Genomic DNA, 115343 nt, shown 5'->3' on the forward strand with positions numbered 1-115343 from the left:
GCGGGTTTCGCCTGTGAAGGTTACAAGCCAGTGGTAGCGATTTACTCAACGTTCTTGCAGCGCGGCTATGATCAATTGATCCACGACGTAGCACTGCAAAAACTTCCTGTACTATTTGCCATTGATCGCGGCGGTATTGTTGGCGCTGACGGCCCAACTCACCAAGGCGCTTTCGACTTAAGCTTTATGCGCACCGTGCCTAACATGGTGATCATGGCGCCATCTGATGAAAATGAATGTCGCCAAATGTTGTACACCGGCTATTGCTATAACGACGGCCCAACCGCTGTACGTTACCCTCGTGGCAGTGCAACCGGTGCAGAGCAAGTCGAAACCATGACTGCAATACCAATCGGTAAAGGCTTAATTAAACGTCAAGGCAAGAAAGTTGCCATTCTGAACTTCGGTACAACCTTAGCCAGCAGTTTAGTTGCAGCTGAAGCACTTGATGCAACTGTTGCCGATATGCGCTTTGTCAAACCACTTGATGTTGAATTAATTAAGCAGCTAGCAAGCGAGCACGATGTGCTAGTTACTGTTGAAGAAAACGCCATTATGGGTGGTGCAGGTTCTGGTGTGCTTGAGTTACTGCAAACACTTAAGATGCCAAAGCCAGTTCTGCTAATTGGTTTACCTGATGAGTTTATTAAACACGGCGCGCCAGATGAAATCATTAGCGAGCTAGGTTTAGATGCTGCGGGCATTCAAAAACAGATTGAAGATTATCTCGCTTAATACGAGAGCTAAAAAAAGGACTGCCTAGGCAGTCCTTTTTTATGTTTGATGCTTTCATTTAAATCAAAAGCATCAACATATTTAATCGCTAAGATTAGCCTTGTGAAACCATTACCATTGCAGGGCGCAGTAGACGCTCATTCAATGTGTAACCTTTCTGCATAACCATCATTACTGTGTTTGCAGGGAAGTCAGCGCTTGGCTGCATGCCAATAGCTTGGTGAAGTTCTGGGTTAAATGCATCACCTTGTGGATCAACTTGAACTAAACCAAACTTCTCTACAGTGCTAACAAAACTCTTAGCCGTTAATTCAACACCTTCATAGATAGCTTTAGTCGCTTCAGCTTCTGCGTCTGTACCTTGCAGAGCACGCTCCATGTTATCTAATACAGGTAGTAATTCGTTGATGAACTTTTCTAAAGCAAACTTGTGCGCTTTTTCTACATCCATTGCTGAACGACGACGAATGTTGTCTACTTCAGCCGCTGCGCGGATCACTGAATCTTTTTGCGCATCAACTTTAGCTTCAGCTTCTTGCAAAGCCTTTTCTAGCTCTTCAACACGGAAATTAGCTTGGGTAAGCTCATCCATCAAAGAGGCTTCATCAGTCGCTTCTGCGCCATTTTCGTTAAGCAATTCGCCTTCGACGATCTCTTCAACTTGGTTATCTTGTGCTTTGTTTGTTTCGTTGCTCATTTTTGCTCCAGCTAAAAATGCTTTGTTTCTGCATGCTCTGGGCATATTATGGGGATCAAATTTAAGGTTTCAAGGCCTAAAGCTGGATCTAACATAAATTATGAGCAATACGTTTCACACAATTGGTCTAATCGGTAAACCTAACCACAAAGGGACGACTCAGACCCTGAAAAGGTTACACCATTGGCTGAGCATGCAAGGTTACAAAATACTCGTTGAAGAAAGGGTCGCCGGAGAGCTAGGCCCACTCGCACAGTCAGTCGACTTATTAGAGATCGGCAAACAATGCGATTTAGCCATTGTGGTAGGTGGTGACGGTAATATGCTTGGCGCTGCTCGTGTACTCGCTAGGTTTAATATCGGCGTTATTGGTGTTAACCGTGGCAACTTAGGCTTTTTAACAGACTTACCACCAGACTCATTTGAAGAAGCGCTATCAAAAGTACTCGAGGGTGAATTTGAAATCGAACAGCGTTTTTTGCTTGAAGCAGAAGTGCATCGCCACGGCGAACTAAAATCTAGCAATACAGCAGTAAACGAAGCTGTGCTTCACCCGGGTAAAATCGCTCATATGATTGAGTTTGAAGTCTATATCGATGACAAATTCATGTACAGCCAACGTGCCGACGGTATGATTATTTCAACGCCAACCGGTTCAACAGCGTATTCTTTATCTGCTGGCGGCGCGATCTTAACACCAAACCTAGCCGCGATGATTTTAGTACCCATGTTCCCGCATACGCTTTCATGCAGACCGATAGTTGTTGATGCAGCCAGTATTATTAAACTTAAGGTGTCGCCTCATAACGGTGATAACCTTGAGGTAAGCTGTGATGGTCACGTGCATCTGTCTGTATTGCCTGGCGATGAGATCATCATTAAGCGCAGTGAAGAAACCTTAAGATTAGTGCACCCTAAAGGCCATAACTACTTCCACGTATTGCGTACTAAACTTGGCTGGGGTAGTAAATTATTTTAGTGTTGCTTACTTAGGGAAAAGATAAAAAAGCGACCTAAAGCATTTGCGATATCTAAATATTGCCAAAGCACTCAACACAAACGGTGATCAGCACTAATATTTGCATTAAGGCATTAGCCTCAAGCAAAACAAACCGACAATGACCATTTATTGTCGGTTTATTCCCCTCTCCTGCTTTTATTCTGTAAATTTCAGCCACAGGCTGTTATCAATAAACCAACCGCCTTAAAAGCAAAATATAAAGCCATTACAGTCCAATCTAACTTAGCTTACAAATATAAAGAAACAACTAATATAAAACAGTGACTTAAAAACAATATGCAAAATTTGATATATTTACGCCAAACAGCAGTGTGACACAGGTCACAGCAAGATTAGCCGCATGCGTATTTACTTTCTGTCGTTAATGAAACATTTAGATCAAACCAACACGATTTAGCGCCAAAACCGCTACAAATTATTAGCTTTTCACCCAATTTCTAGCCTACCTAAGCAAAACCACCACCCAAGCAACATTTAGCACTTAATAAATAGCGATCAAGATCACATAAGCATCATACGGGTAATTGTGATGGATCTCACAAATGGCATTATCTATGTCAATCGGGTATCAATATGATCCAGATCATCTTTGTTAAATCCCATATGCCGTTTAGTACACACGCTGCCGATCATAACTAGAACTTCAAAGCGGTTTAGGTAGCTACCTAAAAAGTACGCCACTCAAAACAAACGAGGCAAGCATGACCTTTATTCAACTACTCGCCAGCTTAACGCCAATCATCAGTGTAATGCTGTTTCTCGTCCTCCTGCGAATGCCAGCATCGAGGGCGATGCCAATATCTATGGTATTTACCGGCCTTGCAGCGGTATTTATCTGGCAAATGGACACCACCTTTTTAGCCGCCTCAGTTGTTGAGGGCTTATTGTCAGCGATAACTCCACTGACGATTATTTTCGGTGCAGTGTTCTTACTTAATACCCTTAAATACTCAGGAGCAATGGACACCATTCGCGCAGGCTTTACCAACATTAGCGGAGACGCTCGCGTGCAGGTGATTATTATCTGTTGGCTATTCGGCTCATTTATTGAAGGCTCGGCAGGCTTTGGTACCCCAGCCGCAATTGGTGCTCCACTACTAGTACTGCTCGGCGTACCACCGATTGCCGCAGCGGTTGTAGCGCTTATTGCCGACTCTACCGCAGTATCATTTGGTGCAATTGGTCTACCGGTATTATTTGGTATTGAGCAAGGGTTAACCCAAGGCGGTAGTAATATGGCCGCCGAACAAATAGCGCAACATGGCGGCAGTTTTGCTGATTTCGCGCAGTTTATTGCCATGCACATGATCACCATTGATTTATTTACAGGAACACTTATTCCGCTGGTGATGGTGGCAATACTAACTGGTTTCTTTGGCCGTAACAAATCGTTTAAAGAAGGTTTAGCTATTTGGAAGTTTGCCCTATTTGCAGGCCTTGCCTTTACCGTTCCAGCTTGGTTGATTAACTACTTTGCTGGCCCAGAGTTCCCGTCAGTGATTGGCGCGCTTGTGGGTATGGCGCTAGTTATTCCAGTCGCTAAGAAAGGTTACTTATTACCAAAACAGCAATGGAACGATTTTGCTGAAAATGATGGCCAGAAACGTGAAGAGCTCGACACTGAAGTAAAATTCTCGCAGCTTGCTGCGTGGTCACCTTACTTGATTATGGCGGCGCTATTAGTACTGTCTCGCACCGTTGCACCACTGAAAGCTTGGTTATCTAGCTTTAATATCAGCTGGACAGGATTATTGGGCACTGAGCTAAAAGCTGGCTTTGCTACCTTGTATGCTCCTGGTGCGTTCTTCGTACTGGTGTGCTTTTTAGGTTTCTTCCTATTTAGAATGAAGTCACCTGCGATAAAAGAGTCTATCTCGGTATCATGTAAGTCTATGGTGCCAACAATTATCTCCCTTGGCGCATCTGTGCCTATGGTCAAAATCTTCCTAAATTCAGGTGAAAACACCTCTGGATTAGCCTCTATGCCTGTGGCACTTGCTGATACCTTGGCAAACAGCATGGGGGCGGTGTGGGCTTGGGTTTCACCGATTGTTGGCATATTTGGCGCCTTTCTGTCTGGTTCCGCCACCTTCTCAAACATGATGTTCTCAGGGCTGCAATATAGCGTTGCTGACAATATTGGTGCTAACCATGCACTTATTCTGGCTATGCAAGGCATTGGCGCTAACGCAGGTAACATGATGTGCGTAATGAATGTTGTGGCAGCGGCAACGGTTGTGGGAATGGCTGGACGTGAATCAGAGATTATCCGTAAAACCATGCCAGTCGCCTTAGGCTATGCTTTAGTCGCGGGTACGATTGCGGCGCTTTGGGGAGGCTTTTAGCTCTCCTCCCCTATACCAAGCAATTTAAATTAAAAACAAAATAATAATATCGAAAAGCCGCATAAGCAGCGGCTTTGTTCACCCAAATTAAGTGTGTGAGAAAAGTTAATGTCGATTAATTATGAAGCAGTATTAAGAGATTTACGTAAGCAAGTCGGTGAAAACGCAGCAACCAATGATCCTGTGCGCCGTTTTGCTTGGTCAACCGATGCCAGTTACTTTCGAATCGTGCCTGAAATCGTGGTGCACGCCGATACCTTAGAGCAAGCTAAACGTACCTTAGCCATCGCCCGTACTTATGGCGCACCGGTGACGTTTCGCGCTGCGGGTACCAGCCTTTCAGGCCAAGCAATTGGTGAAGGTATTTTGCTCATTCTTGGCCACGATGGTTTTAGAACATTAACCGTTAGCGAAGATGCGTCACAAATCACCTTAGGTACTGCCGTTATTGGCGCCGATGCCAACGCGGTTTTAAAGCCATTAAATAAGAAGATTGGCCCCGACCCTGCCACCCTTGCCTCTGCAAAAATTGGCGGTATCGTCTCGAACAATGCCTCGGGCATGTGCTGTGGTACCGCGCAAAACAGTTACCAAACTATCGCTTCAGCCAAATTGCTGTTTGCCGACGGCACAGAACTTGATACTGGCTGTGAAACATCAAAAGCGGCGTTTAGCCAGTCGCACCCACAGCTTATACAAGAGCTAATTGAACTGGCGCAGTTAACGGTTAATAACACCACGCTTGCTGCACGAATTCGCAAAAAATTCTCCATTAAAAACACCACAGGCTATAGCCTTAATGCCTTAGTGGATTTTAGCGACCCTTTTGAGCTCATCAATCATTTAATTGTGGGCGCAGAAGGTACGCTAGCATTTGTTGAAGAAGTGACTTACAACACCGTTGATGAAGCGCGTTTCAAAGCATCTGCCATGGCGGTATTTTTCAATATGGAAGATGCCGCGCGTGCTATTCCACCTCTCGTTGGCGATAGCGTGGCCGCGGCAGAGTTGCTGGACTGGGCATCTATTAAAGCGGTAACCGGTAAAGCGGGCATGCCTGAATGGTTAACCCAGTTACCTGAAGGCGCATCTATTTTATTAATTGAATCTCGCGCAAATGATAAAGCCACGTTAGACCGCTACACCCAAGACGTTATCGCCAAGCTTGCGCATATTGAAACTGAGCGCCCTATAACCTTCAGTGATGACCCTGCTGTATTTGGTCAATACTGGGCAATGCGCTCAGGTTTGTTCCCAATTATTGGCGGTGAGCGCCCTAAAGGCACCTCGGTGATTATTGAAGATGTGGCTTTTGAACTGGAACACTTAGCCGCAGCAGCTAATGATTTGACCGAGTTATTCCATAAGCATAATTATCCTGAAGGGGTTATTTACGGTCACGCGCTTGCGGGGAACTTCCACTTTATTATCACCCCAACGTTTAACTCGCAGACTGACATTGAGCGCTTCCACGCCTTTATGCAAGACGTTGCCGAAATGGTGATTAATAAGTATGACGGCTCAATGAAAGCCGAGCATGGCACAGGCCGCGCTGTCGCGCCTTTTGTTGAAATGGAATGGGGTAGCGATGCTTATACCTTAATGAAGCGTATTAAGCAGCTCTTTGACCCTGAAGGATTACTAAACCCAGGGGTTATTCTTAATGATGATAGCCAAATTCACGTTAAGAATATCAAGCCTTGCCCTGTCGTCGATGACTTAATCGATAAGTGTATTGAATGCGGTTTCTGCGAAAAAAGTTGCCCTACATCGGCACTTAATATGTCGCCGCGTCAGCGTATTGCAACCTTGCGTGAGATTGAACGTTTAGAGCAATCGGGCGATAAACAAGCTGCAAGTGAAATGCGCGCTGCAGCCAAATATGATGTGGTTGATACCTGCGCCGCCTGTCAGCTTTGTACTATCGCCTGCCCGGTTGATAACAGCATGGGCAACCTGGTGCGCAAACTCAGAACGCCTTACATCAGCACCACTGAACAAAAGGTGTTGGATTTTCAAGCCAAACATTTTGGCGCTGTAAACCAAGTCATTAGCACAGGATTCAATGCCCTTGGCACAGTCCATAAAATTACTGGCAGCGCTATTACTGGCGCAATAATGAAAGCAGGCCGGGTAGTCAGTAAAGAAGTCCCGTACTGGAACCCAGATTTTCCAAAAGGCGGCAAACTGCCGACACTTAGAGCGCCAATTCCCGGCCAAGAAACCGTGGTTTACTTCCCGGCCTGTGGTGGCCGTACTTTTGGCCCTACGCCAAAAGATCCAGATAATCGCAGCTTGCCTGAAGTGGTGGTAACTTTACTTGAGCGCTCTGGTTATAACGTGATCACCCCAGAGAAAACTCGCGACTTATGTTGTGGTCAAATGTGGGAATCAAAAGGTGACTTCAAAAATGCGGACGCTAAACGCATAGAGCTAATTGAAGCGGTAGCCGCCATGACTCAGGGCGGCAAACTGCCGGTAATTATTGACGCTCTATCATGTACCTACCGTACGCTAGCGGGTGACAAATCGCTGACAGAAAAAGTAGAGATTGTCGATATGGTTGATTTCATCCACGACAAGCTACTTGATAAGCTCACCATCAATCGTAAAAAGCCAGCCGTTGCGCTGCACTTAGGTTGCAGCGCTCGCAAGATGCAGCTTGAACCGAAAATGGAAGCAATTATTGCGGCTTGTAGCGAGCAAACAGTTCGCCCTGCAGGTATTGATTGCTGTGGTTACGCCGGTGAAAAAGGTCTTTATAAACCAGAGATCAATGCCAGTGCCCTGCGTAACATTAAAAAACTCATTCCCGTGGATGTTAGTGAAGGCTACTACGCTAACCGCATGTGTGAAGTGGGCTTAACTCAGCACAGTGGCATTTCTTATCGTCACCTTGCGTATCTGTTAGAAGAGTGTACTCGTTGATAACCAACGTAAAATAAGCGTATCAACCTCCTATTAGGGGCAAATCTTGCCCCTAATCTTCTTCGCTGGTATAAGCCTTCAGCTCACACCTTATTTTACTACCCACTTTTAGATATCTATTTGTAATAAAACCCTCAAACTAATTAAATTAGCCATTTAATACAAATAGATATGTTATTTTCATTTTTGCAAAAATCATAGATCTTATTTACTAAATTAGCACTACTTTTTACAAGGTTATCGGCCTATATTTGAACAATAAATAAAAGCGAATAACCAGTGTCTGCTCATCGAGCCGGACTTTTTGTGGTTACTTTTTACACTCAACAACTAGGGTAAGAGATCGCTAATAATGTCAGCCCGAATAGATGAGAAAAACACAATGAAGATAGCACTTTTCATTCCATGTCTAGTCAATCAAATGGTGCCAGAGGTTGGGATCGCAACCTTAGAGCTACTCGAAAAACTCGGACACCAAGTCATACTGCCAAAAGGGCAAACATGTTGTGGCCAACCAATGACTAACTCCGGCTGTTACAACGAAGCCAAAAAAACCACCTTAAAGCTGCTTAATGCATTTAAAGGTGTCGAATGCGACGCTATCGTCTGTCCTGCCGCCTCTTGTCTTGTTGCCGCGAAAGAGAATTTTCATGAGTTTGACTCAAGCCCAGAAGCACAAGCTGTGATTGATAAGTTGTACGAACTCACTGAGTTTCTGCATGATGTGTCTCCAATCCCTGCATTTAGCAAACCTTTTCCGCACAAAATCAGTCTACAAATGAGCTGCCATGGTATTCGCATGCTTGACTTAGCGACCCCTAGCGAGCAGATGGGACCACGAACAAATAAATTTGAGGCCGTGCTTGCTGCGATACCAGAAATCGAAATTGTTTATCCTGAACGCCGCGATGAGTGCTGTGGTTTTGGTGGAACTTTTGCCCTAGATGAAGGTGCCGTATCAGCCAAAATGGGCAAAGATAAAGCTCAAGCGCATGCTGAAACCGGAGCAGCTTATGCCGTTGGATTCGACCCTTCTTGCTTACTGCATATTGATGGCATGGTGAGAAGGCAGAAACTGCCGATTGAAACTCGTCATATCGCTCAAATCATCAACGCTGCGCTTTAGGAGTTAATATGTCTACTTCAACACCTGCGATACATGCTCAAAAAGCTGAGATATTTTGCCAAGATGAAGCCCGAGTTGATTGGCACTCTAAAGCACTTTGGGTGCTCAGAGAAAAGCGTGACCGCGCTGCGGGTAGCTTACCTGAATGGGAACAACTGCGCCAAATAGGTTCAGAGATGAAGCTACATACACTAACCCATTTAGCGCAATACCTTGAAGAATTTGAGCAAAACTGCATACAGAACAATATTCAAGTTCACTGGGCCAAAGACGGCGCCGAGCACAACCGTATTGTGCACGACATTCTTGCTAAACATGATGTCAAAAAGCTAGTGAAATCTAAATCCATGCTCACCGAAGAGTGCCATATGAATCCCTATTTGGAACAACGTGGCATTGAAGTAATCGATACCGATTTAGGTGAACGCATTATTCAGCTATCTGGCCAGCCACCATCACATATTGTGGTACCGGCAATTCATTTAAAAAAAGAGGAAGTCGGCGAATTATTTCACGACAAATTAGGCACTGATGCTGGCGCTTCAGACCCTCTTTATCTTACCCGCGCAGCGCGAGCGCATCTGCGTGAGCAATTCTTGTCGGCCGATGCAGCCATGACGGGTGTAAACATGGCGATTGCCGATAAAGGCGCGGTGGTCGTGTGCACCAATGAAGGTAACGCTGACATGGGTGCTAACCTACCTAAGCTGCAACTGCATTCGATGGGCATAGACAAGATAGTGCCAAATATTGATAGCGCTGCAGTACTGCTGCGCACACTTGCTAGAAATGCCACTGGCCAGCCTGTCACCACTTACAGTTCTTTTTATCGCGGCCCACAAGATGGCGGCGAGATGCATGTGATTATTGTCGATAACGGCCGTACCGATATGCTCAAAGACAAAATATTAGCAGAATCGCTAAAGTGCATTCGCTGCGGCGGCTGCCTAAATACTTGTCCGGTTTACCGCCGCTCTGGTGGTTACAGTTATAACTACACCATTCCCGGCCCGATTGGCATTGCGGTTGGTGCGAAGAGTGACGACACTAACTCAATTCCGTGGGCCTGTACTTTATGTGGTAGCTGCTCTTATGTATGCCCAACTAAAGTGCCGCTAGATAAAATCATACATCATCACCGCCGACTAAAAGCCGAAGCGGGTAAATTACCATACGGTAAAGCTAGCTATATGCCGTTAGTTGGCAAATTTATGGCCAGCGAAACAGCACTAAATTGCTCGATGAGCATGGCTCGAACAGCGCTAAAAATATTGCCAGGCAGTTTATTGAAGCCTTTTTCTGGCGCATGGGGCAAGTACCGCGAATTACCAATAGCACCAAACTCAAGCTTTGAAGCTTGGTTTAAGAAAAACAGAGGTTAATACTATGTCTAGTAAACACGATATTCTTAACGCGCTAAAAAGCGCGGCTATTGCCCCGCAAGCTATGCCAGTTATTAACATCAGTCCACGTATTGATGATTTAGTTGGTCAGTTTGAAACAAGCTTAAATACAGTTGCAGGCACTTTGCACCGTGATGGCGGCTTAGCTAAACTGCAAGCACAAGTTGATGAGCATATTGCTAACGGCATGCAAATTATCTCTATGGTTGACGGTATTAGTGCTAATCGCCAAGTTACCGATACCGGCCACCAGCTAAAAGATATTGATTATGCGGTGATCCCTGGGGATCTAGCGGTTGCCGAGAACGGCGCAATTTGGGTCAACAATAAAAACCTTGGCCACCGTGTGACGCCATTTATCTGTGAGAATCTATTTTTGGTTGTTGCAGCGAACAATATTGTGGCCAATATGCATCAAGCAGCGAGCCGTATAACGTTGGATTCAGGTGAGTTCGGTACTTTTATCGCAGGACCATCTAAAACGGCTGATATTGAGCAAGCACTCGTTGTAGGTGCCCATGGTGCCTGTAGCCTTAACGTGTATTTGATTTAGTTAAAAGCCATAATTAAAAAACAAAAAAGCCCTAATTTTAATTAGGGCTTTTCAATCTATCTACACAAAACAATACACTCTGACTAGCTCAGCTTTATCTTTTCTCGACATAGTAATCTAACTGAACTGTCACGTCTTTGGCTTCAACCGCTTTGCCATCAACAAACTTAGGTGCATAACGCCACTGCTTTAATGCCAATAGTGATTCTTTCTTAAACTTAGTGCCACCTTGTGTGTCGGTAACCACAGGGTCTTTAACAAAGCCCATTTTGTCTATGGTAAAACTCATTGTTGTACTCCCAGATTTACCCGCTTTAAGGTAAGATATTGGGTAGTCTGGATTTTTACGGAACAGTGGGGTTGGCTCAATATCCTCTTTCCAAGGCTTCATACTACCAATCGCGATACAATGCTGAGTAGACTTTTCACTTTCACCATCAAGCTCATAAATCTGTACTAACTTGGCATGAGCTGCCAGCTCGTAGGGGTGGTTATAATCAAGCTTTTGAAATTGCGTAATGACACCTAAAAATAGCGCTTCGGATTCATCATAATCTTTTTCGGCAAAACGTACATTCGCTACTCTAAAACTATTGAGTACTCGCTTCATCGCATCTTCTGGCAGTAATTCACTGTAAATTTCATGGGCATCAAATGCATAATTGCGAACTTTACGAGTGTAAAAACTCGAGTTAACTAAACGCTCAAAATAAGCCATCTTAGTATCAGCTATTACCATTGCATTTTCAGAATCTTCGGCGATATCAAGTGCATCATCTAGATATTCACGAGCATATTTTTTACTGCTTGCGTCACTTAATCCCAAAAGTGGATCAATAAGCTCAATGCCATCGTCACCATAACGCTCACGGTAAATTTTTAATGTCTCTTGGTAAAGCTCAAATGCCTGCGGTTGTAGAAGTTTTACTTTCTGTTTTACCTCTTTATCAAAGGTATTTTTAGGCATATTCGCAATTAATGCATTCGCAGCATTTAACGCTAAATTACCGGTATTAATGCTATCAGCGCCAAACTTAGCCTTACCTAGCTCATAAGATTGCAAAGCATAACGCTCTATATCGGCTTTATTCTTGTCTGTTACTGCAGCTTGATAGGCTGAATAAGCGTCGTTAAACTCAGTCGCATAAGTGGCTGTTGTTACTGTAAGCGCGCTCGTTAATATAGCTGCTTTTAATAGATTAGATTTTATTGAAGTCTTAAACATGAAAAGTCCTTATTTCATCAAGCACTACTGCTATTGGATATGCTTGCTCCACTATCAATAGTTTAAATTTTACTCATGCAACTTTCGCATGAGGGACAATGAAAATCAACAGCGGTTATTACAGTCACTAAGCGCCTATGTTTAATTAATGGCGTGTGTCGTTTTCTACCTAAGCCATCAGCTTGCTATTAGTCCGTTTCATAACCCATGCCATCCACACCACTAAAATGGTGCTACAGGTAGCGAGTGAAATCCATACTCCTGTTACACCAAAAGCCCAAGCAAACACATACAAAATGGCACTGAATAAAATAAGTTTTGCACCAGTTAAAATAGATGCTTCTTTTGAGTAATTAATTGCTTGGAAGAAAGATGCGCCAATTAGCAGCATGCCCTCCATAGGTAATCCCCAAAAATACCAACGCATACCTTCAGTGGCAATTGGAGTCAGTAGAGTATTATCTCCAGCAAAAATATACACAAATAGCTGCGGTACTGAATAGATAAATACCAGCCCCAATGTTGCGCAAATTAAGGTCACTGAAAAGGCCAGTTTAAGCGTTTGCTTCACCCTATCGAAACGTTTAGCCCCCGCATTAAAACTTAAAATTGGCTGCACACCAAATGCAATGCCTTCAAACAATAAATAGAAAAAAGCTTCGGTATAGCTCACCACACTATAGGCGGCCACATGTAAGGGGGTACCTACTTTTAAAAATGCCACGTTGTGCAGTGTCAGCACTACCGTTAGGTACATATTCATTAAAAAGCTTGGTATACCGACACGAATAATATTAATGCAGTGGTCCAACTTAAGCTTCATCTGCTCAAGGTTAATACCTAGTTCGGTTCGGCTTGAGAAAAAGTGCTGTAAACAAAGCGCCCCTGTTACCGCTTGAGAAATCATAGTAGCGATTGCAGCGCCCATTAAGCCGTAAGGAAAAACCACAATAAGTAGCCAGTCGAGAATAGTATTAAGCACGCCGCCTAAGATCAGTACAAAGGTGACAAAACCTGGGCGGCCGTCGTTACGTAAAAGCGCCGTAAACGCCATAGATACAATTGGAAATGTACCTAAGGCAAAATACCAAAATAGATAATCATCAGCACTGTTGAGTATTTCTCCCTCAGCACCAAGCAACAACAAAATATCACGAGAAAAGTAGCAGCCAATCACCGTAGTGATAACACCAAAAACCAGGCATAAACTAAAGGTATTACCTAATATTTTGCGTGCAATATGCGGCTCACCTTGGCCTTGATGTATTGATACTAAAGCAGCTCCCCCCATGCCTAGCGTTGCACCAATGGCATAAAGAATAGCGGCAATGGGATAGGCTAAAATCATCCCCGCTAAGCCGACTTCACCTAGGTAGTGACCAATGAACATGCCGTCAATGGTGACGTATATGCCAGTAACCAACATAGACAAAATAGTTGGAATACTATAACGCCAAAATAGTTTGTTAATTGGCTCGGTCACCATAGGTGACTCACTGGCTTTTCGGCCGGCTTCAGCTTGTGTTAACACTATTTCGCTCATGGATATCTCAACTTCTACTCTTAATCGGTTTACTTGTAATACATACTCATCACTGAGCTAGCAATTCAAACGAGAACTCAGCTCTAATAATGCAGCTTCAACCTGTTTGGCATCTATTTCATTAGTAGAGATCAACTCAATACGTGAGTCCATGGCATCATCGAGCTCAACAACTGATAACTCTGACTCCACACAATTAAAACCTGCGATCCCCTCTTCGGTGATCATTACCGCTTTCAAACGCATTAGCTGCTGATTTTTTACAAACATTAGCAGCTTATCGAAATCAAATTCATAACTTGGGTCAAACACCCAGCCGCAACTATAAAAGCCATCAGCTTGCTTTTGCCGACTCATAATTCCCCGCTCATCAAAAGGCACTGCTTGCAGCACTTCTTGTTGATCTGGCGATGAGTGGCCTGAGTCTAAAAATAGTGGAATGTTGTTAGGCTCAATAAGCCTAGGCTTTACCAGTTGCACAGACTCTTGTTTTTGAGTCATTGCGGGTTTGATAGCACTTATTCTTGCGCCATTATTAACGCCTGCATGAGGCATTTCCAAAAGACTCACCAAAGAGGCATGTAACTCGCTGGCTGTATTTATACTCCAAGGCTGCACAGGCACTTTTTGTGACTTACCTTGCCTGTCACTTGCTATCTCGGGATTAGCTATCTCGGGATTAGCATTCTCAGAACTAGCTTTCTCAGAATGAGCGCTCTCGGCATTATCTTTGAAGTGATTAACGTATTCAGTTAATTGCGCTAATAAGTCAGACTCATAGCAATCAGCTTTACTCGCTAGCACGGCATCAGCAACTTGCAATTGTTGATTAAAAATTTCGTGCTGGGTATATCGATTATCACTTAGCTTTCTTGCATCAACCAGTGTGATACAAGCTTTCATTGCTAACACCTGCTGATAATGGGGCTGGGTAAGCACTCTTAGCACCTCTTGTGGATGTCCGAGTCCCGTTGGCTCGATTAACAAGCGGTCGGGTTTTGCCTTAGCAATAAGCTGATTAATGGCAACTTGCATTGGTAACCCCGCGGCACAGCACATGCAGCCACCTGCGACTTGCTTTATCTGAACTTGATCTTGATCACACCCAATCAATTCACTATCGAGACCAATTTCACCAAACTCGTTGACCAGTACCGCCCAGACTTCCCCTGCAGGTTTATTTTGTAATAAACTTTTGATCAAAGAGGTCTTTCCTACGCCTAAAAAGCCCGTAATGATATTCGTGGTAATAGGTTTTTGAATCATTTGGTCAACTCGTTTTTGGATTGCCCCAAGATTCTAATCGCTAATAGTCATAGAAGTCACGACCCCCTCCCTACCAATACCAATTTAAACAAACATTTTTAACCAATTGATATTCAGTCGCGATCTGAAGCCTTTGCTATGCTTATCGAAGGTAATCAAAGATTTGCCACCGAAGAGACACTCAACCTATGTTTACAAGATTTATGATTGGCACGATAGGGTATATCGCCATGCTGATAGCGCCCGCTTGCTATGCGCAAAGCTGGTCGGCATTTGATGCGCCTATTCTTTCAGAGCAAAGTCAGCAAATTAAAACCAGCGTCAGTACTTTGCCAGAGCATCACCTTGCAACAGCAAGAGATAAAAGCAATGCAGCAAACTTAATGCTCAATGTTTTTACCGAGCAGCAAGCGCACACCTTACGCCTAAAGAATCAATTAAAAACATTTAAAACAGAGCCATCAGACTCTATTTGGTCGCAAGTAAAAACCACTAAGCAATCACTCGACAGTCTAAGCCAGAATAAAGCCGAGCTACTGCTTTATGTTGAGCCACAAGTAAATGAAAAGTTCACCGGTTTCGGGCCTGATGGCGTAAGGCAGTTATTGCTAGAAGCGCAAATTGCCAAAACGATTATTAACTTCCAGTTAATTTCTCAATACCGTAATTTGAGTGAGTTTTTTGCCGACTTAAAAGTCTCACCTTTTCCACTATTAGTGCTGATTTTTAAAGTCACCATTATCTATCTGCTATTGAAATGGTGGCTTAATGTTGGCCCCAAATTCATTGTTTCTCGCCTAGCTAAAATAAAAATGGCGCGACTTAAAAGTGAGCCTCTAGTAGGTGTTTTTTGGCGCTATCTTAATAAAGTACATATCTCTATTGCTTGGTTTCTTGCCATTTCAGTACTACTAAACCTGCTATCTGGTTTACCCGGGCTTGGCAATATTATCTATTTAACCGTTGTGGTTAACTGGGTCTTTTCAGCCACAATTACTATTAGCTTAGTTAATGAGTTTACCGCTCATCACAGCCGTCATAACGATGTATCTGAAATAGTGAGTCTAAGGGTAAAAACTGTTAAGCAGTGGGTTTGGCTGATTATGACCTCAGGGATCATTTTAAAAGTCACCCAAATGAGTGTTTATCAAGGCACTATCTATGCGTGGATCAGAACATTCATGCTGATAGCTTTTGCGCTCCTTATCATTAAGAGCCTAAATGACTGGCGCAAAATTGTCTTTACCTTACTCAGCCAAACTGATGAGCATCCAAGCTACATAAAATGGGCCATCAAGAATCAAGATAATCGCTTACTGGCACCTTTTGCCACCGCGTTAGGTGTGTTTAGCTTATTGAATCAACGTGCCTTTCAGAAAATATTTAATAACCTGCTACGTTATCAAATGTTCAAACATGCGATTGCTTACTTCTTCAGAATTGAAGTGGCTAAACAAAGCGTGGCTGACAAAGAAAACACCAATATGGTGCGCGTAAAAGGTGATGAAGCATTTTTATACGTAAAACCTGGCCAAGAAGACAGCCCACTGGTAGAAGATTACGCCGAAGAAGAGCTAAACGAACTCGCTCGTTATGTGCTTGCACCAGTGCCCGCATTAACCTTGGTTTACAGCGAGCGCGGCCTAGGCTTAACAACCTTATTTAAGCGTCTTATTCATCGCTCAAAGTCAGAGTATGCCATTTATATTAACTGCCCTTACGGCGGATATAGCCAGCTTATTGAGCAGCTAAACCTCGCTTTAGGTTTGAGTGAACAAGCCAGCGAAGCTGAACTTATTCAATTTTTAAGGCAATCAGAGCAGCGATATATTCTGTGTATCGATAACTGTCAGCGTCTTGTTAGCCCGAAAGTAAACGGCTTAACCGACCTAATGAAAATTACCAAGCTGCTACGCAGAGGACGTAACTCACACGGTGTAGTGCTCGGTATGGAGCAATCTGCATGGCGCTTTATCGATAGAGCCCGCGGCGAGCGTTTACTGTTTGATAAAGTTATCGCTATGCCGCGCTGGAATGAAAAACAAGTTGCCGTGTTACTCAATAGTCGTATCGATAGCAAAGGCGATCATGCCCTAAGCTTTGCCGGCCTTAAGCTGCCAAGGCAGTGGGACGAGCAAGACTTGAGCGAGCAGCAAAGAGCTGAGCAAGGTTTCTATCGTATCCTGTGGGACTATTCAGACGGTAACCCTACGGTTGCGCTACGCTTTTTTAGAATGTCACTGCACCAAGATAAAACCAACGGCAAAGTATTTGTACGGATCTTTAGCGCACCTGATGCGAAAGAGCTCGAAACCATGCCAAAACCTATGCTTGCAGTGCTGAGAGCCATTGTCCAACTTGAAGTGGCATCTGCAGAAGAGTTATCAGCCTGCACTCAATTAGGTTTTTCAGAAGTGATTAACACTTTACGTTATTTTCAAAACCGTGGCTTTGTTGAAATGCTGGATGATAAAGCGCGGATCTCAGATCACTGGTTTAGATACATTACCAATACCCTGCACAACCAACATTTATTGGTGAAATAAATGAATAAAAATATATTACGTCACTTATTTATAGCGCTAGGCCTACTCACTAGCTTACCTGTCGTTGCTGCTGAGCCGAATTTAGAAAGCTTAACCGAAATAGCGAATCTTATTCGCTGGAGCGGTGTGTTCATGTCGGTTATTGTGGTGTTTATCGCTTGGCTAATGCTCAAGTTCACCCAAAACATTGTCGACTCTATTGGCAGCCAGTTTGCTCAGCGCAGAATGTTGGCGCAAAAACTCCAATCATTTTTCCAATTCTTTGTTTATATGACGGCGGGGATCTCAGTGTTTATGCTGAGCTTTAGAGTCGATGACAGAGTATTAACCCTAATTGGTGGTACCTTGGCGGTGTCGGTAGGCTTTGCGCTGAAAGATCTGGCAGCCTCGTTTATCGCAGGTTTAACCGTAATGATAGACAGGCCATTTCAAGTGGGCGACAGGGTGACATTTGAAGGCCATTACGGCGATATTATTACCATTGGTTTGCGCTCCGTCCGTATGCAAACCTTAACCGATGACATTATCACGATTCCAAACAACAAGTTTTTAAGTGATGTGGTTATTAGTGGTAACTATGGCGCATTGGATATGCAGGTGGTGATCCCGTTTTATGTGGCGCTTGATCAAGACTTGACCTTGGCAAGCGACATTATTCGCGAAGCCGCTGCCTCAAGCCGTTATATCCACTTGCCTAAGCCAATTGTGGTTCTGGTAAAGCAAGATATTAGCGACAGCTATTTTGCAATTAAACTGACTCTTAAAGCTTATGTTTTGGATATCAAATTTGAAAAATTATTTGAAACTGATATCACCCTTAGGGTGATGCAAGAGTTTAAAAAGCAAAGTATTTGTCCGCCAAGTATTATGCAAAGCACTAAGCTTTCACGATAATTCGGCCAGCATCGCCATCATCTAAGTGGCGACTGAGTTGGATTTAAACTCGATTGTATTTAAATCCAACCTAAGTCCTAATTAGGTATTAGCTAGGGCTATTACTAAGTTTTTAGTGCTTAGTGCTAAAAATTTAAAAAGCTTGCTGGCGCAGGCCATCAAGCTTTTCTTTTACGTCAAACTAAGATGACTAAAATAACTAAGATAGTTTAGACACTCATTAAAGTGAGGACATGAACCCCGCTTTATTTAGTGGGATTGATATAATGACTATCGATGTAATCACACCATAGTGCTGAATCTTTGGCAGGTAATCCAGCTTGACCTCGAATACCTAATTTAAACTCAACCACTGAGCGCCATTCCATAGAGCCTAAATCAGGACCATGCCCTTGACCATCACCGCTAACGACTTGCTGCTCGACTTGCTCAAACCAAGCTTGATGACAAAGGCTCTCGGTATATTTTGTCACTTTAGACTGCTTTATATCCTCACCACAACCCACTAGGCTAATTAACATGATAGCCGCAGTAAATATCAGTAATTTATTCACTCTCTATACCCCAAGATAATCCCACAAAGATTTGGCCCACCAAGTCTCCCTGACCTGCGTTCATAAAACCCTAACGTTAGGTTTATACCAATAAGTATAAGTTTACGACTTGTAACTCAACCCTATAAATTGATGATGAACAATACAACATTCATCATAAAAAAAGCGAGCCCATCACATGGATGGGCTCGCTTTTTAATATTATTTACAAGTTCAAATAACGCTATTTTTTGGCTTTATCTTTTGAACGACCGTAACTGCTTTTGCCTGATGTTGGACCACGAAAGTTACTTTTACCCACAGCATTTTTAGCGCCGCGGTTTTTATCTTGGTACTTACGCTTATTGTGGCTTTTCTCTTTTACAGGCTTGGCCACCACGTCACGGTAACGCGCAGGTAACGGCGCGCCCTCTTCATAACCTGCCATAGTAATCCGTGGCAACGTTTGCTCAATTAACACTTCGATTTCTTGCATCATCTCGCGATCTTGCGGTGATACAAACGAAATAGCATGACCTTCTAATCCTGCACGGCCTGTGCGACCTACACGGTGTACATAATCTTCAGCAGCAAATGGTAGCTCAAGGTTAATGACCAACGGCAATGCTTCAATATCAAGACCGCGAGCAGCAACGTCTGTTGCAACCATCACTCGCAGCTTGCCTGACTTAAATTCTTCCAATGCACGATTACGTGCGCCTTGCGTTTTCTCACCGTGGAATACCGCATTTTTAACGCCGTCTAATTTTAGCTCAGCGTGCAAATGCTCGGCACTTTCGCGCGTGCTTACAAATACCAATACTTGTTGCCAGTTATTACGGCCAATAAGCTCAGACAATAACTCAGCCTTACGACGAGTATCGACTAGATAAACCTCTTGGGTAATTAAGCTTGCAGTGGCTGCTGTTGCGACATTTATCCATTCAGGTGCAACCAGCATTTTCTCCGCTAGCGTTTTAACTGCATCACTATAAGTTGCTGAGAAAAATAGTGTTTGATGGCTTGCAGCCACCAGCTTCTTCACTTTTTCAATATCGCGAACAAAGCCTAAATCCAACATGCGATCAGCTTCATCAACCACTAGGTGAGTCACATTAGATAGATCTAGACCGAACTGGCCAATTAAGTCGAACAGGCGCCCCGGTGTAGCAACTAAGATATCAACCCCAGCTTGCACAGCTTTGCGCTGCGGGTTCATGTTTGAACCACCGTATACCGCAACAGTTTTTAGCGGCAAGAACTGCGCATATGCAGTGATATTATCTGCAACCTGAATCGCTAACTCACGAGTTGGGGTGAGCACTAACACCTTGACACTTGATTGGTGAGTCAGCTCAGATTCACTTTCGCCAAAAAAACCATACTCTTGAATTAAACGATTAAGCAGTGGTAATGCAAACGCAGCCGTTTTACCAGTACCCGTTTGTGCACAAGCCATAATGTCTTTGCCTGCCATTGCAACCGGCAGTACTTGCGACTGCACTTGCGTCAGTTGCTGGTAACCGCGCGCAGAAACTGCATCTAAAATTTTGGAATGTAAATCAAATGCATCAAAGTTCATGGTCGGCTCAATATGGGTTAACTACTCGCTAATTGGAGTACTGGCAATAAAAGTGAGCGCGGAGTCTAGCAAAATACCGCGATAGATAATAGCCGAGATCAAGCATCTGTTTTTTCTGCTTCGGTATTCGCTAGCCTAACCTCAATAAAGCGCTTCTCAAACTCCTCACTAGGTAAGGGCCGCGAAAACAGATAACCCTGACCATAATCACAGCCAGCATCGGCTAATACCTTACGTTGGTATTCCGTTTCAACCCCTTCTGCTATTACTTTCATACCGAGTTTATGAGCCATCACAATAATCGCTTCGCATAAGGTAAAATCATTACTTTTGCTGTCTAGATTGCGAGTAAAGGACTGATCGATTTTTAAAAAATCAATTTCAAATCGCTTTAGGTACGCCAGCGATGAATAACCCGTACCAAAGTCATCTAATGATACCTGTATGCCTGATTCACGGTAACGCTCTAGGGTTGCTGAAATAGCCTCATTACCATCGAGCAGTAAACCTTCGGTGATCTCTATACAGATATTATTATTGGTTAAATTCAGGTTTTTCAGTAACGCCACCCAAGCATCAAAACAGTCTCCCTCATCGCGAAACTGCACTGGTGATTTATTAATACTTATCTGTACTTCCACACCAAAGCGATCTCGCCACAGTGCACTTTGCCTAGCGGCCTGCTGAAACACCCAATTACCAATCTCGATAATCAAACCGGTTTCTTCAGCAACAGAGATGAACTCAATGGGCGAGACTAACCCACGTTTAGGATGGCGCCAACGGATCAGAGCTTCTGCTTTCAAACAGTTATTTTGTTGCAAACCAACAATGGGTTGGTAATACAGCTCAAACTCTTGCTCAGCAATTGCATGACGTAAATCCTGAATAAGCCGCATACGATGTTTCGCATCGCGCTGCATTGATGGAGTAAAATAATGGAATCTATTGCGACCTTCACCTTTGGCGGCGTACATAGCTTGATCGGCATGTTTAAGCATACCCTCAATGGCTACTGCATCATCGGGATACAAGGTAATACCGATGCTGGCGCTAATATATGCGGTTTCTTCTCCAAGATTAAATGGCTCTGCAATACGGGCTAAAATATGTTTAGCGACTTTATCGACACCTTTAATATCTGTGATCCCCGATAGCACCACAGTAAATTCATCACCGCCTAACCGAGCAACGACATCGGTTTCACGAATACACGCCTTTAGCCGTTTAGCAGCTTCAGATAATAGTCGATCCCCCATATCATGGCCTAATGTGTCATTCACCTCTTTAAAATAATCTAGGTCGAGAAACATCAACGCAAAGTGCTGTTCTCGGTTGTCAGCCTTGATGATCTCTGTCGCCAGATAATCAAGCAGCATACGCCGATTGGGCAACCCAGTTAATGGATCGTAATTGGCTTGCTTCCAAATTACCTGTTCAGCCTGCTTTTTATCGGTAATATCACTAAACAGTGCCACTCGGCGCTTTGAGTTGCCATTATCATCAACCAAAGCATTAAGCGTTAGCCAAACCACAAACTCTTCACCATTTTTGCGCCTTAGCCACACCTCTCCTTGCCACCGCCCTAACTCGTCTACCGCATTATTCATCTGCCGATATGCATTGCGACTATTGCGATTACATTGCAGCATTTTTATGTTTTTCTGTTTTACTTCAGCTTCGCTATAACCCGTAATATTAGTAAACGCGGCATTAATATTTATGATAAAACCTTGCTCGTCTTGAACACTCATGGCTTCACTACTGTTGTTGTAAACAGATGCAGCTAAGGTTAATGATTCTTCAACTCGCTTTTGCTCTGTAATATCGGTATAAACCCCACACATACGCAGCGGGTTACCATTGTCATCACGGCTCATCACCTTACCAGAGTCCAAAAGCCATAGAAGCTCTCCCTGCTGGTTATAAATACGGTACTCCACCTTATGCTGTTCTGTTTCACCATTAAGATGTGCATCTATCGATTTAAGTACCGCCACTCTATCATCTGCATGGATGGCATTTATCCATAACTTAGGCGAGCGGTTTAAGCTCTCTAGATCACAACCTAATATTGCGGCGCTATGCTCGTTTCGCTCAATAGAGTCCTTGGTAATATCCCAATCCCAAAAACCCAGTTCATTGCTTGCTAGAACCAGCCCTAATTGCTCTTGGCTCGCATTTTTTTCAAGCTCTGCCTGTTTTTGATAAGTTCGATTGAGTAAACCAGTGATCACCAGTTCAACCTTACTTTGTGCTCGCTGGCAAGCAACTGTCATGTGGGTATAAACAATGGTCTCATCTTTGGATTTTAAGCGAACATCCAGTTCAAACTCATTTATTTCACCTTCTAACATTTGGCTAAAGTGGTGTTTATAAATAAAGTAATCTTGAGTATGCATTAGCTTTGGCCAAGACAAATTAGTTAATTCAGACTCGCTATAGTTGAGCATCTCACACAAGTTGGGATTCACTTTAATCCACTGATGGTCTTTATTGGTAATGGCAATCCCCATGTTGCCAGACTGAAAATGCGACTTAAATAACAGGTGATCTTGCAGCTTGATTTTCTGATCTCGCTTTATCTCAATACGTCGAGAGAGTAACATGCCAAGTAAAGCTGTAGTGATAGGGAAAATCACCAAAAAAGGAATAGTGACTTGCTTTAACAGTTTAATCGCCAACTCAGCAGGCAGGCTTACTCCCCAAAGCAAAATGATACTGTTACAGATTAAACCAAAAGAAAATAACTCACTAAAACCCACATTACTAAGTGAGCCTTTACGATACTTGCCCCATAAATACCCCAGTAGCCCAGATGTCACGATAGCGCCAATGCCGGGGACGACTGTCGCTCCTCCTTCAGCCAAACGATATACCGCGCTCACAACCACAGCGACTAAAGTTGCAATACCGCCAAAAAACATACCACATATACTGAGGATCACAGTTCTGGAGTCAAAAAAGACCCCTTCACTGTATTCCCACGGCATAAGCATCACAGCGATAGTGATTGCCGATACCAGTAATCCAATACCAACTCGGGATATCGCTTCTTTTTTGCGTTTATAGCTACGAGGAAATGCGTCATATACCAGCACGATTGCCAGTAATAACGCTGAATTTTGAATAAAAGAAAGTAATAAACCTTGTTCCATAAGACGCTAATCATCCTTGAAAAATTACTTTAAAAATAACAACTCACTAAAATATGACAGGCAACATCCGCTGCAGCCCATGGATAAAAGGCGAAGACACTTGCCTTTATACTAAAACCTTAATCTCTCGAAACTAAATCCTTGGTCGCTCGAAGTCTTCAGTTAACCACATCTAATAACGCAAAACGATTGCGACTAACACATATACTTAAGTCATCTCTAAAGATAGGGAATAAACAATAAAAACTCAAAGCGTTAGCGCTTAAAAATTGCAACAAAATTTGCCCGCCACAAACAACAAACTAATCAGGTCAATTAGTTCGCTTTAAACTCGCTGGGCAGATCTCTTTCTGAGCCTGATTAGGTTAAACTGGCTTCAAATTACTCTGGCCGATATAGAACAAATAAAATTACCATGTCACAAACCATGCCTATCAACAGTAAAGTAAACGATGCCAAACCGCTCCAGTACAGTAAAAATTACCATTTCCCTGTACAAATTTATTATGAAGATACTGATTTTTCAGGTGTGGTTTATCACCCTAACTTCTTAAAGTATTTCGAACGAGCTCGCGAACATGTTATTGGCGCTAACAGCCTGGCAAGCTTATGGGATGAGCACGATTTAGGTTTTGCAGTTTACCGCACCGATATGTTGTGCCACGACGGTGTGGAGTTTGCGGACATTATTGATGTACGAACACGCTTTTATTTTGAAAGTAAATATCGCACCGTTTGGCTACAAGAGATTTGGCGACCAAATGGCAAAAAGCCTGCAGTAACTGCGCAAATAGAGATGGTGTGCATGAATAAAAAACGCCAATTAAGCCCTATGCCGCAGCAACTAATTGCCCGTTTAGGTGAAGCGTTTTCTGAGCCTGTGATTTTTTAGAGCAGTTAACAGCTTTTTTTATTATAGTTACAGCCATCATTTAAAATCGGTGGCTGTAGTATTGCTCCCCCTAACAGGCTTATTTAAGCACGGTGTTGAACGATAAAGGACGCCTGACAGCAAGTGATAAGCCGTGCATACGAGCATGTAGCATGAGCGATAAGAAAGAATTGAGTTACCTTAAATTAACAACTATTCAAATAGTTAACTTGAACTTAGTTTAGCCCAGCGAGTCTCTAACTCTTTTGCTTTTATCGGTTTAGAGAAGATATCACCTTGGATTTTGTCGACTCCCATTCCCCTAAGCAGCTGTAATACGTCATCGGTCTCAACCCCTTCAACAGTCACGTTAAAGCCAAGCCCCTTGGCTAATCGAATACTGGTTTCCATAATATGGCGCGCTCTGGTGTCAGTTGCGAGACCGTCTAAAAACGCTTTATCAATTTTAACTTCGTCAACAGGCAGATATTTTAAATAGGCTAACGAAGAGTGCCCAGTACCAAAATCATCAATAGCAACATCAACGCCTAAACTACGTAAATCTTTAATGGTCGCGACCGCACCGTCTAAATCTTGCATCAATTTACTTTCGGTGATCTCAATTGACAGCACTTCGGCATCAAGCTGATATTTATCTAAACGGGCTTTTATACCCGTAATCAGCGAAGTGTTACGCAGATCTTGAGTCGAGAGATTGACTGCCACTTGCAATTTTATGCCCATTTCTTGCCAAAGCGCCTGCTGAACAAACACTTCATCAAGCACCCACTGGCTAACAATATCGATCATGCCAGAGTATTCGGCCAGAGGAATAAACTCCGCAGGTGAAATCGAGCCTAATTGTGGATGCTGCCAACGCATTAATGCTTCAACCTGTTGACAATTACCTTTCGGCAAGCTCTGCTTAGGCTGATACACCATATACAACTCACCATCACGCAGCGCTTTGGCTAAGCTATTGATGATTGAGACTTCTCTAAGCTGCACCACATCATCGCCGAGTAAATATTCTGATAGTGCAACATCATGGGTTTTAGCTTTCTTAAGCGCCAAATCAAGCCGACGTAACATGGTGCTAATATCGCTATGAAAAGGCTCTAAGGCTAAATGCCCAACCTGAACCCGAGTGGTAATTATGCTGCCGAAAATATCATAAGGAAGTTGTAATTTATCGATTAACTGCTGGAGCTGCGGCTCTGACATGGGACTTTCGAAATAGATAAGAAACTCATCTTCATTCATTCTGGCAATTAACGAGCCATCTGGAGACAAGCCTTTAACTCTAAGCGCCATCTGCTTTAGTAACTCATCGCCAAAGTTAAAGCCAAATAGATCATTAACATAGCGAAATCGATAGATATCAAGCAACACTAAGCTGCCTTTATCTAGCGGCATTAACGCCGCCATTTTACGCTTCATGCTTAAGCGGTTATCAAGCTCTGTGAGCTTATCTTGCTCAACTTGACGACCTTTTGTAGCGAGTTCACCGACCTGCTTAGTTACAAAACTAAACTTTGCCGATAAATTGGCATTGTTAAGGCTAGGATTAGCTTTATCTTTTGTCAGCTGGCGACAGAGTTTATTGAGTTCATCAGACAGCTTTTTCTGGCGCAGTAAAACGATTACTAACAATATGATAAGTAATAAACAAATTACCGATATGATCCAGAAACTATCCAATGAATGTCTTATCCTTAATAAACTCGCCAATGGCGCTAATGTAAACTATAGAGACCCAATCCAGCTCTGCCAGTACAGACTGTAATATAACCTACATCAGCACTTTGTCGAGCAAATAGTCTATTGATAGCTTTCTTTAATCGATTGATAAGCTTCAATAAACTCCTCACTGGCTAATTGCTCATTGGTGACAGGTAATCCACGAAGAATAAACCCTTGCATGCGCTGGTCGAAATCACCGCCAGCGCGTAACTTGCCAGTGTAAAATGCGGCTGCACGAATAAAGTCCAAATAACTCACCTCTTCCGATGTATAGGTAAGATCGGCCCAACGCTCAACCACCTCCATCACATCAGGCGAAAACTGCCAGCTTTTTAATACCGCTCGACCCAAGGGCCCTTGTAGCTTTTTAACTAAGGCGCGTAAAAAATCAATATCAGCAAATAAATCAGGCTGTGCTTCAGCTTCGGTAAGCACAGGCAGCGCACCAATGTTATGTACAAGTCCTGCTAGCGTCATGGTGTCAAAATCCAACCTAGAGCTTGGATGCTGTTTCTTATATAACTGTAAGATGGCACAAGCTGCAGCAGTCACATCAATTGATGCACTCCACACCTCATCCATCACTTCCCAAACCATTTGATTAGTTGAGATAAAAAGCTGCTCCATAGCAATGGAGGTAACAATTGATTTTATTTGTACTAAGCCAATACGGTTGATAGCAGCATTTACGTTATCAGCTGGGATCCCGCGGCTATATAAAGCACTATTGGCAATTCGAATAACTCGGGCTGAAATGGCCGCATCTTGACCGATAATATTGGCGACATCCTTTAGGCTTGCATCTTTATCACTCACAACTTCCTGAACGCGCATTGCGACTTCCGGTAGTGTCGGTAAAACCAAGGCATCTGATTTTAACTTCTTCAACAATCCAACCAATACTTGATGCTCTGTGGACATCTTTACTCCCTTTTATTACCTATTAAATTGCTGCAAATCATCTAGAGCAGTTGCTCAATTTGCAATGTGTGCAAAATAACATTAATGGGTCAATACTTAAACAAGTGCTAACAAAGGCTAAAAAACACTTAAAAAATGATAAGGCGATCACAATATTTTATAATAAACGACTCCGGTCGACCCAAAGCCACTTATCATATGCGGCTGACTTTCTTGCATGAGCAAGCGCATTTTACAGTGTGTCACTAATTGTCGAATCCTTATCCGTTAACAGAGAAGCTATTATGTTTAAACCTGAGCTATTGTCCCCTGCTGGTACATTAAAAAATATGCGTTACGCCTTTGCCTATGGCGCTGATGCTGTTTATGCCGGCCAGCCAAGATATAGTCTTCGCGTACGTAATAACGACTTCAAAATGGAAAACTTAGCCGCTGGTATTAAAGAGGCTCACAGCCTTAATAAGAAGCTGTATGTGGTAAGCAACATTGCACCGCACAACGCTAAGTTAAAAACCTACATCAAAGATATGGAGCCTGTGGTTGCTATGCAGCCTGACGCACTCATCATGTCAGACCCAGGTCTTATCATGATGGTACGTGAAGCGTTTCCAGATCAAGTGGTTCACCTATCAGTACAAGCCAATGCTATTAACTGGGCATCGGTCAAGTTTTGGGAATCTCAAGGTATTAAGCGTGTGATTTTGTCTCGTGAGCTATCACTTGATGAAATCGAAGAAATTCGTCAACGCTGCCCAGATATTGAATTAGAAGTATTTGTACATGGCGCGCTATGTATGGCTTACTCTGGCCGTTGTCTGCTATCAGGCTATATCAACAAACGCGATCCTAACCAAGGTACTTGTACCAATGCCTGTCGTTGGAAATACGATGTACATGAAGCCCAGCAAACAGAATCTGGTGACGTAGTGCCAGTAAACCCTGCAGTGCAGATTGAAACACCAACATTAGGTGCAGGTCAGCCATCTGACCAAATCGTATTGCTACAAGAAGCGGGACGCCCAGGCGAATACATGCCTGCATTTGAAGACGAGCATGGTACGTATATCATGAACTCAAAAGACTTACGTGCAATCCAGCACGTTGAGCGCTTAACTAAAATGGGTGTCGATTCATTAAAAATCGAAGGCCGCACTAAGTCGTTCTACTATGTAGCGCGTACTGCTCAGCTTTATCGTCAAGCAATTGAAGATGCCGCTGCTGGTAAAGACTTTGACCGCACATTGATGCATAACCTAGAAGGTCTTGCACACCGCGGTTACACCGAAGGTTTCTTACGTCGCCACGTACATGATGAATACCAAAACTACGATTACGGCTACTCAATCAGCGATACCCAGCAGTTTGTTGGTGAATTCACAGGCAAGCGTAACGAAGCAGGCCTTGCTGAAGTAGACGTAAAAAACAAGTTCCTATTGGGTGACAGCGTTGAAGTGATGACACCACAAGGTAACTTAACCATTAAAGTTGATACGCTAATTAACCGTAAAGGCGAAAGCGTTGAGGCTGGTCTAGGTTCAGGTCACTTTGTATTTTTAGACGTACCAGCAGGTGTTGAGCTTGAAAAAGCGGTATTACTGCGCAACTTGCCACAAGGCCAAGATACCCGTAATCCGCACCAAGCAACAGATACTCCAGCATAGTATCGACTTGTTATACTAAACTTATATAGGCTCGTATATCGAGCCTATATTCGACAGGCGTTTATTCCCGAGATTAAAGACAAAGACGATGGCATTATTAATCGACGACAGCTGTATCAACTGCGACATGTGTGAACCTGAGTGTCCAAATCAGGCCATTACTATGGGTGAAGAGATCTATGAGATCGATCCTATTTTGTGCACTGAGTGTGTTGGCCATTATGCCAAACCGACCTGTATATCAGTCTGCCCTATCGACTGTATTGCTGTTGATCCTGAACACCAAGAATCTAACGATGAGCTAATGATTAAGTATCGTATTCTCACGGGTAAACCTGTTGAGTAAGCTGGTCTAAACCTGAATTATTAACCATAAAATGGAGCCTAAATAGCTCCATTTTTTATTGCACTAAACATCAACACCACTTCAGCAATCTCATCTTTTATTGCCAGTAAGCTTGTTTATCGATAACAGCATTAATATTATCCCTAACAGCAAGTGTACAACTGGAATTAACCTTGCGTATAAATTGCGACTATTATCGGGCGTAAACTCTACACCGCAAAGGTGAACACCTTTTATCGATGTAGCCAGAAACAAAGGCCCCCAAAAGTAGCTAATTACAATAACTAATACCAGTGTCTTAACTGCGATAATCCAGCTAATCAATACGCGAGTGTGACTCAGGTAGATGCTGAGAAACGCCATAAAGAAAACTGGTAAGCCATACACCAATGACAGGAAAAAACGACTGTCATCGCCTTGAGTACACGTACCAGCCACCGCACCTAAACTGACAATGACAGCATATAAAAACAACAATAATAAACTCAGCATAAGCCTAAATTTGTTCTCAAGTTAACCACTCAATCTAAATTAGGCTGATAGCGATAATGACCGGTTATTGGATATTCAAACAAGATGTCTTCAAGCTGCGGCCCTGCACCTATGTTATGCACAACTAGCGGCCGCTTTTGATCAGAAGATGTTTGCTCTACCAGTATTCCTATATGAGGTAAGTTACCCGGTAACATCCAGGTCACGATGTCACCCGCTTGATAATCTGCGCCATCATTACTCACCGCTAGTTTCTGCCCATGACGAGTAAAGAATGTTTGCAGGTTGGGTACTCTGCGATGATCAATATTCTTGTCAGGGCGACTTAAACCCCAAATTCTTTTAGAGGGATATTGAGCAAAAGCACTATCCATATCCTCATGCACTAACACTTGCAGATCTATTCCTAGCTGGCGATAGCTTCGAATAACCACATCCGTACAAACCCCAATATTGGCCGGCACATCCCCGTTAGGATAATCGAGCTTAAAATAGCGACCATCATATCTAACTTGGTGTTCAGTTCTGTCCATTGCCGCTTGTACCAAGTCAGTATTAAATGTTGCAACATCAGCCTGAGCAGAGTTAAGTAGCAATCCTTGAAATAACAAGATTAAACCTATTCGTTCCATGATAAGTCCTTAAAATAAACTACCTATTCTGGACACAAAATAGGTGGGTAAATCATATAATCTTCAGCTGCAGTTTAGCGATTTATCGCTTTAATTAACAAGCACACACTTATTCGAAATCCATCTTAGTTAAGTCAGTTAAGCTGGCTCTGTCTTGGTTAAGTCAGCGTTAACTCTCCCCCATTGATAAAGACGTTAATACACGAACACCTCCAGGTTTATGCGGATTACCGATCTGGTAAAATCACAGCTAGGCAGATGACTTCCCCCGCTTGAGAGAGTAAAATCTCGGCCCACTGCAAGCTGCTAGTTAAACTTATTTTGACTTAGCAATTATCTACCCAGCCCAATAAAGATGTCAGGTGCCCATGTACTCAGCTCAACACTGTTTTACCGCTTTTAAATCAGCTATTGATAGTTATCAGTTACCTGAGCGTTTCACCTTTCCTTTTTACTATGAGCCGCACCCGCTGTGTTTATTGGCCGCATCAGAGCTGCAAGAGTACTTAGCGACTCAAACTGACTGGCAACATAACTTTGGTTTAGGTAACGGGGAAGATACAACAGCTACAATTGGCAAGATGTTTGGTGTACTACTGGTACGTAATCAACATGGCGAGTTAGGCTATTTGTCTGCATTTTCTGGCAAACTTGCAGAGCAAAATCTACTTAATGGCTTTGTGCCGCCAGTATTCGATATGCTTGCTCAAGAAAGCTTTTTTCATGCGGGTATGCAAGTCCTTAATCAATTAACCGCCAAGCTGCAAATTGCAGAGTCTAACCCTAACATTGATAGCTTAACAGCTGAGCACGCAGCGCTGCGCGAAAAAGAAAATGCAGCACTTGAAGCGATGCGCGCAGAGATCATTGAAAATCGCAAAACACGTAAGCAACGTCGAGCACACGCTCAGCAAGAACTCAGTGCTACCGAGGTTGCAGAACTCACTGTTACGCTTGGCAAGGAAAGTGTTGCTGAAAAATTTCGTCTAAATAGCATTAAGCTTGAATGGCAGCAACAATGTGACGCTGTAGCAAATGAGCTTGATACATTGCGTGCTGAAATTGCAGCGATTAAAGCCGAGCGAGCACAACATTCAAATAGTTTGCAAAAACAGATTTTTGCTCAGTATCAATTTTTAAACCAAGCTGGCGAGCTTAAAGATCTTAATGAGATCTTTAAAGATAGCCCAACCCAACAACCACCAGCTGGAGCTGGCGAATGTGCGGCGCCTAAATTACTGCAATTTGCGTTTAGCCAAGGGTTTACCCCGCTCGCTATGGCTGAATTTTGGTGGGGCGCGTCACCAAAGTCTGAGATCAAGCAGCATAAAAACTTTTACGGCTCCTGCCAAGGAAAGTGCCAACCAATTTTAAGCCATATGCTTAAAGGCATAGAGATGGATGAAAATCCATTGCTAAATAATCCAGCTGAAGGTAAGTCTCTTGAAATCGTTTATCAAGATGACGTAATGGCAATCGTAAATAAACCAGCGGAGTTTCTGTCAGTTCCAGGTAAAAATGTCACTGATTCTGTTTATGCCCGCATGAAGGCTCAATTTCCACAGGCAACCGGCCCACTTATCGTTCACAGACTGGATATGTCGACTTCAGGCTTAATGGTTATCGCACTGACTCGCGATGCTAATAAATCATTGGCCAAGCAGTTTATTGCCCGCACCGTTGAAAAACGTTATGTCGCGCAGGTTGCTGGCGTAGTTGAAGGTGAAAGCGGTGAGATCCGATTACCGCTTCGCGGCGATATTGATGATAGACCAAGACAACTTGTCTGTTATGAACATGGAAAACATGCGCATACTCTGTGGCAAGTGAAACAACGTACAGATAATACAACTGTGTTATATCTTTATCCGCATACAGGTAGAACTCATCAACTTAGGGTGCATTGTGCCCATCAAGATGGATTGCATTTACCTATTATTGGTGATGATCTTTATGGCAAGAAATCTAACCGCTTGCATTTGCATGCTCAGCGTTTAGCACTAAATCACCCGGTAACTAATGAGCGTCTCACTTTTGAGCTTGATGTGGATTTTAGCCAACAGGCTTAACTCAGCTCTAGAGTCGGCGCAAAAATCAGAAGAGTTAAAATAAGATGCACCACAATTAATGTCGTGCATCTTTATATCAGCTTTTAAGCAAATCTTGGCTCAGCTTTAGCTTGCAAGGTTTGCAGTGCTGAGGCTAGTTTTTCCACCGTCATTTTCAGCGCGGCTGGCATAGCATCAAACTCAACACCTAAAAGTAAGTTTTTCACTTCAAGCCCCAGTTCAGTATCTCCCTCAATGCAAAGCTTACGTTGGAAAAATAAACTATCAGGATCTTCTTTCGCTGCAGCAATTAATAGCAAGTCTTTAGACTGAGCAGTAAAGGTTACTTGCGCTTGTTCTATCGGTCTTACTTGCCATCTCGTATCGAAGGTGACTTCAAATGTTAGGCCTAAGTCTTCAATATTAATTGCCACCCAGCGGCCTTCTAAAAATTCCAGTTCATCATCTGCCGCCTGCTCTGACAGCAGCAATGAAAGAATACGTTTTAGCAAATCAGCCTTTAACGCAAATGGAACAATAGCGAGAGGGCGAGCAATGGCTTTTGGCCCAATTTCGAGTATTTGTTGAGCTAACTTGTTAGGAAAAAAACCTTGCATGTAAAAATGTATCCAAAATGTGGCAAAGAAAGGAATTTTACCTAGCTTTTATGATCACAAACCTGTTTTACATCAAAAATATGATCTTCATTCCCTTTTAAACTCCTGTTTCAATATTTTTGGAGCATCCATATGGAATTACTGTGCCCCGCGGGAAATCTCGCATCTTTAAAAACCGCCCTCAATGCAGGTGCAGATGCGGTCTACCTCGGTCTGAAGGACGATACCAACGCACGGTCGTTTGCAGGATTAAATTTTACTCCTAAGAAACTTCAGCAAGCCGCCGAATTTACAAAGAAGTGTGGCAAGAAAATATTTCTGACCATCAATACCTTTCCAAAGCCAGGTGAAGAGAAGCGTTGGCATCAAGCAATTGACCTTGCTGCTGATACAGGTGTCGATGCACTCATCGTTGCCGACTTATCGTTACTCGATTATGCCCATAGTCGCTACCCGCACCTGCCATTACACTTATCAGTACAGGCCAGTGCCACTAACTTGGGCGCACTCACACTGTACAAGCAAGAGTTTAATATTGAGCGTGCAGTATTGCCGCGAGTGTTATCGATGAAACAAGTGCGTGACTTGGCTAAGATAACCCCTGTCGACTTAGAAGTTTTTGCCTTTGGTAGCCTATGCATTATGGCCGAAGGCCGCTGCCATTTATCTTCTTATGTTACTGGTCAGTCACCCAATACCGGCGGTTCATGTTCACCAGCTAAACACGTACGCTGGCAAGAAACCGGCAGCGACCGCTTAACCTTACTCAATGATGTATTAATTGATAAATCAGGACTCGATGAGCAAATGGGTTACCCGGTTGTTTGTAAAGGTCGCTACACCACGACTGACAACAATGCGCCAAAACATATTCTTGAGTCGCCAACTAGCTTAAATACCTTAAGTTTGCTGCCTGAACTTGCTAAGGCCAATGTGGTATCCCTCAAAATTGAAGGCCGTCAACGCAGCCCTGCTTATGTAGAGCAAGTCACCCGCGTATGGCGCAGTGCCATTGACAGCTATATGGCTGCACCAGAGAAGTACCAAAGCCAGCCAGCTTGGGATCAAGCTCTAGCAAAAGTCGCAGAGGGTCAAACAACCACTCTTGGCGCTTACGAACGTAACTGGCAATAAGGACAAGCAATGAAAACATCACTAGGCCCTTTACAATATTGCTGGGAAAAAGAGAAAGTTAACGAGTTTTATCAGCAAGTTGCTCACAGCAATATTCCGCTTGTTTATTTAGGCGAAACCGTATGTAGCCGTCGTCGACAGCTCAAGTTTGCTGATTATTTTGCCCTTGCCCAAATGCTAAAAGGTGCAGGTAAGCAAGTCGTGCTGTCAACATTAGCACTGTTAGAAGCGCCATCAGAATACACTGAGCTAAAAAAGCACGTCGACAATGGCGAGTTCATTATCGAAGCTAACGATATGGGCGCAGTACAGGCTGCCAGAGAGTTAAAGCTGCCATTTGTTTGCGGCCCAACAATGAACAACTATAACTTTGCCACCCTGAAAAAATTACACCAATGGGGAATGCAAAGATTTGTGATGCCGATAGAGCTGTCTAAAGAGTGGCTGGCGCATGTGATTGCAACTGAAACGCCAACACCTTTTGAAGTTGAAGTATTTGGCCATGGCTATTTACCTCTTGCACACTCAGCCCGTTGCTTTACCGCACGTCAACAAGGCCTACAAAAAGATGACTGCCAAATAGTGTGTCTTGCTCATCCTAAAGGACTGCTTGCACAAACTATGGATGATCAACCTTTGCTAAGGCTGAACGGGATCCAAACCCAATCGGCAAGTTTAATCGACCTCTCAACTGAAGTTGAACAGATGAAACAGCTCGGCGTAGATTACTTCAGAGTTTCACCACATAGCCTGAAGAGCATTGAAATAGCAGAGACAATTTTGAGCCAACCAACGGCTGATAAAACTTTAGCTTGTAATGGGTATTGGCATCAAGCTGCAGGTTTTAGTCAAATTGAACCTCAGCTATAAGTGAGACTTCAGCATCTAAACTAAAACTTAGAGCTATAACTTAGAGCTAAAACTCTGTGCGAGTAACGAGTCAATTAGTAACAAGCCTTAGTGAGATCCAGCTTTAATACTGTTTATCACTAGTGTGCTCCACAGCAAGAAGGTGGCCAAGCCAGCCCATTGTGTAATGGCGGGCCACCATATCTCAGGCCTTAGGGGATCAACTAACATCTCATTGTAAAACGCGCTATCACCTTCAGTTAACCCTAACTCAAACCAAGGCAGTACCAGAAAAGCGCCCATCGCTAAAAATGCTAATACAGCACTGATTTTATTATATAGCGGCACAGGCTTATTTCTTGTCGCTAACAAATAAACCCCATAAAACAGCAAGCTCACGCAGCCAAATACAAAGAAATACTTAATCGCGACAATATGTAAGTGATAAACATTGATTGGAAATAAGCCCATTGCAGCTAACGCGAGAAAGCTTAGGCCAAGACTGATAAAAAAAGGTAAACGCCAAGGGGAATCACCTAGTTGCATACTGAGTAAACAACTTAACACCACACATAAGCTGCCAAAAAACAAACCACCATTCAAAACCACCGCATATTTAAAGCGGCCATAACTGCCTAGCTCACTTAAGGTGTGATTTAAAAAGTTAAACCCTGAACCATCAAACTGCTCAAACATAAAAACAGACAGCGTTAGGCCAAGCAACTGGCCGAATATGCCTAACATGCCGAATCTGAAAGCTAATTTTGAAACTTTGTTGTATTTATTAACCAGCATTGCTTCCCGTTTCATCTCGCTTATAACACAAAGATAGTTGATCTTAGTTCTAGCTGAGTTGCTCTCAGCCTTAGATGTCATGCTGGCTTATTACAGCCTTAATGCCTCTATTAATGCCCCTACTCGCGTCACCAAGTCATTTTCTAGCGCATGCGAGAGCACTATTGATTACTTATTGGTTGTATTTAACAGCTTAGTATCAACCTCTAGCTTTACAGTAAAATGATTGAATTCAACCATTAACTAAGAAAGTTCACTGGCCTCTAATAAATGTATATGTAATGGTCAAAAACTAACGAGGCATAGCTCAGAGTTTTATTCATCACCCACAATTAAATGTAACGCATTTGTTATTTTTATAACCTAGAGTTCTATCTTTCAAGACCTTTATTATAGAACATTCCAAATAGAGCGAGAAAACAGAGGCTAACTAGCGCAACGCGCTATAAATCCGCCATAAACATACCCCAAATATTGTTAGCAAACTTTTACAGAAAAAATCACCAACAAAATTTCAAACGTTTGTATTAATAGGATATTCTATGGCCGCGTGTTAACGCATTGCTAAGGTATTGCAATGCATTTGCTGTCACAGGGACTAATAATAATGACAAAAAAGCAGCCAAATTTAATTAATCAGGAAGTCACGTTAAATAATAACGACCAACTTATCTCTACTACCGACAAACGCGGGGTGATCCAATACATCAACCAACGCTTTGTTGAAATTTCAGGGTTTAGCGAACAAGAACTCATTGGAAAAAACCACAATATGGTGCGCCATCCAGATATGCCCAAAGCAGCATTTAAAGAGATGTGGTCAAAGCTAGAATCAGGGCAATCATGGCGCGGTGTGGTAAAAAACCGCTGTAAAGATGGTCGTTATTATTGGGTCGATGCCTTTGTTTCTCCATTATTTGATAAAGGCCAACTTATTGGCTATCAGTCGGTAAGAATCAAAGCCAGCTCAGCACTCATTACTAAAGCAAGCCATATTTATCAGCGCCTTAATCAGGGCAAACGCGTAGATGACCCCATTAGCTTGGCCAATAAACGCTTACTTTCGGCCGTATGTGCGACAGCAGGATTAGTCATAGCTGGAGCAATTTGGGGTTGGAGCGTGATCATTGCCGGAATCGTATTAATGGCAATCAACCTCGCCATTTTTTATGACGAAGCCTTTAGAGTCCCTGCTCGTCTAATGAAAATGAAACAAGACTACGACTCAATCAGTCGTTTTATTTATTGCGGCCGAGACACTTCATCCTTGTTAGATTTTCAGTTGATGATGAAAGATGCCAAATTACAAGGCGTGCTTGGACGCTCTCAAGATAATGCTGAGCATATCGAAGATATTGCCAGCCAACTTATCGCTGCTGCAGAGCAAACCCATGCAGGGCTCAATATTGAAAATCAGCAAATAGAACAAATAGCCAGTGCTACCGAAGAGATGGGCGCAACCATTAGTGAAGTGGCTAAAAATACCCAGTCAACTTCGGAAAGCATTAAAGATACCTACCAAGTCTGCCAAGATAGCCGCGATAAAATGCAGCAAAACGCCATGAGTATTAATCAACTTTCAGACTCAGTCGCTGACGCTGCCGCTAATGCTCATTTACTCAATAAAGAAGCTGAAGAAGTGGCCAGTGCCATGACTGAAATTGATGCCATTGCTGAGCAAACTAACTTGCTTGCTCTCAATGCAGCAATTGAAGCAGCTAGAGCCGGTGAACAAGGTCGTGGATTTGCGGTCGTTGCCGACGAGGTCAGAGCGCTGTCAAGTCGCACTCAACAATCAACCACCAGCATATCTCAAAGCGTGGATAAAATGTTTGCCATGCTTACTCAGTGGTCGCAACAAATGGATAATAGCAAGTCACAAGCATTATTATGCAGCGAAGACGCCAAACTTTCCGCACAAAAAATCGACACCATCTATCAATCCATGAAAGAAATTCAGCAATTAGCGTTACAAAATGCCGTTGCCGCTGAGCAACAAACACTCGTTGTGGGCGAAATTAATCAAAATATCAATCAAATTAGCCAAGCCTCAAGTGAAAACCTATGCGCTGTAACCTTAGTTGAAGCGTCTGTGAAAGAGTTAAAGTTTAATGCAGAAAAAGCAAAATCTTTGAGAAAAACATTTAGTTAATTCCTCTGTAAAAGCTTAATCGGCCGTTAGTTTCTATTTCTAACGGCCGAACAAAACCACAAACAAACAACCTCACCGCAACATTTGCAAACATATGTTTTAAAAAGAATTAACCACAAAAAAGTTTTGTGCTTTTTTACAAACTTCCGATACAATATAAATAATCATAAAGAGCTAATAACTATTCGCCAGTAGTGAATTACACTACATAATAATAGTCATCATCGACTTAATGTATTTGATGATGCAGGCTCAACAACTAACTATTGAATGCTTATTCAATTATTTATCTGTTTATGCATAAACATTGGTTTATAGTCATTAAGCAAATTTTTGTTATTTAGGGTGTAAATAAAGTGCAAGAAAAACAAACCCACAGTATCAAGACAATACTGACCTTTATCGTACCGTCTCTGATTGGTCTTATGCTGTTTATGATGCCAATTAGCTATAATGATGCGCTTACGATTCCTATCGCAATTATCTCTAAGGGCTTACAGAGCCTATTAAGTGATGTACTTGTAGGCGTAGTGACTGCAATTGTTGTGTTCACTGCAGCAGCAACACTCATAACTAAAGCGCTCAAGCCTAAATTTATTGTTGAACAGCACTTTTTAAACTCGTTATTTAACGTAAGCCCTATTTGGGCAATTGTTCGCATACTTGGCGCGATCTTTATTGTGCTAACTTATTTTGGCTTTGGCCCTGAAGCTATCCGCTCAGGCGGTACCGGTGCCCTAGTTTTAAACGATTTGCTGCCAGTACTATTTTCAGTTTTCTTGTTTGCTGGCATGCTATTACCACTGCTACTTAACTTTGGTCTGCTAGAGCTGCTTGGTACTATGCTAACCAAAGTAATGCGTCCTGTATTTAATTTGCCAGGTCGTAGTGCCATTGACTGTATGGCATCTTGGTTAGGTGATGGCAGTGTAGGTATTTTAATGACCAGCAAGCAATACGAAGCGCGCTTTTATACTCAAAGAGAAGCAGCTGTGATTGGTACTACCTTCTCTGCGGTATCGATTACCTTCTCATTAGTGGTTATTTCACAGGTTCAACTTGAGCATCTGTTTGTGCCATTTTATTTAACTGTGTGTCTTGCAGGTTTTGTTGCAGCAATTGTTGTACCTAAACTACCACCACTGTCGTGGAAGAAAGATGTTTATGTTGATGAAACACCACGTCATGCAGACGATGAAGTTGTACCTGCTGGGTTTAACGTATTCTCTTGGGGTATGCACCAAGCATTAAATAAAGCCTCAAATGCTGGCGGCATCAAGCACACTCTTGTTGATGGCGTGAAAAACGTTATCGATATGATTTTTGGTGTGATCCCAGTCGTTATGGGTATCGGTACTATCGCGCTGATGATTGCTGAATTTACCCCAATTTTTGAATACTTGGGCATGCCGTTTATTCCGTTACTTGAACTACTACAAGTACCTGAAGCCGCAGCTGCATCTAAAACCATTATGGTTGGTTTTGCTGATATGTTCATTCCAGCAATTTTAGCTAGCTCGATTGAATCTGATATGACTCGCTTTATTATTGCGACCTTATCAGTGACTCAGCTTATCTACATGAGCGAAGTCGGCGCACTACTTATTGGCAGTAAAATTCCAGTTAACTTCTTAGAACTGTTTGTCGTATTTATCCTAAGAACCTTAGTGACTCTGCCAGTTATTGCTGGTGTTGCGCACCTTATTTTCTAATCAGCGCAGAGCGCCATTTTAGGCGTGAACTACAACACAAAAGGAGCGCTTCAGCGCTCCTTTTTCATTTTCAGCCCTAAACCACCTACTTCAGTAGGTGGTTATCATCAATTAGGCTTTGCCTGAAGTACGTTCAATGGAATTTCGGAGTTAAGGCGATGTTTAACGACTTATAAGCACGCCGACATTTTTGAAAGAAAGAGGGTCCATGGAGGCTCGCTTATCGCATCCATGCGATACACGGCTTATAAGTTCATTTAAACATAGCTTACAAGCTCAATTGATACGTGAGCTTTGCTAATAGTGCGGTACAAGCTTCTAAATCAGGGCCACAAATGTTCCTTACATTTGTTGGCATTTCCACCAATCCATGGCGGTCAGTGATTTAGTAGAGCCTATAGGGATATATTTACGGCGTCTTGTTAACGCACGGTAGGAAAGCTCCCTTTTAGGGAGTCCGCTTCATAAGGGCTAGCAAAGCCACCTTCTTCAGAAGGTGGATCTTTTACATCTGTAATCCAACCCGAATAACTCAGCTAAAGATCAAACTTCCTCTACAGCTATGTTACCGAGCTCTAGCTGTCATTAATACGCCATAAATTGTTCATCAATGAGTCAATAACTGCTTTTACTCTGGCTGCAAATCATCGTTGAAATGGCCAGCCCATGAGCACTAAGCCAACCGAAAATAAACCTTTAACCTCGCCTCAAGCTGTACCAGCGATTATCCCCTCTAAAAAGCGGCAAAGTTTTAATGCGCTTTGGCTGTCTGATGTCCACCTAGGTAGCAAAGACTGCAAGGCCGAGTACTTGCTGCAGCTGTTAAAACAAGTGGATACAGAGTCCTTATACCTAGTGGGTGATATTTTTGATGTATGGGCGCTGAAGCGACGAGTTTACTGGCCTGAATCCCATAATAGAGTGCTGCAGCAACTATTAAAAATGGCGCGAGATGGTGTCAACATTGTTTATATCCCCGGTAACCACGATGAAATCCTTAAACCTTATAGCGGCTTTCATTTATGGGATCTGTCTATTGCTAACGAGTACATCCATATTGGGGTCAGCGGCCGTAAGATGCTAATGCTGCACGGTGACCAATTTGATAGTGAAGTCTGCGTTGGCCGAGCTTACGCCAAGCTCGGTGATCACTTATACGATTTACTGCTGTTTTTAAATCGCGGATTACACCAAGTACGTAATTGGCTTGGCTACCCCTACTGGTCACTTGCCAGCTATATCAAGCTCAAAATCAATAAAGCTCAACAAGCCATTAATGATTATCAGGCTGCGGTGGTGCGTTACGCCAACACTAAAGCTGTCGATGGGGTGGTTTGTGGCCACATTCACCAACCAGCACTTGAACTCAACAATAAGGTTCTTTACGCCAATGACGGCGACTGGGTGGAAAACTGCACCTTAATTGCAGAATCCACACAAGGCGAAATCCAGCTTTTAAAGTGGGACGAAATCAGTGCCGAAGCCAAGTTGGTAAAGTCTTACTCCTTTGATGATAGCGAGCAATCACCACAGCAGCGACACGTTGCATAACAGGCTTTTAACGCGCGATATTGGCCACAATTAAATTAGGCAAAACTATGATATTTACCGTCGACAATGTAGTAGCAAAAAACTTACCCAAAATTAATCAAACACCTTGGCTATCTACGCCAACAAAAGCCATGTTGCGCTACTTGTTAAACGAAAAAGAGTGCAATGATATCGCTAACCAATTTAGTTACTTAAAAGGCATAGATTTTGTTGAGCAAGTGCTAGCAAGTTTCAACTTCAACTACTCTGTACCTAATAGCGAAATCGAGAACATCCCTTGTGAAGGTCGAGTGGTGATCTATGCTAATCACCCCATTGGATCGTTAGATGCGTTAGCGATGATAAAACTGATTAGTAAAGTCAGACCCGATATTAAAGTTGTCGCCAACGAGCTGCTAATGGCATTAGAGCCAATGCACTCAATTTTGCTACCGGTAAGGAATATGACTGGCGGCACCCCAAAGCAACATCTGGACAATATTCATAAACACCTTAAAAATGAAGGCGCTGTACTTATCTTTCCCTCAGGAGAAGTCTCCAGACTGCGCCCGCAAGGTGTTGTCGATCTGCACTGGCACTCAGGCTTTGTAAAAATAGCCAAAGCATGCCAAGCCCCACTACTCCCCATGTACGCCGATGCTAAAAACTCTGCGACGTTTTATGGCGCGTCAATGATCTACAAGCCATTAGCCAGCCTATTGCTTGTCAAAGAGATGTTCAAACAAGCGCAAAAAACTATGCCTATTCGTATTGGCGAATTAATTCCCAAAGAGGCACTAACCAGCAGTGATTTTGCACTAAAAACCAAAGTAAAGCTGCTAAAAAACCATTTGTACCGCATCGGTAAAAATCGCAGCCCACTATTTAAAACTCAAAGCGCAATCGCGCATCCAGAGTCCCGTGGTGAACTGCAGGCCGCACTGCAACAGTGTGAGTTACTGGGTGAAACTCAAGACAGTAAAAAAATCTATCTTTACCGTCACAATGAAAGCAATCCGATTATGCGAGAGATTGGCCGTTTACGAGAAATCGCCTTTCGCGCAGTGGGCGAAGGTAGCGGCAAGCGCCGCGATACTGACAAATATGACGCCTATTATCTGCATTTAGTTCTGTGGGACCCTGAAGCGCTCGATATTGTCGGCTCTTACCGTTTTGCAGGTGCCAAACAAGTCCACCAGCAATATGGTAAAGATGCGCTATATAGCCAAAGCTTGTTCGAGTATAAACCCGAGTTTGCGAGGTATTTCGAGCAGGGGCTAGAGCTTGGCCGCAGCTTTGTACAACCCAAATATTGGGGTAAACGTAGCTTAGATTACTTATGGTTTGGTATCGGCGCCTTTTTAGTGCGTAATCCTGAGTACCGTTACCTGTTTGGCCCGGTATCTTTGAGCGACCAAATACCTGAACGAGCGAAAGAGAAACTCATCCACTTTTATAAGACTCAGTTTGCCTGTCCAGAACGATTAGCAAGCTCTTTTAACCCTTACAGCTTTACCCAAAACCGAGAAGCAGAGCTGACAGAACAAAGTGATGGATTGGACTATAACGATGGCTTTAAGCAGTTAAAACAAACGATGGCGAGCATGAATAGCGCTGTACCGGCTCTATTCAAACAATATGGCGAGCTATGCACTGACGGCGGTGTGCAGTTCCTTGATTTTGGTATTGACCCTGAATTTGGCGATTGTATCGATGGTTTAGTGTTAGTTGATACTCACAAACTCAAACCGAAAAAGCGCAGCCGTTATCTAGACTGCCATTTACCTGAACTGCAACTTACAGAAGACTAATACCAATCAGTATAAGAATTTGATCAACTCAGAACGATTTTTGGCAAACTAATTCAAGGCGAATAGCTGCAATAATGGTTATTCCCTTATAAAGCTATTCAACGCAGAAGTAGGCAGCCAAAAACGTTCCAGAATGGCGAGTTTTAGCGATTCTGATGCTGTGGCTCTTAATCAACAAGAGGGAGCTCGAACCTAGTTCAACTATGCTCTTCACTCGTTGCGAGCTGCATGGTCTTTAATGTTCCGGACATACATAAAACATTCCCTCCCTCCATGGAGGTCAGATGCAGCGAATATCATTAAAGCATGACTATATGGATGTAGGAGGTAGAGTAACGCAGGAGCAGTTACCGAGGAGCACTTAATGACCTTGCCTCAAAACCGCTAAACTCTCGCTGAGTGGCTAAATGTTTATACTGATTGGTATAAAATTCAATCCATGAAAAACTTAGCTAATTAGTCACTGTAATCATGCGAGTGACAATGGCTTAAAGCTAAAAACAAAAATGCCAGTCATTGATGACTGGCATTTTTAGCTTGTATGGTTAACCTCTAGCAACTAGCAACTAGCAACTAGCAACGCTTACAGCTTAAATCGCCCAGCCACCCATATAAAATACTACTAAGCCGACAGTAATAGCTAACACGCCCGGCTTGATTAAACGCCATTCACCGCTACAAATACGGCCAATCACTAAGGTCACAAAGCCAAGCATAATACCAGTTACGATATTACAGCTTAGGATAATAAATACCGCACAGGTCAAGCCGGCCATAGCATCCACTTTGTCATTAAAATCAAGCTTAGTGACATTGCTTAGCATCAATAAACCCACATACATTAATGCCGGTGCTGTTGCATAAGCTGGAACAAGATAGCTTAGTGGAGCAAGGAACATCATCAGTAGGAAAAGTAAGCCTACGATTGTCGCTGTAAGACCGGTTTTACCACCTGCCGCCGTACCCGCTGCAGATTCAATATACACTGCAGCAGGTGCGCCGCCGACAGCGCCAGCAAAAATGCTACTGACTGAATCAGAAGTTAATGCTTTACCGCCGCCTACAATGTTGTCTTTTTCATCTAACAACTCTGCTTGGCCTGCAACCGCACGAATTGTGCCGGTAGCATCAAAGATTGCAGTCATTACAAGGGCTAATACAATAGGTAAAACCACGGGGTTTAACGCGCCCATAATATCTAGCTGGCCGATAAGTGATTTGTCAGACATTAGATCTGGTAGCGCAAAGAACCCCTGATAGGTCACACTTGGATCAAATACTAATCCAAACACAGATAAAGCGATAATCACCAATAAAATACCGCCCGGCATGCCACGACGCTCAAGGCCAATTGTTGCAGCTAAGCCAATAATGGTGGCAATCACAGGCAAGCTATGAATATCACCCAGTGCCACTGGCAAGCCGGTATCATTGGCTACAATCAACTTAACGCTGTTGGTAGCAATCAATAATAAAAATAAGCCGATACCAATACCTGTGCCGTGGGCAATACCTTTAGGCAAATTAGTGAGTACCCACTGACGAACACCGGTCACACTGACTAATGTAAACACGATACCCATCAAGAAGATTGCACCTAAAGTCACTGGAATTGAGATCCCTTGACCAAGTACCATACTAAATGCGGTAAATGCCGTGAGTGAAATTGCGCAGCCAATCGCCATCGGCATGTTGGCCCATAAACCCATTAACAGCGAGCCAAAGGCCGCAATTAAACAGGTAGCAACGAATACAGCACCAGTGTCGAATCCCGCCGCGCCTAACATGTTTGGCACAACGATAACCGAGTAAACCATAGCGAGGAAGGTGGTAAGGCCTGCAATGACTTCACATCTTAATGTGCTGCCACGAGCTGTAATATTGAAGTAACGATCCAGAAATGAATCGGTGGGAGTTGTAGCGCTTGTTAGAGTCTGCTCAGACTTCATAATTGTTATACCTTTTGATCTCTTAAATTGGGTAAAACCAACTGAGGTAAGTCGGTTACTCGGCTATGGCAGGTAGAGCCCCAATTCAATAGATTGGGTGAGAGATCCACTTACGCTTATAAAAGCGGCAGTGACCTGCGAGCAATATGCCTGGTAAAATTTACTCTTACCAACACAGCCTTTGTTGGCGCGGAGTGTACAGCAATCAGCTGTAGGGAAATAGTCAACTAAAAGCTTTTTTGATTCGTATCAATAAAAAAATGCCCACACGAGTAAACGCTGGGCATCAATATCAACCACTATGCAGGCAAAATAACCACTACACGGGCAAAATGGCTTTAATGCCGATATGTTATTAACGGCGCTTCTTACCACCTAAAGCGCGTTTTTTAGCTCTTTGCCTTTGTGCTGCTTTACTATTTTTACGGCTTGGTTCTTCCATCTTAGTGAGATCCGGCTCAAATCCTGGTAACCATTGCTGCGGTAATCGCTTATCGAGTACTGTTTCAACTTCTTCAAGCAACAAGGCATCATCTTCACTATAAAGAGTGATAGCCTTACCTGTGTTGCCCGCGCGGCCTGTGCGACCGATGCGGTGCACGTAATCTTCAGCCACAAATGGGATTTCATAGTTAACCACGACTTTTAGCTCAACAATATTAAGGCCGCGAGCAGCAACATCGGTTGCCACTAATGCTTTGATCTTACCTTGCTTAAAATCATTGAGCACTTGCTCACGTGCGCCTTGGCCTAAATCCCCATGAAACGCTTTTGTTTCTATGCCGGCTGCTGTCATTTTTTGACAGATTTGATCGGCCGTTTGCTTTTTACGGCTAAAAATCAATACTTGATGCCAATCATTCTTGCTAATCAAATAACTAATTAATGCTGTTTTACGGTCGCTATCAACCGCATAAACAATTTGCTCAACGTTGTGGGCTGCGCTATTAGCTTTATCGACCTCAATTCTTATGGGCTTTTGTAGTAGTTTTTTACTTAAATCATAAATCGCTGAGCTAAAGGTCGCAGAAAATAGCAAGGTCTGACGCTTTGCTGGCAACTGCTTTAAAATCGCGCTGATCTCATCCATAAAACCCATATCTAGCATACGGTCGGCTTCATCAAACACTAAGTGTTCAATGCTAGAAAGATTTAGTGAACCACGGCGTACATGATCGAGTAACCGCCCCGGTGTTGCGACAATAACATCAACACCCGCGGCCAATTTAGTGGCTTGAGCATCAATACTGACGCCACCATAAATCACTAAGCTACTAATGCCGGTATTAATCGCGTATTGGCTAACATTGCTATTAACTTGCACTGCAAGTTCACGAGTTGGGGTGAGTACCAACACGGAGGCTCGTTTCGATGTTGCGTCGTTAACTGGTTTATCAAGTAACAGTTGCAGCAAAGGCAAGGTAAATGCCGCTGTTTTGCCGGTTCCTGTCTGCGCACTTGCCATAAGATCTTGACCTGACAATATCGCAGGGATCGCCTCAGCTTGAATTGCCGTAGGCTGTTGATAACCTTTTTCGGTTAGTACACTTAGAAGTTTGTCACTTAAAGCAAGTGATGAAAATGACACGCTGACAGTCCTTGATAAAAACAGTTTAATTAGCCGAGAGTTTACCAGAAAAAACCACAAAGCCTGCAGCATTCAATCTAGCAGCTACTCAGTAAAAGCAAACAATACTCAAATTAAGCTCAGCGTTACAGGTAGCGTATTAATATCGCTCCTAATATAGACACTCGATTTAAGACCGTCCTAATAAGGACATTCCTGCTTAGTGAGCCGAGTTTGGCTTAGCTTTTATAACCCGTTCGGTCTTTGCACATCGGCGCTACACTCATGTGAAACTGTCGCAGCATCAATGGAGCTCTGATAAATTTTCACACCTGCTTTGTGATGAAGCTCACAACCATAAAAATCAACGCTCAATAAATCAGCAGCAACACGCGAGCGATCACAGTATCGAGGGCTAAAAAGTAGACAATGGCGCTCCGTTTTTATTGGCTATTAGGTTTTGCGGTTTAGTGTTCGAGTTATCACATCAAAGTTTATTATGGGTACAAGCGTTAGGCTTTGTGTCGATGGCGGTAGGTTGGTGGGCCAACGCACAAAAAAATGATCAACACCTTCTTAGTGGCAATCTCGTCGCCTCCGGTTTAACCGCAATGCATCTTGGTTTACTCGGCAGTAACTTAGGCCTGTTTAACCAATTACTCAATATGGTGCGCTTTGCAATTTGTCGTAGCCGCACCACTCGCGCTAAGCGCAGTTCAATTTACCTGCCATTAGTGTTTGCTAGCCTTGCCTTTTTACAAGGACTGCTTTGGGCTAATCACTGGGCAGAGTGGTGCGCCGTTGCAAGTGCAGTGCTAATGAGCTTTGCACTATTTTATGCCAAAGGCGCGCAATTACGCATCGCGATGTTAATCAGTAATCTACTTAATTTAGCGCTATCAATCTATTTGATGTCTTGGTCGGGGATTGCCTATCAAGTGGTTACGATTTTGATTTTAAGCTATGCGCTTTTGCCATTAAAAAGCTCAGGCTATGCGGAAAAACCTGCAGCTTAAGCTGTACTCAAAATCAACTTAGTTTTTTTGCCTACACTACAAATTTGTACAAACACAAGCAGTTAGCTTATGATTACGCTCAATTGGCAATATAAAGATTATAAATAGGAACACGCGACAGTAGAAAAAACTGCCCGCACAAGGATTGATATGGATGAGAGACGACAGTTTTCAAGGTTAAATCTAACCTCTGATGCAAAACTGATTAGTGGCGAAAATCAATGGCAAACTCAGCTGTTAGATATCAGCCTCAACGGCGCGCTTATCAAGCAGCCTCAGGAATTAACACTTGCTTGCCAGTCGCTCACTCTGGAGTTTATGATCCACGATTCTGACATTTGTGTGCAAATGCAGGTCCGTATTGTGCACCAAAAGAACCAGCAACTCGGTTTAGCCTGTTTACATATTGATGTCGAAAGTATTAGTCATCTGCGCCGATTACTCGAGCTAAACTTGGGTGATGCGTCGCTATTAGATAGAGAATTAGAAAGGCTTTTTGGTTTGAATTAACAGATCCAAAATCAAGAACAAAAGCTAGCAACTATCTATACAAAAACACCGCAATTAATTGCGGTGTTTGTCGTTTAAATCATAATTAATTAATCAATTCAAGCAACTCGTGAATCGTCTTCACCGGGATAATTTTTGCTCCAGCGCCTTCCATTGACTTATGGTAGTTACGAAAAGGAATGAAGATCTCGGTAAAGCCATGCTGGATCGCCTCTCGAACTCGAGGTACACCGCTGTCAATAGGACGCACATCGCCATTAAGGCTCAACTCCCCCATAATACAAGTGGTTCTTGGCACAACAAAATCATTCAAACTACTCAATAATGCCGTTACCAAGGCTAAATCGATACAGGTTTCAGACTCATCAATTTTAAGGCCGCCAACCAAATTAAAGTAGGTATCATGGAAAATCTTGGTTTTTGTATGCTTACGCAAAATTCCGGTTAGCATTTTTATCCGGTTCATGTTCAATCCCACGCACACTCGCTGAGGAAATTCAGCTTCAGTTTCAGTGGTTAAACATTGGATCTCCAGCAGCAGATTACGATTACCTTTACGGATACAAGTAATAGCAGCGCCAGGTGACTCAGTGGTTGAGCCAGACAAGAAGATTTCGCTCGGGTTATCAACACTTATCATTCCCCGCTCTGTCATCTTAAAAATACCCACGGTATCGACATCACCAAAACGGTTCTTATTAGCTCTTAATGTGCGCACTTGACCGTCATTACACTCGATATGAGTTAGGCAATCCACAATATGGATTAACGTCTGCGGGCCCGCGGTTTCATTATTCTTGTTCACATGAGCCACTAAAAACATGGTCACATTGTTTTGTTTACAATACTGGGTTAATGCTTGTGCACTGCCCTTAACTTGCGATGGTGATCCCGGGCTACCATTGGCTAAGTCGGTAACAACAGCTTGAATTGAGTCGATAACGGCAAACTTAATCTGCTTATCTTCAAGCTCTGCAATAATCGCTTCAACACTGGTTTCAGCCATAAGGTATAAATTGTCTTCATTGCAATCTAACTTAAGACGATTAACCCTATTTTTAAACTGTGATAATGATTCTTCGGCAGTACAGTATAACGATGGCATCAGCTGCGACATACGCGATACTAAATCCGACAGAATAGTGGTTTTACCCGCACCAGGATCGCCAGAAATAATATTCACCGAGCCTGTTGTAAGCCCGCCGCAAAGTACGCGGTCAAGCTCGCCAATGCCGGTTAGCATTTTCTCGGCTTCAAACTCTTCAATTTCATTTAGCTTTTTTGAACCACCGCCCACAGCACCGGCATAACCTGCTACAGTAGCTCTGGTTGGCTTAGCTAATGAGATTTTTAACTCACTAATGGTGTTCCACTCTTGGCACGCACTGCACTGCCCCTGCCAACGAGGAAAATCTTGACCACATTCATTACATACAAACGCTGTTTTATTCTTTGCCATAACCGCTTCTAAATTGCATAAATCGGTAAAGTAACGACTAGATAGGCCGATACTTATATAATATCCGAGGGATAAGCGAGTATCCCCCTTAGTTATTGCCACTGAGCCTATCAGCCATTGGCCTTATTATCATCCAAAAAGAAGTATTTAATGACGTTAGATCTGCACAAAGCTTTAGTTGAACAGTTAAAACCTTTACTGATGGAGCCTAACTTTCAAGAGTTATTCGATCAACTAACCGCTGATGAAACAAACTCAACCCGCTTTTTGCTTAAAATGGAGCTCACTCGTATTGCTTCAATTTGTACTCGCAACATAGATCTACGCCATAAAACCGAACTTAATTGTGAAGAGTTTCAGTTTGCTGGCCAGCGTCACTATTTAGACCAACCAGCCAAAGACTGCTTTTTAGAAGCCCTTGCTCTGTATCGAGACGAATATACCTTAGGTGTTTATGAGCAAGTTATTAATTGTCATAAACAACGAATTCTAAAGCAACGTAAAGCAAGCCAACAAAATATCATCAGCGAAACCTCCCCTTTTGTGGCTAAAGGCGTAGTTTTAGGTAGCTACTTTGCGCGCTCAGAAGAGCGTATGAATTACAGTATGCGCATCAGCGTTATTCAAGGACAACAATCATTAACCGGCATAACTGTTGATTTGTCTGTTGGCGGCGCAAGAATACGCCTACCAGCCAAACATCATTTACGCACAAGTCAGCCTATTCGAGTCAAACTCGAAGAACTAAGTGATGAGTATTATCACAAAGATCTGCAACAAGGGGTTGATTACCAGATTATTGATGTTGAACAGAATCAAGAGTTCAGCTGGCTGAGACTTAAGCGTATATCAGGCTCTGAAGCACTGTCTGATATTTTGCGAAACCTAATTAGAGGCTATAAATACCGCTATAAAGTCAATGTTAACGATGTACTCGTTAGCACTAAAGGCCTTGGCTTTGAGCGCCAATATTTGCCGCGCTTGCCACATATGCCATTATTTGTTGAGCAAATCATTGATAGCGATAACCAGCAGCACTACAAACTCAGCCATAAGCTGCTTAGCCGCGACAATCAAGGGATCTGTCAATACTTCAAAGATGAAGATGATATTAGTCAACTCAGTGGTTTTTTAACCCCTGAACGGATAAAGTTAATTATTGAATCTGATGAAAATAGTGAACATTGTCAAGTATTTAGCTTTATATTTCACGCTCAAGGCTGTAAATACTTTTACTCTGCAAGTTTAGCGGAACTCAAAAGTAAGAATTTATTGGCATTATTTTTAAGTTTTAGCGCCGCAAAACCAAGCTTCAAAATATTCAGAGTAACCAAACACACCATAGATCATAAGCAGTCATACAAAGCCTGCATACTACCGGGGGATGAAGGACGTTACTCGCCGCAAGCAGAAGCTCAACTTGGCGCCTTTAGCCATGTTTTACAAATAATTGATGCAACAAGCTCAGATCCTGCAAAACAGTATCAAGCTTGGGAGCAAATCCATCAAGCAAGTGAGCAACTACCAAGTGTTAATTCGTTAAAAGTGTTTGGCCAAAACAAAGTTAGCCAACACACCATTACACTTATCTCTTTGCAATTTAGTGAGCGACGCAATGAGTCGCGCTTTGCATTTAAAACCGCCGTGCAGCTCACTCAAGGTAAAGTCAGTGCGATAGCGTCGACAGATGACATATCTACCCGAGGTATGAAGCTCACTTTAACAGAGCCTGTTGAGTTTAACCAAGCTGAGCCAATTGCTGTTAGTTTTCCTAAACTGCAGACTCTTGCAGGCAAAACATCGCTACAGATGCTGCCTTACCAACTATTACGTACCCGTAAAAACGGCGTGACTTTGCACCTTTCGGCCCAAGTCGGCCATACGCCACATGCTGGAGTAGAGTTTTTAAATCGCTTAATTAGGCATAATCGCGAAAAGCTACAAAAACTGACTGAAGGTCAACATGATGTGCAAGAGCTGGCCGATGGCATGAAGAACCTTGTGATGCGCAAACTTGCATCAGTTCCCTATTTTGTCGAGCGCACGGTCAAATCTGCCCGCATATCAACACTGGGGATAAGTACCGAACAAAACCATATTGCCAATATTTTTGCATCTAAGAGCGATGATACCCTTGCCTACGATTTGGCGCCGTTGCTGATGGATGACAAATTAAAACGTCACTTCATTGCGCCTATCCGCAACATGAAACCACAGGATCCTTTATCCTACTTTGAAGTTTATGTGCAGCTATCACGTATGTCACAGGGCAAAATGAAAGTACGCTGTATAAGCGATACTGAACTGCCTGAACTGGATCAACAATTAGGCTTTATTAAGCGCAGCCAAGAGCTTGGCGAATTCATCGCTTTACGCGTATATCGCGGCGCAGCGGGTAAACCTGACTTAAGCTATATCCGCCGCGAACGTGAATACTTAACTAAGCATGCTTCTCACAAAACCAAAAAGCTTGAAGAGCAACTGTGGAACATTATAGGTGTCGGTGAGTTTTTAGATATCACCCCAGAAGTGATGTTGAGGTTCCCAGAGTTAGGCTTCAAAGCTTAAGTCTTGCCAATTTATTTAAAACGCAAAACTTAAGCTCACAGTCCCTTGTCACCAATAGCTATTAGCAGCATTATCAAACTTTATGCTTAATCACTCGATACATAAAGCCAACCACTAACAGGTTAATGCATAATATTGCTGCAGTTAATAAACTCGGCTTGGTCAACAGGCCATAGATCTCAAATGGTAAGTAAATCGCCCCACTTAATAGTGCAAACCACTCGGTCCAAACTAGGCTATGCCAGAGTCCGTATGCTTCTATAAAACGAATCAGCGCATAAAGGCTGGCACCAGCCATCACCAAATAAATATTAGCCGCACTCACTTTGCCCGCTTCAAGCACAACATCTTGCACCAAATGGTTGGCCGGATTTAAATGCAAGTGAGCAATTAACGCTTCTATGACTTGCTGTACATTACCACCAGCAAGCTTATGTAATTCAAAAATCACTAATACGGATAACAAGCCTTTAGTTGCTTCCAGCATAGATACCGCTTTTAGGCCTTTATTCACTGACGACATAATTCTCTTACGCTTAGTTATAGAGTAACTTTATCAAATACTCGTTAAATCCAATTCAAGTTGAGCCTAGTTATTTTAAACCAGTTTAAACAAATTCATCGGCTTATTAATTAGCTTTAATGCAGACCTGTTTTTGCTTATAAAACCAGCATGACAGACGCCTAAATGGTCACCAACAATTCAAAATTTGAGCAAGCAACAATCATTGATTAACGACTGATGAACTGAAGATGTATTTTTATTAATGAAAGGGAATAGTTAATTAGCCTCATCAAATCCTGATGTATAGTGCTGACACAAGCAATTTGCGCATAAATCTGAGAAACTAACTCCCATTTTGGTCGCTAAAATGCTAAAACAGGCTCGACAGTTAAGTACTCATCTCAAACCTCTAAAGCATTAGGCACACGGCTTGAGATTTAGGCCCATTTAGGAACACCGACAATGCTAGATTCATTTGTCTCAGTTATTACCGCACTTTGGCACCAAGATTTTGCTTTGTTACAAAGCCCTGGCAGTGCCGCCATGATTTATCTTTGTATTTTTACCTTAATTTGGCTAGAAAGCGCGCTTCTTCCCGCAGCGCCAATGCCTTGTGATAGCGTGGTCATTCTCTCCGGCAGCTTAGCCGCCGCAGGGATTATTAGCTTACCTTTAGCCTTTATTGCATTATTAGTTGCTGGTGCGACGGGTAGCTGGGTGGCATTTATTCAAGGCCGCTGGTTACACCGCTTACCTAAAATTCAGCGCTGGATTGATGCTGTTCCCGAAAAGCGCATGAAAACCGTAGATAAGTTATTAAATAAACATGGATTATTAGCATTATTTATTGCTCGCTTTATTCCGGTTGTTCGTCCTTTATTACCTTTGATGATGGGATTACACGTTAAAAATGTGGCTCATTTCCATTACTTTGCTTGGTTAAGTGCAGCGAGTTGGAGCGGCTTATTATTAGGCTTTGGTTACGCCTTATCCTATCTACCAGAAAATATTGCAAAGTTTGTGACTATGGCACTGATCATTGCACCATTTGTTACCTTAGCCATTGCGATTATTAGTATATTAAGCAGCTTTATCATCAAGAAAAGACGCGCTAAAAAGTCTATCGTTGCTGAGATCATTCAAGAAAGTGTATTAGTTAAACCGCAAAATATTATTAAAAAACCTGTTGAATAAATAGCGTAAGCTACAGTGATGTACTAACCCTTTCTATAAAGCCCTGTTTGATAACAGGGCTTTTTTGTAGTGCTTGTTTGTATCGCCTGTCTGTATCGCTCACCCTGAGATCTTGAACTTTCTAATAATTGTACTGTTAGGGTTTCACAATATTCATTCCAACTTATCAGCTAAAGCTATAAGTTACTGCTTACCGAGCGAATACTTGGAGTGTGGTCAAGTATAGGCATACATCGAGAGCTTTATCAGCAAGGCCAAGCCCTGAATGCTTATTCTATCCCCCTAAGGCCGGAGCTAAATAATTAGCAGCAGTCTTGTTGCAGAAAGAAACTGTGTTTAATGCCATTTTAAATGGCTCTTATATTTGCTAGCAAAACTCAACTTTTAGCGCTATTTGAACAACGACCTTTTAGCCAACTTTTCACTCAATATAAGCTCGCTAATTTTGCTTAGCGACCTTCTGATAAGTTAAGAGCTAGTGCCTTAGTTAAGAGTTAGATAAAATCCGGCGTTCAATGAGCGTAACGACGAATCTGAAATATTATAAGCATAAAAAAGCCCAAGTATTACTTGGGCTGTTAGCTAAATGAATTAACATTACTAATGGCTAACTAATGTAACTTTGACCTGCGTACACCACAAAGTGCCTCAGTGCTAATACACCAATGATAGTGCTGCACGATACTGTAATTAAGAAGCCTTTAGTATGGCGCCACGCCTTAGGTGCTAGCGTGCTTGCAAGTACTGGCACAACCAAACCTAAGCCAACTACACCAATCCAAAATACACTTGCCCAAGTGCCTGTCGTAATCGCTGCTGTTGCCGCCTGAGCAGCTGGGCCTGAAAAGTTAAGACCAACAAACAACAGGACTAAACAAAGCGCTTCGTTAAAGGCTACTGGATACTCGATGCGGTGCACTTGTTCGATACAATCAGACTCTTTTTTACTAAAGAATAAGGTTGCTACCAAGATGTTACCCGCAGAGCCAACTGACAGTGCAGACGCCAAGAACAAGGCTGGTAATACCGCAGTGTTCAAGATTGGGTAACTAATCAAAGCCGATAGTAAGAAGCCAGTGTAAACCCCTACGCCTAAGCCAAGGGCGAAAATCAGTTTATTAAGACTATTTTCAACTTGGCGACACACTTTAAGAATGCCAGCTAACCAAGGTGCATACTGTAGTACCTGCTTTTCAAACACTAAGGCAGCGAATACAAATACCAGCGGAATATAAACCAGCAGCGCAATTACACCCCATGCCATAACAGAGGTCAGGTTGTAGTTAAGCAAAATATGGTAAAACTCAAATGGCTTGGTTAAATCCAATACCAACAGCGCCATACCTAAGCTGATTGCGACAGGTCCAATAATCGCTGCAGCCTTAATAACTGGTAAACCTTCTGTAGGTTGACCACGGCTTTGTTTGTACCATTTAAGACCAATAGCCACCAGCATTGAACCCGCTGATAAACCCGCCATAAACAAGTAGACTGCGATGATCCAGTTCCATACTACTGGATCGTATTGCTCCATTGAGCCCCAGATATTGTTCATGCTTTGATCCCTCCTTTACGGCTAGGAATGCGGTAGACTCTTGGCTCAGTGCCAAGGTTTACCTTTTGTTGGTAATGATTTTTGGTATCTAATACTTTGCGCACTTCAGAGTTCAGGTCATTGGCGTCACCAAAGGTCAGTGCTTGAGTTGGACAAACGCTAACACAAGCAGGCTCTTCACCACGGGCTAAGCGAGTATCTTTACAGAAGTCACACTTGTCTGGCACACGAGTCTCTGGGTTAATAAAGCGCACCTTGTAAGGACAAGCTGCAACGCAGTACAAGCAACCTACGCACTTTTTCTCGTTGATAGACACAATGCCATCTGCGTTAACATAAGCTGCACCTGTTGGGCACACCTTAACGCAAGGTGCGTTTTCACATTGCTCGCAGGAAACGCGATTATATTTAAAATGTAAATGTGGGAAGTTGCCGTATGGCCCCTCGATTCTCACTTGAATGCGAGTTACCGACTCAGGCACATTGTTTTCACTGCGGCAAGCCACGTTACACGCTTGGCAGCCAATGCACTTGTTTTCATCGTGCACTAGAACATAACGCTTAGTCATAATTAACTCCGATTAAATCTTGGCAACTTTAACGCCGGTTGTATGCAGGTTCATACCTGTTACCGGAGAAGTCACGTGAGGAAGTAAGTTACCGCAATGCACGCCTTTACCAGTTGCACGAGCAAGTTCTTTATTCTTTGAGCCACAGCCCATATAAGCAAATACTGTGTCAGGGCGAATACCTGGGGTCACTAATGCGTGACCTTCTTCGCTGCCAGTATCGTTATAGATGCGGATCTTGTCGCCACTAGAGATATTTAATAGGCCTGCTGTGATCGGGTGGATCCACAAGGCATTGTCAGACATCAAGTTAGCTAGCATTGGTACGTTTTGAGTTGCAGCATTAGTGTGTACCGCGACCTTGCCTTGAATGAAAAACAGCTCATCTGCTTTTTTCATGGTCACTTCGCGGTAACGGATCACCCCGCGGCCTGGTGCCATTTTCTCGACCTTGTCTGAGCTAAGCTCAATCTTGCCGCTTGGTGTCTTGAAGCTTAAGTGGCTAGCGTATGTGCCATTTTCATCAAGTGGTTTAGCACTAGGGTAAGCAGCAGCAAAATCTCTCACCATGCTAGGCTCACGCAGCATCAAAGGCTTACCAAAGCTAACAAAGCCTTCGTCTTTGATTTTTCTTAGTAGGTTTACATCACGTTGCACTTGGAATAGCTGCAATGTTTCCATGTTTTCCCATGGGAAGAACTGGCCTTGACCTAACTCAACTGCAAGTTCTTTCCAGATCTGCCAACTTGGCTTGGTATCACCAATGGTTTCAACTACGCGTTGACGTACATAGTAAGCAGGATTCTTACTCGACTTGTCAGCGATCTCTTCATCACGCTCAAGGTAAGTCGACTCAGGTAGGAAAATATCGGCATAAGCAGCTGATTCGCTGATATAAATATCGCAGGCCACGATAAAGTCGAGCTTTTGCATTGTTTCAACAATACGTGCTCTATCAGTCATGGTTTGCATTGGGTTAGTACGACTCATGACCCAAGCACGTAGCTGATAAGGTACCGCATCAAGAGTCGCGTCGAGAATAGTCTGGTAAATACCGCCTGACGACCAAGTCATGGCGTATTGTTCATCAACCATATCGATGCGCTTGGCATCAATTTTTGGCATGCCATCTACGCCCGGCTTAGCAAGTGTTGGCGCAACTTTTTCGCCAGCAAACTTGTTATAGCTAGAGGCTTTTTTGCCGAAGTACAAACCACCTTTACGCTCAATGTTGCCAACTAACACGTTGGCAGCATAAAGTGCGCGGCGCATTTCAAACTCTTCAGTGGTAAACGATGAACGGTGACCAAAATCCACTAATGCATGTGGCGCAGCAGCGGCGTATTCATGAGTAATACGGCGAATATCTTCTGCTGGTACGTCACTGACTGACTCTGCCCATTCAGGCGTGTAAGCGTTAACTTCTTTAGCAAAGTCTTCAAAACCTGTGACGTATTGTGCTACAAAGTCTTTGTCGTATAAATCGTCTTTAATCAAAACATGGCAAATGGCCAAAGCTACTGCTACATCAGTACCAGGCTTAATCGCGTACCACTCATCAGCTTTATCTGCGACGATAGAGAAACGTGGTTCAAATACCACTAGCTTAGCGCCCTTCTCCATTTGCGCATTCATCATGCCTCGAGTCTCAGACATGTTAATGCCTTCGTACAAGTTATGACCGAAGTTGATGATGTATTTAGAGTTACTTAAGTCGCGCTTAATTTTACCGCCAAACATAGCTTTCGCAGCAATTACATAACTACCTGGGCAAGTTGATGCGTGAGTAAAGGTATTTGGGCTACCAAAGGCTTTGGCTAAATGGAATAGATGGCCTGACAAAGAGCCTGACTTAGATGAAAAGGCTACAGTTTCTGCGCCGTGCTGAGTTTTAATTCTGTTTAGGTTTTCAGCAATCGTGCGGTAAGCTTCATCCCACTCAATTTCTTGCCAGTTACCTTCACCACGTTCACCAACACGCTTTAATGGCTTAACAATACGTTGTTTATCGTAAAGTTGGCTGTGACCTGCACCGCCACGAGCACATACAGCACCGCCAAAAGATTTAGCGTTAGCGTTACCTAAAATCGATACGTTTTTGCCATTCACCACTCGAGCTGAGATCGGACAGCGGGTTGAGCACATTTCACAAATACTTGCGACTGACTCTGCACTGCCTTGCAGCTCAGAATGTCCAAGGGCAGCCAAAGAGCCTGGAAGCGTTGCTAATGCGCAAGTCGCTGTACCCGCTCCGGCCCCTTTAATGAAGGTTCGCCGATCTAGTTTCATGTTAAATCTCCCAATGACAATGATCCTTAGCAAAGCGATATGTTAAGCACTGGATTAACTGCGATTTGCAATCAACCTATTTGCTAAGGTTTTCATCATTGTTATTGAGGAGGCTAAGTTTGAATATTGTGGTAAACCACATACCTGCTATGCCGTGAGCTTGTTTGTGAAGCAATTCACAGTTCATTTTTACACCACCACAGCAAGTAAATACTGTAAATTGTGGTAAACCACATAACGTAAAAAAGATGATTTTTTTGTAGGTTATGCCCCAATAAAAGCCAAAATGTGCGGCAGACTAATAACAGTCAATACCGCACATATAGTGGTGGCGACTTATGGTTAACTTAAGCCCTATTGCACAATACGTTATAAGTTAAACAACGGCTTGCTCACTACCACGCTTTTTAAGACTCAGAGTTGCCACGCAGCCTGTAGTATCGCCACTACGATTAGCCAGCGTGAATCGACCTTCATGCTCTTTAATTACTTCGTTGCAAATCGCCAGTCCTAAACCTAAACCATCAACTTTAGTGGTGTAAAAAGTTGCCATTAACGTATCTGACTCCATAGCAAGCCCGGGGCCATTGTCGACGATAAAAATGTTGACTTGCTGCTCTTTAAAGTCGAGTTCGATATTAATTTTTCCGCTGCGGACATTGTCTGAGTCGGCAATGGCATCAACACTATTTTTAATTAGGTTAATCAGCACTTGCAACAAACCCACTCTATCAGCAGTAATAAAGAAGGGTTCACCTTTAATTTGGGTGTTGATTTGAATGTCTCGTCTTGCCAGCTCAAGCCGCAGTAAAGAGATACTCTCTTCTACTAAGGTGAGAATATTCACATCGACCATCACCGCTTCACGGCGTTTTAATAATCCTCGAATTCGATGTACGACTTCCCCTGCGCGAGTGGACTGCTTGTGGATTTTCTCTAGCAGCTCAATACAGGCTTGTACGTCGGCTTTTTCTTGCCCTTGCAAGCGCATTATGCCGCCTTCGCTATAACTGGTAATCGCGGCAATAGGCTGGTTAATTTCATGGGCAAGCCCTGCACCAATCTCACCAACAATAGAGGCGCTTTGTAGCCTCTCTAAAGCAATTGCTTGCTGCTTTAACTGGCGCTCAGACTCAATAAGTGAGTTACTTTTTTGATGAAATCGATATTCAATCCATAAATGGTAAAGGGTGGCGATAATAAAAATGAGTACCGATAAAATTCCCCAGTGACGATTATCTTCAAGCCACTGTTTGACCGAATCCCAACGGCTATGCTCAGGCGATGCCACATGTAACTCTTTAAACAGTTTAATCACAGCTAACTGGCTAATTGGCGAAGTCCAGCCCTTGAGCTGTGCAGTGATTGCTGCGGGGTTGTCTGCAGTTAACTCCAATAACGCTTGGGTAATTGCCTTGGTTAAGTTGGTATCAACACTTTCTGTGGCCGCAAATGACCAGTTTGGGTACAGATTTGTGCTGCACTGGCATTCTATTCCCTCTGGTCGACTCGGGTTTAGCACCCGATAATCTGCACGGCGAATAAGCCCTCGGGCAACCATGTCCTCTAGCGTACACAAAGGCGTTATTGCGGCATCAACATTACCATCGCGCACTTGGTACAGCAGCGGATCGAGTGGAAAGCCTAAGAATTTGGTTTGGCCAAAAAACGTTGTAGGGTCCATTCCCAAACTATGCATGAGGCCAACAGTTGCTTGATATCCACCAAGCGCATGTGGATCGCTCGCAGCAACAATCTTGCCTTTTAAGTCATATAAAGTGCGGTAATCACTATTAGCACTAACGATAATCGCTGAGCCAATAGCTGATGTCGTGCCGTTATGGCGTTTTGAGCGCATTGTTGCGAGCCAAGAAAGTGGATATTGGTTCGACAAATACAAGTATTGGCCTGGGTTGGTAATAATAAACTGAATTTGCCCGAGCTCCATCGCCAAATTTAGCGCTTCAAAATTGCCAGGATAGACATGAAACTCAGCACCTGGAACTTGCTCATTAAGGTATTGCATCATCGGAGTCCAGCGCTCGACCGCTTGTTGATGCCCCCAGTTTGCCAGCACGCCCACATAAAACTGCTTTGGCTTAGACCATGCAGTGGTAGAAAACAATAAAACTAAGATACAAAACAAAATTTTAGGCAATTTCATTCCCTTAACATTCAATTAATAGCCTGCTAAATCACGATAGAACATAGGTCTTATCAGCCCTAATCAAATATAAAAACCGCTAAAGCGCTGTGATAAATTTAAAGCGGATTGATTAGCAATAGCTTACGCTAGGCAGCTAAGTTAGCTGCGTGACCCAATTCATGCTTTATGAAAAATAGTTCGCTAATTGCTGCAAACTGGGATATCAATCATTTAAGCATTGCTAAAATAAAGGTGTGTTGTGGAACAGCTAATTAAAGGTCCGGTGTATTTAGTCGATGATGATGAAGCAATTATCGATTCGATAAGCTTCTTAATGGACGGTTATGGTTACCAACTTAATTGTTTCAACAGTGGCGACAGCTTTCTTGCATCCGTTGATTTAAGCCAAGCTGGTTGCGTTATTTTAGATGCGCGTATGCCGGGGCTAACAGGCCCTCAAGTGCAGCAACTACTCACTCAAGCTAAAAGCCCATTATCAGTTATTTTCTTAACAGGCCATGGTGACGTGCCTATGGCTGTAGACGCTTTTAAAAATGGGGCGTTTGATTTCTTTCAAAAGCCTGTACAAGGCAAACTTTTATCGCAATCAATTGCTAAAGGGCTAGAGTACAGCTGCCGCCAACATTGGAAGCTGACTAACCAAGCTTTGATTAATAATTTGTCTGAGCGAGAAACGCAGATCTTTGAGCTAGTGATTGCGGGAAACACCAATAAACAGATGGCGAATGAGCTCTGCGTTGCGATCCGCACCATCGAAGTTCATCGCTCAAAACTAATGACCAAACTTGGCGTCAGTAACCTTGCAGAACTGGTAAAACTCGCGCCGTTATTGGCTCACCACAATGAGTAGTACTAGCAGCAAGTATTTGTAACTGTTAAATAAAGCAAGCTTATAAGTCTAACTGCCAAACTAGGCTTCTATATGTTTCTGCTTATTACCAGCCTAGGTACAACCTTACATGTTGGCATCTAAGTTATTAACGCCATAACCAATAAACTAAACCTAGCCGTTGAAGCTCCGATACCAGTCTCTAACTTTTGGAAAATGATCTTTAACGGCATCTTTATGGGTTAACATGCCACCATGATCGTAGTCATGTCTAAAGCCCTGCTTTTTAGATAATAAGGTGTAATCAACCTGCTGAATCTGGCACTCTTTTATCATGCGCTCAACATCAGCAGGATTACCAAGCACCTTGTCGCCCTTACCGGCTATAAACCAAGACTTAGGCCAATTAGCTTGTTTGGCGGCGCTGGCATAATCAAAACCATCATCGCTATCTACCCATTGGCCGCGCACCCACTCAATAGTTTGCCTAAGCGATGAACGAGACTCATTATCCATGCCCATTTTCAGTTTGTCTGCGGGCAGGTAACCACTTTTCCAAGCGATAAAAGGCGCAATGTTGTTCCACACGAGATCCACTGTAAGCCATTTTTGCAGTGATTTGACTTGAATACGGCGTTTACTGCCAAAGGTGACTAATGAAGCAACGCTTTGCTGTAAATCCTCATAGCGGGCTAACGCGCTTGCCATCAATACGCCCCCCCAAGAATGTGCGCACCAATGTACTGTTTTTACTTTTGGATGCAACGACAGTATGTATTGCTGAATAAGTGGCAATTGTTCGCGGATCACCTCACCTTGGCCAGACTCAAAACCGCGAGCTAACTTAGGCTCACTAAGGCCACGACCTAGAGTATCAAGCACGTAAACAACATACCCCGCATCAGCTAAATAGCAACCCAAGCCTTTACCTGAGTCACTATAAAACACCCGCCCATTAGACATAGCGCCATGTAACATTAAAATTGGCGGCTTACTCATATCTGCTTGCACAGGCACTATCTGCCTTAAGTGCAAATGGCCGTGTTTATAAGGTACATGGTAAGATTTTTGCTGGATATTCAAAGCTAAACTCTCTTGTTTTTTAAGTTACGCTACTGAACTCTAAATGCAAAGACAAGAGCAAACACTCTAATAATATGCCGGGCAAGTACGATTAAAACGCGGAGTAATTTGGATAGCTAAATTAATCAAAATGATAGTTAACTTTTAGAACAAATACTCATTTCAACCATTATCTATAACATTAAAATATAACAACTTTTATCTTGAATAATCATCTGCTAGAGATAAAGGTTGAGGTGAGGTGTAGAGAGATATTGAAATGTGCATTTAAATTTCAATCGCCAAAAATTAGTGCCCCATTACAGCAAAAAAGCCCAACACGGTAGGTGCTGAGCTTCTATTTGAAGACGCTTGGTTTAATCGGCCTTAACCAGCAACTAGTTACCCCAAGCTAATGGCAATTTGCATTACTTAAGCTGAAACAAATAAGGCAACACCTTTAAATTTAGCTTATCAATCTGAATATCTGCGGCCTTAGCAAGCTTAGGCTTTGCATGATATGCAATACCAAAATCAGCAGTTTCAATCATTGGAATATCATTAGCACCATCACCAATTGCCACTCTTTGCCCTGCTGCTATTTGCCACTGCTCTGCACAGCTAACTACGGTGTCAGCTTTGAATTGCGCATCCACCACTTGGCCCGAAACACTGCCAAGTAACTTACCATCAGCAATATCCAGCTCATTTGCAAATGCAGCATCAAGAGATAATAGCTGTTTAAGATGATCCACAAATGGCGTAAAGCCACCAGAGGCGACGACGGTTCGCCAGCCATGACTTTTAAGCTCAGCAATCATCTCTTTAAGGCCCGGCATTAATGGTAGCTTAGCACATAGCGTTTCGATGATTTGCGCATCTGCACCTTCAAGCTTAGCAACTCGCGCACGTAAACTTTGCTCAAAATCGAGCTCGCCTTGCATCGCAAGCTCGGTCACTTCGGCAACTGCGGCACCAACTCCCGCCATAACAGCCAGCTCATCAATACACTCGATTTCAATAGCTGTTGAGTCCATATCCATGACTAATAACCCTGGAGTATTGATTAGCGGTGCATTAGGAGCGACTTCAAATAACTCAACAGTTGTTAGGTTATCTAATTGAGACAATTGCGCTTGAGATAATGCGCTCTCGCTGCAGAGCTCAATGCAGCTCAAACCGCAATGACGCTCAATAGCTGCCAAACTCAAGTCAGTACTTAATGCCGTTAACCAGTTACAAACCACTTGAATATCGATGGTTTGTTGATTTTCATCACAATCTTGTTTCGCTAAAAATACGACTCGATAACGTGAGAAACCGACTGGGTACTCGGTTTCGTTATGACGAGAAAATCTTTGTTTCCCTGCTATAAAAGACATGCTACTTTCGGTGGTTAACCAAGTAAAAACAGCAGATTGACTCGAACTTTCCATTAGTTATGACTCTCCAGCTACCGAGTACAGACAGAATCAATTATTATTAAGTCAGTACACAACATATTAAGGGTTTCAGTGTTCTATTTAAAAGGCCTAAGAAAGAGCCATCGAATAAGCCGATTATTACAGATCATGATTGCTATCGCATTATTCATCGGTCTTGACCAGTTGTGGGAAACTAGCCTACTACAAGGGCAGCAGCTTCTAAAGTCCCAAACCGAAAAGATGGCAAGATTACTGGTCCAGCAAACTGCTTATGGTGCTGCACCAGCATTACAACTTGAAAATGACGAGCAATTGCAATGGCTTGCCCAAGCGCTTGTGCTCGACCCTAAGGTCATGTCAGCCAGCATCTTTAGCGAAGATGGCGTAAGGCTCTCTTTTGCCCAAAGTGTAACGGAAGAAGATTTGGAGCCCGGCTCTGAAGAGTTAAACACGATTTTAGATCAATATCCTCCTTATGTTGAAGCAGTCTCGCAAGACGGTAAAAACTTAGGTTACGTAGAAGTACGTCTAGAACCTAAGTACTTCTTCAATGAAATTAAAGAAGCGCATCAAATCAATATGGAGCAGCAACAAATGATGCTGCTAATAGCAGGATTAATTGGCATGCTGCTATCGCGCGCACTTTCATTTAAGCGTGCGGACTTTGATAGACGTAAAGCGAGAGTAAAACTGAGAAGATTATTAGCGAAGAAAAAAGCCAAAGCTGAAGCTAAAGAAGCCAAAAAACTGGCTACCCAAGGCAAAACTCAAACATCGGCAACGCTAATAGATGAAGCAAAGCCTAATGAGACAATAAGTGCAGATAATAAAGTAAACGACGCTGTTAACTCTGGTGACTCGGTAAAAGCTAATGACAACTTAAATAGTACTGTCAACGATGTTAAAGCTAGCCCTGAAAAGATGAAAACAGCTTCTAAGGCAGAAGCCGCTTCAACAGTAACATCTGTAAACGCAACAGTTAATGCAGAGCCAAAAGCGGCGAATAAAGCTCAGCAAGGTGCTATTTCTCAGCTTGAATCAGAGGTTCAACCAAAGATTGAAGCAGAGGTAAAGCAAACACCTAAACAAGAGCCAAAGCCGGCCTTTGAAGCTAACGCTGCTGACACAAAATCGCAGCCTGAACCATTAGCGCCTAAACCTAAAGCCAAGCGTGCCCCAAAAGCAAAAGCGGCAGCGAAAACAACAGCAACTAAATCAACTGCAGGCAAAACGGCTGCGCCTAAATCGACTGCAGCTAAAGTAGAGACACCAGCTGTAGCGACAAAGGCTAAAAGGGCTACAAAGGTTGCCGACATCCCAGAAAGTGCTAGTGCAGAAGCCGACTCTGAGTCGTCAGCCAGTGAAAAAGTGAAGCCCGCTTCAGCAAAAAAAGCTAGCGTTAGAAAAACTGCAGTGAAAAAAGCGCCCGTTAAGAAACCAGCCACTAAAGCTAAGGCCAAAGTGAAACCAATAGATAATGACTCAGAAGCTGAAGACTAAAATTGTTTGGTATAAACAGTGGTAAAAAATAGATAAAAAAACGGACGCATTAGCGTCCGTTTTTATTGCAGTCGATAACGACTAAAGCATTAGCAATTAAAGAGTAATTGCAGCTTCTAGTGTCATTTCGATCATTTCGTTGAACGTAGTTTGACGCTCATCTGAAGTTGTCTTCTCACCAGTACGGATATGATCCGAAACAGTAACAACACACAATGCTTTAGCACCGAACTCTTTTGCTACACCGTATAGACCAGCAGCTTCCATTTCAACGCCTAATACGTCCATCTTTTCCATTACGTCAAACATAACTGGATCAGGAGTGTAGAATAGGTCTGCAGAGAAAACGTTACCTACGCGGTACTTAGTGCCTTTTGCTTCAGCAGCTTTAACTACAGCGCTTAATAGGCCGTAATCACAAATAGCAGCGAAGTCTTGGCCACGGAAACGTAGACGGTTAGTTTGTGAGTCAGTACAAGCACCCATACCAATGATCACGTCACGTACTTTAACGTCAGTGCTGATTGCACCACAAGTACCAACACGGATTAGGTTCTTAACGCCGTAATCTTTGATCAATTCAGTTGCGTAGATTGAACAAGATGGGATACCCATGCCTGAACCCATAACAGAGATACGAACACCTTTGTAAGTACCAGTGAAACCAAGCATGTTACGAACGTCAGTAACTTGCTCAACGTTTTCTAGAAACGTTTCAGCGATGTACTTAGCGCGTAGTGGATCGCCTGGAAATAGAACTGTATCAGCAAATGCGCCGTCTACGGCATTAATGTGTGGTGTAGCCATCAGAATAACCCCTATTTATATTTATAGACCGTTGTAAACAACTTAAGTCTTGTATGCTAGCGGCTCAATTTGAGCCGCCAAATTCAAATTTCTTCAGATTATGAACGAATAAATGATTCGCCATATTCCATTGGCTCAAGCTTAAAGTAGCTAGCAATAGATTGGCCCATATCAGCAAAACTATTGCGCAGCCCTAAGGAGCCAGCTTCTAGGCCTGCACCGTACGCAAGTACAGGCACACGCTCACGAGTATGGTCACTACCAGGCCATGTTGGATCACAACCATGATCAGCAGTCAGCAGTAAGAAGTCGTCTTCGCCTAGCAGTGCTAAAATCTCTGGCAAACGTGAGTCAAAGTACTCAAGGCTGCGAGCATAACCAGCTACATCACGACGGTGGCCGTAATGTGAGTCAAAATCCACAAAGTTAGTGAAAACAATTGTGTTGTCACCAGCTTGTTTAACTTGCTCTAACGTCGCGTCAAATAACGCTTCTAGGCCCGTTACTTTAACTTTCTTAGTGATGCCGCAGTTTGCATAAATATCTGCAATCTTACCCACACTAACAACTTCACCACCGGCAGCCTTAAGCTTATCAAGTACGGTTGGCGCAGGCGGCTCTACCGCGTAATCGCGACGGTTACCGGTACGCTCGAAATCACTGGCACATGTGCCAACAAATGGACGCGCAATCACACGACCAATATTGTAATCGGCAAGCTCTTCACGGGCGATAATGCAAAGCTCATATAACTTCTCAAGCCCGAAAGATTCTTCATGACAAGCGATCTGAAATACTGAGTCAGCAGAAGTATAAAAAATTGGCTTGCCTGTACGCATATGCTCTTCGCCAAGTTCTTCTAAAATAACCGTACCAGATGAATGGCAGTTACCTAAAAACTCGGTTAATCCCGCTCGTGCTAAAATCTTATCGGTTAGCTTTTGTGGGAAAGAGTTAGTTAGCTCACTGAAGTAACCCCATTCGTATAAAACAGGTACGCCAGCCATTTCCCAGTGTCCGCTTGGTGTATCTTTACCCGAGCTTAGCTCGTCTGCGTAACCATAAGCACCAATAACTTCAACATCATCAGCAAAGCCAAGTGGAAACTCACCAGTACTTTCTTTTGATGCATGACCAAGACCTAAACGCGCCAAGTTTGGCAGCTTTAACGGGCCTTCACGACCATCGTTTGCTTTGCCTTCAGCACATGCCTTAGCAATGTGACCAAAAGTGTTTGAACCCACATCGCCAAAAGCCTCAGCATCGTGCGCTGCACCAACGCCGAATGAGTCTAGCATCATGATTATAGTACGTTTCATAAACTGTGCTCCGTTACAGATCTGACTCACGGATATAACGATATATTTCCGGAGTTTGCTCTGGTTTGGTATCGCCAATGTGAATCGCTTTTTTCACTGCAGCTTCAGCTTCAGCAAAGGCGTTTTCAGATTGGGCATGAATAAATGCAATAGGCTTGTCGGCATTAATCTCATCGCCTAATGCGCAAACTTGCGAAAGCCCCACGCTATAATCAAGCGCATCACCAGGTTTGCGACGACCACCGCCCAAGGTTACTACTGCAAGTCCAAGCTCACGAGTATCCATCGCGGCTGCAAAGCCGGATTTATCTGCGTAAACAGGACGAATAATTTGTGAGTCAGGTAGGTATTTGCTGTAGTTTTCTACAAAATCAGCTGGACCACCTAAACCTGCAACCATACGACCAAATATTTCAGCCGCTTTACCGTTATCAAGCACGGCATTAAGTTTAACGCGAGCGTCAGCTTCATTACTGGCAAGTCCGCCTAGCACTAGCATTTCAGCACATAGACCCATAGTCACTTCGTATAAACGAGGATTACGGTAAGCGCCTGTCATAAAATCAACAGCTTCTTTCACTTCTAATGCGTTACCTGCACATGATGCCAATACTTGGTTCATGTCGGTAAGTAATGCAGTTGTCTTGGTACCAGCGCCATTTGCTACCGCAGTAATACTGCGTGCTAGTTCTTCAGATGCCTCATAAGTTGGCATAAACGCGCCAGTACCTACTTTGACATCCATGGCTAAGGCATCAAGGCCTGCTGCAAGTTTTTTAGAAAGAATTGAGGCGGTAATTAGCGAGATAGATTCAACCGTGGCGGTATTATCTCGAATAGAGTAGAAACGCTTATCAGCAGGAACAAGATCGCCTGTTTGGCCAATAATCGCCACGCCAGCTTCTTTTACTACTTTACGGAAAAGTGCGCTATCAGGCTCAGTATTATAACCTGGGATGGCGTCAAACTTATCGAGCGTACCACCGGTATGACCAAGGCCTCTACCTGAAATCATAGGTACATAACCACCGCAAGCTGCAGCCATTGGGCCTAACATCAAACTAATGACATCTCCCACACCACCGGTTGAGTGTTTATCGATAATTGGACCGTTTAGATTAAGTGATTGCCAGTTGAGCACTGTGCCAGAGTCACGCATTGCAGTAGTAAGCGCAATACGTTCATCCATGTTCATGTCATTGAAATAGACCGCCATACCTAGGGCTGCGATCTGACCTTCTGAAACTGTATTGTTAGTGATACCGTTAACAAAGAATTGAATCTCTGCCGTCGACAGCGCTTCTGCATTACGTTTTTTACGAATAATTTCTTGAGCTAAAAACATGTACTACCTCCAAGAGTGTAACTGAATTTCTAATTAATAGCAGTTTCAGTTAGCATTCCACTAATAGGAATCAAAAGCCGTAATATTGTTACATACTAACGGACTTTTGATACACCTAATTAGATTTAGATCACACTTAATAACAAGCTTAAGGTGTAAAGATTAGTAACCTTGTGCACCTTGTGGTGCATCGCCTAGCTCTAATGTATGAAGCAAGTTATTCAATAGGCTTGATGCGCCAAAACGGAATGTCGCTGGAGTTGCCCAGTCATCACCTAATAGGCGAGCTGCAACACCTAAGAATTCAGCAGCTGCTTCAGCGTCTTTAACGCCGCCAGCTGGCTTAAAGCCAACTTTAGGGTTCTTTTCGCTAATCACTGTCATCATGATTTCAGCAGCTTCAAGCGTTGCGTTCACTGCAACTTTACCTGTAGAAGTCTTGATAAAGTCAGCGCCAGCATCAATAGATAGCTCAGATGCTTTACGAATAAGTGCAGGATCAGCTAACACGCCAGATTCGATGATAACTTTAAGAATTGCATCGTCGCCACATGCTTCTTTACAAGCTTTAACTAGCTCGAAACCTACAGTTTCGTTGCCAGCCATTAGCGCGCGGTATGGGAATACAACGTCAACTTCATCAGCGCCATAAGCCACTGCCGCACGAGTTTCTAAAACTGCGATAGCGATATCGTCGTTACCGTGTGGGAAGTTAGTCACTGTAGCAATTTTGATGTCATCGCCATCAATTTCGTTTAGGGTTTTACGTGCAATCGGAATAAAGCGTGGATAAATACAGATTGCAGCAGTATCGCCAGCTGGCGTCTTTGCTTTATGACATAAATCAATAACCTTTTGATCAGTGTCATCATCATTAAGCGTAGTAAGATCCATTAGATTAATGGCTTGTTGTGCTGCTTTTTTTAAGTCGCTCATAATAGCTCTCCGAGAAAGATTCAATTAATTAATTTAAAACAGAAATTTATCGCATGGCGATGCCTAGAACTGGCTTGTTTTTGTTTATATTTTTGGCCGGGTCTTCGAACATAACCGAATTACAATGCTTTAAACGCATAGCGCGCCAAACATAAAAATAATTATTCAGGTATCCAACATTGTGAGCCTATTTAGCTCAACTATCCTGACACTAGTGTCACGACTTGAATCCATGAAGACCGGGAAGGGAGAGTACTATCACTTTAAATCTGCCTTTCCGCGAAAAATCCGTTTTAGCGCGTAATAAATCTTAGGTAACTTATGTTACTTCATTCACCAATTAAAGGTGCTCTGTTAATACTTACATAAACAAACTACGGCATTAAACTCAGTATAACGAGCTTACATAATATAGCTGATGCTTAGGTAAAAATTAACTCATTTACATTACAATTTGAATGTAATTTAACGCTTAATGTATTGAGTAGAGTATTGGGTTTCGTTTTAAGATAGAGCCGCGAAATTCGCGGCCCTGTCGTCTACTTACAATGTATTAAGCGATGCTTAGAACTTGTATGTAGCTGTGAAGTAGTGTGCAACACCTGTAGTTTCTAGACCGAATGTACCATCATCTTTAAGAAGGTAAACATCGTTGTACGCTTTTAGGCCGTAACCAAGAGCGTAGTTGTCTGAATGCCAGTGTAGACCGAAGTATGCGGCACCACCGTGAGACGTGGTTGTAGTGTTAACAAAGCTACCATCTTCGTCATATGCATTAACTTCATCAGCGCCGAACTGGTAATCAACATAACCTTGGAAAGAGATGAATGAACCATTGTCGAAGTTAACAACAGGCTTGAACCAGTTCATAGAGAATTGGTAACCGTTCCATTCTTTAGCATTCATGTCATAGAAAGAGTAAAGGTTCATGCCAGTCTTACCTAACCATGGAACCATTACATCCGCACCAATACCGATTGAAGCATTGTTTACGTCATTTGTCTCGTTACCATCAACGTCAGTACCGCGGATTGCTCCACCACCCCAGTTAAATAGAGTTGAGATATAAACTTCTTGGATAGGACCAACAGAAAGATCCATTCCAGTCATTGCGTCGATAGAGAAACGAGGAGCAAACTTCATGAACATTTTGCTTGCACCGTTATTCTTATCACCGTAGTCACGGTTAGTTACGTTGAACACATCAACATAGCCGTATAGGTCTACGATACCAGCGCGGCCGCCAAATTCCATCTCTAGGTAATCATGACCATTGTCAGTAGAACCGTCACGTGGAAGTTCGTTTACAGCGTACATTGCGTTGAACTGCATCCAGCTGTAATCGCCAGCGCGTAGGTCAGAACGGTCAGCAGCGAATGTAGGTGCAGACATAGTTGCCGCGATAGCTGTAGCTGCTAAAGCGAAAGTTTTAACGTTTTTCATCATCAACCCCATTTATTTTATGGTGTGCCGCCCTTCTTTATGAAGAGTCAGCGTTTCTTTTTTATGGCGCGCATTTTACTTAATTTCCGTCAAACTTCAACATGATTAATGTAAAAATGCGAACACTAAGTTTTAACATCAAAACAACTTTATGATTTTGTGACAGAATCGACTGTCTAATCATCTTTTTTGTCATTTTCAAGCCGAAACAATCCCTAACCAGTCGCTATTGATCATTTCAAAAACATATCATTGGAAACTTCAGTCTTACTCTCTTTTGCTTTTAGGTAAGCAAAAGCAAAAACTGAGCCCTAAGGCTCAGTTTTTAATATGATTACAACGCTAGGAATAGACCCGCTAATGTTGCACTCATTAAGTTCGCTAGAGAACCGGCGATAACCGCTCGGATACCAAGCTTAGCTAAATCGTGACGACGATTAGGAGCCATAGAGCCCAGACCGCCAAGCAGAATCGCGATTGAAGATAGGTTAGCGAAACCACATAGAGCGAATGAGACGATAGCTTGTGTTCTGAAACTCATAGCCGCTTGCGTACCTTCAACACACAAAGGTAGACCTTGCGCGACTTCTTCTACAACACTGGTACAAGCCGTAGCTGCTTCGTGAATGTATGGAGCGAAGTTTAAGTAAGCAACGAATTCATTCACAACAATCTTTTGACCGATGAAAGAACCAGCAACTAGTGCTTCGTTCCAAGGCACACCGATAAGGAATGCTAATGGCATGAAGATATAACCTAGAATTAGTTCTAGTGTTAAGCCTTCCATACCAAACCAACCACCGATACCACCGATGATACCGTTGATCATAGCGATCAAACCAACGAATGCTAGAAGCATTGCACCAACGTTTAGTGCTAAGTGCATACCAGACGAAGCACCTGCAGCAGCTGCATCAAGAACGTTAGCAGGCTTATCAGGATCTTCTGGTAAGTCGCTCATTTCGTTCTTAGCTTCTTCAGTTTCAGGGTGCATCAGTTTAGCCATTAATAGACCACCTGGTGCAGCCATGAACGATGCCGCAACTAAGTATTCAATTGGTACACCCATCTGCGCGTAACCAGCTAGAACAGAACCAGCGATAGATGCAAGACCACCCACCATGATTGCGAATAGCTCTGAGTTAGTCATAGTCGCGATAAACGGACGCACAACTAGTGGTGCTTCAGTTTGACCAACGAAGATGTTAGCAGTAGCAGACATAGACTCTGTACGACTTGTGCCAAGTGCCTTTTGTAGACCACCACCGATAATACGGATGACCCACTGCATAATGCCTAAGTAGTAAAGAACTGCAATTAGAGAAGAGAAGAAAACAATAACAGGTAGTACGTTTACGGCAAAAATAAAGCCAACCTTGAAGTTAGCTAAATCACCGAATAAGAAACCAATACCATTTTGCGCGTATCCAATAACGCTAGATACGGCATCAGACATACCTTGAAGAATATCTTTACCAACCGGAACTGCCAATACAAAGCCACCTAACGCGGCTTGAATTGCCAAGGCACCGAAAACTGTACGCTTGTTAATTGCATTTCTATTGTTCGATAACCCGAAAGCTATCGCTAGCAAGGTGACCACCCCTACTAAACTCATTAAAATATCCATTAACCATCACCCTATTGTTAATACTTTTTAATTATGTTGTTAACCAACCTTTTTTCACGACCACGATTATACCCGACCAGCTCCCTAAAAGCGTCGTATTGATCAAGTTTTTGAGGTTTTATTTCAATGATTTTGTTGAAAAAAATGATGCGACAAGCATCTGTTTAAGGAGAAAAAAACTAAAGGTCAAAGAGTTGCGTGACGTTATAAAACATCTGTTCTGAAATAAGAACGGCAGATTTTTTTTGTAAATTCGCCATTTTTTGGAGGATATCAGGCAAAATTAGCGGCGTATTTCGACGATTTTGACTATTTTTAGGCGTCATCGCAGGCGAATCTGTTTCCAAGACAAAAGAATCTAATGGTAATTGCGCCACCGTTTGTTGCAATTTAGGTGCATTATCATTGAGTAAAAGCCCGCCCACACCGACTTTATAGCCTAAATTAACATATTGTGATGCCAGTTCTGGCCCACCATAAAAACCATGAATTACGCCTTTTTTACTTGGTTTCAGTATTTTAAGTAATTTAATAACCTCTTCATGAGCCTTAACAGAATGAATAATGAGAGGTAGTTCAAACTCTACTGCAAGCTCAATTTGAGCTGTAAATACTTTCAATTGTGTATCAAAATCACTTTTATGTAATTTATCTAAACCACATTCCCCTATGGCGACTAATTGAGGTTTTTCTTTATATTTCAGTAACAAAGTTCTTAGAGACTTAAGCTCACTATCTATATTTGCAGCATGACCGCAGTACCAAGGGTGGATCCCTAGGGCATATAAACATCGATATTGCTCAGCAATTTTGAGCTGATTATGCCAATGCAAAGCTGAAACGCCCGGCAGCACAACGTTATCGATCCCGGCAAGTTTCATTTGAGCAAATAACTCAGCTCTATCAATATCAAACTCAGGGAAATCAAGGTGAGCGTGGCTGTCTATAATAGGTAGGGGGTTACTCATGGCTTTTGCTTCGCTCGTTTGATTCTGTTCTGAAAGCCTCTGACTGTCTTTTTGATATGTCGATTAGCTCAGGTTCTGACAAGCGTGGTAAGCAGCTACGGCGATTTTCAGGCGTAAGTCCCATACTATCGCACCAACCTATATATTTTTGCCAACAGCGGCTAATTAAGTTCATTTTAAACTTATCTCCCTCACTCCCTGTATCTCCACAACCAAAACTTAGCTTATAACGCCAAGATTAATATAAGTCGCCTTTGTAATCGATACAAACTAACTCGAAAAAGATCCGCCTTCTTATACCAATCAGTTTAAACATTTAGTCACTCAGCAAGAGTTTAGCGGTTTTGCGGAAAGGTCATTAAATGCTCCTCGGTAAAGGCCCTGCATTATTCTACCTTAGACCATCTTTGGTCTCGTACCTCCTATATTCATATAGTTGTGCTTGAATGACATTAACTACATCTGACCTCCAAGGATCGAGGAAATGTCTTATGTATGTCTGGAACATGCATGACCATGTGGTTTACTGCGAGTGAAGAGCATCGTTGAATTAGGGTTGAGCAGACTCTTTGTTTGTAAAAATTCACAGTATCTAATCGCAAAAACTCGCCATTCTGAAGCTTTTTTAGCGGCCTACTTCTGCGTTGATTAGCTTTAATAAGGGAACAACCATTATTGCAGCTATTCGCCTTGAATTAGTTTGCCAAAAATCGCTCGGAGTAGATCAAACTCTTATACTGATTGGTATTAAGCCACTCTCGTTAGAGAGTAAAAACAAAAAATCCCAAGCCTAGGTTTGGGATTTTTATTAAATCGGCATTAACTGTAGCGTTAGTTACACGCTCATACTACCAATAAATATTAGTTTTCGCGCGTCTTTGCGAATTCGATGTCTGGGTAACGTTCCATAGATAGATTCAAGTTAACCATAGTCGGTGCGATGTAAGTGAGGTTGTCACCACCATCTAATGCAAGGTTCATGCTGCACTTACGTTTAAACTCATCAAGTTTCTTATGATCATCACAATAAACCCAACGTGCAGTAGCAACGCTAATCGCTTCGTAAATCGCTTCAACCTTGTATTCAGTCTTCAAGCGGCCTACAACCACTTCAAACTGTAGCACACCAACAGCACCAACAATTAAGTCGTTACTATCAAGTGGTCTAAATACCTGCACAGCACCTTCTTCAGACAACTGTACTAAGCCTTTAAGCAATTGCTTTTGCTTTAACGGATCTTTTAAGCGAATACGACGGAACATTTCTGGCGCAAAGTTTGGTACACCAGTAAAGCGGATTTTTTCGCCTTGGGTAAATGTGTCACCAATGCGAATTGTACCGTGGTTGTGTAAACCAATAATGTCACCTGGGTATGCAGCTTCTGCACGGTTACGATCGCCCGCCATAAAGGTTAGTGCGTCACTCACATTGACGTCTTTACCTAGACGTACATGGTGCATCTTCATACCTTGCTCGTATCGACCAGAACAAATACGCATAAAGGCTACGCGGTCACGATGCTTAGGATCCATGTTTGCTTGGATCTTAAATACGAAACCACTGAACTTTTCTTCTTCTGGCTGAACGTCACGGGCTTCTGTTTCACGTGGCTGTGGCGTAGGTGCCCACTCAACGATACCGTCAAGAATATGATCAACACCAAAGTTACCCAATGCAGTACCAAAGTACACAGGGGTAAGCTCGCCTTTTAAGAATGCGTCGTGATCAAATTCATTAGAAGCGCCTAAAACTAGCTCCATTTCATCGCGAATATCAGCGGCATAACCACCAATAGCTTCATCAAGCTCTGGGTTATCAAGCCCCTTGATGATACGAGAGTCTTGAATCGTGTGGCCCATACCATTCTGATACAGAATCACTTCATCGCGTAAAATGTGGTAAACACCCTTAAACTCTTTACCCGCACCAATTGGCCAAGTAATAGGTGCGCAGGCAATATTAAGTACTTCTTCTACTTCATCCATCAACTCGATTGGGTCGCGAATATCGCGGTCAAGTTTGTTCATGAAGGTAACGATTGGTGTATCACGTAAACGTGTTACTTCCATCAGTTTAATAGTACGTTGCTCAACACCTTTAGCAGAGTCAATAACCATCAAGCACGAGTCAACAGCGGTAAGCGTACGATAAGTATCTTCCGAGAAGTCTTCGTGACCAGGTGTATCGAGAAGGTTAACTAATGCATCGTTATAAGGAAACTGCATTACAGACGTAGTGATTGAGATCCCGCGGTCTTTTTCCATCTCCATCCAGTCAGATTTTGCATGCTGACCTGACTTTTTGCCCTTTACAGTACCCGCTTTTTGTAAAGCGTTTCCGAATAAAAGAACCTTTTCAGTAATGGTGGTTTTACCCGCATCTGGGTGAGAGATGATGGCGAAAGTGCGACGTTTGTCGACCTCAACTTTATAGCCTGACATGTTTACCTGTAATTCTGGGAGTTTACAAAGGCGGCAATTATAGCCGCTCACCTATATTTTGGCTACCAAACTAGCCAGTAAAATCGGCTTGATAACCATTTGTGGCTAGTCAAAAATAAAAAAGCCCCAATAAGGGGCTTTAATTACCAGCAAGACACGCGCTCTAACGATTAGTTAGAGCTAGTTTTTAACAACTCGTTAGTTCTTGCAAGTTCCAGTCTCGCGTAGCGATGCTCTACAAAATCATAAATATTAGTTGCAAGGGCTAACCGGAAGTAATTAGCGGCTTCTGCGTTATCACCTTTTTTCTGAGCTATTTTTGCCATATAGAAATACGCTTCACACAAACGCTCTGCATACTCTTCTGGGTGCTTCAAACCATCTTTAGCCAGTGAGAACACCTGCTCTTTGGTTTTATTACCTAAGTAATAATCAACCAACACCGTAGCCCAAGCATTGGCTTGTAAATTCGCTTTATGTTCAGCAAGCTCAGTTTTAGCCGCAAGTTCATCAACTTCACTTTCAGCTAAATACAACCATAATGCGCGGTAGCCATCTGACGGATCTCGCATATAGAAATCGCTCATATCATTAACAGCTAGCTCCATACGCTCACCGTAGTATAAGGCAATCCCTCGGTTCAAAAATGCGTAATCATAATCAGGAGACAACTCCAATACAGCATCAAATGCTTCATATGCACTTTCGAATTCACTTTCCTGGGTGTAATAAATACCTAGAAAGTTATAAGCATCTGCAAGATTAGGCTGCAGTTTTAATGCCTGATGAAAGTCGATACGGCCTAATATACGCAGGCCGACACGATCATAAATAACACCACGGTCATAATGGAATCGTGCTCGTTGTTCAGGAGTTAGCTCTACTGACGCTAAAATTTCATTTAATTTTGCTAAGGTGATTTCTAGCTTATAGTCAGGCGAAACAGGTGCAACCCTAATCGACGCTTGTCGTTCACTTTCGGACTGAGTGGACACACATCCTGTCAGCAGCATACTCACACTTGTTATAGCTACAGCTACAACAGTTCGCATCTTTTGATTCATCCATTTGACCTTTTGAGTTCACCAATAGCTCCAATCATAGCAACCCCTAATCACGACTGCTATCAAGGAATTGAAAATAATCTAATTCTTGCTGATTATTTCACCACAACACTTTATTTTAGCCATAAAAAAGGAGGCCATTGGCCTCCTTTAGATTCAAAGTGCTAGTGCTTATTCAGCAGCTGGCGCCTCAGCTTTTGGTGCAGCTTCTTTCATAGAAAGACGTACACGGCCTTGGCGGTCAACTTCCATCACTTTAACTTTAACTTCTTGACCCACTTCTAGGTAGTCAGACACGTTCGCAACACGCTCTTCAGCGATTTGAGAAATATGTACTAGACCATCTTTACCAGGAAGAATCGTTACGAATGCACCGAAGTCTACGATACGTACAACTTTACCGTTGTAAACTGTACCCACTTCAACTTCAGCAGTGATCTCTTCGATACGACGGATAGCTTCTTTAGTTGCATCGCCATTTGAAGATGCAATCTTCACTGTACCGTCGTCATCTAGCTCAATCGTCGTGCCGGTTTCTTCAGTAAGAGCACGAATTGTCGCACCGCCTTTACCAATAACGTCACGGATCTTCTCAGGGTTGATCTTGATAGTTGTGATACGTGGAGCGTGATCAGAGATATCTTCACGGTGACCAGAAATAGCTTGGTCCATTACGTTTAGGATATGAACACGTGCGCCGTATGCTTGCTGTAGAGCAATCTGCATGATCTCTTGAGTGATACCTTCGATCTTGATATCCATCTGCAGTGCAGTAATACCGTCGCGAGTACCCGCTACTTTAAAGTCCATGTCACCTAAGTGATCTTCATCACCTAGAATGTCAGAAAGAACGACAAAATCGTCACCTTCTTTAACTAGACCCATTGCAATACCAGCAACAGAAGTTTTGATTGGTACACCAGCATCCATAAGTGCTAGAGAAGTACCACATACTGATGCCATAGAGCTTGAACCGTTAGATTCAGTGATTTCAGATACAACACGCACGCTGTATGGGAATTCTTCAGCTGTAGGCATAACAGCGTTAATACCACGCCATGCTAGTTTACCGTGACCGATTTCACGACGCTTAGGTGAACCAACCATGCCAGTTTCACCAACTGAGTATGGAGGGAAGTTGTAGTGCAACATAAAGCGGCTAGTTTGCTCGCCCATGATGCTATCAATCTTCTGTGCGTCACGCTCAGTACCTAGAGTACAAGTTACTAGTGCCTGAGTTTCACCACGAGTGAATAGTGAGCTACCGTGTGTACGCGGTAAAACACCAGCCATAACGTTTAGTGCACGAACCATATCAGGCTCACGACCATCGATACGTGGGTTACCAGCAATAATACGGCTACGAACCACTTTCTTTTCTAGGCTACCTAGTAGACCGTCGATTTCACGTAGATCTGCATCTGCATTTTCAGCTAGTAGTGCGTCTTTAGCAGCCGCTTTAACAACACCAACTTGCGCGTAGCGATCTTGCTTAACTTCAATTTGGTATGCTTCAGTCAGACCTGCTTCAGCTAAATCTTTGATTTTAGCAACAAGGTCTTGGTCTTGAACTGGTGCAGTCCATTCCCACTCTGGCTTGTTAACTTCAGCTTTTAGCTCTTTGATTGCTTCAATAACAACTTGCTGTTGCTCATGACCATAAACAACCGCGCCTAGCATCACTTCTTCAGGTAGTGCGTTTGCTTCTGATTCAACCATAAGTACTGCACTTTCAGTACCAGCAACAGAAAGTTCAAGTTGGCTATCAACAAGTTGAGAAACGGTAGGGTTAAGAATGTACTCGCCATTCACATAACCAACACGTGCAGAACCTAGTGGACCATTAAATGGAATACCAGAGATAGATAGCGCAGCAGAAGTACCAATCATAGAGATAACTTCTGGGCTGATTTCTGGATCTACTGAAACGACAGTAATGATAACCTGAACTTCGTTTTTGAAACCGTTCGGGAATAATGGACGGATTGGACGGTCAATTAGACGTGCTGTTAACGTTTCGCCTTCAGATGGACGACCTTCACGCTTGAAGAATCCACCAGGGATCTTACCTGCTGCGTATGTTTTTTCCTGGTAATTAACGGTTAGTGGGAAAAAGTCACGGCCTGGCTCTTCAAACTTCTTGCCAACAACAGTAACTAAAACTGTTGTATCACCCATACTTGCCAAAACAGCTGCGTCTGCTTGACGTGCAATAACCCCAGTCTCTAATGTGACTGTGTGCTGACCATATTCAAAACTCTTTACGATTGGATTCACGTGAACCATTCCTTAATATTTAATTACCTTAATTACGCGCGTAAGTATACTGCAAGTTTATTCAATAGTTAAAGAGATTGATTGATGACAAAGAGGAATCTTTTCTCTAAAGTGGTTCAATCAGCCCATAAGCATTCAAATTGAAAGCAAAGCGTGTTGACGACGCCCTGCTTAAGCTATTGATATAAGGGACAAGGTTCGATGAAGGAGAGGTTCAAATCCCTCACATGGAAACAGACTATTTTAGTGGTCTCGGCAACGTTATTTTTTGCTGTGGCTGTCTTTATTGTTGAGATTTCACTACTTGTTCTTGATGCCAGACAAGAATTAAAAGTTAACCAACACGAACTATTAGACTCGGTAGACCAACCAGCGACTAATGCAGTTTGGGCACTAGACGATGTGCTTGCTACCCAAACGATACAGGGCGTACTAAAAGTTGAACATGTGAATGCTGCGATTTTAGAGCTTGAAGATGAAAGCCCTTTCGTGTCAGTTAATAACGGAGCATCGGCCATTCAGCCGCAACTATTCCAGCATATTAGCAGCAAATTATTTGGTGATTTAAAACAAATATCACGCGCATTATACCGGCCCCTTTATGTCGATAATAATGGTAATGAAGAGCACATTGGCACCTTAATTATTTCGTACGATACTCAAGGACTAACAAACTCGCTGCTTTCAACATTGCGATTCAGCCTTTGGGCAACACTTACTCGTGCTTTTTTACTTACCTTAGTACTTTCAGTTATTTTTCACCGTTTTCTAACCCAGCCAATTGCTCGAATTAGTGCAGCAATCGACGATATCGATACTGAGTTTCCTGCCAAAAATCGATTGCCAGTAGATGAGTCTCATAATAATGATGAGCTTGGGCTAGTTACATCCAAACTTAATCAAATTTTGGTTCAATTTGATAACACCCAAAATAAGCTGCGTAAAATGGCAACCAGAGATCCTTTAACTGGACTACCTAATCGCGCGCTATTATTAGAAACAATCGCGGTTACTATTACTCGTGCAAAACAGCATCAAAGCCAATTCGTATTATTGTTTATTGATCTGGACCGCTTTAAAAATGTTAACGATTCACTAGGCCATGAAATTGGCGATCAATTTCTAATTCGAGTGGCTCGCACCCTTGAATTAAGCACCGGCCAAGTAGGCACTGTTGCAAGGTTAGGTGGCGACGAATTTGTAGTATTAGCTGATAGCTTAGCAACGCCAACGGTTGCTGCTGAATTTGTAGATAAGCTGCTGTTACAACTCAATGCACCTATGCAACTAAATGAACACACAGTGCACCCTGCAGCATCTGTGGGGATCGCCATTTATCCAGATGACGGCTTAAGAGCTGAAGATCTGATCCGGCACGCAGACATCGCCATGTATAGCGCCAAAGCTGCAGGCTCAAACCAGTGGGCTTTTTTCAAACCGCAGATGACAGAACGCGCAGCGGTAAGATTAAGAACGGAAGCATCATTACATGACGCGCTAATTGATGATGAGTTTATACTGTTCTTTCAACCCAAACTTGATATTCACAGCGGCGAACTCGTTGGCTGCGAAGCGCTTATTCGCTGGCAAAAAGATGGTCACTTAATTAGTCCGGTATCCTTTATTCCGGTAGCGGAAGATACCGGCATAATCATTCCCATTGGGCGTTGGGTAATAGAACAGAGCTGTAAAACGATTAAAGACTGGAAAACCCGCTATAAGGTTTCCGTACCAATAGCTATCAATGTATCAACACAGCAATTTCAAGACGCAAGCCTAGTACCTGATATTAAGCAAGCATCACTACGCTACGAAGTTGCCCCTGAACTTTTAGAAATCGAGATCACTGAAACTTCGCTTATGGATGATATTGAGTCAGCAATTTTGAAGCTACAGCAGCTAAAATCAGGAGGCTTCGGCATCGCAGTAGATGACTTTGGCACCGGCTATTCGTCACTGTCTTATTTGCGCCGCTTACCTATTACCACCATGAAAATCGATCGCTGTTTTGTTTCAGATCTTCCCGATGACAGTGCAATAGCTGCAACTATTTTGATGTTAGGCAAACAGCTGAATTTGAACATTGTCGCCGAAGGCATTGAAAATCAAGAGCAGTTACAGTGGTTGCAAGAAAAAGATTGCCAAATTGGTCAGGGCTTTTACTTCAGCAAACCATTGTCGATTGAAGACTTTGAGCAAAAATACTTTGTCTCAAATCACGCTGTAGTTAACAAGCTTTAACTCCCATAAAAACCACCTAAAATTCGCCAGTCTGGAACGTTTTTGGCTCGCTACTTCTGCGTTGAATAGCTTGTATGGATAATAAACCCACCTAATTTACAAGTACTGCCCAGTTTCGGGTAATGTGAGACCCAGCCTTTACCGACCTAGGAAAACACAAATTTTAGACACAAAAAAAGGAGGCTAGGCCTCCTTTTAATAGATCAGACGTTAAAATTAACGACGTAGACCTAACTTCTTGATTAGCTCTTGGTAGCGAACAACTTCAGTACGCTTAAGGTATGCAAGAAGCTTACGACGTGTGTTAACCATACGTAGTAGACCACGACGTGAGTGGTGATCGTGGATGTGCTCTTTGAAGTGACCTTGTAGGTGGTTGATCTGTGCAGTTAACAGAGCAACTTGAACTTCAGTAGAACCAGTATCGTTTTCACAACGACCAAATTCAGCAAGGATTTGAGCCTTAGCTTCAACACTTAGTGACATTTCTATCTCCAAAATATTACATTAAAAAATCTTTAGCCGATCACTAACTCAGCCAAAGGGGCGCGCCATTCTACCTATTTACCTTTTAGGTAGCAAGATCAATGTCAGAATAAACCAACTATTTCTCTTGAGTGTCTCTTACAACAATAAGGCGCTTAGGTGCGAGTTGGCCATCATCATTCATCTGGCCAATGCCAACAAACTGTCGCGACTCACCAATAGTGATCCGCACGAGTTCATCGACAGGTAAATTTGATACTTGCACTGGGTTACCGTTCATAAGATATGTTGCTAGCTCTTCAGAGACATTCACCTCTTTAAAGCCACTGACAGCAGTATCCATAGGCAACAACAGCGGGTCGAGTACGTCAGATAAAGACAGTGATTCTGCTTCTGCTTTGGCTACAAGCTCTTCAAGTTGTTTAAGCGACACCATCTTATCGTATGGGTAACCCGCAACCTGAGTACGGCGTAACATAATCACATGTGCGCCACAGCCTAGCATCTCACCCAAATCATCAGTGATTGTGCGAATGTAAGTGCCCTTTGAACAATGGATATCTAGCGTTAACTCATCGCCTTCTAGACTGATAAAATTAAGTTCAAATACATTAATTGGGCGAGCTTCACGAGGCACTTCAATACCTTCGCGCGCATATTTATATAAAGGCTGACCTTGATATTTTAACGCTGAAAACATTGAAGGTACTTGCATGGTTTCACCACGGAAGTGCTCTAAAGCTGTTTCTAACTGCTCTTGAGTGAAATTAATTTCTCTCGTTTGAACAATCTCACCGTCTGAATCGCTTGTATCTGTGCGTTGACCTAATTTTGCAGTCACTAAATAACGCTTATCAGCGTCAAGCAAATGCTGCGAAAACTTAGTCGCTTCACCAAGACAAATAGGTAACATGCCCGTAGCTAGCGGATCCAAAGCACCGGTATGGCCCGCTTTATTCGCATTAAAAAAGCGCTTAACTCTTTGTAATGCGAAATTTGAGCTCATGCCAGTGTCTTTATCTAACAGTACAATACCGTCGATAAAACGGCCGCGAGAACGACGTGCCATTACTTATCGCCCTCTTCCTTAGATTCATCCTGTCCAGCATCAGGTTCAATACCGTGCTGCTTCTGTTTCGCTTCATCATTGCTGATAACGCGGCTAACTAGGTTAGACATGCGCATACCTTCAACAAGCGAACTGTCGTAGATAAAGCGCAGTTCAGGCATCACACGCAGTTTCATGCGGCCTGCTACTAATGAGCGGATGTAACCCGCTGCTGCATCTAACGCTTCTACTTTCTGTTGCACTAGCTCTACGTCTTCTTCAAAGAAGGTAACGTAAACTTTTGCATAGTTAAGGTCGCGAGATACATCTACGTCATTAACAGTGACAAAACCGATACGTGGGTCTTTCATGTCACGCTGAAGAACAACCGCTAACTCTTGTTGTAGCTGCTGTGCGATACGGCGTGTACGACTAAATTCTTTTGCCATAATATATTTGCCATAAATATTAAGGGCGGCTAACGCCGCCCTTATAACTAACTTGATAAATTACAAGGTACGTGCAATTTCTACAGTTTCGAAGACTTCAATCTGATCGCCAACTCTGACGTCATTATAGTTCTTCACACCGATACCACATTCCATGCCGTTACGAACATCGTTAACGTCATCCTTGAAGCGACGAAGTGATTCTAGTTCACCTTCGTAGATAACAACGTTGTCACGTAGTACACGGATTGGAGCGCTACGCTTGATGGTACCTTCAGTAACCATACAACCAGCAATTGCACCGATCTTAGGCGACTTGAACACGTCACGAACTTCAGCAAGACCAATAATCTCTTGTCTGAATTCTGGTGCAAGCATACCACCCATTGCGTCACGAACTTCATCAATTAATTGATAAATGATGCTGTAGTAACGTAGGTCAACACTTTCACTATCAACAACTTTACGTGCCTGTGCATCAGCACGAACGTTAAAGCCAACCATGATAGCGTTAGATGCTGCAGCTAGTGTTGCATCAGTTTCAGTTAAGCCACCCACACCACGAGCGATGATGTTAACTTTAACTTCGTCTGTAGATAGCTTATCTAGTGAGTCTGCAATCGCTTCAAGTGAACCTTGAACGTCTGCTTTAAGTACTAGGTTAAGTTCTTGAACTTCACCTTCAACCATGTTAGCGAACATGTTTTCAAGCTTAGACTTCTGCTGACGTGCAAGTTTAACATCGCGGAACTTACCTTGACGGTAAAGTGCAACTTCACGAGCCTTACGCTCATCACGTACAACAGTCGCTTCATCACCCGCTGATGGCACACCAGATAGACCTAAAATCTCAACTGGAATAGATGGACCAGCTTCAGTGATTGACTTACCGTTCTCGTCTTTCATCGCACGAACTTTACCGTACTCAAGACCACATAAAACGATATCACCTTGCTTAAGCGTACCTTCTTGTACAAGCACTGTAGCAACTGGACCGCGGCCTTTATCAAGCTTAGATTCAACTACAACACCAGCAGCCATACCTTCACGAACAGCCTGAAGTTCAAGAACTTCAGCTTCTAGAAGAATACCTTCTAGTAACTCGTCGATACCAGTACCATCTTTAGCTGAAACGTGAACAAACATGTTGTTTCCGCCCCAATCTTCAGACATTACGCCATGCTGAGAAAGCTCAGACTTAACGCGATCTGGATCAGCTTCAGGCTTATCAATCTTGTTTACAGCAACAATCAGAGGTACACCACCCGCTTTAGCGTGTTGGATAGCTTCAATTGTTTGCGGCATAACACCATCGTCTGCAGCAACTACTAGAATTACGATATCAGTCGCCTTAGCACCACGAGCACGCATAGCTGTAAACGCTGCGTGACCAGGAGTATCTAGGAAAGTGATCATGCCGTTTTCAGTTTCAACGTGGTATGCACCAATGTGCTGTGTAATACCACCGGCTTCGCCTGATGCAACTTTTGCACGACGAATATAATCAAGTAGTGATGTCTTACCGTGGTCAACGTGACCCATGATGGTAACTACAGGAGCACGAGGCTCAACTTTAACGTCGCCGTTACGATCAGAAAGTACTTGATGTTCTAGCTCGTTTTCACGAGTCAGTACAACTTTATGGCCCATTTCTTCTGCAACAAGCTGTGCAGTTTCTTGGTCAAGTACTTGGTTGATGGTAACCATAGAGCCCATCTTCATCATTTGCTTGATGATTTCAGTGGCTTTAATAGACATTTTAGAAGCAAGTTCAGCAACAGAAACGGTTTCACCGATGCTCACATCAGCTTTAACAACTGCTGCAGGCTTAGTGAATGCGTGATCCATTGACTCTGGCGCTACGCTACGATTGTTACGTGAGTTGCGTGAGTTGCGGCTATCACGACGGTTATCTTTACCACCGCGCTTACCTTTGCCTTTACCGGCTGGGCTATTGCTTGCTTCATTACCCGCTTTAGCAGCTGGCTTACGTGGACGACGGCCACGCTTTTCAGCATTCGCATCAGCAGTATCTTCAGCTGCGCGCGCTTCAGTAGATGTCGTCACGTGGTGATCAACTGACTTTTCAGCTTCTTTACGTGCTTTTTCTTCTTCAGCCCAACGCTTTTCGTTTTCTTCAGCTAAGCGACGCGCTTCTGCAGCAGCTGCTGCCGCTTCTTCGTCTGCTTTTGCTTTTGCTGCTGCTTCTTGAGCTGCTAACAATTTAGCTTCTTCAGCTTTTGCTGCTTTATCTTCAGCAGTTTCTGCTGGTTTATCATTTTGCACTTTTGCTTTTGCCTTAGCTTCGGCTTCTGCCTTAGCTTTTGCCTTAGCTTCTGCTTCAGCTTTCGCCTTTGCTTCTGCCTCAGCTTTTGCTTTGGCTTCAGCTTCTGCTGCAGCCTTCGCTTCTTCTGCTTTAGCTGCTGCTAGTTCCGCTTCAGCTGCTTCATCACGCTTAACAAAAGTGCGCTTTTTGCGAACTTCTACTTTAACGTCTTTTGACTGTCCACCGCTACCAGCAACACTGAGTGTTGAAACTGATTTGCGTTGTAATGTCATTTTCTGTGGGGCTGCATCGCCGCCGTGTTGCTTCTTAAGGAAATCAAGCAACTGCTGTTTTTCAGATTCAGAAACCGTATCTGTTGCCGATTTCTTAATACCAGCCTGAGAAAACTGCTCAACTAAACGATCAGCGCTTTTCCCAACTTCTGTGGCTAGTTTTTCTACTGTAGTATCCGCCATATTTAAAACTCCCCTCTGCTGATCGACTTATGCTTCTTCGCCAAACCAACAGATATTACGGGCAGCCATAATAAGCTCACCTGCTTTTTCTTCTGTCAATTCATCAATTTCGATCAGATCGTCAATGCCTTGTTCGGCCAAATCTTCAAGCGTAATTACGCCTTTGCTTGCCATTACGAATGCCAGGTGTCTATCTAAACCTTCTAATGCAAGAAGATCTTCACTTGGTTCAGCACCATCTAGCGCTTCTTCAGTCGCAAGAGCACGAGTAGAGATTGCAGCTTTTGCACGCTCTCTTAATGACTCAACGATATCTTCATCGAATCCATCAATTTCTAATAGTTCTGATTCTGGTACGTAAGCTACTTCTTCTAAAGAAGTGAAGCCTTCGTCAGAAAGCAGTTGTGCAAACTCTTCATCCACGTCTAATGCTTGGATAAATAAGTTAACTACTTTTGCACTTTCAGCTTGATGCTTAGCTTTCATGTCATCAACTGTCATTACGTTTAGTTCCCAACCAGATAGTTGAGTTGCTAGACGAATGTTTTGACCGTTACGACCAATTGCTTGCGCTAGGCTGTCAGCTTCTACAGCGATATCCATTGAGTGGTTATCTTCATCAACAATGATAGAAGCAACGTCAGCTGGCGCCATACAGTTAATTACGTATTGGGCTGGATTATCATCCCAAAGCACGATATCAACACGCTCACCGCCAAGCTCGTTAGATACGGCTTGAACACGAGCACCACGCATACCAACACACGCACCGATTGGATCGATACGACGGTCGTTAGACTTAACGGCAATCTTAGCGCGAGAACCTGGATCACGAGCTGCGCCCATGATTTCGATCATCTCGTCTTGGATTTCTGGTACTTCAACACGGAATAGCTCGATAAGCATGTCTGGTTTAGTACGAGTTAAGAATAACTGAGCGCCACGAGCTTCAGGACGTACAGAGTAAAGCAATGCACGAACGCGGTCGCCTGGACGGAAAGATTCACGTGAAATCAAATCTTCTTTGTACAATACGCCGTCAGCGTTGTTACCTAGATCAACAACTACGCTTTCACGGTTGCTCTTCTTAACAACACCAACAATTAACTCACCTTCGCGATCGCGGAACTGATCAACGATTTGAGCACGCTCAGCTTCACGTACTTTCTGTACGATAACTTGCTTAGCTGTTTGAGTTGTAATGCGGTCGAATGCTACTGATTCGATTTCATCTTCAATGAAACCACCTAGCTCAACTTCTGGATCGTCAAACTTTGCTGCTTCTAGCGTAATTTCTCGGAAAGGGTTTTCCAATGGAACGCCTTGATCTTCAACAACCATCCAACGACGGAAAGTTTCATAAGCACCCGTTTTGCGGTCGATAGCAACGCGAACTTCGATATCACCTTCGTACTTTTTCTTGGTTGCTGTAGCTAGTGCAATTTCCAGCGCTTCAAAAATCTTTTCGCGCGGTACACCTTTCTCGTTTGAAACCGCCTCAGCGACTAGCAGAATCTCTTTATTCATTGTCTTGCCTCGTTCACCTTGAATTCATCAAAACTTAGCGATTAAGTTGCCTTTACGGATATTATCCAAAGCAACGGTAAGTTCGTTACCATCTACCGACAGATTAAGCATTTGCCCATCAACGCCAGTAACGGTGCCTTTTAAATTACGACTGCCTGCAACAGGCATCGTTAGTTGTACTTTTACAGTCTCACCGATGTAAGCCTGATACTGCTCTGCAGTAAATAAAGGTCTATCTACACCAGGAGAAGAAACTTCTAATGTGTATTCAGTTGAGATTGGATCTTCAACATCCATAACAGCACTGACTTGGCGGCTTGTTTCGGCACAGTCTTCAATGAAGACGCCTTTTTCGTTGTCTATATATAGACGCAAGATAGAATGTTTGCCCGCCTGGATATATTCCAAGCCCCAAAGCTGATGGCCTAATGCTTCAACTGGCGCTTTTAGCAGCTCTACCAGTTTGCGTTCTAATGTAGCCAAGGTAACCCCCAGAAAAACAAAAAAGGGCCTAATAGCCCCAGTACACGTCACAAAAAGTGACCGTTTTATAAGTTCCAGATAACAAAAAACCCCGTAATGACGAGGTTGATATATCCAGAACCTGTAACAGCATAGAAATAAATTTCTTTACTGGGAAGCTGGTTGCGGGGGCCGGATTTGAACCGACGACCTTCGGGTTATGAGCCCGACGAGCTACCAAACTGCTCCACCCCGCGACAACTTGTGCAAGTATATTGAGAAAGCTCTCAACTTGCAATAATAAAGGGCTCAATAGCCGCTTTATTATCCTCAATTTCGTTATAAAACGAAACCAAAGATTTGGTGCGGATGGAGGGACTTGAACCCTCACGAGCATAGCTCACCACCCCCTCAAGATGGCGTGTCTACCAATTCCACCACATCCGCATAAAACCGTGGTTTGACTGTACTTGTTAACTACTACGTTAAGAGGTTAATAGCAGTTTTACAGTCGGTATCAACCGATTCGATTGATACCATCATAAGTCACCTTATGATTTAGTCAGGGATCTTATCTTCTGACTTTTCAGCTTCTTGCTGAACTTGTTCAACAACTTGTGCTGCATCACTTCCTAGCTCATCCCAAGCACCTTCAGCTTTAGTGTGGTTTGCGCTTAAGTTACCAATAGTTAAACTTAATGCAAAAAACGCTACTGCTAGAATCGCTGTTGAGCGAGTTAAAAAGTTACCAGAACCTGATGAACCAAAAAGCGTACCTGAAGCACCGGCGCCGAAAGAAGCACCCATGTCAGCACCTTTACCTTGCTGGATTAGGATCAGGCCTACTAGACCAATCGCAACCACCAAGTAAACAACCATTAGAACTTCATACATATTATGCGCTCATCGCTATCGTACATAAACTGAGAAATTCGGTAGCATTGAGGCTTACACCACCAATCAACCCACCGTCTACATCAGGCTGAGCAAACAAGTCTGCTGCATTACTCGGTGTTACGCTACCACCGTACAAAATCCTGATATTTTCTCCGATAAATGGAGATACTTCAGAGAGGCGCTTGCGAATAAACGCGTGAACTTCTTGTGCCTGCTCTGGCGTAGCGCTCTTACCTGTCCCTACAGCCCATAATGGCTCGTAAGCGATAATAGCGTTGTCAAAAGCCATGGTGCCATTTTTTTCAATGACCACATCTAACTCTTCAGCAATCACTTCAAAAGTACGTCTTGCTTCACGAGCCGGACCAGACTCACCAACACATAATATTGGAGTCAAACCATGTTTCTGAGCTGCAGCAAATTTCTCTGCTACGATATCACTCGTCTCTCCGTACATACGGCGACGTTCTGAATGACCGATAATAACATATCGACATCCTGAATCTTTTAACATCTGACCAGATATTTCGCCAGTATAAGCACCAAAGTCGTGTTGACTTATATTTTGAGTACCCATTCTAACTAAGCAACCATTTAAGGCTTCTTTGTTTTCATCTAGTAGCTGTCGTACACTTTCTAAGTAAATAGAAGGTGGACATAATACCACTTCCGCTGAATCATCTTGGAGCTTGGTAGCGAATTTTTTGAAAAGCTCTTGCGCTAACTGCGCACTGCCGTTCATTTTCCAATTACCAGCAACCATCGGACGTCTAAGTGCCATCACTGTCTCCTTTGAAAGCGGCGTGAATAATAGCGAACCACTTGTTAAGTTACAATACCCAAAGGCGTTATTTTTAATAATCTCGGTGCAAACGCATATTTTTTACGCTACCAAGAAGTAGGTCGTACGATTAATGATTATTTTGATTTTTAATTAACCGAAACGACGCTACTCAATCTATTTAATCCATTAAAAGCTAAACTAAATTACGAACAGCATCGGCAATATAATTAGCATATTCTGTTACCGCAGCTTGATCATCACCTTCGACCATTACACGTAATAGTGGTTCAGTGCCTGACTTGCGCAGTAATACACGGCCACGAGCGCCAAGCTTTTGCTCTACTTCAGCTTGAGCAGCCAATACGCTTGCTGAAGCCAATGGGTCGTTATCGCCTTCAAACCTTACGTTTACAAGTACTTGAGGCAACATTGTAATGCTTTCTGTCAACTGTTCAAGCGTTGCATTTTGGCGCTGCATCGCTGCCAACACCAAAATACCAGCAACAATACCATCGCCAGTTGTGCCATGATCAAGGTTTAAAATATGACCCGAGTTTTCACCACCGATACGCCAATCATGCTCTTTAAGCAGCTCCATGACATAACGGTCGCCTACTTTAGAGCGCACAAATGGGATTTTTAACTGTTGCAACGCTAAATCTAAACCTAAGTTAGACATTAACGTGCCAACAACACCACCGCGAAGCACGCCACGCTTTTGCGCATCAGCGGCCAAAATATAAAGAATTTCGTCGCCATCAATTACACGCCCATGACGGTTAACCATCATAATGCGGTCACCATCACCATCTAGTGCGATACCTAAATCAGCATTTTCAGCCAATACAGTCTCACAAATTTTAGCCATCGAAGTAGCACCAACTTTATCGTTGATATTAAGTCCGTTCGGCTTATCGCCAATAGCTATTACTTCGGCGCCTAACTCTCTAAATACGCTAGGTGCAATATGGTAAGTAGCGCCATGGGCACAATCGACCACAATCTTAAGCCCGCTTAATGTTTGCTCAGCAGGAAAGTGGCTCTTACAATATTCAATATAACGGCCTGCTGCGTCATCAATACGCGCAACTTTGCCTAATAAGTGAGATTCAACACAGGTCAATGGCTTTTCTAGTTCAGCTTCGATTTCAAGCTCTACTTCATCATCTAACTTGCTACCATCATTAGCGAAAAACTTAATACCGTTATCGTAATATGGATTGTGTGATGCACTAATAACAATACCTGCTTCAGCGCGGAAAGTGCGCGTCAGATAAGCGACAGCTGGTGTAGGCATTGGGCCAATTAACATCACATCTAGGCCAGCAGCAGAAAGACCCGCCTCAAGTGCTGACTCAAATAGGTAACCAGAGATCCGAGTGTCTTTACCAATAATGACTTTATGCGTACCAGCGCGAGATAAAACACGCCCAGCAGCCCAGCCTAGCTTTAGTGCTAATTCAGGGGTCATTTTACCTGCACCGACTTTGCCACGAATGCCGTCAGTACCAAAAAATTGTCTTTGTTTCACTTGAACTCCAATTTAACTAAAGCAGTAGATCTAATTCCATTGATTCTACCGAAAATACCTAACTCCAGCTGAACAACTGGTATGAAAACCAAAAATTAAGCTAGGGTTTTAAAATTCTTTGCAGCTTCTAACACTGCCATCATATCGCAAGTATCTTGTACGTCATGTACCCGCACTATTTTTGCACCTGCTTGAATTGCCAACATATTACCAGCAAGTGTTGCACTTAATCTTTGTGATACTTCACGTCCTAGTAACTGACCGAACATGCTTTTGCGAGATAAGCCAGCCAAAATTGGCAACTTAAAGGCTTCAAACTCGGCCATTCGATGTAGCAACTCATAGTTGTGTGACAAGGTTTTACCAAAACCAAAACCAGGATCAAGCACAATATTCTCGCGTTTTATACCAGCTTGAATACAAGCATCAATGCGTTCGCTAAAAAACTCGCTGATATCAGCAATCACATCTTTATACTCAGGTGAGTCCTGCATAGTTCTAGGTTGCCCTTGCATATGCATAAGGCAAACAGGCACTTGCAATCGAGCTGCGGTGTCTAATGCATCAGGCTCTTGCAGCGCCCTAACATCATTAATTAAATGTGCGCCAGCATTAACTGCGGCTTCCATAACAACGGCCTTACTGGTGTCGATTGAAATCCAGACATCATGAGTTTTGCTGACATACTCGATTAAAGGAATCACACGTTCAATCTCTTCTTCAGCCGACACATCCTTAGCGCCTGGTCGGGTTGATTCACCACCAATATCGATGATCTTAGCTCCCTGAGCCACCATTAAGTCAGCTTGCTGGCAAGCTGTTTCAAACGATGAGAATTCACCACCATCAGAAAAAGAGTCAGGGGTAACATTAAGGATCCCCATAACCACTGGAGAGCTCAAATCGAGTGTTGTACTACCGCAGATTAATTTAGACAAAATAATGTTCCGTAAACAAGAAAACCCCAAAAAGGGGTTTTCTTTAATCAACCTATAGCTTACTTAGCCGGAGATTCATCAGCATCGCTGACATCTGGCTTGTCTTCTTGGGTTGGCTTGATTTCTTCTTTAGCCGCTTCTTCTTTTTTTGCAGATGAAGCATTGTTGCTGTCGTTGTCGTTAGACTGCTGGTCTTTTTCCCACTCAGCAGGCATACGTACTTCACGACGCGCCATTAAGTCATCAATTTGATTCGCATCAATGGTTTCGTACTTCATTAACGCATCTTTCATCGCGTGTAAGATGTCCATATTTTCTGTTAAGAAAGTATGTGCACGCTCATAGTTTGAATCAATTAATTGCTTAACCTCAGCGTCGATAATACGCGCAGTGTCATCAGACATATGCTGTGACTTACCCATGCTACGGCCAAGGAACACTTCATTTTCATCTTCAGCGTAAAGTACTGGACCTAACTTTTCAGAGAAGCCCCACTGGGTAACCATGTTACGTGCAATAGATGTTGCATACTTAATGTCTTGCGATGCACCAGTCGATACTTTTTCGCTGCCGTAAATAATGTCTTCAGCAATACGCCCACCGTAGGCAACCGAGATTTGACTCTCAAGTTTACGACGGCTTTGACTAATTGCATCTGCTTCAGGCAAGAAGAACGTCACACCCAATGCGCGGCCACGTGGAATGATAGTCACCTTGTGCACAGGGTCGTGCTCTGGAACTAAACAACCTACGATTGCATGGCCAGCTTCGTGGTATGCAGTCATCTCTTTTTCGTCTTCAGACATCACCATAGTGCGGCGCTCAGCACCCATCATGATCTTGTCTTTTGCACTTTCAAACTCTTCCATGCCCACTACGCGGCGGCTGTTACGCGCAGCAAACAGTGCAGCTTCGTTAACAAGGTTAGCTAGGTCTGCACCAGAAAAACCTGGTGTACCACGCGCGATTACACTTGCTTTAACGCCATCAGCTAAAGGCACTTTACGCATATGCACTTTAAGGATCTGTTCACGACCACGTACGTCTGGTAAACCAACAACTACCTGACGGTCAAAACGACCTGGACGAAGTAGTGCAGCATCAAGTACGTCTGGACGGTTAGTCGCAGCAATAACGATAATACCTTCGTTACCTTCGAAACCATCCATCTCTACTAGCATTTGGTTAAGTGTTTGCTCACGCTCATCGTGACCACCACCAACACCGGCACCACGTTGGCGACCTACAGCGTCGATTTCATCGATAAAGATGATACAAGGCGCAGACTTCTTAGCTTGCTCGAACATGTCACGTACACGAGATGCACCAACACCAACAAACATTTCTACGAAATCAGAACCTGAAATAGTAAAGAATGGTACTTTCGCTTCACCGGCAATAGCCTTAGCAAGCAAAGTTTTACCTGTGCCAGGAGGACCAACTAGCAGCACACCTGTAGGAATACGGCCACCTAGTTTTTGGAATTTTGTCGGCTCTTTTAGGTAATCAACCAATTCTTTAACGTCTTCTTTTGCTTCGTCACAACCAGCAACGTCACCAAAAGTCGTTTTAATTTGGTCTTCGCTCATCAATTTGGCTTTACTCTTACCAAACGACATCGCGCCTTTACCGCCACCGCCTTGCATCTGACGCATGAAGAAAATCCACACACCAATAAGCAATAGCATTGGGAACCAAGAGATAAAGATTTGAGTTAAGAAACCCGACTCTTCAGCTTCTTGGCCTTTCATCATGATGCCTTTACGGTCAAGATCATTGATTAAATCAAGATCTGGCATAGGCATAATGGTGACAAATTTCTCACCAGAACGAGTGGTACCTTCAATCGTACGTTGATCGCTTTTTACTTCGACAGTACTAACCTGCCCTGAGCGAACATCATCCAAAAAGGTTGAATAATCCATCTTCGTCTTAGTTGATGAAGAGGGGGAATAGCCCTGAAAAACTGACATCAACACTACAGCGATGACAACCCAGAGAATTAAATTTTTTGCCATGTCACTCAAATTACTCGACCTCTTTTAAAGTCTTTCGAAAACAAATGTTAGAGTACTTACGATAGATTACTATAACTTGTAGCCCGTCGCCACAAGATAGACTTCACGAGAACGTGGTCGTGAAGAATCGGGCTTACGAGTTTTAACCGTTTTAAACGCCTCTTTAACCGCTTTCATGTATTCATCAAAGCCCTCCCCCTGAAAGACTTTAACTGCAAAGCATCCGTTTGGTGCCAATACTTGATGACACATATCTAACGCAAGCTCTACTAAATACATGGCTCGCGGTTGGTCAACGCCACCTGAACCACTCATATTAGGTGCCATATCAGACAGCACCACATCGACTTTAGCATCACCAACACGGGTTAATAATGCATCTAGTACTTTTTCTTCGCGAAAATCGCCCTGTAGGAAATCAACACCAACGATAGGATCCATCGGTAAAATATCACACGCAATAACTTTACCTTTATCACCTGCCAATTTAACTGCGATTTGCGACCAACCACCTGGTGCAGCACCTAAATCGACAACAGTCATTCCCGGACGAATGAGTTTATCTTTTTCTTGGATCTCTTCAAGCTTAAAGGCCGCACGTGACCTTAAACCGCGCTTTTGCGACAGTTTGACATAGTGATCGTCGAAATGTTCCTGCATCCAGCGAGAAGAGCTAGCCGTTCGTTTTTTTCCTGACATTTAAAATCCGCAACAAAATTGAGAGTTACACAAAGCCTATATAAGGGTAGAATAGCGGGTTTTCAACAGTAACTCAGCATAAAGTTGGTATAAATGAACTTAACAACCAAACAAAAACAGCACTTAAAAGGCTTAGCGCACAGTCTCAAGCCTGTAGTGATGCTTGGTGGCAACGGCCTGACTGAAGGAGTACTGGCTGAAATTGATAATGCACTTTCTCATCATGAATTGATTAAAGTGAAAGTAGCCTCTGGTGACAGAGAGCTTAAAAACGCTATCGTAGACGCCATTGTACGTGAAACTCAAGCTGAAAAAGTACAGCTTATCGGTCACGTCTTAGTACTGTTCCGTCAGTCTGAAGAAATGAAAATTGCTGTGCCTAAGGCAAAGTAATTGGCAAAAACGGCTTTAAACAATAAAGCCGTCAATGCAAGATAACCAAAAAGAACCGCTGATCCATCAGCGGTTCTTTTTTATCTACTCATGTTATCTAAAGCTTTTACTATGGCGTTTCACTAATCGGTTCAACTTTATAATGCTCAGCACTCACCTTTAAATACTCTGGTAAACAGGTTCCGATTGAAATTGATGAAATCGTGCCAATCATAATGCCCAGAAACATAGCAATCGAAAATCCCTGTAAAGGGGTCCCGCCCATGATCCACAGTGCAGCTACAGTAAACAAGGTCGTGCCGCTTGTCACCATGGTTCGTGAGAAGGTCGCCTTAACCGCACTACTGCAAATTTCATCAATGGCCATCTTGGGTTTGGCAACAAGCACCTCACGCACTCTGTCAGCAATCACGATTGAGTCGTTAAGCGAGTAGCCTAAAATAGCCAGTACTGCAGCTAGGATCGTTAAATTAAATTCCATCTGCGTTAGCGAGAAAAATGCCAGTACAAAAATAACATCATGAAATAGCGCTAACAATGCACCGCTAGCCAGACGCCATTCAAAGCGAAAACTCAAATAACCTAGAATACACAGCATTGCAGCCAGTAGCGCAAGTCCACCTTGCTCAGCCAACTCTTGACCAATTTGCGGGCCAACGATACTCGAATTAAGCACTTCAACATGATCAGTTAATGGCGCCAATACGGCCTGAATATCAGCAGAAGCGGCACTATCAACTTTCGCGTATCTAAGCACCCAGCGCCCCGGTTCTCCGGCCGAAATAACACTCACTTCTTGAGCTGAATCTTTACCAAGTACCTGACTTATTTGTGCCGCTTTAATATTAGGGTCTAACTTGACCTCAGTAACAATACCACCTGTAAAATCAAGGCCCCAGTTAAAACCATTGACCACAATAATAGTAATCGATGCCAGCATGATCAGTAATGAGAACACACTAGACAGGTAACGTGCTTTAGTTAACTTGCTTAAACTACTCATATTATTAAGTTTCATATTACACCTTCACGTTACGACTAAAGTTACGACCATAAGCCCAGTTGATCAGAGCTCTCGAGGCAAATATTCCAGTAAACATACTGGTTAGTAGACCGAGCCCCAAGGTCAAAGCAAAACCTTGAATAGGTCCATTACCAATAGCGTAAAGTACAACTGCAGTGATCATTGTGGTGAAGTTAGCATCGACAATGGTTGAAAACGCACTATCAAAGCCTCTATCAATGGCATGAGCGAAACTTCTGCCCTCTTTGAGCTTGTCTTTAATTCGCTCAAAGATAAGTACGTTGGTGTCAACTGCCATACCAACAGTGAGTACTAACCCCGCAATGCCAGGTAAAGTCAGTACGGCGCCAGGAATCAATGCCATTAAGCCAAAAATTAGAATCATATTGGCCATAAGTGCCACGTTGGCAACCCAACCAAGGCGGCGATACCACAGCCCCATAAATAACAAGGTCACGCCCATACCTAAAGCCAGTGCAGAGAAACCGTTAGTAATATTTTCTTCACCTAAGCTTGGTCCAATAGTGCGTTCTTCCACTATGGTGACAGGCGCAGTCATCGAGCCAGCCCTCAGTAACAGCGCCAACTGCTGCGCCTCGGCGTAATTACCCGCACCAGTAATACTAAAGCGGTCGCCTAATTGTGATTGAATAGTTGCAACGCTAATCACCTTTGTTGTTTGTCGAATTTTCCCCTTATCATCGCGGCTGTATTCGCTATAGGAGGTCGCCATAGGTTTACCTATATTGTCACGAGAGAAATCCGACATCATTGAGCCGCCTTCTCTATCTAGGTGAATAACCACTTCTGGCAGACCCATTTCACCGAGACTCGCTCTGGCATCAACAATATGCTCGCCACCTAAAACTGGGCGTCTCGCAACATAGACTGGCTGACCGTGTTCATCTTCTAATGTTTGCGCATTAACTGAACCAGGCTGCTTAACTTGATAAAAAGCAAGACTCGCTGTAGCGCCTATTACTGATTTAGCAGCTGCTGGGTCTTGCACACCTGGCAGTTCAATACGAATGCGGTGCTCGCCTTGGCGCTGAACAACCGCCTCAGTTATGCCGAGTTGCTCAATGCGACTGCGCATAATTTGCAGGTTTTGCTTTACGGTTAAATCGCGAATATTGAGCTTTTCAGCCTCAGACAAAACAACTTGTAATGATTTATCGCCGGCATTAGATACTTGCCAGTTAGGATATTGGCGATTAATGAACTCGCGAATAGCTGCGCGCTGGTTAAGATCCGTTGTTGATATATGCACCCCGCCGCTAACTTGTTGCTGCACACTCACCCCAAACAACGAGTCTTGGCGTACAAACTGCCTCACAGCTTCCACAAAAGCGTTGTTATGCAACTGATAAACAGGCTCGATCTCAACATCTAACAAGAACTGCACTCCACCACGTAGATCAAGTCCGAGCTTTATCGGATTGAAACCTAGAGACAGCAGCCAATTTGGTGCGGCTGGCGCTAAGGTCAATGTCAATTTAGATGGATCTTTTACCTGCTGGCTTAGTAGGGTTTTAAGCTGTGCCTGCTGTGTATTGTCAGCAAGAATAACCGTAGTTTTCCCTTGCGCTTGATCGATTCGTTTTAAGTCTATGCCATGGGATACTAATAGCTGATGCAGCTCCAGCGGATTAACATTAAGCTCAGCTTCGGGGGCAATTTGCACCGCGGCATCTTCACCAAAAAATGTCGGTAATGCGCTAAACAGCATTACGGTAATAGTGACCACTAACAGCACATATTTCCACGCTGAATAATGGTTTAAAATTGTTACTTTATTCTGCTCTCTCATAGTTCGCTCTTCACTAAATACGCGATGGTGAATGGCCAAGTAATTACCGGCTCTGCCGCATTTAAAGGCTATTCATTTTTCGTTACCGAGAGTGCTAGCTTGGTTTATTAACCATAGCCTTAACGCCTAAAAATAGGCTGTTAACAGGCAACTGGTTATCAATAGCGTCACTTTTTTTACTGCATTGGCTAACATATGTTATCTAGACCTATGCACATAAAGTCGATGACTTAGGCAATGGCTTACTAGCAGCTAAAACAAAAGCTCAGATAAAAGCTTATTTAAAGGCGCTATAAACTAGACCAATCTCGGTAGCAGTAATTGTTTAAAATGAAATGAGATAAGCCCTAGGGCTTATCAAGAGGAGCTAAGCTCTAGCTTGAGAGAAGCGGTATAACAGGTTGGATTCTTTCCAGGCGGCAAGGCGATATGCACAACTATTGACGTGCAGCACCCAATCCGCTGCGGGTTTAACATCAACTCGATAACCGATAGCTAAAGAAGGAACAGGTGGTGATAAAAACTCAAACGCCAATTCATATTGTGGCCGACTTTGCTGTGGATCATGCTGTGAAAAACTAATAAAACGTTGTGAAACAGCCTGAATATACTCAGAGTCGTTACCACTTGTTTGTTTTGCAGGGTGCTCTTTTAACGTAACAGGTAGCCCTTTTGAAGCTAACTCTGTAGTGACTCTGCGTAAATCATTTGAGTAGTGGTTAGATTGTTGAAGCTCTGTACTGGTTACAATTTGCTGCAGGCTTTGGTTTTGTTCAGACGCAGCTGCTTGCATAGGTGACAGGAAAAATCCCCCTATGAACAACATAACTAATCCAAACCGCCAAAATAACTGCACTGGTACCCAATTCAATCTGCTTTACAATAGCCAATATACTATACCTAGACGTCTAGCGTTACCAACGCTTAAATTGCTTTTTACACCCCTTAACCCGCAGTTAAACAAAAAAACCGCTAAAAAGCGGTTTTCGAATCTACATCTAAGCTGCAATTAAGCAAAAGCGCTACAACAATTAGATGTAGTCAACTTTAATGATTTCGTAATCGTTAGTGCCACCCGGCGTTACGATAGAGATTTCATCATCAAGGTTTTTACCAATTAGACCACGAGCAATAGGAGAGCTTACAGAAAGCAAATTCTCTTTAATATTCGCTTCGTCTTCACCCACAATGCGGTAGGTTACTTCTTCGTCTGTATCTACATTCAAAATAGTAACGGTAGAGCCGAAGATCACGCGGCCATTGTTAGCCATAGTAGTTACGTCGATAATTTGAGCGTGAGATAACTTACCTTCAATATCTCGTACACGCGCTTCGCATAAACCTTGCTCTTCACGAGCAGCGTGGTATTCAGCGTTTTCTTTTAAGTCACCTAACTCGCGCGCTTCACCAATTGCTTCTGCAATCTTTGGACGGCGCTCAAACTTAAGATAATCTAATTCTTTACGTAGCTGTTCAGCACCGATAATGGTCATTGGAACCGTACTCATAAGCTTCTTTCGTCTCCTTTAAAACAAAAGCAGGCCTTGCTCAATACTTATCGTTGGCAAGGTAAAATCTGGTGGAATTGCGTTATTGTAAACGCAGAGGGCAATTGATGCACCCAAATCTATACTTGCTCACGATCTAGCTATCTCAGAAGCTAGCAATACAATATTTGATTCAAATGGCGAAGCAAGACAGTAGAGCTTACTCAACCTTCAGCCTAGTTGCTAGCAAAGCTGCATAAATATTTATTTAATGTCTGTTCTGTAGCAGCCCTATCGCTGTGATTAACAACAAACAATAAAAAAGGCCGCTAATTAGCGGCCATTTCACTCAAGCTTCGCTTAACTTACTTAGTAATGCGCTTGTGTAGCTCTTGTACTGATGTCACGTTCGAGCGGTCATCCGCTGAGTGTGCCATACAAGTTGCAAATGCAGCATTCAAAGTCGTTGTATAGTTCACTTTGTAACGCAGTGCACCACGACGTAGCTGACGCGAGTCTTCAATCGCCTTACGACCTTCTGTCGTGTTAACGATGTAGGTGTATTCACCATTCTTGATGCGGTCAAGAATGTGTGGACGACCTTCATGTACCTTGTTAACTAAGCGTGGGTTAATGCCCGCTTCGCCTAAGATAACCGCAGTACCGTGCGTGGCGTCAATTTGATAACCCAGCTCAATTAATTGAGCAGCCAAATCAGCTACACGTGCTTTGTCGCTATTACGTACAGACAGTAATGCGCGGCCAGACTTAGGTACCTCAGAAGTCGCACCCAGCTGTGCTTTAGCATAGGCTTCAGCAAACGTGTCACCCACGCCCATTACTTCACCGGTTGAACGCATTTCAGGGCCAAGCAGAGGGTCAACACCTGGGAACTTGTTAAACGGCAAAACCACTTCTTTTACAGAGTAGAATGGCGGAATAACTTCTTCGGTGAAGTTCTGTGACTTAAGGCTTTGACCTGCCATCACACGTGCTGCGATTTTAGCTAGCGGCACACCTGTCGCTTTCGATACAAATGGCACGGTACGCGCTGCGCGAGGGTTAACTTCAATCATGTAGATCTCGTTATCCTTCACCGCAAACTGTACGTTCATTAGACCCACTACACCTAGCTCCATTGCAAGTTTACCCACTTGCTCACGCATGCGGTCTTGAATGTCTTGGCTTAGGCTATATGGCGGTAATGAACAACCTGAGTCACCTGAGTGAACACCCGCTTGCTCGATATGCTCCATGATTGAGCCAATCACAACGGTCTCGCCATCACATACTGCATCGATGTCGATTTCAATTGCGTTATCTAAGAAGTGGTCTAGTAGTACTGGAGACGCGTTAGATACGCTTACCGCTTCGTTGAAGTAGCGACGTAAGTCTTGCTCGTCATAAACGATTTCCATTGCGCGGCCACCTAGTACATAAGATGGACGAACAACTAGCGGATAACCGATGCGCTCTGCTGAAATAACCGCGCCTTCTACAGTCGTTACTGTATCGTTTTCAGGCTGTTTCATGCCTAAACGTTCAATCGCTTGCTGGAAACGCTCACGGTCTTCAGCACGGTCGATTGCATCTGGACTGGTACCAATAATTGGTACACCAGCAGCTTCTAGGTCACGTGCAAGTTTAAGTGGTGTTTGACCACCGTACTGCACGATAACGCCTTTTGGCTTCTCGATACGTACGATTTCAAGCACGTCTTCAAATGTCACTGATTCGAAGTACAAACGATCTGATGTGTCGTAGTCGGTAGAAACCGTTTCAGGGTTACAGTTAACCATGATGGTTTCATAACCGTCTTCACGTAACGCTAGCGCTGCGTGTACACAACAGTAGTCAAACTCAATACCTTGACCGATACGGTTTGGACCACCGCCTAGTACCATGATTTTGTCACGGTTAGACGGGTTAGCTTCACACTCTTCTTCATAAGTCGAGTACATGTAAGCTGTATCAGTTGAGAACTCAGCCGCACAAGTATCAACGCGCTTGTATACAGGGTGAATTTCGAAACGAGTACGTAGTTTACGTACTTCACTCTCGCTCACTCCAGCCAGTGCCGCTAAACGTGAGTCAGCGAAACCTTTGCGCTTTAGTCTACGTAAAGTGTCTTCGTTCAAACCAGCAAGACCATTCTCAGCCACTTCTGCTTCAGACTTTAATAGATCTTCAAGCTGAACAAGGAACCAAGGATCGATGTTAGTTAGGCCAAAGATATCTTCAACAGAAAGACCAGCACGGAATGCATCAGCAATGTACCAAATACGCTCTGCGCCAGGCTCTTTCAGCTCATGGCGAATACGAGTTAGCGCTTCGCTATCAGCCAAGTCGATGTGCGGGCATAAACCATTCTTACCTACTTCAAGACCACGAAGTGCTTTTTGTAGTGACTCTTGGAACGTACGACCAATTGCCATTACTTCACCCACAGACTTCATCTGTGTGGTTAGACGATCGTTTGCACCAGCAAACTTCTCGAAGTTAAAGCGTGGAACCTTAGTCACCACGTAATCGATTGCTGGTTCAAATGATGCAGGCGTTGCGCCACCAGTAATATCGTTACTAAGCTCATCAAGAGTGAAACCAACCGCTAGCTTGGCTGCGATCTTGGCAATCGGGAAGCCCGTTGCTTTTGATGCTAATGCAGATGAGCGAGATACACGTGGGTTCATCTCGATGATAACCATACGGCCATCTTTCGGGTTGATACCAAACTGAACGTTTGAACCACCTGTTTCAACACCAATTTCACGTAGCACTGCTAGCGATGCATTACGCATCAATTGGTATTCTTTGTCAGTCAATGTTTGCGCTGGCGCAACAGTGATTGAGTCACCGGTGTGCACGCCCATTGGGTCGAAGTTTTCGATAGAACAAACAATAATACAGTTATCGTTGCGGTCACGGACCACTTCCATCTCGTACTCTTTCCAACCAATCAAAGATTCGTCGATAAGCAGTTCGTTAGTTGGCGATAACTCTAGACCTTGAGAACAGATATCCTCAAACTCTTCTTTGTTATAAGCGATACCGCCGCCGCTGCCACCCATGGTGAAAGACGGACGAATAATACATGGGAAACCAACTTGGTCTAATACACCGTAAGCTTCTTCCATTGTATGTGCGATACCTGCACGCGGACACTCAAGGCCAATCGACTTCATTGCTTTGTCGAAACGGCTACGGTCTTCGGCTTTGTCGATTGCATCGGCTGTTGCGCCAATCATATCAACATTAAACTCTTTTAGTACGCCGCGGCTTTCAAGCTCTAGGGCACAGTTAAGTGCAGTCTGGCCGCCCATTGTTGGCAAAATCGCGTCTGGACGCTCTTTAGCAATAATGTTGCGTACAACTTCCCACTGGATTGGCTCGATGTATGTTGCATCGGCCATCTCTGGATCAGTCATAATCGTTGCAGGGTTAGAGTTAACTAGAATAACTCGGTAGCCTTCTTCGCGTAGGGCTTTACAGGCTTGGGCGCCTGAGTAGTCAAACTCACAGGCTTGACCAATTACGATTGGTCCAGCACCTAGGATAAGAATACTCTTTATATCTGTACGTTTTGGCATTGCTTAAATCTTCTCCCGGATGAAGTTACTACTTGGCGTTTTTGCGGTACAACTCAATCAAATCAATGAAGTGATTGAATAACGGCGCGGCATCGTGTGGTCCAGGGCTCGCCTCAGGGTGGCCTTGGAAACTAAATGCAGGCTTATCAGTCAGGTGAATACCTTGCAAAGAGCCATCAAACAGTGACTTATGCGTCACCTTAATGTTGGCAGGTAGTGTTGCTTCATCAGCGGCAAAACCGTGGTTTTGGCTGGTGATCATCACATTACCTTGCTCGATATTGCTCACTGGGTGGTTAGCACCATGGTGACCAAACTTCATTTTCAGTGTTTTAGCACCTGAAGCTAGCGCGAGTAACTGGTGACCTAAACAGATACCAAAAACTGGAATATCAGTTTTTAAGATCTCTTGAATCGCAGCAATCGCATAATCACATGGCTCAGGGTCGCCAGGACCGTTTGATAGGAAAACCCCATCAGGATTCATCGCTAGCACTTCGCTAGCAGGAGTTTGAGCAGGAACAACTGTTACGTCACAACCGCGGTCAACTAACATACGTAGGATGTTGCGCTTAACACCATAGTCGTAAGCAACCACTTTATACTTAAGTTCAGCTTCAGGTGTGTCAGATGGCAAACCGCCAACTAAACGCCAGCTGCCGCTGCGCCATGAGTAAGTTTCATTTGTTGTAACTTCTTTAGCTAAATCCATGCCTTTAAGACCAGGGAAGGCTTTAGCTGCAGCTAGCGCTTTAGCTTCATCTAAATCACCAACCATGATACAACCGGCTTGGGCGCCTTTTTCGCGTAGGATACGAGTTAATTTACGGGTATCGATATCAGCAATACCAACAACGTTGTTAGCGATCAAATAATCGCTTAAAGATTGCTGATTTCGAAAGTTACTTGCAACTAATGGCAAGTCTCGAATGATAAGGCCACAAGCATGAACAGAATCAGATTCTGTATCTTCTTCATTGGTACCAGTATTACCAATATGTGGATAAGTGAGGGTGACCATTTGACGTGAATATGATGGATCAGTCAAAATTTCTTGGTAACCAGTCATTGAAGTGTTAAATACTACTTCACCAACAGACATCCCTTCAGCACCGATAGCAGTGCCAGAAAAAATGGTTCCATCTTCAAGTACGAGTAAGGCAGACTTTGTCAACGCGACCTCCGGAAAGAGCCAAATCATTGAAATTAATTGTTTTTTATGTGTTTTTAAAATACCAACTTTCGCTAAAATGCAAAATTTTGACAAATTCCGCCGATTTTATATGTAAAATCAAAACCTGTCCATATTACAGATAAGAAATTTGTCAAAAAAATTTTTTTAGCAAAAAAAAACCGCTAATAGCGGTTTTAAATAATTATGCTTTCAAGCCTAAGACTTGCTGCATATCATAAAGCCCTGCATCTTGATCAACTAACCAAGTTGCGGCACGCATCGCGCCGTTAGCAAAGGTCATTCGACTTGAGGCTTTATGAGTGATCTCTAAGCGCTCACCAATGTCAGCAAACAATGCAGTATGTTCACCCACAATGTCACCGGCGCGTACAGTGGCAAAACCAATGGTTTCTCTGTCACGTTCACCCGTAATGCCCTCACGACCATAAACCGCGCATTTTTCTAAATCACGGCCTAAGGTTTCAGCAATCACTTCGCCCATTTTAAGCGCAGTGCCAGACGGTGCATCTTTTTTATATCTGTGGTGGCCTTCGATGATCTCAATATCGCTGTAGTGACCCATCACCTCTGCGGCAACTTCAAGCAGTTTCCACATAAGGTTAACGCCAACAGCCATGTTTGGCGCCATCACAATTGGCACCTGATCGGCATAAGCTGAGATTTGCTCTTTTTGAGCATGATTAAACCCGGTGGTACCGATTACGATTGCTTTGCCATGCTTTGCACACCAATCGGTGTGAATTACAGACGCTTCTGGCGAAGTAAAGTCGATAAGGACATCAAAATCATCTACCGCTTTATCGAGTGAATCTGTGATAGCAACATTCATCGCACCAACACCAGCAAGCTCACCCGCATCGACACCCATCAGGGTCGATCCCGCTCGTTCAATCGCAGCACCTAACAAAATAAGTTCATTTTGTTTTGCCGCTTCAATAAGAGTACGTCCCATACGGCCGCTGCCGCCGGTAATTGCCACTCTTACGCGTTCAGTCATCTCAGTTACTCCCTGCAAATGTCAAAAAAAAGCCTAAGTATTAACTTAGGCTTATTGTCTAACTTAGATAATATCTAATAGTTCAACTTCAAATACCAAAGTTGAATAAGGTGGGATCGCAGCACCTGCGCCACGCTCACCGTATGCAAGGTGCTGTGGTACGAATAGTCTCCACTTAGAACCTACAGGCATAAGTTGTAGTGCTTCAGTCCAACCAGCGATAACGCCAGAAACTGGGAATTCAGCAGGTTCACCACGAGTAACAGAGCTATCGAACACGTCACCAGAAATGAAAGTACCATGGTAGTGAGTACGTACTGTAGAGTCGTAACCAGGCTTGTCGCCGTTACCTTCAGTAATGATTTCGTACTGTAGACCAGACTCTAGCGTTACAACGCCTTCACGTGCACCGTTGTCTGCAAGGTACTTATCACCTTCTTCTGATGCAGCTGCAGCAGCTTCTTCTTGTACTTTCTGGATACGCTGGCTGATTTCAGTGAATGCAATTTGCATATCTTGCATAGATACAACGCTTTCTTTACCTTCGAATGCGTCAGATAGACCCAATTGAACGGCTGAAATATCGATACCTTCAAACGAATTAGCAGCTAGTTGCTCACCAAGTTGACGACCAACACCGTAACTTGCTTGACCTTCAATTGTACTGAACTTATCAGACATAATGATTGTACTCTCAATGATTCAATGAATTTTCGCGCCGAACTTTATCATATTTATTGTGATATTGCCCTAAAAACCGTTGCTATTTTGGCCTTTGACAAATATTTTTCACACTCGATTTGCTCATCAGATATAAAGGCTGTGCTTTTGCCTGCATTTGCTGCAGTTGCGCAATACGTTGACCATGAGATGGATGGGTAGAAAGTAGCTCCGGCCCCAGCTCTCCGCCGGCTTTTGACATGTTCTGCCAAAGGTCGACACTTGCAGCGGGATCAAAACCCGCCTTTGCCATCAGTTCAACCCCAATAACATCCGCCTCAGACTCTTGGCTGCGACCATAAGGCAGGATGTACCCCACCTGCACACCTAAGCCTAGCGCAGCCATATACAGATCTTTATCAGCAATGCCGCCTGCGCCTAAGGCAATATCCGCCAGTTGCATACCTGCACCTGTCATTTGTGCGCGCGATACCTGCTCATTACTGTGGTTGGCAAGCACGTGGGCAATTTCATGACCTATTACTGTTGCAAGTTGGTCTGAGTCAGTAGCCACATCAAGTAGGCCTGTATATACGCCAATATGGCCACCTGGCAGCGCAAAGGCATTAACTTGTTCAGATTCAAATACAACCACTTCCCATGGCAAGCTCTGATCAGGTAAAGCATCGGTCACTCTGTTAGCCACACAATTAACATAGGCATTGACTGCTTTATCTTGGCTGACTTTTTCTTGTTGTTTGATTTGTGCAAATGAAGACTCACCAAGCTGCGACATCTCTTGAGACGAAAACAGCAGCGTTTGCCCACGTCCAGTTGGTGATTGATGTGTTGCGCAGCCGGTAAACAACAAGGCACCAAGTAATAACAATATTGTTTTCATACAGGCATATTCCTTATTACGCTGATTGGTATTACAGAGACTTTTTATCCCCAGATAAAAGGCTGTATAAAATACAGATAATAAAAAGCCCCGCTATTGCGAGGCTTAAATTATATACTGAACCGAATCAGTTTTAGCTATTCAGATCTTGAAAAAACTTCTTCACACCATCGAAGAAACCTTCAGCTTTCGGGCTGTGCTTCTTTGATTGGCCGGTTAATGTCTCTTCAAATTCACGCAATAGCTCTTTTTGACGCTCATTAAGGTTAACAGGTGTTTCCATCACAACCTTACATAGCAAGTCACCAACCGCATGGCTGCGAACAGACTTAACGCCTTTACCGCGCATACGGAACATACGACCGGTTTGGGTTTCAGCAGGGATCTTAAGATTAACTTTGCCGTCAAGTGTTGGCACTTCAATCTCGCCGCCTAAAGCAGCTTTACTGAACGAGATTGGCACTTCGCAATAAAGATTATTGCCATCACGCTGGAAGATTGCATGCTCACGTACGCTAACTTGTACGTATAGGTCGCCAGGAGGAGCGCCGTACTCGCCCGCTTCACCTTCGCCAGATAGACGAATGCGATCGCCAGTATCAACACCTGCTGGGATCTTAACAGAAAGCGTCTTGCTCTTTTCAACACGGCCTTCGCCATGACACTTGTTACAAGGATCTTTGATGATCTTGCCACGGCCATGACAGGTAGGACAGGCTTGCTGCACCGCGAAGAAACCTTGACGCATCTGTACTTGGCCTTGGCCATGGCAGGTACCACAAGTTGTAGGCGTAGTGCCTTTTTTAGCGCCGCTACCGTCACAAACATCACAAGCTGCAAGCGTAGGAATGCGCAGTTCTTTAGTTAAACCACGCACCGCTTCTTCAAGAGACAGCTCAAGGTTATAACGTAAATCGCTTCCGCGAGCCGCTTGACGTTGACCACCACGGCGTCCACCGCCGAAGATATCACCAAATACATCACCGAAAACGTCGCCAAAATCGGCGCCGCCACCGAATCCACCGCCACCACGGTTAGGATCAACGCCAGCATGACCAAACTGATCATACGCCGCTTTTTTATCGCCGTCGGTTAGGATTTCGTAAGCTTCTTTAGCTTCTTTAAAGTTAGCTTCGGCTTCTTTGTCACCCGGATTACGGTCTGGGTGGAATTTCATTGCTAAACGCTTGTAAGCTTTCTTAATTTCGCGTTCGCTGGCGTCACGTCCGACACCTAATACTTCGTAATAATCGCGCTTTGACATAGTGTTTTATTTTCTTTGCTAAAGTTGCACAAACGGGCGTTAGAGTTTCCTCGTAACGCCCGCTACAATAATTTAGGAGTTACCCGTCATTATTTTTTGTCGTCTTTAACTTCTTCAAACTCAGCGTCAACTACGTCGTCATCTTGCTTAGCAGCTTTTGCTTCGCCTTCTGGTTGACCTTGTTGTGCTTGCGCTTTAGCTTGAGCGATTTCCATTAACTTAGCAGACGCTTCCATTAGCTCTTGAGTTGCTTTTTCAATCGCTTCTTTGTCATTGCCTTTAGCAGCAGTTTCAACGTTAGCCATTGCAGCTTCAATCTTTTCTTTTTCGTCAGCTGGCAGTGCTTCGCCTGCTTCTTCGATTTGCTTCTTAGTGCCGTGAACCATGCCATCTGCTTGGTTACGAGCAGTCACTAGCTCTTCGAATTTAGCATCTTCGTCAGCGTGTGCTTCAGCGTCACGAACCATAGCTTCAACTTCTTCATCACTTAAACCTGAAGAGGCTTTAATAGTGATGTTTTGTGCTTTACCCGTCTTCTTGTCTGTAGCTGATACATGCAAGATACCGTCAGCATCGATGTCGAAAGCAACTTCAATTTGTGGCATGCCACGTGGAGCTGGCTCGATACCTTCTAGGTTGAATTGACCTAGAGACTTGTTACCGCTTGATTGCTTACGCTCACCTTGAAGTACGTGAATTGTCACAGCGCTTTGGTTGTCGTCAGCAGTCGAGAATGTTTGTGAAGCTTTAGTCGGGATAGTGGTGTTCTTCTCGATAAGCTTAGTCATTACGCTACCCATAGTCTCAATACCTAGAGATAGTGGAGTAACGTCTAGTAGCAATACGTCTTTAACGTCGCCAGATAGTACGCCCGCTTGAACCGCAGCACCGATAGCAACTGCTTCGTCTGGGTTAACGTCTTGACGTAGTTCTTTACCGAAGAATGCAGAAACTTCTTCACGTACTTTAGGCATACGTGTCTGACCACCAACAAGGATTACCTCGTTTACATCAGATACAGATAGGTCAGCATCAGCTAGAGCAACTTTTAGTGGCTCTAAAGAACGTTTGATCAAATCTTCAACTAGTGACTCAAGTTTTGCACGAGTGATTTTAACCACTAAGTGCTTAGGACCTGTTGCATCAGCTGTGATGTATGGCAGGTTAACTTCAGTTTGGCTAGTGCTTGATAGTTCGATCTTGGCTTTTTCTGCAGCTTCTTTTAGACGCTGCATAGCTAGTGGATCGTTACGTAGGTCTAGACCTTGCTCTTTTTTGAACTCGTCTGCAAGATACTTGATCATACGGTTATCGAAGTCTTCACCACCTAAGTGAGTGTCACCGTTTGTTGCAAGTACTTCGAAAGTTTGCTCGCCATCAACGCTGTCGATTTCGATAATTGAGATATCGAATGTACCACCACCTAAGTCGTAAACAGCAACGATGTTGTCGCCTTGCTTCTTATCGATACCGTAAGCTAGTGCAGCAGCTGTTGGCTCGTTGATGATACGCTTAACTTCAAGACCAGCGATACGACCCGCATCTTTAGTAGCTTGACGTTGTGAATCGTTAAAGTATGCAGGAACAGTAATAACCGCTTCTGTTACTTCTTCACCTAAGTAATCTTCTGCAGTCTTTTTCATCTTCTTTAAGATTTCAGCAGAGATTTGTGGTGGAGCCATTTTCTTGCCTTGGGCTTCAACCCATGCGTCGCCGTTGTCAGCACCGATGATTTTGAATGGCATAATATCAACGTCACGTTGAACTTCGTCATCTTTAAAACGACGACCAATAAGACGCTTAATAGCAAATACTGTGTTAGTTGGGTTTGTTACCGCCTGACGCTTTGCAGATTGACCAACTAAAGTTTCATCAGCAGTGTATGCGATGATTGAGGGTGTAGTACGATCGCCTTCAGCATTCTCCAATACGCGCGCTTTGTCGCCATCTAATACTGCAACACAAGAGTTAGTTGTGCCTAAATCGATACCAATAATTCTACCCATGGAGTCCTCCGAAAAACTTTTAAAAACTAAATTTGTTATCTGGTTTATGAAGTGGGGACAGACCGAATGCTTTTCAAGTCTTTTTATCACCCTAAATCTTCTCTTACCCCCTATATTGGGACGTTTAAGATGATTACAAGGGAGAATTATAAAAATTATCTGAAGTGTGCATTAATTTGATCTCGCGCGTTGTGCCGAAACCTTACAAATACGTATAATGAATACAATCTATGAGGTAGCACATTGCAGAGTGACTCTGACAATGAGCTGAGTCGTTATCTCGCTGTAAGAGAAGTAAACATTGAAATCATCCCATCAAGCTTATGCTTTCGGCATTGGAGCCATATTTTTATGGTCTACTGTTGCCACAGCATTTAAGTTAGCACTAGCTCACTACACGCCATTGCAATTGGTTTTTGTAGCTGTCACGACTTCTATTGTCGCCCTCGGCGCCATTTTAGTTGCCCAAAAAAAATTGCCACTGATTAAGCAGCAGTTTACTGCTCGGCCTTGGTTTTACCTGCAAACCGGTTTATTAAACCCATTCTTGTATTATCTGGTGTTATTTAAAGCCTATGACTTATTGCCTGCCCAGCAAGCATTGTCACTCAACTACACCTGGGCAATTTTATTACCGCTGCTTTCTGTGCCACTACTTGGCCAAAAGTTACGTAAAAGCGATATTACTGCAGCTCTTGTTGCTTACTGTGGGGTATTTTTTATCGCCACTAAAGGCAACATAAGTGGGTTTCAGTTTGAAAGTATGACAGGGGTGGTTCTGGCATTAACCAGTACCCTGCTTTGGTCTCTCTATTGGATAGTGAACACTAAGGACAAGGGCGACCCAGTTGTCAGCCTATTACTAAGCTTTTTAGTTGGCTTACCTTTTATCGTTGTTGCACTCCTAATGACTCAGTCGATGCCTAGCTTAGATATGAAAGCATTATTTGCAGGCGTATACGTTGGCTTGTTCGAAATGGGTGTGACCTTTGTGCTTTGGCTAATTGCACTAAAGAAAGCAGAGCGTACAGCAAGTATCAGTACGCTGGTGTTTATCACTCCAGTTATGTCGATTGGTTTTATTGCCTGGGTACTACAAGAAAGTATTGAGAAATCGACTTATGTTGGCCTTGGTCTCATTATTCTCGCATTAGCACTGCAGCAAATACTGCCTAAAGTTGGCCAATGGCGAACTAAAAAGCGTATAGCTCACTAGTTCTAAGTAAAATAAATTTAAAGCCGGCTTATTTAAGCCGGCTTATTTAAGCCGGCTTTTTTTATAACTAAAACCACTATGAATACATAGTGCGCCAATGAAAATACACTAGACAGTGCTCAATAAGCTGCAACTTAAGTACATTTTACTCGTCGCTATTTGTAAATGCCCCTCAATAACTGTATAAAAAGACAACGTAACCAAATGGATATTAGTTATGTATAGTAAACTGACCCAATCATTTTTGTTCTTTAAACAGCCAAGAGTCATTACTGTCATTAGGATAGGCGCGATGATTTGCGCGGTGATGATACTGCTCAATGAGCTAGAACAAGCACGTTCATCTACATGGTACTTTGCTTGTCTTTATTGCTTCTTTTTGATCCCGTCCATTTACCTAAGCAGCAATTACCAACATCAGTTTTTTACCCAAATGAGTGAGTTTATTGCACCTTTAAAGTATTACACTAGCGCTATGGCGGCGATTTGTTTGGGCATTTATATTCACCAAGTGATTAGCTTTGACCTAACTATTTTTCCAGCTTTTCCTCATTAAGCGAATAAACTAACTTCAACTAAGTTATTGACATAAAAAAGCCGCATTAAGCGGCTTTGTATTGTTGAGCAAAATACCGATCCAATTAACGAACCGTATAATCGCCCCAAGCTAACCATTTGTATGTGGTTAGTGCTTCTAGTCCCATAGGGCCGCGTGCATGTAGCTTTTGCGTACTAACAGCAACTTCAGCACCTAAACCGAACTCACCACCGTCAGTAAAACGCGTGCTAGCGTTAACATAAACGGCGGCAGAATCGACCGCATTCATAAAATCGCTTGCGGTATGGATATTGTCAGTCAAAATTGACTCTGAGTGACCACTTGAGAAAGTTCGAATATGCGCAACTGCTTCATCAAGATCAGCAACGACTTTTACACCTAGTGTTAATGACAACCACTCAGTCGCAAATGTCTCTTCATTGGCAGGGTTAACTTCAATGCCAACGCTAGTGAGTAGACCCTGAGTTTGTTCACAGCCATAAAACTGCACGCCTAAACCACTTAAGTGCTTAGCAAGAGCTGGAATAAACTCTGCAGCCTGACTTTGGTGGATTAGCACGGTATCCAATGCATTACACACTGTTGGGCGTTGCACTTTAGCGTTTTCAATAACCGCAATGGCTTTTTCTAGGTTCGCCTCAGCATCAACATAGATATGACAAATACCAATACCACCCAAGATCACTGGGATGGTCGCTTGTTCAGCACATAGACGCTGCAGGTTCTGGCCACCGCGTGGCACGATCATATCCACGTACTTATCTAACTTTAATAAACCCGATACTAAACTTCTATCAGGGTTATCAATCAACTGTACGCAATTTTCAGGTAAGCCCTGTTCAATCATCGCAGAGCGGATAACTTTACATAACGCCTTATTAGACGCTAACGTCTCTTTACCGCCACGCAAGATCACCGCATTACCGGTTTTAAGCGCCAATACGGCAATATCAACCGTGACATTCGGGCGGGCTTCGTAAATCACACCAATTACGCCAAGTGGCACACGGCGACGTGATAAACGTAAGCCGTTATCTAGCAAGCGACTATCGATTTCACTGCCAACAGGATCGGTCAATCCAATCACATTGTCGATATCGCCAATCACGCCCATAAGTCTGCTTTCATCAAGCAGCAAGCGGTCAATCATGGCATCGGATAGGCCATTTTCTTTTGCATTAGCAACGTCTTGCTGATTTGCGCTAACGATTTCAGCTTTTGCATCTGTTAATTTTGCCGCAATACAGCGTAATAATGCTGACTTTTGCTGACCTGATAAATTCGCTAAAGCATAACTTGCTTGCTTAGCGTTTTGGCCTAAAGCCGTTAAGTATTCGTTGTTGTTCATAACACCACCATGTCGTTACGATGAATAATTGCATCACCGTAGTCATAGCCAAGCATATCTTCGATATTGTTTGAGTGCTTGCCTACCATTTTATCTACATCAACTGAGCCATATCGGCTCATGCCTTTGCCGTGTACCTTGCCTTTACCGTCAGTAAACTCAATAGTATCACCGCGTTGAAATAGTCCTTTAACTTCGACAATTCCCTTTGACAATAAACTACGACCTTTCTTAGTCACTTCCGCTATGGCGCCAGTATCTAATATTACTTGCCCTTGCACTTTAGGACCTGCAAGGATCCACTGTTTACGGCATTCAAGTGGATGCTCAAGCGCAGTGAAGTGGGTCCCCACTGGGTTTGAGCACACAGCTTTTTGAATCACATCTTTATGTTTGCCAGAAGCAATAACCACTTCAACTCCTGCGCGCCGCGCAATATCAGCCGCTTCAAGTTTTGTCGCCATCCCCCCCGTACCGAGTCCAGACACCGCGCCACCAGCAAGTTTACGCAAACTGTCATCGATATTTTCGACTTCAGTAATTAACTTGGCATTGGGGTCGGTTCGCGGATCGGCGTCAAACAAACCTGTTTGATCTGTCAGCAAAATCAACAGGTCGGCATCACACAATAAGGCGGCTCGAGCTGATAAATTATCGTTGTCACCAACCTTAATTTCTTCCGTTGCTACAGCATCGTTCTCATTAACGACGGGAATAATACCTCTTTTTAGCAAAGCATTGAGGTAATCTCGCGCATTTAGATAACGCTCACGGTCGTATAAATCAGCTTGGGTTAATAACAGCTGACCAACGTGTAACCCATAAATACTGAATAGTTGCGACCAAGCGAGGATCAGTTGGCTCTGCCCTACTGCAGCAAGCATCTGCTTACTGGCAATGGTATCTGGCAATTCCGGGTAGCCTAAATGCTCTTTACCTGCAGCTATCGCCCCCGAAGTACATAGGACAACTTCTATTCCGGCTTCTATTAAGCCAGCCATTTGTCTTGTTAACTCCACCATGTGCGCTTTATCTAGCTTTAAACTGCCTGATGTCAGCACACTGGTCCCTAATTTAACCACTACTCTGCGGTAGCCGCTTTCACTTAAATTCATTTTCCCCACTAATAAAATTACATTTCGTTAACGTTATACCCAATCTAGCCCTAAATTGATAGCGAGTTACAAAAAATGCATAAAAATTCATGAGTAGATTTGAGCATAACTAATGTCATTTACAGTGAAAAAATAAGCTTAGTTATGAAAAATAAGTAAATAGTGGCTATAGACCAATTTAAATGAGTTAAAAGCGCAAACAAGTTACTTCGATTACTTTAGTCAATTTTATGCAAAATAAAGCATGCAATTTACTGTATTCAATCTTGGTGTTAACACCCGCATAGAGCAACTTAGCCTTGAACAAGGCTAAGTTGCTGCAGTAGATCACTTCGGCTCAAGTACTGAATATCAAGCTAGGTATTTGCTCAGCCGTATATTTTGCAAATACAACGGCTAAACTTTGCTATGCTTGAGCAACTCAAAGCTTGGGTTAAAGTACAACCATGTCGTTACGATGCACTACGGCATCTCCGTAATCGTAACCTAATACTTCTTCAATACTGTCTGAATGTTTACCAGCGATCTTATCGACATCAATCGAGCCATAACGACTCATGCCTTTGGCGTAAACCTTGCCTTTGGCATCGATTAACTCAATGGTATCACCACGTAAAAACTCACCGTTGACCTTGATAATACCTTTAGAAAGTAAACTTCTACCCTTTTCAGTAACAGCAGTAATGGCGCCAACAT

88 protein-coding genes and 2 tRNA genes (2 of these 90 cut by a window edge) are annotated in these 115343 nt (G+C 43.3%); 29 read left to right on the top strand and 61 right to left on the bottom strand.

What is annotated here, in order from left to right; translation table 11 throughout:
* Nucleotides 1-735, top strand: partial view of a 1-deoxy-D-xylulose-5-phosphate synthase gene (gene dxs / locus MSG37_RS12140; protein WP_248470926.1) — the final stretch only. It extends 1131 nt beyond the left edge of the window; only the last 735 of its 1866 coding nucleotides appear in the window; its start codon lies beyond the left edge, outside the window; its stop codon occupies nt 733-735.
* A gap of 94 nt (nt 736-829) precedes the next feature.
* Here the strand turns inward: dxs and grpE are convergent, their stop codons facing one another.
* Entirely contained in the window at nt 830-1432 is a 603-nt protein-coding gene (grpE, locus tag MSG37_RS12145) for a nucleotide exchange factor GrpE (protein ID WP_248470927.1), read from the bottom strand.
* Between the two features lie 100 nt (nt 1433-1532).
* Here grpE and nadK point away from each other — a divergent pair, with 100 nt between their 5' ends.
* The 6 genes from nadK (at nt 1533) to MSG37_RS12175 (ending at nt 10808) form a co-directional block, all read left to right on the top strand.
* Nucleotides 1533-2411: an NAD(+) kinase gene (nadK, locus tag MSG37_RS12150; protein WP_248470928.1), complete on the top strand. Its 879-nt coding sequence runs from the start codon at nt 1533-1535 to the stop codon at nt 2409-2411.
* A 743-nt stretch (nt 2412-3154) separates the two neighbouring features.
* Nucleotides 3155-4798, top strand: a complete 1644-nt coding sequence (locus tag MSG37_RS12155; protein ID WP_248470929.1) for an L-lactate permease — start codon at nt 3155-3157, stop codon at nt 4796-4798.
* 108 nt (nt 4799-4906) lie between these two features.
* Nucleotides 4907-7726: an FAD-binding and (Fe-S)-binding domain-containing protein gene (locus tag MSG37_RS12160; RefSeq protein ID WP_248470930.1), complete on the top strand. Its 2820-nt coding sequence runs from the start codon at nt 4907-4909 to the stop codon at nt 7724-7726.
* Nucleotides 7727-8108: 382 nt separating this feature from the next.
* Nucleotides 8109-8852 (top strand): (Fe-S)-binding protein, encoded by a 744-nt coding sequence (locus tag MSG37_RS12165; protein WP_248471060.1) that lies wholly within the window; start codon nt 8109-8111, stop codon nt 8850-8852.
* An 8-nt stretch (nt 8853-8860) separates the two neighbouring features.
* Complete coding sequence (locus MSG37_RS12170; RefSeq protein ID WP_248470931.1) at nt 8861-10234, top strand: lactate utilization protein B; 1374 nt, start codon at nt 8861-8863, stop codon at nt 10232-10234.
* A gap of 4 nt (nt 10235-10238) precedes the next feature.
* Nucleotides 10239-10808 carry an LUD domain-containing protein gene (locus MSG37_RS12175; protein WP_248470932.1) on the top strand — a complete coding sequence of 190 codons (570 nt, stop codon included), beginning with the start codon at nt 10239-10241 and terminating at the stop codon, nt 10806-10808.
* A 94-nt stretch (nt 10809-10902) separates the two neighbouring features.
* Here MSG37_RS12175 and MSG37_RS12180 read toward each other — a convergent pair whose 3' ends face one another.
* The 3 genes from MSG37_RS12180 to MSG37_RS12190 all read right to left on the bottom strand — a co-directional run bounded on the left by MSG37_RS12180 (nt 10903) and on the right by MSG37_RS12190 (nt 14842).
* Nucleotides 10903-12033 carry an energy transducer TonB gene (locus MSG37_RS12180; protein WP_248470933.1) on the bottom strand — a complete coding sequence of 377 codons (1131 nt, stop codon included), beginning with the start codon at nt 12031-12033 and terminating at the stop codon, nt 10903-10905.
* A 169-nt stretch (nt 12034-12202) separates the two neighbouring features.
* Entirely contained in the window at nt 12203-13576 is a 1374-nt protein-coding gene (locus MSG37_RS12185) for an MATE family efflux transporter (protein WP_248470934.1), read from the bottom strand.
* A gap of 57 nt (nt 13577-13633) precedes the next feature.
* Nucleotides 13634-14842, bottom strand: coding sequence for a CobW family GTP-binding protein (locus MSG37_RS12190; RefSeq protein ID WP_248470935.1), 1209 nt, complete (start codon nt 14840-14842; stop codon nt 13634-13636).
* A gap of 188 nt (nt 14843-15030) precedes the next feature.
* Between MSG37_RS12190 and MSG37_RS12195 the strand changes: the two genes are divergently transcribed.
* Together MSG37_RS12195 and MSG37_RS12200 are read left to right on the top strand one after the other, a co-directional pair.
* Nucleotides 15031-17388 carry an AAA family ATPase gene (locus MSG37_RS12195; protein ID WP_248470936.1) on the top strand — a complete coding sequence of 786 codons (2358 nt, stop codon included), beginning with the start codon at nt 15031-15033 and terminating at the stop codon, nt 17386-17388.
* Entirely contained in the window at nt 17389-18282 is an 894-nt protein-coding gene (locus MSG37_RS12200; protein ID WP_248470937.1) for a mechanosensitive ion channel domain-containing protein, read from the top strand.
* A gap of 245 nt (nt 18283-18527) precedes the next feature.
* Here MSG37_RS12200 and MSG37_RS12205 read toward each other — a convergent pair whose 3' ends face one another.
* From MSG37_RS12205 to MSG37_RS12215, 3 genes are all read right to left on the bottom strand, one after another.
* The gene (locus tag MSG37_RS12205; RefSeq protein WP_248470938.1) at nt 18528-18836 is read right to left on the bottom strand and encodes a hypothetical protein; all 309 of its coding nucleotides are present in this window, start codon (nt 18834-18836) and stop codon (nt 18528-18530) included.
* Between the two features lie 223 nt (nt 18837-19059).
* Nucleotides 19060-20397, bottom strand: a complete 1338-nt coding sequence (locus MSG37_RS12210) for a DEAD/DEAH box helicase (RefSeq protein ID WP_248470939.1) — start codon at nt 20395-20397, stop codon at nt 19060-19062.
* A 98-nt stretch (nt 20398-20495) separates the two neighbouring features.
* Complete coding sequence (locus tag MSG37_RS12215; protein WP_248470940.1) at nt 20496-23555, bottom strand: EAL domain-containing protein; 3060 nt, start codon at nt 23553-23555, stop codon at nt 20496-20498.
* Between the two features lie 415 nt (nt 23556-23970).
* On the opposite strand from MSG37_RS12215, the gene MSG37_RS12220 reads away from it, so the two are divergent.
* Nucleotides 23971-24447, top strand: coding sequence for a thioesterase family protein (locus MSG37_RS12220; RefSeq protein WP_248470941.1), 477 nt, complete (start codon nt 23971-23973; stop codon nt 24445-24447).
* A 204-nt stretch (nt 24448-24651) separates the two neighbouring features.
* Here the strand turns inward: MSG37_RS12220 and MSG37_RS12225 are convergent, their stop codons facing one another.
* Nucleotides 24652-26127: a bifunctional diguanylate cyclase/phosphodiesterase gene (locus MSG37_RS12225; RefSeq protein ID WP_248470942.1), complete on the bottom strand. Its 1476-nt coding sequence runs from the start codon at nt 26125-26127 to the stop codon at nt 24652-24654.
* Between the two features lie 120 nt (nt 26128-26247).
* Nucleotides 26248-27090, bottom strand: a complete 843-nt coding sequence (locus MSG37_RS12230; protein WP_248470943.1) for an HDOD domain-containing protein — start codon at nt 27088-27090, stop codon at nt 26248-26250.
* A gap of 284 nt (nt 27091-27374) precedes the next feature.
* Between MSG37_RS12230 and yegQ the strand changes: the two genes are divergently transcribed.
* Both yegQ and MSG37_RS12240 read left to right on the top strand, forming a co-directional pair.
* Entirely contained in the window at nt 27375-28751 is a 1377-nt protein-coding gene (gene yegQ / locus MSG37_RS12235) for a tRNA 5-hydroxyuridine modification protein YegQ (RefSeq protein ID WP_248470944.1), read from the top strand.
* Nucleotides 28752-28839: 88 nt separating this feature from the next.
* The gene (locus MSG37_RS12240) at nt 28840-29097 is read left to right on the top strand and encodes a YfhL family 4Fe-4S dicluster ferredoxin (protein ID WP_248470945.1); all 258 of its coding nucleotides are present in this window, start codon (nt 28840-28842) and stop codon (nt 29095-29097) included.
* Nucleotides 29098-29187: 90 nt separating this feature from the next.
* Here MSG37_RS12240 and MSG37_RS12245 read toward each other — a convergent pair whose 3' ends face one another.
* The gene (locus tag MSG37_RS12245; RefSeq protein ID WP_248470946.1) at nt 29188-29589 is read right to left on the bottom strand and encodes a hypothetical protein; all 402 of its coding nucleotides are present in this window, start codon (nt 29587-29589) and stop codon (nt 29188-29190) included.
* A gap of 29 nt (nt 29590-29618) precedes the next feature.
* Nucleotides 29619-30221: a DUF1287 domain-containing protein gene (locus MSG37_RS12250; protein WP_248470947.1), complete on the bottom strand. Its 603-nt coding sequence runs from the start codon at nt 30219-30221 to the stop codon at nt 29619-29621.
* 368 nt (nt 30222-30589) lie between these two features.
* Here MSG37_RS12250 and MSG37_RS12255 point away from each other — a divergent pair, with 368 nt between their 5' ends.
* Nucleotides 30590-32290, top strand: coding sequence for a pseudouridine synthase (locus MSG37_RS12255; protein ID WP_248470948.1), 1701 nt, complete (start codon nt 30590-30592; stop codon nt 32288-32290).
* Between the two features lie 83 nt (nt 32291-32373).
* On the opposite strand, the gene MSG37_RS12260 is transcribed toward MSG37_RS12255, so the two are convergent.
* The gene (locus MSG37_RS12260) at nt 32374-32886 is read right to left on the bottom strand and encodes an SCP2 sterol-binding domain-containing protein (protein ID WP_248470949.1); all 513 of its coding nucleotides are present in this window, start codon (nt 32884-32886) and stop codon (nt 32374-32376) included.
* A gap of 132 nt (nt 32887-33018) precedes the next feature.
* On the opposite strand from MSG37_RS12260, the gene MSG37_RS12265 reads away from it, so the two are divergent.
* Nucleotides 33019-34020: a peptidase U32 family protein gene (locus MSG37_RS12265; RefSeq protein WP_248470950.1), complete on the top strand. Its 1002-nt coding sequence runs from the start codon at nt 33019-33021 to the stop codon at nt 34018-34020.
* A gap of 9 nt (nt 34021-34029) precedes the next feature.
* Nucleotides 34030-34890: a U32 family peptidase gene (locus tag MSG37_RS12270; RefSeq protein ID WP_248470951.1), complete on the top strand. Its 861-nt coding sequence runs from the start codon at nt 34030-34032 to the stop codon at nt 34888-34890.
* An 87-nt stretch (nt 34891-34977) separates the two neighbouring features.
* On the opposite strand, the gene MSG37_RS12275 is transcribed toward MSG37_RS12270, so the two are convergent.
* Nucleotides 34978-35613 (bottom strand): DUF998 domain-containing protein, encoded by a 636-nt coding sequence (locus MSG37_RS12275; RefSeq protein WP_248470952.1) that lies wholly within the window; start codon nt 35611-35613, stop codon nt 34978-34980.
* Between the two features lie 658 nt (nt 35614-36271).
* Here MSG37_RS12275 and MSG37_RS12280 point away from each other — a divergent pair.
* From MSG37_RS12280 to MSG37_RS12295, 4 genes are all read left to right on the top strand, one after another.
* Nucleotides 36272-37816, top strand: a complete 1545-nt coding sequence (locus MSG37_RS12280) for a PAS domain-containing methyl-accepting chemotaxis protein (RefSeq protein ID WP_248470953.1) — start codon at nt 36272-36274, stop codon at nt 37814-37816.
* Nucleotides 37817-38241: 425 nt separating this feature from the next.
* The gene (locus tag MSG37_RS12285; protein ID WP_248471061.1) at nt 38242-39528 is read left to right on the top strand and encodes a YjiH family protein; all 1287 of its coding nucleotides are present in this window, start codon (nt 38242-38244) and stop codon (nt 39526-39528) included.
* Between the two features lie 666 nt (nt 39529-40194).
* The gene (locus MSG37_RS12290; RefSeq protein ID WP_248470954.1) at nt 40195-41079 is read left to right on the top strand and encodes a UDP-2,3-diacylglucosamine diphosphatase; all 885 of its coding nucleotides are present in this window, start codon (nt 40195-40197) and stop codon (nt 41077-41079) included.
* A 47-nt stretch (nt 41080-41126) separates the two neighbouring features.
* Nucleotides 41127-42869 carry a lysophospholipid acyltransferase family protein gene (locus tag MSG37_RS12295; protein WP_248470955.1) on the top strand — a complete coding sequence of 581 codons (1743 nt, stop codon included), beginning with the start codon at nt 41127-41129 and terminating at the stop codon, nt 42867-42869.
* Between the two features lie 590 nt (nt 42870-43459).
* Here the strand turns inward: MSG37_RS12295 and MSG37_RS12300 are convergent.
* On the bottom strand, nt 43460-44818 hold the full coding sequence (locus MSG37_RS12300) for an NCS2 family permease (RefSeq protein WP_248470956.1): 1359 nt from the start codon (nt 44816-44818) through the stop codon (nt 43460-43462).
* Nucleotides 44819-45173: 355 nt separating this feature from the next.
* Nucleotides 45174-46406 (bottom strand): DEAD/DEAH box helicase, encoded by a 1233-nt coding sequence (locus MSG37_RS12305; RefSeq protein WP_248470957.1) that lies wholly within the window; start codon nt 46404-46406, stop codon nt 45174-45176.
* Between the two features lie 449 nt (nt 46407-46855).
* Here MSG37_RS12305 and MSG37_RS12310 point away from each other — a divergent pair, with 449 nt between their 5' ends.
* Entirely contained in the window at nt 46856-47401 is a 546-nt protein-coding gene (locus tag MSG37_RS12310; RefSeq protein ID WP_248470958.1) for a YgjV family protein, read from the top strand.
* 150 nt (nt 47402-47551) lie between these two features.
* On the top strand, nt 47552-47911 hold the full coding sequence (locus MSG37_RS12315; RefSeq protein WP_248470959.1) for a PilZ domain-containing protein: 360 nt from the start codon (nt 47552-47554) through the stop codon (nt 47909-47911).
* An 85-nt stretch (nt 47912-47996) separates the two neighbouring features.
* Here MSG37_RS12315 and radA read toward each other — a convergent pair whose 3' ends face one another.
* On the bottom strand, nt 47997-49370 hold the full coding sequence (radA, locus tag MSG37_RS12320) for a DNA repair protein RadA (RefSeq protein WP_248470960.1): 1374 nt from the start codon (nt 49368-49370) through the stop codon (nt 47997-47999).
* Nucleotides 49371-49520: 150 nt separating this feature from the next.
* On the opposite strand from radA, the gene MSG37_RS12325 reads away from it, so the two are divergent.
* The gene (locus MSG37_RS12325) at nt 49521-51938 is read left to right on the top strand and encodes a PilZ domain-containing protein (protein WP_248470961.1); all 2418 of its coding nucleotides are present in this window, start codon (nt 49521-49523) and stop codon (nt 51936-51938) included.
* Nucleotides 51939-52011: 73 nt separating this feature from the next.
* Here the strand turns inward: MSG37_RS12325 and MSG37_RS12330 are convergent, their stop codons facing one another.
* Nucleotides 52012-52461: a DUF2127 domain-containing protein gene (locus MSG37_RS12330; protein WP_248470962.1), complete on the bottom strand. Its 450-nt coding sequence runs from the start codon at nt 52459-52461 to the stop codon at nt 52012-52014.
* Nucleotides 52462-52905: 444 nt separating this feature from the next.
* Here MSG37_RS12330 and MSG37_RS12335 point away from each other — a divergent pair, with 444 nt between their 5' ends.
* Nucleotides 52906-53637, top strand: a complete 732-nt coding sequence (locus tag MSG37_RS12335; protein WP_248470963.1) for a DedA family protein — start codon at nt 52906-52908, stop codon at nt 53635-53637.
* 607 nt (nt 53638-54244) lie between these two features.
* Here MSG37_RS12335 and nrfD read toward each other — a convergent pair.
* The 4 genes from nrfD to MSG37_RS12355 form a co-directional block, all read right to left on the bottom strand.
* On the bottom strand, nt 54245-55192 hold the full coding sequence (gene nrfD, locus MSG37_RS12340) for an NrfD/PsrC family molybdoenzyme membrane anchor subunit (RefSeq protein WP_248470964.1): 948 nt from the start codon (nt 55190-55192) through the stop codon (nt 54245-54247).
* Nucleotides 55189-55761 (bottom strand): 4Fe-4S dicluster domain-containing protein, encoded by a 573-nt coding sequence (locus MSG37_RS12345; RefSeq protein ID WP_248470965.1) that lies wholly within the window; start codon nt 55759-55761, stop codon nt 55189-55191. The genes nrfD and MSG37_RS12345 overlap by 4 nt, the downstream gene beginning before the upstream one ends.
* Before the next feature lie 12 nt (nt 55762-55773).
* Nucleotides 55774-58050 (bottom strand): thiosulfate reductase PhsA, encoded by a 2277-nt coding sequence (gene phsA, locus MSG37_RS12350; protein WP_248470966.1) that lies wholly within the window; start codon nt 58048-58050, stop codon nt 55774-55776.
* 376 nt (nt 58051-58426) lie between these two features.
* A complete protein-coding gene (locus MSG37_RS12355) occupies nt 58427-60214 on the bottom strand; it encodes a sensor histidine kinase (protein WP_248470967.1) in 1788 nt (595 codons plus the stop codon).
* A 241-nt stretch (nt 60215-60455) separates the two neighbouring features.
* On the opposite strand from MSG37_RS12355, the gene MSG37_RS12360 reads away from it, so the two are divergent.
* Nucleotides 60456-61067, top strand: a complete 612-nt coding sequence (locus MSG37_RS12360) for a response regulator (RefSeq protein WP_248470968.1) — start codon at nt 60456-60458, stop codon at nt 61065-61067.
* Nucleotides 61068-61220: 153 nt separating this feature from the next.
* Here the strand turns inward: MSG37_RS12360 and MSG37_RS12365 are convergent, their stop codons facing one another.
* The gene (locus tag MSG37_RS12365; protein WP_248470969.1) at nt 61221-62129 is read right to left on the bottom strand and encodes an alpha/beta fold hydrolase; all 909 of its coding nucleotides are present in this window, start codon (nt 62127-62129) and stop codon (nt 61221-61223) included.
* A 407-nt stretch (nt 62130-62536) separates the two neighbouring features.
* Nucleotides 62537-63544: a phosphoserine phosphatase SerB gene (gene serB, locus MSG37_RS12370; RefSeq protein ID WP_248470970.1), complete on the bottom strand. Its 1008-nt coding sequence runs from the start codon at nt 63542-63544 to the stop codon at nt 62537-62539.
* Between the two features lie 78 nt (nt 63545-63622).
* Here serB and MSG37_RS12375 point away from each other — a divergent pair, with 78 nt between their 5' ends.
* Nucleotides 63623-65032, top strand: coding sequence for an AhpA/YtjB family protein (locus MSG37_RS12375; RefSeq protein ID WP_248470971.1), 1410 nt, complete (start codon nt 63623-63625; stop codon nt 65030-65032).
* Nucleotides 65033-65128: 96 nt separating this feature from the next.
* Here MSG37_RS12375 and deoD read toward each other — a convergent pair whose 3' ends face one another.
* The 10 genes from deoD to pnp all read right to left on the bottom strand — a co-directional run bounded on the left by deoD (nt 65129) and on the right by pnp (nt 79263).
* Entirely contained in the window at nt 65129-65839 is a 711-nt protein-coding gene (gene deoD / locus MSG37_RS12380; protein ID WP_248470972.1) for a purine-nucleoside phosphorylase, read from the bottom strand.
* A gap of 98 nt (nt 65840-65937) precedes the next feature.
* On the bottom strand, nt 65938-67158 hold the full coding sequence (locus MSG37_RS12385; RefSeq protein ID WP_248470973.1) for a phosphopentomutase: 1221 nt from the start codon (nt 67156-67158) through the stop codon (nt 65938-65940).
* Nucleotides 67159-67171: 13 nt separating this feature from the next.
* A complete protein-coding gene (gene deoA / locus MSG37_RS12390; RefSeq protein ID WP_248470974.1) occupies nt 67172-68503 on the bottom strand; it encodes a thymidine phosphorylase in 1332 nt (443 codons plus the stop codon).
* A 162-nt stretch (nt 68504-68665) separates the two neighbouring features.
* Entirely contained in the window at nt 68666-69439 is a 774-nt protein-coding gene (gene deoC, locus MSG37_RS12395; RefSeq protein WP_248470975.1) for a deoxyribose-phosphate aldolase, read from the bottom strand.
* A gap of 564 nt (nt 69440-70003) precedes the next feature.
* Nucleotides 70004-70882: an outer membrane protein OmpK gene (locus MSG37_RS12400; protein WP_248470976.1), complete on the bottom strand. Its 879-nt coding sequence runs from the start codon at nt 70880-70882 to the stop codon at nt 70004-70006.
* 334 nt (nt 70883-71216) lie between these two features.
* Nucleotides 71217-72512 (bottom strand): NupC/NupG family nucleoside CNT transporter, encoded by a 1296-nt coding sequence (locus tag MSG37_RS12405; RefSeq protein ID WP_248470977.1) that lies wholly within the window; start codon nt 72510-72512, stop codon nt 71217-71219.
* Between the two features lie 179 nt (nt 72513-72691).
* On the bottom strand, nt 72692-73480 hold the full coding sequence (locus MSG37_RS12410; protein WP_248470978.1) for a TatD family hydrolase: 789 nt from the start codon (nt 73478-73480) through the stop codon (nt 72692-72694).
* A gap of 861 nt (nt 73481-74341) precedes the next feature.
* Nucleotides 74342-75922, bottom strand: a complete 1581-nt coding sequence (prfC, locus tag MSG37_RS12415) for a peptide chain release factor 3 (RefSeq protein ID WP_248470979.1) — start codon at nt 75920-75922, stop codon at nt 74342-74344.
* Between the two features lie 170 nt (nt 75923-76092).
* Nucleotides 76093-76986 (bottom strand): lipoprotein NlpI, encoded by an 894-nt coding sequence (gene nlpI / locus MSG37_RS12420; protein ID WP_248470980.1) that lies wholly within the window; start codon nt 76984-76986, stop codon nt 76093-76095.
* 171 nt (nt 76987-77157) lie between these two features.
* Complete coding sequence (gene pnp, locus MSG37_RS12425) at nt 77158-79263, bottom strand: polyribonucleotide nucleotidyltransferase (protein WP_248470981.1); 2106 nt, start codon at nt 79261-79263, stop codon at nt 77158-77160.
* Between the two features lie 201 nt (nt 79264-79464).
* Between pnp and MSG37_RS12430 the strand changes: the two genes are divergently transcribed.
* Nucleotides 79465-81504: an EAL domain-containing protein gene (locus MSG37_RS12430; protein WP_248470982.1), complete on the top strand. Its 2040-nt coding sequence runs from the start codon at nt 79465-79467 to the stop codon at nt 81502-81504.
* Nucleotides 81505-81720: 216 nt separating this feature from the next.
* Here the strand turns inward: MSG37_RS12430 and rpsO are convergent, their stop codons facing one another.
* The 14 genes from rpsO to rlmE form a co-directional block, all read right to left on the bottom strand.
* Nucleotides 81721-81990, bottom strand: a complete 270-nt coding sequence (gene rpsO, locus MSG37_RS12435; RefSeq protein ID WP_028769136.1) for a 30S ribosomal protein S15 — start codon at nt 81988-81990, stop codon at nt 81721-81723.
* A 118-nt stretch (nt 81991-82108) separates the two neighbouring features.
* The gene (gene truB / locus MSG37_RS12440; RefSeq protein ID WP_248470983.1) at nt 82109-83059 is read right to left on the bottom strand and encodes a tRNA pseudouridine(55) synthase TruB; all 951 of its coding nucleotides are present in this window, start codon (nt 83057-83059) and stop codon (nt 82109-82111) included.
* Nucleotides 83059-83487, bottom strand: coding sequence for a 30S ribosome-binding factor RbfA (rbfA, locus tag MSG37_RS12445; protein WP_248470984.1), 429 nt, complete (start codon nt 83485-83487; stop codon nt 83059-83061). Before rbfA ends, truB begins: the two co-directional genes overlap by 1 nt.
* A gap of 60 nt (nt 83488-83547) precedes the next feature.
* Complete coding sequence (infB, locus tag MSG37_RS12450) at nt 83548-86229, bottom strand: translation initiation factor IF-2 (protein ID WP_248470985.1); 2682 nt, start codon at nt 86227-86229, stop codon at nt 83548-83550.
* A 27-nt stretch (nt 86230-86256) separates the two neighbouring features.
* Entirely contained in the window at nt 86257-87756 is a 1500-nt protein-coding gene (nusA, locus tag MSG37_RS12455; RefSeq protein ID WP_248470986.1) for a transcription termination factor NusA, read from the bottom strand.
* Between the two features lie 27 nt (nt 87757-87783).
* Entirely contained in the window at nt 87784-88239 is a 456-nt protein-coding gene (rimP, locus tag MSG37_RS12460; protein ID WP_248470987.1) for a ribosome maturation factor RimP, read from the bottom strand.
* A gap of 159 nt (nt 88240-88398) precedes the next feature.
* Nucleotides 88399-88475, bottom strand: a tRNA-Met gene (locus tag MSG37_RS12465).
* A 104-nt stretch (nt 88476-88579) separates the two neighbouring features.
* Nucleotides 88580-88665 (bottom strand) — tRNA-Leu (locus MSG37_RS12470).
* Between the two features lie 111 nt (nt 88666-88776).
* Nucleotides 88777-89112, bottom strand: coding sequence for a preprotein translocase subunit SecG (gene secG / locus MSG37_RS12475; protein ID WP_248470988.1), 336 nt, complete (start codon nt 89110-89112; stop codon nt 88777-88779).
* A 1-nt stretch (nt 89113) separates the two neighbouring features.
* Nucleotides 89114-89896 (bottom strand): triose-phosphate isomerase, encoded by a 783-nt coding sequence (gene tpiA / locus MSG37_RS12480; RefSeq protein WP_028769143.1) that lies wholly within the window; start codon nt 89894-89896, stop codon nt 89114-89116.
* A 196-nt stretch (nt 89897-90092) separates the two neighbouring features.
* Complete coding sequence (gene glmM / locus MSG37_RS12485; protein ID WP_248470989.1) at nt 90093-91430, bottom strand: phosphoglucosamine mutase; 1338 nt, start codon at nt 91428-91430, stop codon at nt 90093-90095.
* Between the two features lie 95 nt (nt 91431-91525).
* On the bottom strand, nt 91526-92368 hold the full coding sequence (gene folP / locus MSG37_RS12490; RefSeq protein WP_248470990.1) for a dihydropteroate synthase: 843 nt from the start codon (nt 92366-92368) through the stop codon (nt 91526-91528).
* A 59-nt stretch (nt 92369-92427) separates the two neighbouring features.
* Nucleotides 92428-94386: an ATP-dependent zinc metalloprotease FtsH gene (gene ftsH / locus MSG37_RS12495; protein ID WP_248470991.1), complete on the bottom strand. Its 1959-nt coding sequence runs from the start codon at nt 94384-94386 to the stop codon at nt 92428-92430.
* A gap of 69 nt (nt 94387-94455) precedes the next feature.
* Entirely contained in the window at nt 94456-95085 is a 630-nt protein-coding gene (rlmE, locus tag MSG37_RS12500; protein ID WP_248470992.1) for a 23S rRNA (uridine(2552)-2'-O)-methyltransferase RlmE, read from the bottom strand.
* A gap of 93 nt (nt 95086-95178) precedes the next feature.
* On the opposite strand from rlmE, the gene yhbY reads away from it, so the two are divergent.
* Nucleotides 95179-95478 (top strand): ribosome assembly RNA-binding protein YhbY, encoded by a 300-nt coding sequence (gene yhbY / locus MSG37_RS12505; RefSeq protein WP_202721862.1) that lies wholly within the window; start codon nt 95179-95181, stop codon nt 95476-95478.
* Nucleotides 95479-95587: 109 nt separating this feature from the next.
* Here the strand turns inward: yhbY and secF are convergent, their stop codons facing one another.
* From secF to dnaK, 11 genes are all read right to left on the bottom strand, one after another.
* On the bottom strand, nt 95588-96481 hold the full coding sequence (gene secF, locus MSG37_RS12510) for a protein translocase subunit SecF (protein WP_248471062.1): 894 nt from the start codon (nt 96479-96481) through the stop codon (nt 95588-95590).
* Between the two features lie 16 nt (nt 96482-96497).
* Nucleotides 96498-98312 carry a protein translocase subunit SecD gene (gene secD / locus MSG37_RS12515; RefSeq protein WP_248470993.1) on the bottom strand — a complete coding sequence of 605 codons (1815 nt, stop codon included), beginning with the start codon at nt 98310-98312 and terminating at the stop codon, nt 96498-96500.
* 367 nt (nt 98313-98679) lie between these two features.
* On the bottom strand, nt 98680-99138 hold the full coding sequence (locus tag MSG37_RS12520) for a hypothetical protein (protein WP_248470994.1): 459 nt from the start codon (nt 99136-99138) through the stop codon (nt 98680-98682).
* Nucleotides 99139-99343: 205 nt separating this feature from the next.
* Nucleotides 99344-99820, bottom strand: coding sequence for a transcription elongation factor GreA (gene greA, locus MSG37_RS12525; protein WP_248470995.1), 477 nt, complete (start codon nt 99818-99820; stop codon nt 99344-99346).
* A 344-nt stretch (nt 99821-100164) separates the two neighbouring features.
* Nucleotides 100165-103386: a carbamoyl-phosphate synthase large subunit gene (gene carB / locus MSG37_RS12530; RefSeq protein WP_248470996.1), complete on the bottom strand. Its 3222-nt coding sequence runs from the start codon at nt 103384-103386 to the stop codon at nt 100165-100167.
* Nucleotides 103387-103414: 28 nt separating this feature from the next.
* Nucleotides 103415-104587, bottom strand: coding sequence for a glutamine-hydrolyzing carbamoyl-phosphate synthase small subunit (gene carA, locus MSG37_RS12535; protein ID WP_220761615.1), 1173 nt, complete (start codon nt 104585-104587; stop codon nt 103415-103417).
* Nucleotides 104588-104762: 175 nt separating this feature from the next.
* Nucleotides 104763-105578: a 4-hydroxy-tetrahydrodipicolinate reductase gene (gene dapB, locus MSG37_RS12540; RefSeq protein ID WP_248470997.1), complete on the bottom strand. Its 816-nt coding sequence runs from the start codon at nt 105576-105578 to the stop codon at nt 104763-104765.
* A gap of 63 nt (nt 105579-105641) precedes the next feature.
* Complete coding sequence (locus tag MSG37_RS12545) at nt 105642-106259, bottom strand: FKBP-type peptidyl-prolyl cis-trans isomerase (protein WP_248470998.1); 618 nt, start codon at nt 106257-106259, stop codon at nt 105642-105644.
* An 82-nt stretch (nt 106260-106341) separates the two neighbouring features.
* Complete coding sequence (locus tag MSG37_RS12550; protein ID WP_248470999.1) at nt 106342-107139, bottom strand: M48 family metallopeptidase; 798 nt, start codon at nt 107137-107139, stop codon at nt 106342-106344.
* 133 nt (nt 107140-107272) lie between these two features.
* Nucleotides 107273-108403 carry a molecular chaperone DnaJ gene (gene dnaJ, locus MSG37_RS12555; RefSeq protein WP_248471000.1) on the bottom strand — a complete coding sequence of 377 codons (1131 nt, stop codon included), beginning with the start codon at nt 108401-108403 and terminating at the stop codon, nt 107273-107275.
* A gap of 89 nt (nt 108404-108492) precedes the next feature.
* Entirely contained in the window at nt 108493-110409 is a 1917-nt protein-coding gene (gene dnaK, locus MSG37_RS12560; RefSeq protein ID WP_248471001.1) for a molecular chaperone DnaK, read from the bottom strand.
* Between the two features lie 301 nt (nt 110410-110710).
* Between dnaK and MSG37_RS12565 the strand changes: the two genes are divergently transcribed.
* Together MSG37_RS12565 and MSG37_RS12570 are read left to right on the top strand one after the other, a co-directional pair.
* Entirely contained in the window at nt 110711-111625 is a 915-nt protein-coding gene (locus MSG37_RS12565) for a DMT family transporter (protein ID WP_248471002.1), read from the top strand.
* 217 nt (nt 111626-111842) lie between these two features.
* Nucleotides 111843-112181 (top strand): hypothetical protein, encoded by a 339-nt coding sequence (locus MSG37_RS12570; RefSeq protein WP_248471003.1) that lies wholly within the window; start codon nt 111843-111845, stop codon nt 112179-112181.
* Between the two features lie 85 nt (nt 112182-112266).
* Here MSG37_RS12570 and MSG37_RS12575 read toward each other — a convergent pair whose 3' ends face one another.
* The 3 genes from MSG37_RS12575 to proB (MSG37_RS12585) form a co-directional block, all read right to left on the bottom strand.
* Nucleotides 112267-113532 (bottom strand): glutamate-5-semialdehyde dehydrogenase, encoded by a 1266-nt coding sequence (locus MSG37_RS12575; RefSeq protein WP_248471004.1) that lies wholly within the window; start codon nt 113530-113532, stop codon nt 112267-112269.
* A complete protein-coding gene (gene proB, locus MSG37_RS12580; RefSeq protein WP_220783351.1) occupies nt 113529-114647 on the bottom strand; it encodes a glutamate 5-kinase in 1119 nt (372 codons plus the stop codon). Before proB (MSG37_RS12580) ends, MSG37_RS12575 begins: the two co-directional genes overlap by 4 nt.
* A gap of 433 nt (nt 114648-115080) precedes the next feature.
* Nucleotides 115081-115343 carry the final stretch of a glutamate 5-kinase gene (proB, locus tag MSG37_RS12585; protein ID WP_248471005.1) on the bottom strand. The gene runs 856 nt beyond the window's last position, so only the last 263 of its 1119 coding nucleotides appear in the window; its start codon lies off the right edge, out of view; the stop codon is at nt 115081-115083.

Source organism: Shewanella sp. 1CM18E (assembly GCF_023161665.1).
Classification (GTDB): Bacteria; Pseudomonadota; Gammaproteobacteria; order Enterobacterales; family Shewanellaceae; genus Shewanella.

Coding starts and splice junctions, on each gene's coding strand:
- grpE (WP_248470927.1), bottom strand. CDS start 1,432: ATGAGCAACGAAACAAACAAAGCACAAGATAACCAAGTTGAAGAGATC.
- nadK (WP_248470928.1), top strand. CDS start 1,533: ATGAGCAATACGTTTCACACAATTGGTCTAATCGGTAAACCTAACCAC.
- MSG37_RS12155 (WP_248470929.1), top strand. CDS start 3,155: ATGACCTTTATTCAACTACTCGCCAGCTTAACGCCAATCATCAGTGTA.
- MSG37_RS12160 (WP_248470930.1), top strand. CDS start 4,907: ATGTCGATTAATTATGAAGCAGTATTAAGAGATTTACGTAAGCAAGTC.
- MSG37_RS12165 (WP_248471060.1), top strand. CDS start 8,109: ATGAAGATAGCACTTTTCATTCCATGTCTAGTCAATCAAATGGTGCCA.
- MSG37_RS12170 (WP_248470931.1), top strand. CDS start 8,861: ATGTCTACTTCAACACCTGCGATACATGCTCAAAAAGCTGAGATATTT.
- MSG37_RS12175 (WP_248470932.1), top strand. CDS start 10,239: ATGTCTAGTAAACACGATATTCTTAACGCGCTAAAAAGCGCGGCTATT.
- MSG37_RS12180 (WP_248470933.1), bottom strand. CDS start 12,033: ATGTTTAAGACTTCAATAAAATCTAATCTATTAAAAGCAGCTATATTA.
- MSG37_RS12185 (WP_248470934.1), bottom strand. CDS start 13,576: ATGAGCGAAATAGTGTTAACACAAGCTGAAGCCGGCCGAAAAGCCAGT.
- MSG37_RS12190 (WP_248470935.1), bottom strand. CDS start 14,842: ATGATTCAAAAACCTATTACCACGAATATCATTACGGGCTTTTTAGGC.
- MSG37_RS12195 (WP_248470936.1), top strand. CDS start 15,031: ATGTTTACAAGATTTATGATTGGCACGATAGGGTATATCGCCATGCTG.
- MSG37_RS12200 (WP_248470937.1), top strand. CDS start 17,389: ATGAATAAAAATATATTACGTCACTTATTTATAGCGCTAGGCCTACTC.
- MSG37_RS12210 (WP_248470939.1), bottom strand. CDS start 20,397: ATGAACTTTGATGCATTTGATTTACATTCCAAAATTTTAGATGCAGTT.
- MSG37_RS12215 (WP_248470940.1), bottom strand. CDS start 23,555: ATGGAACAAGGTTTATTACTTTCTTTTATTCAAAATTCAGCGTTATTA.
- MSG37_RS12220 (WP_248470941.1), top strand. CDS start 23,971: ATGTCACAAACCATGCCTATCAACAGTAAAGTAAACGATGCCAAACCG.
- MSG37_RS12230 (WP_248470943.1), bottom strand. CDS start 27,090: ATGTCCACAGAGCATCAAGTATTGGTTGGATTGTTGAAGAAGTTAAAA.
- yegQ (WP_248470944.1), top strand. CDS start 27,375: ATGTTTAAACCTGAGCTATTGTCCCCTGCTGGTACATTAAAAAATATG.
- MSG37_RS12240 (WP_248470945.1), top strand. CDS start 28,840: ATGGCATTATTAATCGACGACAGCTGTATCAACTGCGACATGTGTGAA.
- MSG37_RS12245 (WP_248470946.1), bottom strand. CDS start 29,589: ATGCTGAGTTTATTATTGTTGTTTTTATATGCTGTCATTGTCAGTTTA.
- MSG37_RS12250 (WP_248470947.1), bottom strand. CDS start 30,221: ATGGAACGAATAGGTTTAATCTTGTTATTTCAAGGATTGCTACTTAAC.
- MSG37_RS12255 (WP_248470948.1), top strand. CDS start 30,590: ATGTACTCAGCTCAACACTGTTTTACCGCTTTTAAATCAGCTATTGAT.
- MSG37_RS12260 (WP_248470949.1), bottom strand. CDS start 32,886: ATGCAAGGTTTTTTTCCTAACAAGTTAGCTCAACAAATACTCGAAATT.
- MSG37_RS12265 (WP_248470950.1), top strand. CDS start 33,019: ATGGAATTACTGTGCCCCGCGGGAAATCTCGCATCTTTAAAAACCGCC.
- MSG37_RS12270 (WP_248470951.1), top strand. CDS start 34,030: ATGAAAACATCACTAGGCCCTTTACAATATTGCTGGGAAAAAGAGAAA.
- MSG37_RS12275 (WP_248470952.1), bottom strand. CDS start 35,613: ATGTTAGGCATATTCGGCCAGTTGCTTGGCCTAACGCTGTCTGTTTTT.
- MSG37_RS12280 (WP_248470953.1), top strand. CDS start 36,272: ATGACAAAAAAGCAGCCAAATTTAATTAATCAGGAAGTCACGTTAAAT.
- MSG37_RS12285 (WP_248471061.1), top strand. CDS start 38,242: ATGCTGTTTATGATGCCAATTAGCTATAATGATGCGCTTACGATTCCT.
- MSG37_RS12290 (WP_248470954.1), top strand. CDS start 40,195: ATGAGCACTAAGCCAACCGAAAATAAACCTTTAACCTCGCCTCAAGCT.
- MSG37_RS12295 (WP_248470955.1), top strand. CDS start 41,127: ATGATATTTACCGTCGACAATGTAGTAGCAAAAAACTTACCCAAAATT.
- MSG37_RS12300 (WP_248470956.1), bottom strand. CDS start 44,818: ATGAAGTCTGAGCAGACTCTAACAAGCGCTACAACTCCCACCGATTCA.
- MSG37_RS12315 (WP_248470959.1), top strand. CDS start 47,552: ATGGATGAGAGACGACAGTTTTCAAGGTTAAATCTAACCTCTGATGCA.
- radA (WP_248470960.1), bottom strand. CDS start 49,370: ATGGCAAAGAATAAAACAGCGTTTGTATGTAATGAATGTGGTCAAGAT.
- MSG37_RS12325 (WP_248470961.1), top strand. CDS start 49,521: ATGACGTTAGATCTGCACAAAGCTTTAGTTGAACAGTTAAAACCTTTA.
- MSG37_RS12330 (WP_248470962.1), bottom strand. CDS start 52,461: ATGTCGTCAGTGAATAAAGGCCTAAAAGCGGTATCTATGCTGGAAGCA.
- MSG37_RS12335 (WP_248470963.1), top strand. CDS start 52,906: ATGCTAGATTCATTTGTCTCAGTTATTACCGCACTTTGGCACCAAGAT.
- nrfD (WP_248470964.1), bottom strand. CDS start 55,192: ATGAACAATATCTGGGGCTCAATGGAGCAATACGATCCAGTAGTATGG.
- MSG37_RS12345 (WP_248470965.1), bottom strand. CDS start 55,761: ATGACTAAGCGTTATGTTCTAGTGCACGATGAAAACAAGTGCATTGGC.
- phsA (WP_248470966.1), bottom strand. CDS start 58,050: ATGAAACTAGATCGGCGAACCTTCATTAAAGGGGCCGGAGCGGGTACA.
- MSG37_RS12355 (WP_248470967.1), bottom strand. CDS start 60,214: ATGAAATTGCCTAAAATTTTGTTTTGTATCTTAGTTTTATTGTTTTCT.
- serB (WP_248470970.1), bottom strand. CDS start 63,544: ATGGAAAGTTCGAGTCAATCTGCTGTTTTTACTTGGTTAACCACCGAA.
- deoD (WP_248470972.1), bottom strand. CDS start 65,839: ATGGCTACACCACACATTAATGCCGTAGACGGCGCATTTGCTGATACA.
- MSG37_RS12385 (WP_248470973.1), bottom strand. CDS start 67,158: ATGAAACGTACTATAATCATGATGCTAGACTCATTCGGCGTTGGTGCA.
- deoA (WP_248470974.1), bottom strand. CDS start 68,503: ATGTTTTTAGCTCAAGAAATTATTCGTAAAAAACGTAATGCAGAAGCG.
- deoC (WP_248470975.1), bottom strand. CDS start 69,439: ATGAGCGACTTAAAAAAAGCAGCACAACAAGCCATTAATCTAATGGAT.
- MSG37_RS12400 (WP_248470976.1), bottom strand. CDS start 70,882: ATGAAAAACGTTAAAACTTTCGCTTTAGCAGCTACAGCTATCGCGGCA.
- MSG37_RS12405 (WP_248470977.1), bottom strand. CDS start 72,512: ATGGATATTTTAATGAGTTTAGTAGGGGTGGTCACCTTGCTAGCGATA.
- MSG37_RS12410 (WP_248470978.1), bottom strand. CDS start 73,480: ATGAGTAACCCCCTACCTATTATAGACAGCCACGCTCACCTTGATTTC.
- prfC (WP_248470979.1), bottom strand. CDS start 75,922: ATGTCAGGCTATAAAGTTGAGGTCGACAAACGTCGCACTTTCGCCATC.
- nlpI (WP_248470980.1), bottom strand. CDS start 76,986: ATGAATCAAAAGATGCGAACTGTTGTAGCTGTAGCTATAACAAGTGTG.
- MSG37_RS12430 (WP_248470982.1), top strand. CDS start 79,465: ATGAAGGAGAGGTTCAAATCCCTCACATGGAAACAGACTATTTTAGTG.
- rpsO (WP_028769136.1), bottom strand. CDS start 81,990: ATGTCACTAAGTGTTGAAGCTAAGGCTCAAATCCTTGCTGAATTTGGT.
- truB (WP_248470983.1), bottom strand. CDS start 83,059: ATGGCACGTCGTTCTCGCGGCCGTTTTATCGACGGTATTGTACTGTTA.
- rbfA (WP_248470984.1), bottom strand. CDS start 83,487: ATGGCAAAAGAATTTAGTCGTACACGCCGTATCGCACAGCAGCTACAA.
- infB (WP_248470985.1), bottom strand. CDS start 86,229: ATGGCGGATACTACAGTAGAAAAACTAGCCACAGAAGTTGGGAAAAGC.
- nusA (WP_248470986.1), bottom strand. CDS start 87,756: ATGAATAAAGAGATTCTGCTAGTCGCTGAGGCGGTTTCAAACGAGAAA.
- secG (WP_248470988.1), bottom strand. CDS start 89,112: ATGTATGAAGTTCTAATGGTTGTTTACTTGGTGGTTGCGATTGGTCTA.
- tpiA (WP_028769143.1), bottom strand. CDS start 89,896: ATGGCACTTAGACGTCCGATGGTTGCTGGTAATTGGAAAATGAACGGC.
- ftsH (WP_248470991.1), bottom strand. CDS start 94,386: ATGGCAAAAAATTTAATTCTCTGGGTTGTCATCGCTGTAGTGTTGATG.
- rlmE (WP_248470992.1), bottom strand. CDS start 95,085: ATGTCAGGAAAAAAACGAACGGCTAGCTCTTCTCGCTGGATGCAGGAA.
- yhbY (WP_202721862.1), top strand. CDS start 95,179: ATGAACTTAACAACCAAACAAAAACAGCACTTAAAAGGCTTAGCGCAC.
- secF (WP_248471062.1), bottom strand. CDS start 96,481: ATGAGTAGTTTAAGCAAGTTAACTAAAGCACGTTACCTGTCTAGTGTG.
- secD (WP_248470993.1), bottom strand. CDS start 98,312: ATGAGAGAGCAGAATAAAGTAACAATTTTAAACCATTATTCAGCGTGG.
- MSG37_RS12520 (WP_248470994.1), bottom strand. CDS start 99,138: ATGTTGTTCATAGGGGGATTTTTCCTGTCACCTATGCAAGCAGCTGCG.
- greA (WP_248470995.1), bottom strand. CDS start 99,820: ATGAGTACGGTTCCAATGACCATTATCGGTGCTGAACAGCTACGTAAA.
- carB (WP_248470996.1), bottom strand. CDS start 103,386: ATGCCAAAACGTACAGATATAAAGAGTATTCTTATCCTAGGTGCTGGA.
- carA (WP_220761615.1), bottom strand. CDS start 104,587: ATGATTTGGCTCTTTCCGGAGGTCGCGTTGACAAAGTCTGCCTTACTC.
- dapB (WP_248470997.1), bottom strand. CDS start 105,578: ATGACTGAACGCGTAAGAGTGGCAATTACCGGCGGCAGCGGCCGTATG.
- MSG37_RS12545 (WP_248470998.1), bottom strand. CDS start 106,259: ATGTCTGATAAGTTCAGTACAATTGAAGGTCAAGCAAGTTACGGTGTT.
- MSG37_RS12550 (WP_248470999.1), bottom strand. CDS start 107,139: ATGAAAACAATATTGTTATTACTTGGTGCCTTGTTGTTTACCGGCTGC.
- dnaJ (WP_248471000.1), bottom strand. CDS start 108,403: ATGTCAAAGCGCGATTATTACGAAGTATTAGGTGTCGGACGTGACGCC.
- dnaK (WP_248471001.1), bottom strand. CDS start 110,409: ATGGGTAGAATTATTGGTATCGATTTAGGCACAACTAACTCTTGTGTT.
- MSG37_RS12570 (WP_248471003.1), top strand. CDS start 111,843: ATGTATAGTAAACTGACCCAATCATTTTTGTTCTTTAAACAGCCAAGA.
- MSG37_RS12575 (WP_248471004.1), bottom strand. CDS start 113,532: ATGAACAACAACGAATACTTAACGGCTTTAGGCCAAAACGCTAAGCAA.
- proB (WP_220783351.1), bottom strand. CDS start 114,647: ATGAATTTAAGTGAAAGCGGCTACCGCAGAGTAGTGGTTAAATTAGGG.